This window comes from Pseudarthrobacter enclensis (assembly GCF_001457025.1).
In the GTDB taxonomy this organism is placed as follows: domain Bacteria; phylum Actinomycetota; class Actinomycetes; order Actinomycetales; family Micrococcaceae; genus Arthrobacter; species Arthrobacter enclensis.
This window is the reverse complement of sequence record NZ_KQ758602.1, coordinates 225,948-335,810: the sequence shown is the minus strand read 5'-3', so window position 1 is coordinate 335,810 and position 109,863 is coordinate 225,948. Positions and strand designations below refer to the sequence as shown.

General features: G+C 67.9%; 119 protein-coding genes and 1 pseudogene (2 of these 120 running past the window's edge). 60 read left to right on the top strand and 60 right to left on the bottom strand.

Annotation, left to right across the window (positions count from 1 at the left end; translation table 11 throughout):
* A protein-coding gene (locus AS031_RS12065; RefSeq protein ID WP_058268386.1) for a hypothetical protein crosses the window boundary here: on the bottom strand, positions 1 to 49 show its 5' portion. It extends 179 nt beyond the left edge of the window; only the first 49 of its 228 coding nucleotides appear in the window; the start codon lies at positions 47 to 49; its stop codon lies off the left edge, out of view.
* Between the two features lie 1,104 nt (positions 50 to 1,153).
* Between AS031_RS12065 and AS031_RS12060 the strand changes: the two genes are divergently transcribed.
* Positions 1,154 to 1,816: a PAS and ANTAR domain-containing protein gene (locus AS031_RS12060; RefSeq protein ID WP_058268385.1), complete on the top strand. Its 663-nt coding sequence runs from the start codon at positions 1,154 to 1,156 to the stop codon at positions 1,814 to 1,816.
* A 51-nt stretch (positions 1,817 to 1,867) separates the two neighbouring features.
* Here AS031_RS12060 and AS031_RS12055 read toward each other — a convergent pair whose 3' ends face one another.
* Positions 1,868 to 2,551, bottom strand: coding sequence for a GntR family transcriptional regulator (locus AS031_RS12055; protein WP_058268384.1), 684 nt, complete (start codon positions 2,549 to 2,551; stop codon positions 1,868 to 1,870).
* A 107-nt stretch (positions 2,552 to 2,658) separates the two neighbouring features.
* Between AS031_RS12055 and AS031_RS12050 the strand changes: the two genes are divergently transcribed.
* The 5 genes from AS031_RS12050 to AS031_RS12030 all read left to right on the top strand — a co-directional run bounded on the left by AS031_RS12050 (position 2,659) and on the right by AS031_RS12030 (position 9,568).
* Positions 2,659 to 3,417, top strand: coding sequence for a LamB/YcsF family protein (locus tag AS031_RS12050; RefSeq protein ID WP_058268383.1), 759 nt, complete (start codon positions 2,659 to 2,661; stop codon positions 3,415 to 3,417).
* 55 nt (positions 3,418 to 3,472) lie between these two features.
* A complete protein-coding gene (locus AS031_RS12045) occupies positions 3,473 to 4,825 on the top strand; it encodes an MFS transporter (RefSeq protein ID WP_058268382.1) in 1,353 nt (450 codons plus the stop codon).
* 14 nt (positions 4,826 to 4,839) lie between these two features.
* A complete protein-coding gene (locus AS031_RS12040) occupies positions 4,840 to 6,513 on the top strand; it encodes a 5-oxoprolinase subunit B/C family protein (protein ID WP_058268381.1) in 1,674 nt (557 codons plus the stop codon).
* Positions 6,513 to 8,276 carry an acetyl/propionyl/methylcrotonyl-CoA carboxylase subunit alpha gene (locus tag AS031_RS12035; RefSeq protein ID WP_058268380.1) on the top strand — a complete coding sequence of 588 codons (1,764 nt, stop codon included), beginning with the start codon at positions 6,513 to 6,515 and terminating at the stop codon, positions 8,274 to 8,276. Before AS031_RS12040 ends, AS031_RS12035 begins: the two co-directional genes overlap by 1 nt.
* A 65-nt stretch (positions 8,277 to 8,341) precedes the next feature.
* Positions 8,342 to 9,568: a GAF domain-containing sensor histidine kinase gene (locus AS031_RS12030; RefSeq protein WP_058268379.1), complete on the top strand. Its 1,227-nt coding sequence runs from the start codon at positions 8,342 to 8,344 to the stop codon at positions 9,566 to 9,568.
* A gap of 66 nt (positions 9,569 to 9,634) precedes the next feature.
* On the opposite strand, the gene AS031_RS19805 is transcribed toward AS031_RS12030, so the two are convergent.
* From AS031_RS19805 to AS031_RS12010, 5 genes are all read right to left on the bottom strand, one after another.
* Positions 9,635 to 9,781, bottom strand: coding sequence for a lmo0937 family membrane protein (locus AS031_RS19805; protein ID WP_141688811.1), 147 nt, complete (start codon positions 9,779 to 9,781; stop codon positions 9,635 to 9,637).
* A 148-nt stretch (positions 9,782 to 9,929) separates the two neighbouring features.
* Positions 9,930 to 11,036, bottom strand: a complete 1,107-nt coding sequence (locus AS031_RS12025) for a GTP pyrophosphokinase (protein ID WP_058268378.1) — start codon at positions 11,034 to 11,036, stop codon at positions 9,930 to 9,932.
* 83 nt (positions 11,037 to 11,119) lie between these two features.
* Positions 11,120 to 12,166: a LacI family DNA-binding transcriptional regulator gene (locus AS031_RS12020; RefSeq protein WP_058268377.1), complete on the bottom strand. Its 1,047-nt coding sequence runs from the start codon at positions 12,164 to 12,166 to the stop codon at positions 11,120 to 11,122.
* 46 nt (positions 12,167 to 12,212) lie between these two features.
* Complete coding sequence (locus AS031_RS12015; RefSeq protein ID WP_058268376.1) at positions 12,213 to 13,103, bottom strand: EamA family transporter; 891 nt, start codon at positions 13,101 to 13,103, stop codon at positions 12,213 to 12,215.
* Positions 13,096 to 13,701: a helix-turn-helix domain-containing protein gene (locus tag AS031_RS12010; protein WP_058268375.1), complete on the bottom strand. Its 606-nt coding sequence runs from the start codon at positions 13,699 to 13,701 to the stop codon at positions 13,096 to 13,098. Before AS031_RS12010 ends, AS031_RS12015 begins: the two co-directional genes overlap by 8 nt.
* A gap of 250 nt (positions 13,702 to 13,951) precedes the next feature.
* Here AS031_RS12010 and uriH point away from each other — a divergent pair, with 250 nt between their 5' ends.
* The 3 genes from uriH to AS031_RS11995 are packed head-to-tail and all read left to right on the top strand — an operon-like array spanning position 13,952 to position 17,412.
* Positions 13,952 to 15,016 carry a uridine-preferring nucleoside hydrolase UriH gene (uriH, locus tag AS031_RS12005; RefSeq protein ID WP_058268374.1) on the top strand — a complete coding sequence of 355 codons (1,065 nt, stop codon included), beginning with the start codon at positions 13,952 to 13,954 and terminating at the stop codon, positions 15,014 to 15,016.
* A gap of 54 nt (positions 15,017 to 15,070) precedes the next feature.
* Positions 15,071 to 16,444, top strand: a complete 1,374-nt coding sequence (gene uriT, locus AS031_RS12000; protein ID WP_058268493.1) for a uridine transporter UriT — start codon at positions 15,071 to 15,073, stop codon at positions 16,442 to 16,444.
* Positions 16,441 to 17,412: a ribokinase gene (locus tag AS031_RS11995; RefSeq protein WP_058268373.1), complete on the top strand. Its 972-nt coding sequence runs from the start codon at positions 16,441 to 16,443 to the stop codon at positions 17,410 to 17,412. Before uriT ends, AS031_RS11995 begins: the two co-directional genes overlap by 4 nt.
* A gap of 114 nt (positions 17,413 to 17,526) precedes the next feature.
* Here AS031_RS11995 and AS031_RS11990 read toward each other — a convergent pair whose 3' ends face one another.
* Together AS031_RS11990 and AS031_RS11985 are read right to left on the bottom strand one after the other, a co-directional pair.
* The gene (locus AS031_RS11990; RefSeq protein WP_058268372.1) at positions 17,527 to 18,450 is read right to left on the bottom strand and encodes an AEC family transporter; all 924 of its coding nucleotides are present in this window, start codon (positions 18,448 to 18,450) and stop codon (positions 17,527 to 17,529) included.
* A 105-nt stretch (positions 18,451 to 18,555) separates the two neighbouring features.
* Positions 18,556 to 19,212 (bottom strand): cyclodeaminase/cyclohydrolase family protein, encoded by a 657-nt coding sequence (locus tag AS031_RS11985; RefSeq protein WP_058268371.1) that lies wholly within the window; start codon positions 19,210 to 19,212, stop codon positions 18,556 to 18,558.
* Between the two features lie 77 nt (positions 19,213 to 19,289).
* On the opposite strand from AS031_RS11985, the gene AS031_RS11980 reads away from it, so the two are divergent.
* The 4 genes from AS031_RS11980 (at position 19,290) to AS031_RS11965 (ending at position 22,149) form a co-directional block, all read left to right on the top strand.
* Positions 19,290 to 20,048 carry an alpha/beta hydrolase gene (locus AS031_RS11980; RefSeq protein WP_058268370.1) on the top strand — a complete coding sequence of 253 codons (759 nt, stop codon included), beginning with the start codon at positions 19,290 to 19,292 and terminating at the stop codon, positions 20,046 to 20,048.
* A gap of 43 nt (positions 20,049 to 20,091) precedes the next feature.
* Entirely contained in the window at positions 20,092 to 21,030 is a 939-nt protein-coding gene (locus AS031_RS11975; RefSeq protein WP_058268492.1) for a carbohydrate kinase family protein, read from the top strand.
* A 94-nt stretch (positions 21,031 to 21,124) separates the two neighbouring features.
* The gene (locus tag AS031_RS11970) at positions 21,125 to 21,622 is read left to right on the top strand and encodes a MarR family winged helix-turn-helix transcriptional regulator (protein WP_074446963.1); all 498 of its coding nucleotides are present in this window, start codon (positions 21,125 to 21,127) and stop codon (positions 21,620 to 21,622) included.
* 83 nt (positions 21,623 to 21,705) lie between these two features.
* Positions 21,706 to 22,149, top strand: a complete 444-nt coding sequence (locus tag AS031_RS11965; protein ID WP_141688810.1) for a hypothetical protein — start codon at positions 21,706 to 21,708, stop codon at positions 22,147 to 22,149.
* Positions 22,150 to 22,187: 38 nt separating this feature from the next.
* Here AS031_RS11965 and AS031_RS11960 read toward each other — a convergent pair whose 3' ends face one another.
* Positions 22,188 to 22,604 carry a DUF302 domain-containing protein gene (locus tag AS031_RS11960; protein ID WP_058268367.1) on the bottom strand — a complete coding sequence of 139 codons (417 nt, stop codon included), beginning with the start codon at positions 22,602 to 22,604 and terminating at the stop codon, positions 22,188 to 22,190.
* Between the two features lie 44 nt (positions 22,605 to 22,648).
* Positions 22,649 to 22,906, bottom strand: a complete 258-nt coding sequence (locus AS031_RS11955; protein ID WP_012630939.1) for a metal-sensitive transcriptional regulator — start codon at positions 22,904 to 22,906, stop codon at positions 22,649 to 22,651.
* A 122-nt stretch (positions 22,907 to 23,028) separates the two neighbouring features.
* Here AS031_RS11955 and AS031_RS11950 point away from each other — a divergent pair, with 122 nt between their 5' ends.
* From AS031_RS11950 to AS031_RS11925, 6 genes and pseudogenes are all read left to right on the top strand, one after another.
* Positions 23,029 to 23,643: a rhodanese-like domain-containing protein gene (locus AS031_RS11950; protein ID WP_058268366.1), complete on the top strand. Its 615-nt coding sequence runs from the start codon at positions 23,029 to 23,031 to the stop codon at positions 23,641 to 23,643.
* Positions 23,640 to 24,398, top strand: coding sequence for a sulfite exporter TauE/SafE family protein (locus tag AS031_RS11945; protein WP_058268365.1), 759 nt, complete (start codon positions 23,640 to 23,642; stop codon positions 24,396 to 24,398). The genes AS031_RS11950 and AS031_RS11945 overlap by 4 nt, the downstream gene beginning before the upstream one ends.
* A 26-nt stretch (positions 24,399 to 24,424) precedes the next feature.
* Positions 24,425 to 24,766: a rhodanese-like domain-containing protein gene (locus AS031_RS11940; protein ID WP_058268364.1), complete on the top strand. Its 342-nt coding sequence runs from the start codon at positions 24,425 to 24,427 to the stop codon at positions 24,764 to 24,766.
* A 51-nt stretch (positions 24,767 to 24,817) separates the two neighbouring features.
* Positions 24,818 to 25,114, top strand: a complete 297-nt coding sequence (locus tag AS031_RS11935) for a rhodanese-like domain-containing protein (RefSeq protein WP_058268363.1) — start codon at positions 24,818 to 24,820, stop codon at positions 25,112 to 25,114.
* 70 nt (positions 25,115 to 25,184) lie between these two features.
* A pseudogene (locus AS031_RS11930) lies at positions 25,185 to 25,548 on the top strand (thioredoxin family protein).
* Between the two features lie 119 nt (positions 25,549 to 25,667).
* Positions 25,668 to 27,080: an MBL fold metallo-hydrolase gene (locus AS031_RS11925; protein ID WP_058268362.1), complete on the top strand. Its 1,413-nt coding sequence runs from the start codon at positions 25,668 to 25,670 to the stop codon at positions 27,078 to 27,080.
* A 224-nt stretch (positions 27,081 to 27,304) separates the two neighbouring features.
* Here the strand turns inward: AS031_RS11925 and AS031_RS11920 are convergent, their stop codons facing one another.
* The 12 genes from AS031_RS11920 to AS031_RS11860 form a co-directional block, all read right to left on the bottom strand.
* On the bottom strand, positions 27,305 to 27,790 hold the full coding sequence (locus AS031_RS11920; RefSeq protein WP_058268361.1) for a hypothetical protein: 486 nt from the start codon (positions 27,788 to 27,790) through the stop codon (positions 27,305 to 27,307).
* Positions 27,791 to 27,838: 48 nt separating this feature from the next.
* A complete protein-coding gene (locus AS031_RS11915; RefSeq protein ID WP_058268360.1) occupies positions 27,839 to 28,561 on the bottom strand; it encodes a VIT1/CCC1 transporter family protein in 723 nt (240 codons plus the stop codon).
* 75 nt (positions 28,562 to 28,636) lie between these two features.
* Entirely contained in the window at positions 28,637 to 29,638 is a 1,002-nt protein-coding gene (locus tag AS031_RS11910) for a matrixin family metalloprotease (protein ID WP_228379621.1), read from the bottom strand.
* Positions 29,639 to 29,798: 160 nt separating this feature from the next.
* A complete protein-coding gene (locus AS031_RS11905; RefSeq protein ID WP_058268359.1) occupies positions 29,799 to 30,980 on the bottom strand; it encodes an ABC transporter substrate-binding protein in 1,182 nt (393 codons plus the stop codon).
* Positions 30,981 to 31,160: 180 nt separating this feature from the next.
* Positions 31,161 to 31,931, bottom strand: a complete 771-nt coding sequence (locus AS031_RS11900) for an SDR family oxidoreductase (protein WP_058268358.1) — start codon at positions 31,929 to 31,931, stop codon at positions 31,161 to 31,163.
* A complete protein-coding gene (locus tag AS031_RS11895) occupies positions 31,928 to 32,839 on the bottom strand; it encodes an NAD(P)-dependent oxidoreductase (protein WP_058268357.1) in 912 nt (303 codons plus the stop codon). The genes AS031_RS11900 and AS031_RS11895 overlap by 4 nt, the downstream gene beginning before the upstream one ends.
* A complete protein-coding gene (locus AS031_RS11890; RefSeq protein WP_058268356.1) occupies positions 32,836 to 34,185 on the bottom strand; it encodes an MFS transporter in 1,350 nt (449 codons plus the stop codon). The genes AS031_RS11895 and AS031_RS11890 overlap by 4 nt, the downstream gene beginning before the upstream one ends.
* Before the next feature lie 157 nt (positions 34,186 to 34,342).
* On the bottom strand, positions 34,343 to 35,137 hold the full coding sequence (locus AS031_RS11885; protein WP_058268355.1) for an IclR family transcriptional regulator: 795 nt from the start codon (positions 35,135 to 35,137) through the stop codon (positions 34,343 to 34,345).
* A 107-nt stretch (positions 35,138 to 35,244) separates the two neighbouring features.
* Positions 35,245 to 35,982: a fumarylacetoacetate hydrolase family protein gene (locus AS031_RS11880; RefSeq protein ID WP_058268354.1), complete on the bottom strand. Its 738-nt coding sequence runs from the start codon at positions 35,980 to 35,982 to the stop codon at positions 35,245 to 35,247.
* Positions 35,983 to 36,000: 18 nt separating this feature from the next.
* Positions 36,001 to 37,050: a D-2-hydroxyacid dehydrogenase gene (locus AS031_RS11875; RefSeq protein ID WP_058268353.1), complete on the bottom strand. Its 1,050-nt coding sequence runs from the start codon at positions 37,048 to 37,050 to the stop codon at positions 36,001 to 36,003.
* Positions 37,051 to 37,122: 72 nt separating this feature from the next.
* Positions 37,123 to 38,403: a Y-family DNA polymerase gene (locus tag AS031_RS11870; protein WP_176716542.1), complete on the bottom strand. Its 1,281-nt coding sequence runs from the start codon at positions 38,401 to 38,403 to the stop codon at positions 37,123 to 37,125.
* A 1,602-nt stretch (positions 38,404 to 40,005) separates the two neighbouring features.
* Entirely contained in the window at positions 40,006 to 40,266 is a 261-nt protein-coding gene (locus AS031_RS11860; RefSeq protein WP_058268351.1) for a hypothetical protein, read from the bottom strand.
* A gap of 314 nt (positions 40,267 to 40,580) precedes the next feature.
* On the opposite strand from AS031_RS11860, the gene AS031_RS19800 reads away from it, so the two are divergent.
* Together AS031_RS19800 and AS031_RS19795 are read left to right on the top strand one after the other, a co-directional pair.
* Positions 40,581 to 41,369: a hypothetical protein gene (locus AS031_RS19800; protein WP_141688809.1), complete on the top strand. Its 789-nt coding sequence runs from the start codon at positions 40,581 to 40,583 to the stop codon at positions 41,367 to 41,369.
* Positions 41,370 to 41,570: 201 nt separating this feature from the next.
* Positions 41,571 to 42,089 carry a hypothetical protein gene (locus AS031_RS19795; protein WP_141688808.1) on the top strand — a complete coding sequence of 173 codons (519 nt, stop codon included), beginning with the start codon at positions 41,571 to 41,573 and terminating at the stop codon, positions 42,087 to 42,089.
* Between the two features lie 163 nt (positions 42,090 to 42,252).
* On the opposite strand, the gene AS031_RS19790 is transcribed toward AS031_RS19795, so the two are convergent.
* From AS031_RS19790 to AS031_RS11840, 3 genes are all read right to left on the bottom strand, one after another.
* On the bottom strand, positions 42,253 to 42,573 hold the full coding sequence (locus AS031_RS19790) for a hypothetical protein (RefSeq protein WP_141688807.1): 321 nt from the start codon (positions 42,571 to 42,573) through the stop codon (positions 42,253 to 42,255).
* A gap of 224 nt (positions 42,574 to 42,797) precedes the next feature.
* Positions 42,798 to 43,133, bottom strand: a complete 336-nt coding sequence (locus AS031_RS11845; RefSeq protein ID WP_058268348.1) for a MarR family transcriptional regulator — start codon at positions 43,131 to 43,133, stop codon at positions 42,798 to 42,800.
* 389 nt (positions 43,134 to 43,522) lie between these two features.
* A complete protein-coding gene (locus AS031_RS11840; protein ID WP_058268347.1) occupies positions 43,523 to 43,954 on the bottom strand; it encodes a LexA family protein in 432 nt (143 codons plus the stop codon).
* 118 nt (positions 43,955 to 44,072) lie between these two features.
* Here AS031_RS11840 and AS031_RS11835 point away from each other — a divergent pair, with 118 nt between their 5' ends.
* Genes AS031_RS11835 through AS031_RS11815 form a run of 5 tightly spaced genes read left to right on the top strand, consistent with a single transcriptional unit; the run spans position 44,073 to position 47,967 of the window.
* A complete protein-coding gene (locus AS031_RS11835) occupies positions 44,073 to 44,423 on the top strand; it encodes an ArsR/SmtB family transcription factor (RefSeq protein WP_058268346.1) in 351 nt (116 codons plus the stop codon).
* Positions 44,424 to 44,425: 2 nt separating this feature from the next.
* Positions 44,426 to 45,121, top strand: coding sequence for an aquaporin (locus AS031_RS11830; RefSeq protein ID WP_371325987.1), 696 nt, complete (start codon positions 44,426 to 44,428; stop codon positions 45,119 to 45,121).
* Positions 45,118 to 45,525, top strand: a complete 408-nt coding sequence (locus AS031_RS11825) for an arsenate reductase ArsC (RefSeq protein ID WP_058268344.1) — start codon at positions 45,118 to 45,120, stop codon at positions 45,523 to 45,525. The genes AS031_RS11830 and AS031_RS11825 overlap by 4 nt, the downstream gene beginning before the upstream one ends.
* Positions 45,526 to 45,537: 12 nt before the next feature.
* The gene (locus AS031_RS11820; protein ID WP_058268343.1) at positions 45,538 to 46,896 is read left to right on the top strand and encodes an FAD-dependent oxidoreductase; all 1,359 of its coding nucleotides are present in this window, start codon (positions 45,538 to 45,540) and stop codon (positions 46,894 to 46,896) included.
* Between the two features lie 27 nt (positions 46,897 to 46,923).
* The gene (locus tag AS031_RS11815; protein WP_058268342.1) at positions 46,924 to 47,967 is read left to right on the top strand and encodes an AAA family ATPase; all 1,044 of its coding nucleotides are present in this window, start codon (positions 46,924 to 46,926) and stop codon (positions 47,965 to 47,967) included.
* An 88-nt stretch (positions 47,968 to 48,055) separates the two neighbouring features.
* On the opposite strand, the gene AS031_RS11810 is transcribed toward AS031_RS11815, so the two are convergent.
* Positions 48,056 to 48,586 carry a hypothetical protein gene (locus AS031_RS11810; RefSeq protein ID WP_058268341.1) on the bottom strand — a complete coding sequence of 177 codons (531 nt, stop codon included), beginning with the start codon at positions 48,584 to 48,586 and terminating at the stop codon, positions 48,056 to 48,058.
* Between the two features lie 420 nt (positions 48,587 to 49,006).
* On the opposite strand from AS031_RS11810, the gene AS031_RS19950 reads away from it, so the two are divergent.
* The 4 genes from AS031_RS19950 to AS031_RS11795 all read left to right on the top strand — a co-directional run bounded on the left by AS031_RS19950 (position 49,007) and on the right by AS031_RS11795 (position 51,317).
* Positions 49,007 to 49,144 (top strand): hypothetical protein, encoded by a 138-nt coding sequence (locus AS031_RS19950; protein WP_158505828.1) that lies wholly within the window; start codon positions 49,007 to 49,009, stop codon positions 49,142 to 49,144.
* A gap of 134 nt (positions 49,145 to 49,278) precedes the next feature.
* Positions 49,279 to 50,097, top strand: coding sequence for a Cof-type HAD-IIB family hydrolase (locus AS031_RS11805; RefSeq protein ID WP_058268340.1), 819 nt, complete (start codon positions 49,279 to 49,281; stop codon positions 50,095 to 50,097).
* 123 nt (positions 50,098 to 50,220) lie between these two features.
* On the top strand, positions 50,221 to 50,469 hold the full coding sequence (locus AS031_RS11800; RefSeq protein WP_058268339.1) for a hypothetical protein: 249 nt from the start codon (positions 50,221 to 50,223) through the stop codon (positions 50,467 to 50,469).
* 41 nt (positions 50,470 to 50,510) lie between these two features.
* Positions 50,511 to 51,317, top strand: coding sequence for a glycerophosphodiester phosphodiesterase family protein (locus AS031_RS11795; protein WP_058268338.1), 807 nt, complete (start codon positions 50,511 to 50,513; stop codon positions 51,315 to 51,317).
* Positions 51,318 to 51,392: 75 nt separating this feature from the next.
* Here the strand turns inward: AS031_RS11795 and AS031_RS11790 are convergent, their stop codons facing one another.
* On the bottom strand, positions 51,393 to 51,845 hold the full coding sequence (locus AS031_RS11790) for a hypothetical protein (RefSeq protein WP_058268337.1): 453 nt from the start codon (positions 51,843 to 51,845) through the stop codon (positions 51,393 to 51,395).
* A gap of 134 nt (positions 51,846 to 51,979) precedes the next feature.
* On the opposite strand from AS031_RS11790, the gene AS031_RS11785 reads away from it, so the two are divergent.
* Positions 51,980 to 52,228: a DUF6480 family protein gene (locus tag AS031_RS11785; protein WP_058268336.1), complete on the top strand. Its 249-nt coding sequence runs from the start codon at positions 51,980 to 51,982 to the stop codon at positions 52,226 to 52,228.
* A 9-nt stretch (positions 52,229 to 52,237) separates the two neighbouring features.
* On the opposite strand, the gene AS031_RS11780 is transcribed toward AS031_RS11785, so the two are convergent.
* The 3 genes from AS031_RS11780 to AS031_RS11770 all read right to left on the bottom strand — a co-directional run bounded on the left by AS031_RS11780 (position 52,238) and on the right by AS031_RS11770 (position 56,734).
* Positions 52,238 to 53,296, bottom strand: coding sequence for an EAL domain-containing protein (locus AS031_RS11780; RefSeq protein ID WP_058268335.1), 1,059 nt, complete (start codon positions 53,294 to 53,296; stop codon positions 52,238 to 52,240).
* 169 nt (positions 53,297 to 53,465) lie between these two features.
* Positions 53,466 to 55,007 (bottom strand): putative bifunctional diguanylate cyclase/phosphodiesterase, encoded by a 1,542-nt coding sequence (locus tag AS031_RS11775; protein WP_058268334.1) that lies wholly within the window; start codon positions 55,005 to 55,007, stop codon positions 53,466 to 53,468.
* 20 nt (positions 55,008 to 55,027) lie between these two features.
* On the bottom strand, positions 55,028 to 56,734 hold the full coding sequence (locus AS031_RS11770) for an ATP-binding protein (RefSeq protein ID WP_058268333.1): 1,707 nt from the start codon (positions 56,732 to 56,734) through the stop codon (positions 55,028 to 55,030).
* 82 nt (positions 56,735 to 56,816) lie between these two features.
* Here AS031_RS11770 and AS031_RS11765 point away from each other — a divergent pair, with 82 nt between their 5' ends.
* The 6 genes from AS031_RS11765 (at position 56,817) to AS031_RS11740 (ending at position 61,305) form a co-directional block, all read left to right on the top strand.
* Positions 56,817 to 57,191, top strand: a complete 375-nt coding sequence (locus AS031_RS11765; protein ID WP_058268489.1) for a SpoIIAA family protein — start codon at positions 56,817 to 56,819, stop codon at positions 57,189 to 57,191.
* 67 nt (positions 57,192 to 57,258) lie between these two features.
* Positions 57,259 to 58,083 (top strand): class I SAM-dependent methyltransferase, encoded by an 825-nt coding sequence (locus AS031_RS11760; protein ID WP_058268332.1) that lies wholly within the window; start codon positions 57,259 to 57,261, stop codon positions 58,081 to 58,083.
* Between the two features lie 142 nt (positions 58,084 to 58,225).
* Entirely contained in the window at positions 58,226 to 58,672 is a 447-nt protein-coding gene (locus AS031_RS11755; protein WP_218918358.1) for a hypothetical protein, read from the top strand.
* A 93-nt stretch (positions 58,673 to 58,765) separates the two neighbouring features.
* Positions 58,766 to 59,206: a hypothetical protein gene (locus tag AS031_RS11750; RefSeq protein WP_058268331.1), complete on the top strand. Its 441-nt coding sequence runs from the start codon at positions 58,766 to 58,768 to the stop codon at positions 59,204 to 59,206.
* Positions 59,207 to 59,284: 78 nt separating this feature from the next.
* Positions 59,285 to 60,094 (top strand): SDR family oxidoreductase, encoded by an 810-nt coding sequence (locus AS031_RS11745; RefSeq protein ID WP_058268330.1) that lies wholly within the window; start codon positions 59,285 to 59,287, stop codon positions 60,092 to 60,094.
* A gap of 86 nt (positions 60,095 to 60,180) precedes the next feature.
* Positions 60,181 to 61,305, top strand: coding sequence for a glycerate kinase (locus AS031_RS11740; protein ID WP_058268488.1), 1,125 nt, complete (start codon positions 60,181 to 60,183; stop codon positions 61,303 to 61,305).
* 27 nt (positions 61,306 to 61,332) lie between these two features.
* Here AS031_RS11740 and AS031_RS11735 read toward each other — a convergent pair whose 3' ends face one another.
* Genes AS031_RS11735 through AS031_RS11720 form a run of 4 tightly spaced genes read right to left on the bottom strand, consistent with a single transcriptional unit; the run spans position 61,333 to position 63,622 of the window.
* Positions 61,333 to 62,076 carry an MBL fold metallo-hydrolase gene (locus AS031_RS11735; protein ID WP_058268329.1) on the bottom strand — a complete coding sequence of 248 codons (744 nt, stop codon included), beginning with the start codon at positions 62,074 to 62,076 and terminating at the stop codon, positions 61,333 to 61,335.
* 4 nt (positions 62,077 to 62,080) lie between these two features.
* Positions 62,081 to 62,410, bottom strand: a complete 330-nt coding sequence (locus tag AS031_RS11730; RefSeq protein ID WP_058268328.1) for a hypothetical protein — start codon at positions 62,408 to 62,410, stop codon at positions 62,081 to 62,083.
* Between the two features lie 21 nt (positions 62,411 to 62,431).
* Positions 62,432 to 63,094 carry a DUF6766 family protein gene (locus AS031_RS11725; RefSeq protein ID WP_058268327.1) on the bottom strand — a complete coding sequence of 221 codons (663 nt, stop codon included), beginning with the start codon at positions 63,092 to 63,094 and terminating at the stop codon, positions 62,432 to 62,434.
* 15 nt (positions 63,095 to 63,109) lie between these two features.
* A complete protein-coding gene (locus AS031_RS11720; RefSeq protein WP_058268326.1) occupies positions 63,110 to 63,622 on the bottom strand; it encodes a DUF6328 family protein in 513 nt (170 codons plus the stop codon).
* 207 nt (positions 63,623 to 63,829) lie between these two features.
* Here AS031_RS11720 and AS031_RS11715 point away from each other — a divergent pair, with 207 nt between their 5' ends.
* The 3 genes from AS031_RS11715 to AS031_RS11705 all read left to right on the top strand — a co-directional run bounded on the left by AS031_RS11715 (position 63,830) and on the right by AS031_RS11705 (position 66,186).
* The gene (locus AS031_RS11715) at positions 63,830 to 64,744 is read left to right on the top strand and encodes an SDR family oxidoreductase (protein ID WP_058268325.1); all 915 of its coding nucleotides are present in this window, start codon (positions 63,830 to 63,832) and stop codon (positions 64,742 to 64,744) included.
* A 41-nt stretch (positions 64,745 to 64,785) separates the two neighbouring features.
* Complete coding sequence (locus tag AS031_RS11710; RefSeq protein WP_058268324.1) at positions 64,786 to 65,142, top strand: hypothetical protein; 357 nt, start codon at positions 64,786 to 64,788, stop codon at positions 65,140 to 65,142.
* 174 nt (positions 65,143 to 65,316) lie between these two features.
* Positions 65,317 to 66,186, top strand: a complete 870-nt coding sequence (locus tag AS031_RS11705; protein ID WP_082641998.1) for a glycosyltransferase family 2 protein — start codon at positions 65,317 to 65,319, stop codon at positions 66,184 to 66,186.
* Between the two features lie 14 nt (positions 66,187 to 66,200).
* On the opposite strand, the gene AS031_RS11700 is transcribed toward AS031_RS11705, so the two are convergent.
* From AS031_RS11700 to AS031_RS11650, 11 genes are all read right to left on the bottom strand, one after another.
* Positions 66,201 to 67,214 carry a Gfo/Idh/MocA family protein gene (locus AS031_RS11700; RefSeq protein WP_058268322.1) on the bottom strand — a complete coding sequence of 338 codons (1,014 nt, stop codon included), beginning with the start codon at positions 67,212 to 67,214 and terminating at the stop codon, positions 66,201 to 66,203.
* The gene (locus AS031_RS11695) at positions 67,211 to 68,101 is read right to left on the bottom strand and encodes a TolB family protein (RefSeq protein WP_058268321.1); all 891 of its coding nucleotides are present in this window, start codon (positions 68,099 to 68,101) and stop codon (positions 67,211 to 67,213) included. Before AS031_RS11695 ends, AS031_RS11700 begins: the two co-directional genes overlap by 4 nt.
* A 10-nt stretch (positions 68,102 to 68,111) precedes the next feature.
* The gene (locus AS031_RS11690) at positions 68,112 to 69,110 is read right to left on the bottom strand and encodes a sugar phosphate isomerase/epimerase family protein (protein WP_058268320.1); all 999 of its coding nucleotides are present in this window, start codon (positions 69,108 to 69,110) and stop codon (positions 68,112 to 68,114) included.
* A 2-nt stretch (positions 69,111 to 69,112) separates the two neighbouring features.
* On the bottom strand, positions 69,113 to 70,327 hold the full coding sequence (locus AS031_RS11685; protein WP_058268319.1) for a Gfo/Idh/MocA family protein: 1,215 nt from the start codon (positions 70,325 to 70,327) through the stop codon (positions 69,113 to 69,115).
* Positions 70,328 to 70,344: 17 nt separating this feature from the next.
* A complete protein-coding gene (locus tag AS031_RS11680; protein WP_058268318.1) occupies positions 70,345 to 71,466 on the bottom strand; it encodes a Gfo/Idh/MocA family protein in 1,122 nt (373 codons plus the stop codon).
* Complete coding sequence (locus tag AS031_RS11675) at positions 71,463 to 72,209, bottom strand: sugar phosphate isomerase/epimerase family protein (protein ID WP_058268317.1); 747 nt, start codon at positions 72,207 to 72,209, stop codon at positions 71,463 to 71,465. Before AS031_RS11675 ends, AS031_RS11680 begins: the two co-directional genes overlap by 4 nt.
* A gap of 43 nt (positions 72,210 to 72,252) precedes the next feature.
* On the bottom strand, positions 72,253 to 73,143 hold the full coding sequence (locus AS031_RS11670) for a carbohydrate ABC transporter permease (protein ID WP_058268316.1): 891 nt from the start codon (positions 73,141 to 73,143) through the stop codon (positions 72,253 to 72,255).
* Positions 73,144 to 74,106 carry a carbohydrate ABC transporter permease gene (locus AS031_RS11665; protein ID WP_058268315.1) on the bottom strand — a complete coding sequence of 321 codons (963 nt, stop codon included), beginning with the start codon at positions 74,104 to 74,106 and terminating at the stop codon, positions 73,144 to 73,146.
* 13 nt (positions 74,107 to 74,119) lie between these two features.
* Positions 74,120 to 75,448, bottom strand: coding sequence for an ABC transporter substrate-binding protein (locus AS031_RS11660; RefSeq protein ID WP_058268314.1), 1,329 nt, complete (start codon positions 75,446 to 75,448; stop codon positions 74,120 to 74,122).
* A gap of 110 nt (positions 75,449 to 75,558) precedes the next feature.
* On the bottom strand, positions 75,559 to 76,386 hold the full coding sequence (locus AS031_RS11655) for a hypothetical protein (protein ID WP_058268313.1): 828 nt from the start codon (positions 76,384 to 76,386) through the stop codon (positions 75,559 to 75,561).
* Positions 76,383 to 77,483, bottom strand: a complete 1,101-nt coding sequence (locus AS031_RS11650; RefSeq protein ID WP_058268487.1) for a Gfo/Idh/MocA family protein — start codon at positions 77,481 to 77,483, stop codon at positions 76,383 to 76,385. Before AS031_RS11650 ends, AS031_RS11655 begins: the two co-directional genes overlap by 4 nt.
* Positions 77,484 to 77,674: 191 nt before the next feature.
* Here AS031_RS11650 and AS031_RS11645 point away from each other — a divergent pair, with 191 nt between their 5' ends.
* Entirely contained in the window at positions 77,675 to 78,895 is a 1,221-nt protein-coding gene (locus AS031_RS11645) for an ROK family transcriptional regulator (protein ID WP_058268312.1), read from the top strand.
* 27 nt (positions 78,896 to 78,922) lie between these two features.
* Here AS031_RS11645 and AS031_RS11640 read toward each other — a convergent pair whose 3' ends face one another.
* On the bottom strand, positions 78,923 to 79,510 hold the full coding sequence (locus AS031_RS11640; RefSeq protein ID WP_058268311.1) for a TetR/AcrR family transcriptional regulator: 588 nt from the start codon (positions 79,508 to 79,510) through the stop codon (positions 78,923 to 78,925).
* Between the two features lie 91 nt (positions 79,511 to 79,601).
* On the opposite strand from AS031_RS11640, the gene AS031_RS11635 reads away from it, so the two are divergent.
* Positions 79,602 to 82,100: a beta-glucosidase family protein gene (locus AS031_RS11635; RefSeq protein WP_058268310.1), complete on the top strand. Its 2,499-nt coding sequence runs from the start codon at positions 79,602 to 79,604 to the stop codon at positions 82,098 to 82,100.
* Positions 82,101 to 82,144: 44 nt separating this feature from the next.
* Here AS031_RS11635 and AS031_RS11630 read toward each other — a convergent pair whose 3' ends face one another.
* Positions 82,145 to 82,804 carry a LysE family translocator gene (locus AS031_RS11630; protein ID WP_058268309.1) on the bottom strand — a complete coding sequence of 220 codons (660 nt, stop codon included), beginning with the start codon at positions 82,802 to 82,804 and terminating at the stop codon, positions 82,145 to 82,147.
* A gap of 130 nt (positions 82,805 to 82,934) precedes the next feature.
* Here AS031_RS11630 and AS031_RS11625 point away from each other — a divergent pair, with 130 nt between their 5' ends.
* Together AS031_RS11625 and AS031_RS11620 are read left to right on the top strand one after the other, a co-directional pair.
* Positions 82,935 to 83,822: a GAF domain-containing protein gene (locus AS031_RS11625; protein ID WP_058268308.1), complete on the top strand. Its 888-nt coding sequence runs from the start codon at positions 82,935 to 82,937 to the stop codon at positions 83,820 to 83,822.
* Positions 83,819 to 84,718 (top strand): SGNH/GDSL hydrolase family protein, encoded by a 900-nt coding sequence (locus AS031_RS11620; protein ID WP_058268307.1) that lies wholly within the window; start codon positions 83,819 to 83,821, stop codon positions 84,716 to 84,718. Before AS031_RS11625 ends, AS031_RS11620 begins: the two co-directional genes overlap by 4 nt.
* On the opposite strand, the gene AS031_RS11615 is transcribed toward AS031_RS11620, so the two are convergent.
* The gene (locus AS031_RS11615) at positions 84,715 to 85,014 is read right to left on the bottom strand and encodes a hypothetical protein (protein ID WP_058268306.1); all 300 of its coding nucleotides are present in this window, start codon (positions 85,012 to 85,014) and stop codon (positions 84,715 to 84,717) included. The two genes, AS031_RS11620 and AS031_RS11615, sit on opposite strands and share 4 nt — an antisense overlap.
* A gap of 78 nt (positions 85,015 to 85,092) precedes the next feature.
* A complete protein-coding gene (locus AS031_RS11610) occupies positions 85,093 to 86,445 on the bottom strand; it encodes a uracil-xanthine permease family protein (RefSeq protein WP_058268305.1) in 1,353 nt (450 codons plus the stop codon).
* A 231-nt stretch (positions 86,446 to 86,676) separates the two neighbouring features.
* Between AS031_RS11610 and AS031_RS11605 the strand changes: the two genes are divergently transcribed.
* A complete protein-coding gene (locus AS031_RS11605) occupies positions 86,677 to 87,282 on the top strand; it encodes a malonic semialdehyde reductase (RefSeq protein ID WP_058268304.1) in 606 nt (201 codons plus the stop codon).
* Positions 87,283 to 87,368: 86 nt separating this feature from the next.
* On the opposite strand, the gene pgm is transcribed toward AS031_RS11605, so the two are convergent.
* Positions 87,369 to 89,030 carry a phosphoglucomutase (alpha-D-glucose-1,6-bisphosphate-dependent) gene (gene pgm / locus AS031_RS11600; protein ID WP_228379620.1) on the bottom strand — a complete coding sequence of 554 codons (1,662 nt, stop codon included), beginning with the start codon at positions 89,028 to 89,030 and terminating at the stop codon, positions 87,369 to 87,371.
* 272 nt (positions 89,031 to 89,302) lie between these two features.
* Here pgm and AS031_RS11595 point away from each other — a divergent pair, with 272 nt between their 5' ends.
* A complete protein-coding gene (locus AS031_RS11595) occupies positions 89,303 to 90,226 on the top strand; it encodes a nuclease-related domain-containing protein (protein ID WP_058268302.1) in 924 nt (307 codons plus the stop codon).
* Here AS031_RS11595 and AS031_RS11590 read toward each other — a convergent pair.
* On the bottom strand, positions 90,186 to 91,133 hold the full coding sequence (locus AS031_RS11590) for a LysR family transcriptional regulator ArgP (RefSeq protein WP_058268301.1): 948 nt from the start codon (positions 91,131 to 91,133) through the stop codon (positions 90,186 to 90,188). The two genes, AS031_RS11595 and AS031_RS11590, sit on opposite strands and share 41 nt — an antisense overlap.
* 94 nt (positions 91,134 to 91,227) lie before the next feature.
* Between AS031_RS11590 and AS031_RS11585 the strand changes: the two genes are divergently transcribed.
* Entirely contained in the window at positions 91,228 to 91,800 is a 573-nt protein-coding gene (locus tag AS031_RS11585) for a LysE/ArgO family amino acid transporter (RefSeq protein WP_058268486.1), read from the top strand.
* 60 nt (positions 91,801 to 91,860) lie between these two features.
* The gene (locus AS031_RS11580) at positions 91,861 to 92,535 is read left to right on the top strand and encodes a DUF4190 domain-containing protein (RefSeq protein WP_058268300.1); all 675 of its coding nucleotides are present in this window, start codon (positions 91,861 to 91,863) and stop codon (positions 92,533 to 92,535) included.
* 103 nt (positions 92,536 to 92,638) lie between these two features.
* Here the strand turns inward: AS031_RS11580 and AS031_RS11575 are convergent, their stop codons facing one another.
* Positions 92,639 to 93,337: a FadR/GntR family transcriptional regulator gene (locus tag AS031_RS11575; protein ID WP_058268299.1), complete on the bottom strand. Its 699-nt coding sequence runs from the start codon at positions 93,335 to 93,337 to the stop codon at positions 92,639 to 92,641.
* A 132-nt stretch (positions 93,338 to 93,469) separates the two neighbouring features.
* Here AS031_RS11575 and AS031_RS11570 point away from each other — a divergent pair, with 132 nt between their 5' ends.
* From AS031_RS11570 to AS031_RS11560, 3 genes are read left to right on the top strand one after another with little or no spacing between them, the layout of a single operon-like run.
* Positions 93,470 to 94,834 (top strand): SLC13 family permease, encoded by a 1,365-nt coding sequence (locus tag AS031_RS11570; RefSeq protein WP_058268298.1) that lies wholly within the window; start codon positions 93,470 to 93,472, stop codon positions 94,832 to 94,834.
* A 55-nt stretch (positions 94,835 to 94,889) separates the two neighbouring features.
* Positions 94,890 to 96,107 carry a CaiB/BaiF CoA transferase family protein gene (locus AS031_RS11565; protein WP_058268297.1) on the top strand — a complete coding sequence of 406 codons (1,218 nt, stop codon included), beginning with the start codon at positions 94,890 to 94,892 and terminating at the stop codon, positions 96,105 to 96,107.
* Between the two features lies 1 nt (position 96,108).
* Positions 96,109 to 97,626, top strand: a complete 1,518-nt coding sequence (locus tag AS031_RS11560; RefSeq protein ID WP_058268296.1) for a carboxyl transferase domain-containing protein — start codon at positions 96,109 to 96,111, stop codon at positions 97,624 to 97,626.
* 37 nt (positions 97,627 to 97,663) lie between these two features.
* Here AS031_RS11560 and AS031_RS11555 read toward each other — a convergent pair whose 3' ends face one another.
* From AS031_RS11555 to AS031_RS11540, 4 genes are all read right to left on the bottom strand, one after another.
* On the bottom strand, positions 97,664 to 98,134 hold the full coding sequence (locus AS031_RS11555) for a LapA family protein (protein WP_058268295.1): 471 nt from the start codon (positions 98,132 to 98,134) through the stop codon (positions 97,664 to 97,666).
* 143 nt (positions 98,135 to 98,277) lie between these two features.
* Positions 98,278 to 98,493, bottom strand: a complete 216-nt coding sequence (locus AS031_RS11550) for a hypothetical protein (protein ID WP_058268294.1) — start codon at positions 98,491 to 98,493, stop codon at positions 98,278 to 98,280.
* Positions 98,494 to 98,589: 96 nt separating this feature from the next.
* Positions 98,590 to 98,811, bottom strand: a complete 222-nt coding sequence (locus tag AS031_RS11545; protein ID WP_058268293.1) for a hypothetical protein — start codon at positions 98,809 to 98,811, stop codon at positions 98,590 to 98,592.
* Between the two features lie 90 nt (positions 98,812 to 98,901).
* A complete protein-coding gene (locus AS031_RS11540) occupies positions 98,902 to 100,335 on the bottom strand; it encodes an amidase (RefSeq protein WP_058268292.1) in 1,434 nt (477 codons plus the stop codon).
* 109 nt (positions 100,336 to 100,444) lie between these two features.
* Between AS031_RS11540 and AS031_RS11535 the strand changes: the two genes are divergently transcribed.
* From AS031_RS11535 to AS031_RS11525, 3 genes are all read left to right on the top strand, one after another.
* Positions 100,445 to 100,771 carry a rhodanese-like domain-containing protein gene (locus AS031_RS11535; protein ID WP_058268291.1) on the top strand — a complete coding sequence of 109 codons (327 nt, stop codon included), beginning with the start codon at positions 100,445 to 100,447 and terminating at the stop codon, positions 100,769 to 100,771.
* Positions 100,771 to 101,739: a prephenate dehydratase gene (pheA, locus tag AS031_RS11530; protein WP_074446960.1), complete on the top strand. Its 969-nt coding sequence runs from the start codon at positions 100,771 to 100,773 to the stop codon at positions 101,737 to 101,739. The genes AS031_RS11535 and pheA overlap by 1 nt, the downstream gene beginning before the upstream one ends.
* A gap of 94 nt (positions 101,740 to 101,833) precedes the next feature.
* The gene (locus tag AS031_RS11525) at positions 101,834 to 102,040 is read left to right on the top strand and encodes a hypothetical protein (protein WP_058268290.1); all 207 of its coding nucleotides are present in this window, start codon (positions 101,834 to 101,836) and stop codon (positions 102,038 to 102,040) included.
* 94 nt (positions 102,041 to 102,134) lie between these two features.
* On the opposite strand, the gene AS031_RS11520 is transcribed toward AS031_RS11525, so the two are convergent.
* Positions 102,135 to 103,190, bottom strand: a complete 1,056-nt coding sequence (locus AS031_RS11520) for a diacylglycerol/lipid kinase family protein (RefSeq protein WP_058268289.1) — start codon at positions 103,188 to 103,190, stop codon at positions 102,135 to 102,137.
* A gap of 90 nt (positions 103,191 to 103,280) precedes the next feature.
* Here AS031_RS11520 and serS point away from each other — a divergent pair, with 90 nt between their 5' ends.
* Positions 103,281 to 104,561 (top strand): serine--tRNA ligase, encoded by a 1,281-nt coding sequence (serS, locus tag AS031_RS11515; RefSeq protein ID WP_058268288.1) that lies wholly within the window; start codon positions 103,281 to 103,283, stop codon positions 104,559 to 104,561.
* Between the two features lie 170 nt (positions 104,562 to 104,731).
* Positions 104,732 to 105,787, top strand: a complete 1,056-nt coding sequence (locus AS031_RS11510) for a hypothetical protein (RefSeq protein ID WP_058268287.1) — start codon at positions 104,732 to 104,734, stop codon at positions 105,785 to 105,787.
* A gap of 121 nt (positions 105,788 to 105,908) precedes the next feature.
* On the opposite strand, the gene AS031_RS11505 is transcribed toward AS031_RS11510, so the two are convergent.
* Complete coding sequence (locus AS031_RS11505; RefSeq protein WP_058268286.1) at positions 105,909 to 106,445, bottom strand: GNAT family N-acetyltransferase; 537 nt, start codon at positions 106,443 to 106,445, stop codon at positions 105,909 to 105,911.
* 363 nt (positions 106,446 to 106,808) lie between these two features.
* On the opposite strand from AS031_RS11505, the gene AS031_RS11500 reads away from it, so the two are divergent.
* From AS031_RS11500 to AS031_RS11485, 4 genes are all read left to right on the top strand, one after another.
* A complete protein-coding gene (locus tag AS031_RS11500; protein WP_058268285.1) occupies positions 106,809 to 107,294 on the top strand; it encodes a hypothetical protein in 486 nt (161 codons plus the stop codon).
* A 193-nt stretch (positions 107,295 to 107,487) separates the two neighbouring features.
* Positions 107,488 to 108,357 carry an HAD family hydrolase gene (locus tag AS031_RS11495; protein ID WP_058268284.1) on the top strand — a complete coding sequence of 290 codons (870 nt, stop codon included), beginning with the start codon at positions 107,488 to 107,490 and terminating at the stop codon, positions 108,355 to 108,357.
* A gap of 12 nt (positions 108,358 to 108,369) precedes the next feature.
* The gene (locus tag AS031_RS11490; protein WP_058268283.1) at positions 108,370 to 108,756 is read left to right on the top strand and encodes a hypothetical protein; all 387 of its coding nucleotides are present in this window, start codon (positions 108,370 to 108,372) and stop codon (positions 108,754 to 108,756) included.
* A 92-nt stretch (positions 108,757 to 108,848) separates the two neighbouring features.
* A complete protein-coding gene (locus AS031_RS11485) occupies positions 108,849 to 109,433 on the top strand; it encodes a histidine phosphatase family protein (protein WP_058268282.1) in 585 nt (194 codons plus the stop codon).
* A gap of 54 nt (positions 109,434 to 109,487) precedes the next feature.
* Here AS031_RS11485 and AS031_RS11480 read toward each other — a convergent pair whose 3' ends face one another.
* Positions 109,488 to 109,863: the 3' portion of a MarR family transcriptional regulator gene (locus tag AS031_RS11480; protein ID WP_058268281.1), read on the bottom strand. It continues 224 nt past the right edge of the window; the window shows 376 of its 600 coding nt (coding positions 225-600); its start codon lies off the right edge, out of view; its stop codon occupies positions 109,488 to 109,490.

Genomic DNA, 109,863 nt, shown 5'->3' with positions numbered 1-109,863 from the left:
TGCGCTCCACCTCGGGATCACCTTCGATGCCACTTTTCATGACCGCCATGCCCCCTGAACCAGTGATTGGGTTCCCGGAGGAACCTCCGGGCCTGACCACTGCACGATCAATACCGGACAGTGTACGTACCCGGTGGCTCCCGACGCAGGTGTTGGGTATGTCATTGCAGGTGGTCCCTGAGCATGCAACGGCTGGCATTGCGGTGTCGGCCATGTTACGCCAGGCGTGTTTTGGGGGGAGGGCCCGACGGCGGGAGGCCGGGTTTTCGCGGGTTGGCTGCAGTGGGTGGGCCCGAAGGCTGCTGTGCGTGACGCCCGCGGTGTCAACAGTCCAGCAAGAAGAAGTCTTGACCCAATTTTTCGCGTCAACGCGGCCGTCGTCCGGCACCATGGACCCACCCGGAAGGGTAGGCGCCGGCAAGCGCGCGACCTCCGGGCGTTCGGGCCGATTCGAGCGGGGAGGGTACATGAAGTTTCAGGTAGCAGATCGGGGCAATGGACCCTCCTGGTGGCTCCATGGTCCCGACGATGAGGTGCTCGCGTGGGCGGGGCGGTACTTCGCGACCCTGGCGTTCGCTGCGCGGGAAGCGGCGGTGTTCAAGTCGGCAGCGTCCGCCGTGGACTACGAGGTTTACCGGCAGCCGGACGGCGGGTGGGGCTGGAAGGCCATCGAGCCGGTGGGCTATTGCATGGCGAATTCGGCGGAAAATTTTTGCCCATCCGGGCCAGGCGCGCCGGGCCACGCGGAGCATCAGGAAGCACGTTTCGGGAGCGTCAGGCCCTTAGAAGCACTGCGGGGGCAGACCGTGGGCCGGCCCCCAATCCGGCACCGGCCCACGGCGGCGGCCGCCAGGGCCGCCATCACCTGTCACCGCATCCTTGGTGCAACAGGTGGGCTCACTGGGGCCGCCGGGCGGGCAGGGGCAGGCATGGAAGGCCGGTGGTGGTGCTGGTCTTCATGGGAGCCTTTCCTCGGCGCGCTACGGCGGCCGGCTGCTCAACCACGAGTAGGAACAAAATACCCTGCCCCTCAGCACTTGGACGACCCTTTTCACTCAACTGGTGGAAAAAAATTCGGGGTCTGACCCTGGCACCCTCCTGACTGCTATCGTGGGGAAGCTGTTCCACCGCGCCCCGCAGAGAGGAAGAGGCGATGTCCGAGGATCGGGTGTCCTACGGGTTCCCCCTGCCCGAGGGCGAGGTGTGCCCCACCGGCTCCTTCCGGCTCAACCTGGACACCGGCCTGAGTGAATGGTCCGACGGGCTGTTCCGCATCCACGGCTACGAACGGGGAATGGTGGTTCCGACCATGGACCTGGTCCTGGCCCACAAGCATCCCGATGACCGCGAAGCCGCCTGCCAGCTGGTCACTACCCTCATCCGTGACGGCGGCCAAGGGTCCAACTTCCACCGCATCATCGACAGCAAGGGCCACGAACACCGCGTCCTGACCGTAGCCGAAGCCGACCGGGACGAGGCCGGGAGGGTGGTCACCATCCACGGCCTCACCATCGACCTGACGCGTTCCATGGCCATTGAAAGCGGACACGCCGCCGCCTCCGCGCTGGTCAACGCCTACGCCACCCGCGGGGTCATTGAACAGGCCAAGGGCATCATCATGGGCTTCTTCAACATCGGTCCGGCTGAAGCGTTCACCGTGCTGTCCAAGCAGAGCCAGGACACCAACACCAAAGTGTCGGCGCTCGCGGCGCGCCTGGTCGAGGCTGCCGACAACGGCGCAGTGCACCCCATCCTGCAACGGTGGGCAGCACCACGGCCGGGCCACGCCAAGGGAACCCTGTCCCGCCGCCGCTGACGCGCGCCAGGTTCCCTTCGGCGGTAACGCATGACGCCGCCCTGCCGCCCGTCAATCCCTGCCGTGCACCTCGGCAAGGTTGTCCTCGGAGCGGTCCAGGTAGGCGAGCAGCAGGTCCCCGGCGCGGTCCAGTTGGCCCGCTTCAAGTGCCTCGCAGATTTTCTCGTTGTCCGGCAGGTACCGCTGGTAGAACAGGGCGTCGGCAGCGGCTTTGTGGAAGAACAGGCGCATTTCGGCCAGCACCTGGGCCATGATCGTGTTCAGCCGGTGGCTTCCGGCCAGGGCCACGATGGCGCCATGGAAGTGCTGGTTGGCAGTGCCGCCGGCTTCGTCGTCACCTGCTGCGGCGGCGCGCTTGCCTTCCTCTACTGCGGCACGGACGGCCGCGACATCATCCGGGCTGCCCCCGCCGCGGATTGCGCTGACCTCGATGGCGCGCCGCACGGCGTAGAGGTCGTGGATGTCCTCGGCCCCCAGGCTGGCAACAAAGACGCCGCGGTTGGGGTGCCGGACCACCAGCCGCTCGCTGGCCAGTTCCGCAAAGGCTTCACGCACCGTATTCCGCGAGACGCCCAAGTCCTCCGCGATGGTGGATTCGGTGAGGCGGGCCCCTGGGATCAGTGTCCCTTCGGCCAGTTGGCGGCGCAGCTCCTGTGCCACACGCTCGGCGACGGACGGGACTGCCACGCGCAGGCGGCCCGGAATGGTGCGGGCGGCGGAATCGAAGGTGGCCATACCGGAGAATTTACACGATCGTCACATCGTTGAATCGAAGGATTGTTGAACAATCCGTAGATTTGGTGCATGCTGGATACCACCAACCCAATGAGACGGGGATCACAATGACTTCCATCGACCTCAACAGCGACGTCGGAGAATCCTTTGGACGCTGGACCCTGGGCGATGACGCCGCAATGTTCAGCTCGGTGTCCAGCGCCAACGTCGCCTGCGGTTTCCACGCCGGCGACCCCACCGTGATCCGGCAGACCTGCCGGAGTGCCGCCCAGGCCGGCGTCACCATCGGCGCGCACGTGGGCTACCGGGACCTCGCAGGCTTCGGCCGCCGCTTCCTTGACGTCAACCCGGCCGAACTGGCCGACGACGTCGTCTACCAGATCGGTGCGCTGCAGGCCCTGGCCGCGGCGGAAGGCGCCCGGGTCCGCTACGTGAAGCCGCACGGTGGCCTCTACAACGCGATCGTGTCGCACACCGCCCAGGCGGGCGCAGTCGTCGACGCCGTTAAATCGGTGGACCCGGGATTGCCCATCATGGGACTTCCCGGCTCCGAGGTGCTGCGGCTTGCGGAGCAAGCCGGCCTGCGGACGGTCACCGAAGCCTTCGCGGACCGCGCCTACAACCCGGACGGAACGCTCGTTTCCCGCTCCCGGCCCGGCGCCGTCCTTCACGATCCCGCCGACGTGGCGGAACATGTACTCAGGATGGCCACCGAACAGTCCGTCAGGACCATCGACGGGTCCCTCCTGAAGCTGCACGCAGACAGCATCTGCGTGCATGGTGACTCCCCAGGGGCGGTCGCAATGGCCACCGCCGTGAAGTCCGCCCTCGCCGGCGCCGGCATCAGCATCAGCCCGTTCGCCTAGCCGCACCCCCAAGAATCCCGGCCATCCAGCCCCGCACCACACCCCGGAGAACCCCATGACCAGCATCAACAAGCCAGCAAAGACGGCGGCAAGGAAGCCGCCGGCCGGCGCCCTCAAGGCGTACGTCGCCAGCCTCACCGGCACCTCCCTCGAGTACTACGACTTCGCCATCTATTCCGTGGCATCCGCCCTTGTCTTCCCCAAAATTTTCTTCCCCGCCGGCGATGAGTTCGTCGGGCTCCTGCTGTCCTTCTCCGCCTTCGCGGTGGGCTACCTGGCGCGCCCCATCGGCGGCGTCGTGTTCGGCCGCCTTGGCGACAAGGTGGGCCGCAAGTACGTCCTGGTCTTCACGCTGGTGCTGATCGGCGCAGCCACCGTCCTGATCGGTGCGCTGCCCGACTACTCGGCCATCGGCGTCGCCGCGCCCACCATCCTGGTGCTGCTGCGCCTCGCCCAGGGCATCGGCGTCGGCGGCGAATGGGGCGGCGCGGTGCTGCTGTCCAGCGAATTCGGCGACCCCAACAAGCGCGGCTTCTGGTCCTCCGCGGCCCAGATCGGCCCGCCCGCCGGCAACCTCATGGCCAACGGCGTCCTGGCCGTCCTCGCCGCCTCGCTCAGCAACGAAGTCTTCCTCTCCTGGGGCTGGCGTGTCGCCTTCCTGGCCTCCGCGCTCCTGGTGGCGTTCGGCCTGTTGATCCGCCTCAAGCTGGAGGAAACCCCCGTCTTCAAGGCGATCCAGGCCCATGGCGAACGTCCCAAGGCGCCCATCAAGGAAGTCTTCACCAAGGAGCCCAAGGCGCTCGTATCGGCAGCCTTGTCCCGCCTCTGCCCGGACGTCCTCTACGCCCTGTTCACCGTTTTCGTGGCCGTCTACGCCACCAAGGAACTCGGCATGACCACCGGCAACGTCCTGGCCGCAATCCTCATCGGCTCCGCCTTCCAGCTGGTCCTCATCCCCGCGGCCGGCGCCCTCACCGACCGTTTCAACCGCCGCTGGGTCTACGGGATCGCCGCGGCGGCAACCGCCGTCTACATCCCGCTGTTCTTCCTGATGATCCAGGGCAAGTCCGTGCTGATGCTGACCATCGGCGTGGTCATCGGCCTGGCGCTGCACGCGTTCATGTACGGACCGCAGGCCGCTTTCATCACCGAACAGTTCCCGGCCCGCCTCCGCTACGCCGGCAGCTCCCTGGCCTACACCCTGGCCGGCGTGATCGGCGGGGCCGTGGCGCCGCTGATCTTCACCGCGCTGTACGGCGCCGCGTCCGGCGGCTGGCACCTGATCGCCGGCTACCTCGCCCTGACCGCCGTGATCACCATCGTGGGGATGCGCCTGGGCCGTGACCCGAAGCCCGATGAGGACCTCCACCTGCTCCACAACGGCAACACCCAGGAGAGCCGCGCCTGAGCGGCAAGGACACCATGGACACAGCCACCAGCCCCGCCACCGCCCGTGTTCTGGCCGTACGGCCGGTCGGAACGACGGCGGTCCTCGCCGAACTCTCCGGGCTCCAGGACGTCCTGGCCCTCCAGGCCCTCCTGCTGGAGCACCCGCTGCCCGGCCAGGTGGACGTCCTGGCCGCCGCCCAGACCGTCATGGTCAAGGCGGACTCTCCGGCGGCCGCCCGCCGGATGGCGGCCCTGCTGCCGGAGATGGACCTCACGGTCACCGCTCACGCCGAAGGAAAACTGGTGGTCATCGAGGCCGTCTACGACGGCGAGGACCTCGCCGAGGTGGGGCGCCTCACCGGGCTGGGTCCGGACGGAGTGGTGGCCGCCCACACCGGCCAGGTGTGGACCGTTGCGTTCGGCGGCTTCGCCCCCGGCTTCGGCTACATGGTGGGGGAGAACCAGTCCCTGGAAGTCCCGCGACGGAGCTCGCCGAGGACAGCGGTTCCTGCCGGATCCGTGGCGCTTGCCGGCAATTACTCGGCCGTCTACCCCCGGAAATCTCCGGGCGGGTGGCAACTGATCGGCCGCACCGAAGCCCGCATGTGGGACCTCAGCCGGGAACAGCCCGCCCTGGCCGCGCCGGGTGACCGTGTGCAGTTCAAGGCGGTCCGTGAGCTCGTGGAGGTCTCCGGCGCAACCGTGGACAACGCAGCCTCCGAAGCAGTGCAGCCGGTGCACTCGGGACTCCGGATCCTCGCACCCGGGCTGCAAAGCCTGGTCCAGGACCTCGGCCGTCCCGGACACGCGGGGCTGGGTGTCTCGACCGCCGGCGCCCTGGACCGCTCTTCGGTGCGCCGCGCCAACCGGATCGTCGGCAACCAGCCGTCAGCCGCCGTCGTCGAAAGTGTTGCCGGCGGGCTGCGCGTCCAGGCCGTGGGGGACCAGGTCCTCGCCATCACCGGCGCGCCCTCGGCGCTGACCATCGTGGCGCCGCCGGACACCGGGGACGGTGCCGGCGAAGGGGACGACGGCGGCCTGCCGGAGCAGGTGCGCGAGGTCCCCATGACCACCCCGTTCGCGCTGCTGGACGGCGAAACCCTGGCCATCGGCCCGCCGGACCGCGGCTTCCGCACCTACCTTGCCATCCGCGGCGGCGTGGAAGCCGATGCAGTGCTGGGCAGCCGGTCAACAGACACCATGTCCGGAATCGGCCCCGCGCCGCTGGCTGCCGGCCAACTGCTCGGCGCAGGCACGGCGACGTCCTCCAACGTGGTGGGCAACCCCGAACTGCAGCCTGAGTACCCGGATGCCGGCGTGACCGTCCTGGACATCGTGCCCGGACCACGGGACGACTGGTTCGACGCCGCCGCGCTCGAGTCGCTGTGCAGCCAGGACTGGGCCGTGACCCCGCGCTCCAACCGGGTGGGCATGCGCCTGGCAGGCGAGCCGCTCCGCCGCAGCCGGGACGGCGAACTGCCCAGTGAGGGAACCATGGCCGGTGCCCTGCAGATCCCGCCGGACGGCCAGCCCGTCCTGTTCCTGGCCGACCACCCCATTACCGGCGGCTACCCGGTGATCGGCGTTGTGGTGGACCAGCAGCTGGACCGCGCCGCGCAGGTTCCCATCGGCGGATCCATCCGGTTCCGCTGGGCCCCCGGCCACGCCCCGGCCTCCCCAGACACACCAAACGAAGTGAGCAACTGATGCGCAAGGTCCTGATCGCCAACCGCGGAGAAATCGCCGTCCGCATCGCCCGTGCCTGTGAGGACGCCGGGCTGGAATCCGTGGCGGTGTACGCCGACGTGGACGCCGACGCCATGCACGTGAACGCCGCCGGCGAGGCGTACAGCCTGGGCGGCAACGCGCCGTCGGACACCTACCTGGACATCGCCAAGCTGCTGCGGGCCGCATCAGACTCCGGCGCTGATGCCGTGCACCCCGGGTACGGCTTCCTGTCCGAAAACGCCGACTTCGCCGAAGCCGTGCTCGGCGCAGGGCTGACCTGGATCGGCCCGGACCCCGAAGCCATCCGGCAGCTCGGCAACAAGATCACCGCCCGGGAAATCGCCGTGCGGGCCGGTGCGCCGCTGGTGGCCGGCAGCGACGGGCCGGTAGCGTCGGCCGCCGAGGCCCGTGCCTTTGCCGAGGAACACGGTTTGCCGATCGCCATCAAGGCGGCGTTCGGCGGCGGCGGGCGCGGGCTCAAGGTGGTCCGCGACCTCGACCAGGTGGAAGAGGCGTTCGATTCCGCCGTCCGGGAGGCCGTGGTGGCCTTTGGCCGCGGGGAATGCTTCGTGGAGCGCTACCTGGACCGGCCCCGGCACGTGGAAGCCCAGGTCCTGGCGGACCTGCACGGCAACGTGGTGGTGGTGGGAACCCGGGACTGCTCGCTGCAGCGGCGGCACCAGAAGCTCGTGGAAGAGGCGCCGGCACCCTTCCTCACCGAGGACCAGACCCGGCAGATCTACGACGCCGCCAAGGCCATCTGCCGCGAAGCCGGCTACGCCGGCGCCGGGACGGTGGAGTTCCTGGTGGCCGGGGACGGCACGGTCGCCTTCCTGGAGGTCAACACCCGGCTGCAGGTGGAGCACCCCATCACCGAGGAAACCACCGGGGTGGACCTGGTGCAGGAACAGTTCCGCATTGCCGCCGGAGAACCGCTGCGGTTCGCCGCCGACCCCAGGCCGCGCGGCCACTCGTTCGAGTTCAGGCTTAACGCCGAAGACGTGGGACGCGGCTTCCTGCCCTCACCCGGCACCGTGGACGCCTTCACCGGGCCCACCGGCCCGGGAGTCCGCCTCGACTCGGGGGTGCGGACCGGGTCCATCGTGGCTCCCCAGTTCGACTCCCTCCTGGCCAAGCTGATCGTCACCGGGGCAAACCGGCAGCAGGCACTGCGACGCGCCCGCCGGGCGCTTGCGGAAATGCAGGTCACCGGGGTTGCCACCGTGCTGCCCTTCCACCGTGCCGTCGTCGAGGCACCGGACTTCACCTCCGAAACATCCCTGGGCATCCACACCCGCTGGATCGAAACGGACTTCGCGGAAACCATCGAGGCGGACCCGGACTTCGGCACCACCGCCCCGGACGGTGCACGGCGCACCATCACCGTTGACGTGGACGGACGCCGGCTGGCCGTCGGGCTGCCCGCCGCGCTGCTGTCCGGGTGGGAGCGCGCCGGCTCCGGCCTGCCGGCCGGGGTTTTCGCGGCGCCGGACGCCGGGGACGCGGCCGATGGCGGTGCTGCCGCCAACCCCGCCGAACTCCGCGCCGGAATGTCCGGCACAGTGGTGAAGTGGCTGGTGGAGGACGGTGCGGACGTCAACGCCGGGGACCCCGTCGTCGTCCTTGAAGCCATGAAGATGGAAACCCAGGTGACGGCGCACCGGGCAGGAACGCTTGCCGGGCGCCGTGTGGATGCCGGCGGCGTCGTGGGCCCGGGCGCTGTGCTGGCCCTGATCCAGTAGCCGCAGGGAACCCCCGGGCCAACTGGGCTATGATCGCGGAGTAGTCATAGGGTCCGGGGGTTTATATGACAAGTGCGGCAGGGCGGTTGGCCTCTACTGATGACATCAGCCGCGATCTCGAGCTTCTGGAGTACGGACTCAACCCTTCCCCGCACTCGCCGCTGCTGCCCAATGAGACGGTGCTGAAGGCCATACAAAACCTGGTGGGCCTGGCCGCGGAGCTCTGCGGCACCCCCTTCGGCGTGGTGAACATCGTCAGCGCGGCCCACCAGCACCAGGTCGGGGCCTGGGGAGTGGACCCCGGAGTGTGCTCCCGCCAGGACTCGATGTGCTCCAAGGTCTTCCTCACCGGTGAAAAGACGATCGTGGCGGACGCCTCCCGCGACTCCCGCTTTGCCGACAATCCGTTCGTGGCCGGCGACCTGGGGCGCGTCCGGTTCTACGCGTCCGTTCCGCTGGAAACGGCCACCGGCTTCATCCCCGGCAGCCTGTGCGTGTTCTCGGAAACTGCGCAGGAGCTGACCCCTGCGCAGGAGGGGATGCTGGAGGTCCTGGCCAAGCAGGTGGTGGAGTTGCTGGAACTGCAACGGCGCACCGTCCAGCTAGACCGGGCCTACGCCGAGCTGGAGGAAAGCAACGCCCGCCTGGCCGGTTTTGCCGGCCGCGTCAGCCATGACCTGCGCTCCCCGCTGACCACCATGCTGGGCTACCTGGAGATGCTGCAGGACGATCCCGACATCACCGCTGTCCCCGGTGCAGCCGAGGACCTGGAGAAGATCAGCGGCTCCGGCCGCCGGATGCTGGCCATGCTGGAGGACGTCCTGAGCTTCTCCCGTGTTGGCGGCGGCATCCAGCGGGAGTACGTCTCCCTGCGGACGGCAGCCACCGAAGCCGCATGGGACCTGGGCATCAACGATCCGTCCCTGGTGGATATTGAGGACGCCACCATCCACGCCGACCGCGGCCAGCTCAGGACCCTGCTCCAGAACCTGCTGTCCAACGCGCTGAATTACCGCAGCCCGCAGCGGCCCCTCCGGATCAGGGTCAGCGGGGTGTCCAACTACCACGGCTCCACGGTGTTCGTGGCGGACAACGGCAAGGGGATAGCGCCGGAAGACCGGGCGAAAGTCCTGGAACCGCTGGTGCGGCTGCACCGCGACGGGGACGGTGCCGGGACCGGGCTGGGCCTTGCCACCTGCAGCAGCATCGCCAAAGCCCACGGCGGCGAGCTCACGCTCACCGAAACCCCCGGCGGCGGCACCACCGTGGCGGTCAGTTTCCCGGCCGCCTGATTGTGCCGCCCTGCCGGAGCGCAGCTGCACGCCGTCAGGCCGGGTGGGCCACGCCGCGCACGGTGCTCAGGTGCGGGCCCTGCCGCGGACAAAGTGGAAGATCAGGACCACGACGGCAACAACCAGCAGGATGTGGATCAGGCCGCCGCCGATGTTGGCGAGCAGTCCTAGCAGCCACAAGACGGCAATGATGATGGCAATCCAAAGCAACATGGCGTTCTCCTCTTGGAATTTTCGAGTCAGATGGTGCTTTAGCCGCGGATTGTCACATCGTACGCCCGCACCCTCCGGTCGGAGGGAAACCGTGCTGGAAATTTTTTCCGCGGCTTGGTGACCGCCGGATGCCCCACTCGGAAAGCCGCTACTTCCTGGTGACCCGGTACCGCTCGATCTGCCGCAGCCGCCGCAGGAGGCTGTCCCGCCGGGGGTGCGGGACGGCGTCGGCCTCTTCAGCCGTGAGGTCGATGTGCCTGGTGCCGTACTGCCACAGCAGGAGGTCGTCCAGGAGTCGGTCCGGGCCGGGGGAGTAGCGGTGGTCCAGGGCCTTGCGGACCTCGGTGATCCGGTCCGCGGTGAGCAGCCCGGCAAGCTGCATGGTCTGGTTGAGCCCGTGCGCGGCGAGCAGTTCCGCTGCCCAGCCCCAGTCGTCGTCCACTTTGCGGTCCACGTGGGGGAGCAGGGTGCGCCACACGTCCCGGACGCGGTTGGGCGTGAGCGGCGCGGCGCCCTCGCCGTCGGTGTCCCAGAAGCTGCGCACTTCCTCGTACCGTTCGTGCAGGTCCGCGAAGGCGGTCTCCACCGTTTCGAGCATGGCCGCGGTGGCGGTGAACTGCCGGTCGAAGTGCGGCGTCCAGGCGCGGGGGTCCTCTGCCTTGAACCGGATGTCATGCTCGATCTCACTCCACGCGTGCGCGAAAATGGTGCGGATCTGGCACTCGAAGAAATAGCTGCCGTTGGGCGTGATGTCCGGGTTGAAGACCTGCTGGTACTCCTTGACGGCCTCGTTCTGGATGGTCCGCAGGATCAGGTGCCGGCTGGAATACCCGTAGGTCCCGGACTCAATGGAACCGATGTCCTTTTCCCGGTCCCCGCGGCAGTCGAACAACTGGCGCTGGCGCTTGATGATGTTGGCCACCGCGGCGTTCTCGGCAGGCAGCTTGGTGATGACCCGGATGCCCACCATGTCATTGAGGGTGCGGAACGGGTCCGGGAACTTCAACAGCCGCCGCCCGCCCGGCTCCAGCGGCTCCTCCGTGCGGGAGATCTTCTCCTTGAAGGACTCCACGGTTTTAGTGCGGCCGGTGACGAACAGCGGAGTGACCTCGCTGTCCTTCAGCATGTCCCGCAAGACCAGGAGGACGTCCCGGGTGACCAGCTTCAGGGCAGGGCGGACGCGTTCGTAGATTTCCACGTTGTGCTGCACGGATTCGCGCAGCTCTGCGTCCAGGCTCTCCCAGTTAGTCGGCATGAATCCAGCTTACGGCCGGGGACTGACAGAACGACGGCGGAGCCCGGCATGGACGTCACAGGCCGCCACAGGCGGTTCCCGGTTCAGCCCTGGGCTGCGGCCGTGGACCCGCGCACCACCAGTGAGGTCTCCAGGGTGACGCCACCGGGTTTGAGGGCCTTGCCCTCCATCAGGCGGCGCAGCTGTTCGCCAGCCTTCTGGCCCAGGGACGTGGCCGGCAGGTGCACGCTGGTCAGGCCGGGATTGCTGGTGGCCGAATAGGGGAGATCGTCGAAGCCGGCCACCGCGAGCTCATCGGGGATCCGCACCCCGGCCACCCGCGCCTCCTGCAGCACGCCGTAACCGTGGGTGTCGGTGCCGCAGGCCACAGCGGTCACCCCGGCCCGCTGCCAGGCCGGCCAGGCGGCGGCGAACGCGGAAGCCGCCGTGCCGACGTCGATGGTGGTGCTGATGATCCGCTCCGGATCCACGTTAATGCCGCGTGCGGCGGCTTCCTCCAGGAACGCCGCCCGCCGCACGGCAAACGTCTCCGTGCCGGTGACGCTGTCCACATACGCCGCTTCCCTGTGTCCGGCCGCCGCCAGGTGGGCTGCCAGCTGGCGGGCGCCGCTGGCCACGTCCAGGTTGACCGAGGGGGCATAGGACTCCAGCCCCGGCGCGTCCAGCAGGACCAGCGGCGACGGAGAGGCGAGGTCTTCGATGAAACGCGCGTTGGGGGCGTCCACCAGGAGCCCCGCCGGGCGGAGCGACATCAGCCGCCGGACGTCGTCGGCCTCCGGGAACTCCCCGGCCTCGGTGACGGACAGCAGCAGCTGGTACTGCGGGCCCAACGATTCCCGCACCCCGGCGATGACCTTGGCGAAGAAGGGGTTGGAAATGTCCGGTGCCACCAGGATCACAATGGAGCTGACGCCTTTGGCCAGCGAACTGCCAATCCCGTCCACCACATAGCCCAGCTCCGTGATGGCGTCCCGCACCCGGGAGATGTTGTCCTCGGAGACGCGGCCCGCGGTCTTGCCGTTGGCCACCAGGGACACGGTGGCCGTTGAAACACCCGCCCTGGCAGCCACCATGGCGGCGGTGACCCGCCCGGGGCGCCCGGCCTGCTGTTTTTGTTCCGCGGATTCCATACGTCGATCGTAGTAGGCAGGTCCCGCGGCCACCGTGCAGGCGGCCTCAACCGACGAAGTCGAGGTCCGCCGGAGTGGCAGGCTCCTCCTTGCGGCGCCGGCGGCCGCCGTGCTGGGCAGCGGCCCCGGCCAGGACCACCAGCAGGATGCCGACAACCTGGACGGCTGAGGGTTGCTGGTGCAGGATCAGCAGCCCCAGCAGGACGCCAACGGCAGGTTCCAGGGCCATCAGCGTCCCGAAGGCGGTGGGCGTCATCCGGCGCAGCGCCAGCATTTCCAGCGCGAACGGCAGGACGGGCAGCAGCACGGCCAGTCCGGCAGCGGCGGCCAGGACCTCCAGGGTGAGGTGCCCGGCGGCCTGGGGAATTCCGACGGCGGCAGCGGCCAGCGCGGCGATGGGCACCGTGATGGTGAGCGAGCCGATGCCGCTGAACCTGTCACCCAGTTGCTGGGTCAGCAGGATGTAGAAACCCCAGCCGCAGGCGGCCAGCGCGGCCCAGGCCACGCCGGCCAGGTTGAAGCTCCCCTGCCAGGGCTCCGTGAGCAGGACGACGCCGGCCAGCGCCAACGCGGGCCAGGCCAGGGCCGTGCGGTGCGGGCTGCGCAGCGCGGCCACGGTCAGCGGGCCCAGGAATTCAATGGCGACGGCGGTCCCCAACGGGATGTGCTCCACGGCGGCCAGGAACCCCACGGTCATGACGCCGGTGGTGAGGCCCAGGCCCAGCAGCGGCAGCACGTCCCGGCGGCGGATGGACCGCAGCGGCGGGCGGCCAATGACCAGCAGGATGACGGCGCCCATGCTCAGGCGCAGCCAGGCGGTGCCGGCGGGGCCGACGGTGTCGATGAGGTTGACGGACAGGGCGGACCCAAGCTGGACGGAGAGGATCGCCGTGACGGCCAGGGTCCACGGCGGCACCTGCGGTTTCCGGTCACGCACCGCTGCCCTCCTGATGCGGTGAGGAGCCCACGCCGGGCTCGAAAACAGCCATCGAAAAGGCCACCGGGCCGCTGCCCTCATTCGCGTATGCGTGGGCCACGTCGCCGGGAAAGGAGATGGCGTCACCGGCCTCCAGGACGTGGGACTCGCCGCCGACCACCACCGTGAGCACGCCCTCCCGGACCTGCAGCAGTTCCTTGGTTCCGGCGGCGTGCGCCTCACTGTCCAGGCGGTCCCCGGGCACCATGGTCCAGTCCCACAGCTCCACCACGTCCGGGGACTGGGTGCCGGCCACCAGCACGCCGCGGCCGCCTTTGATGGAGGTCCACAAGGCTGCGCCCTTGCCGCTGCGGGTGACGGTCACAGGCCGGGGCTGCGGGGAATCAACCAGCGACGGGAGGCCGATGCCCAGCGCGTCGCTGATCCGCAGCAGCGTCCCCACGCTGGGATTCGCCGCCCCCTGCTCTACATTGACCAGCATCCGCCGGCTGACACCGGCGGCGTCCGCCAGTCCGTCCAAGGTCCAGCCCCTGGACTGCCGTTCCAGCCGTACCCTGCCGCCGATGGCCGCGGCGAGGGCAGAAGTACTTTCATCCATGAGTGCATCATACTGCACTTTAGGTGCAATTTTTCGTCGGGCCGCGGTGCGCAAAAGCAGTGGGCCGGAGCGGTAATGGCACGCCTGAGCTACAGACGGCAGTTACCATAGCCTGCAGTACGTCAAACGCTTGACCTGCACGGACGTTAAGCGTTTGACGTGTGCCACAATCAGCTGCCATGATCACTCCTGAACGCTTCAGCTCCCCGCGGCGCCATCAGGCGCGGGCCCCAATGACGTGGAGAACACCATGGAACCCAACTTCCAGGCCCCAGGGCAGGTAAAGGCAGCACCCAGGAAGATCATCCTGGACTGCGACCCCGGGCATGACGACGCCGTGGCGCTGCTGCTGGCGCACGGCAACCCGGACATCGAGCTGCTGGCCGTCACCACCGTGGTGGGCAACCAGACCCTCGAAAAAGTCACCCGCAACGCCCTCGCCGTCGGCACCATTGCCGGAATCACCGGCGTCCCCTTCGCCGCCGGCTGCCCCCGCCCGCTGGTCCGCAGCATCGAAACCGCGCCGGACATCCACGGCGACTCCGGCATGGACGGCCCCGCCCTGCCCGAGTCCACCATCGAGCTGGACCCGCGCCACGCCGTCGACCTCATCATCGACACCGTCATGGCGCACGAGCCGGGCACCGTCACCCTCGTCCCCACCGCCGGCCTGACCAACATCGCCATGGCCGCGCGCAAGGAACCGCGCATCGTGGAACGCGTCAAGGAAGTGGTCCTCATGGGTGGCGGCTACCACGTGGGCAACTGGAGCGCCGTGGCCGAGTTCAACATCATCATCGACCCCGAAGCTGCCCACATCGTCTTCAACGAGAAGTGGCCGGTAGTGATGGTGGGCCTGGACCTCACGCACCAGGCGCTGGCCACCCCGGACGTGGTGGAGAAGATCGCCGCCATCGGCACCAAGCCGGCGAAGTTCGTCACGGAGCTGATGGACTTCTTCGCCCACACCTACAAGGACGCCCAGGGCTTCGACTACCCGCCTGTCCACGATCCCTGCGCCGTGGCCTACGTGATCGACCCCAGCATCGTCAGCACCCGCAAGGTCCCCGTCAACATCGAGCTGACGGGCACGCTCACGCTGGGCATGACCGTGGCCGATTTCCGCGCCCCGGCACCCGCCGACTGCCACACCAGCGTGGCCGTGGACCTGGACCACGCACGGTTCTGGGACCTGGTCACCGACGCCCTGGTGCGCATCGGCGAGCCGGGCGCCGGCGATGTGGACAACAAAGGCAACGCGTCCGACGTCGACCTTAACGAAGGTGCCCAGCTCACCGCCGGAGGGGTCAAGTAAGTGGCTGCCACCCTCACCGAAACGAAGACCGGCCGCGGCAACGTCACCGCCCTCATGACCGCACTCCTGGCCGCCTGCGTGGCGTTCCAGCTCAACGCCTCCATGCTCAGCCCCGCCCTGGTGACCATGGGCGAGGAACTCAAGGCGGACCAGGCCCTCATCGGGCTCTCGCAGACCTGGTTCTTCACCGCCGCCGCACTGTTCTCCCTGTTCCTGCCGCGCCTGAGCGACATCGTGGGCCGCAAGAAGGTCCTGGTGGGCATGATGCTGCTCATGGCCGTGGGCTCCGTCATCGCCGCGCTGGCCCCGGACATCACCTGGCTCTTCGTGGGCCGCATCATCCAGGGCGTCAGCGGCCCCACCGTCCCGCTCTGCCTCATCATGCTGCGCTCCGCCGTCAGCAACCCCCGCAAGTACGGCACCCTCATGGGCCTGATCACCGCAGTCAACGGAGGCGTGGCCGGCGTGGACTCCTTCGTGGGCGGCTACTTCGCCGAGCACTACGGCTTCCGCAGCATCTTCTGGCTGATGGTGGTCCTGGCCGTTGCCGCCACCGCCCTGATCCTGTTCCTGGCCGCCGAAAGCAAGCCTGCCGCCGGCACCACCATGGACTGGCTGGGCGTGTTCTTCATCGTGGTGGCCGTGGGCGCCCTGCTCACGGCCCTCAACGAGGGCTCCAAACTGGTGGCCGGCTTCGATTCCGGCACCCTGATCCTGAGCCTTATCCTGGTGGCCGTGGCCGCCGCCGCGTTCTTCGCCTTCTGGCGCACCGAACAGCGCGCCGCCCAGCCCATGGTGGAAACGGTCCACCTGCGCCAGCGCGCCACGTGGGCGCCGCTGCTCACCACCACCCTGACCATGACCGGCATCTTTGCCGTGATCAACGGCATCGTCCCCGCCTACGTCCAGGCAGCCAGCCCCGGCTTCGGCGTCGGGCCCACCGAGATGTCCCTGATCATCCTCACCCCGTACGCCCTGCTGGGCTGGGTGGTGGGTCCGCTCAGCGGCAAGCTCGCCCCCGTTCTCGGCTACACCAAGGTGCTGCGCATCGGACTCCTGGGCAGCATCGCGGCCCTGGCCATCATCGCTTTCCTGGGCCTCCACAGCCTGCCCATGATGATCGCCGGAACGGTCTTGCTGGGCATCATGTACGCCGGTACGGTCAACATCATGCTCAACGGACTCGGCGTTGTCCTCTCACCGGCCGGCAACCCCGGCTTCCTCCCCGGCATGAACGCCGGCGCCTTCAACCTCGGCGCGGGCCTGAGCTTCCTCATCCTGCCGGCCGTGCTGGTGGCAACGTCGGCACTCGGTGACGCGACGGCGTCGTACCTCACCGTGGTGGTGGTGGGACTGGCCCTGACCGTGGCCGCGTTCGCGGCGTCCCTGCTGATCCCCAAGCCGGTCGAGGCAGAGGTGGCATCATGAGCGGCGCAGCAGCGGCGGGCGGCCGGATCGTCGTCGTCGGCTCCCTGAACGCCGACCTCACCATCTACTGCGAACGGCTCCCGCAGCCCGGCGAGACGGTGCACGGCAACGGATTCGCCGTCAACCCCGGCGGCAAGAGCGCCAACCAGGCCGTGGCGGCGGGCCGGCTGGGCGGCCACGTCAGCCTGGTGGGAGCCGTGGGGGACGACCCCAACGGCCACATGCTCCTGGCCTCCGTGGCCGGCGCCGGCGTGGACGTGGGCCGGGTGCGCACCTCCACCAGCCAGCCCACGGGCGTTGCCGTGATCGCCGTTGACGCCGGCGGCGAGAACAACATCATCATCTCCGCCGGCGCCAACGGCACGCTGTCCCCGGCAGACGTGGCGGAGGCCGCGGACGTGCTGGACGGCGCCGCCGTCGTCACCCTCTGCCTGGAGGTGGCCATGCCCACGGTGCTGGCCGCCGCAAAGGCCGGGCACGACGCCGGCGCGAAAGTCCTGCTCAACCTCTCGCCGTATGCGCACATTCCGTCAGAGCTGGCCGGGCTGACGGACGTCCTGCTGGTCAACGCGCATGAGGCCGCGCTGTTCCTGGGGCCGGGCGCCTCGGTTCCCGGAGCCGGCGCACACGCGGCCCAGTGGGACGCCGTCCGTGAGCGCTTCGCCGAGCGGGGGATCCGGCAGGTCCTGGTCACCCTGGGGGCACACGGTTCCGTGGTGCTCGATTCGGACGCCCCCGCCAACCGCACCGTGGTGTTCGTGGAGCCCACCAGCGTCTCCGCCGTGGACACCACCGGCGCCGGGGACGCTTTCACCGGTGCGGTGGCCGTACGGCTGGCAGCCGGGGACGGGCTCGCCGATGCTGCGGCGTTCGCGTCCGTTGCCGCGGCGCTCGCCACCACGCGCAAGGGAACCCAGGCGGCGTATCCGGAGGCGGCCGACGTCGAACGGCGCCTCCGCGCGTCCTGACCGCCAGGCGCTCGATCCTAACCTTGTCCGCCGATCCTGACCTTCAAGGCAAGGATCGGCGAACAAGGTTAGGAACCCGGCTGTGGGCCGGCCCTACGTCCGCCCGCCGTAATCTCAGTTCAGCAGCCAGGCCGCGCCGAGCAGCAGCGGGACGGCCAGCGCCGAGGTGATCACCGCCGTCGTCTGCGCCAGGCTCTGCCCCACCCGGTAGCGGACCGCGTAGAGCACCACGTTCTGGCCGGTGGGCAGGATGGCGCAGGCTGTCACCACGAAGGTGTTGAAGTCGTCCAAGTGGAAGACGTACCGGGCCAGGACCCAGGCCAGGGCAGGCTGGATGGCGGACTTGAGGACCACCGCCAGGGCCGTAGGCGCACTCTCGCTGCTGCTGGCCCGGGGGGACAGCCCATGCAGGGACATGCCGAAGATGATCAGCATCAGCGGCACGGTCACCTGCGCGATCAGTTTCAGCGGATCCAGCACCAGTTCCGGGATCTCGATGCCGGCGCCGCTGACAACGATGCCCAGGATGGCCGCCACCGTGACCGGGTTGCGGAACGGGGTGGCCAGGATGCGGCGGACGGACGGTTTGGTCCCCTCAGGGTTGGTCAGGTCAAGGATGGTCAGCGCGATCGGGGTGACCACGGCCAGCTGGAACAGCATGATGGGCGTGACGTAGGTGGCGCTGCCCATGACGTACTGGGAGAGCGGGACGCCCAGGTTGGTGGAGTTCACGATTCCCGTGGCCAGGGCGCCGATGGTGGTCCGGCGCACGCCCCACCTGGCCAGCGCCCCCACCAGGGCGAACACCGCCATCATCGCGGTGGCCGTGAGCACGGAGATCAAGCCGGTTTCGCTCAGGACCTCGGTGATGTGCCGGGTGGCGATCATCGAGAACATCAGGCTGGGCAGGCCCACCAGGAACGTGAGGCTGGAGAGCACCTTGGTGCCCTGCGGCCCCAGGGCGTTGGTCCTGCCCAGGATGTAGCCCACCAGCATGACCACGCCCACCACAAAAAATCCCTTGAGGACTCCGTCCACTCCGCTGTCCTTAAGTTTCCGTTGTCAGCGGCAGCCTTCCGCCGCCGGTTCCACGCCGGCGTTGGCGCACCTTGAAGTAAACCATGCCGTCCGCCGGCGGCCGGATTACGTTGCGTCGGTGGGTGCGGCCCGGTGGTCGATGGCTGCGGTCAGCCGGTCGATCCTGTCCATGGCGTCGGTGAGTTTCTCGACGGCGGCCCACAGGTCCGGCTGTTGGTCCCGGATCTGTTCCAGGGACGCGCCGGTGGAGCGCAGGGAGGCAAGGTCGAAGCTGACGTTGGTGCGGGCGCCGGCGACGGCGGCGCGGAGGGCGCCAAACGCGACGACGACGTCGGCGATCAAGGCCTTGTTCCCGTGCGTAGCCAGCCAGGCCAGGTCATCGAAGGCTGCGATGGCGTGGTCTCCCAGCACCGCGGAGGCCTTCGCTGCCTGCACGGAGGCGTCGCGGACCGCCTCGTCCCGCTCCAGGCCGGGCTCCAGCCGGAAGGCGGCGCCGAAGGCCTTGGACGCCGCCGAATCCTCATCGGCAAGCCGCAGCGCCTCCTGCCTTAGCGACCGCGCCCTCGCCTGGATGCTGTCCACCGTGCCCTGCTGCCCATCTCCGGCGTCGGTGTATCCGGCCACCATGGATGCGAGTGAGGCGGCCACTGCCAGCATGACGCCGGTTCCGGCGCCGCCGCCGGGTGAGCCGGTCGATTCGGCCAGTGCCTGCGTCCATTCCTCAACGGTGGATGACTGCGTGGTGATATCGGGTTCCTGCATACCGGAGGCGTGCCCAGAAATGCCCGCGGCTAAACAGGACGGATGTGCCCGGTCACGCGCCCCGGTAGTCTCGGCCCATGAGCCAGCACGCCGTCCACCGCCACCACTACGGCCCGGATCCCAGCCAGTGGGGCGAACTGTTCCTCCCGGACCTGGTCCCGGGAACGCGGCACCAGGGCGTGGTGGTGGTCATCCACGGCGGCTACTGGCGCTCCACCTATGGTGCGGAGCTGGGCGAACCGCTCGCCCGGGACCTCGCGGAGCACGGCATGGCTGCCTGGAACCTGGAGTACCGGCGCGCGGGCAACGGCGGCGGCTGGCCAGCCACGTTCGACGACGTCCTGGCCGGCATCGACCACCTTGCCGTGCTCGCGGACAGCTACCCGCTGGACCTGCGGACGGTGGTGGCCCTGGGCCATTCCGCCGGTGGACATCTGGCGGTCTGGGCCGCCGGGCGGGACCGGCCTGCCGGCGTCCGGCTCACCGGTGTGGTGAGCCAGTCCGGCGTCCTGGACCTGGCCGAGGCCGAACGGCTGCACCTCAGCGACGGTGCGGTGGCCAACCTGCTGGGCGGACCGTCGTCGGAATTCCCCGGCCGGCACCGGGACGCGGACCCCATGGCGGCCCTCCCGCTGGAGGTTTCGGTGTACGCCGTCCACGCCGAGGCCGACCAGGACGTGCCATCCTCCATGTCCACGCGCTACGTCCAGGCCAGCCTTGCCGGGAGTGTTCCCGCCCGCCTCGTCACCGTGCCCGGCGACCACTTTTCCCTGATCGACACCACCCACCCCGCCTATGCCACGTGCAGGGAGCTGGTGCGCGGACTGCTGCGGTGACACGAAAATGCTGGCAGGGCCGCTTCTCTGGCAGAGTATGAGCATGCTCACAGTGATTGGCGAAGGCCTAGTTGACGTTGTCCAGCGCGCCTCGGGGATCGAGGCCCATGTGGGCGGCAGCCCGCTCAACGTTGCGGTGGGCCTGGCCCGCCTGGACCACCCGGTGCAGTTTATTGGCCGCTACGGGCGCGACGCCTACGGCGACTCGGTGGCCGCGCACCTCCGCGCCAGCTCCGTCATGCTTCCGCTGGGCCCGGACGACCTTCCCACCAGCGTGGCCACCGCACTGATTGACGACGACGGCGCCGCAACCTACACGTTCGACCTCGCCTGGCAGCTTCCCGGCATCGCCGACCGGCTCGGCTTCATGCTGCAGGGGACCACGCTGCTGCACACCGGATCCATCGCCGCGATGCTGGCTCCCGGAGCCACTGAGGTGCTGGCCGCCGTCGAATACGCCCACCCGCACGCCACCATCAGCTACGACCCCAACTGCCGGCCGAGCATCATCAAGGACGTGGACCTGGCGCGCCGGCATGCGGAGAAGTTTGTCTCCCTGTCCGACGTGGTCAAGGCCTCCGACGAGGACCTCGCCTGGCTGTACCCCGGGCAGGATGTGCTGGACTCGGCCCGTGCGTGGCTGGCTTTGGGCGGCTCGGAAGGTCCGGCCATGGTGGTGGTGACCCGGGGCGGCGAGGGTCCGTGGGGGGTCACCGCTGCAGGTGAGGCCGAGGTTCCGGCGCCGCGCGTTGAGGTGGCGGACACGGTGGGGGCCGGCGACTCCTTCATGGCGGCGCTGCTCTCCGGGCTGGTGGACCGTGGACTCGACGGTGCACAGAACCGGAAGGACCTGCGGGATATGCCTGCAGAGGCGCTCGCCGAACTCCTGGCCCATGCCGCCCGGGCCGCGGCCGTAACCGTCTCCCGCCCCGGCGCGAACCCGCCAACCCGGACGGAAATGAACGGACTGGTGGCCGGCTAAAGCAGCAGTAACCTCCCGCTTCGACAGCTCAGGATTAATGCTTTAGTATTTTTTGCTTGAAAAGCATGTAGCTAGGCTATCGAAGGAAAGGGCGATGGTTCCTTTTGGTGGATCAGGAAATGTGGACACGCGCGAGCGGGCCGGGAGCATCACCGTCACGGACGTCCTCGACGCCCTAAGCGAGTTCCGCGCCGCGGAAACCGCCATGCTCCGCCGCACCCGGAGCATCCTGGACCGGGGCGCCTCGGACGCCCTTGCCCTCCGTTACATCCGGGAGGCAACGCTGCGCGGCGATGGCATGCGTCCCACCGAACTCTCGGCGCTCCTGGGCCTCAGCTCGGCTTCCATTACTGCGCTCATTGACCGCCTGGTGCTCAGCGGCGTCGTCGTGCGCGAGCCCCACCCCTCCGATCGGCGCGCCTCCATCCTGCGGAGCACTTCCCACAGCGAGGCCGAAGAGCTGCGCGCCCTTGACGATGCGCGGCGGCCCGTTGCCGACGTCATCGCTTCCCTGGACAGTGAGGAACTGGGGGCGGTCCTTGGGTTCCTCCTGCGCATGCGCCAGGCCATGGATGAGGTTGCCAGAAGCTAGTTTTGCTCCGGCTGGACAATTGCCTTGGGGTACTAAATACTAGGCGAACTAGCAATTTGGCCAACGAATGATCGAGGATGACAGTGACAGCCGTAGCAGAACCCCAGGGACAGGACGAGCAGGCTCTCGCGGACGTTGTGGCCCTGCCGCTGGCACACGGCCACGATGCTTCCGGTGACATCGACAACGGTCATGCGGAGCTGGCTTTTGCTGCTGACGACTGGATGACGGCCATCAGCGTGGCCTCCGCCAAGCTGGAGCAGCTTCAGTGGGAAGTGGATGCAGCCGAGGAAGACCTCTGCGCCGCGCTTCGGGGCGCCTCGGCGTCCAGCGTCAGCGCCTCCGTGCTGGCCAGGGCGGCCGGCCTGACGACGGCCGAACTCGAAACCTACCTCGCCCGCCCGGCGCTGACTGCCCCTGCTGCCGTGTCGCCACTGGCTGCTGCATCCCCGCTGGCGGCAGCGCCGGCACTGGCGGCCGCACCGATGGCGGCAGCATCGCCCCTGGCAGCGCCGGCACAGGCCTGATCCTCCGCCCGGGGTTCCGACCCGTTCCTGTGCGGGCGTTACTCCGCCGCGTGCTCCAGGTCCGCGATGACGCGCCTCAGCCGCGCGCCGGCGTCGTCCGCCACTTCCTTGACCGCGGCCGACTGGCTGAGCTGCACCATGGTCTGCGGATCAATGGCCTCCACGGTGGTTGAATCCGCCGAATCATTCCGGTGTACCACCACATTGCAGGGCAACAGGGCGCCCATTTCCGGCTCCGCCGCCAGCGCGCGGCTGGCCAGTGCCGGATTGCACGCGCCGAGGATGACATAGTCCCCGACGGCGTCCGCAGCTTCTGCGCCAAGCTTCTTCCCGAATGTTGCGCGCACATCGATCTCGGTCAGGATGCCGAACCCCTGGGCTGCAAGGGCTTCGCGCGTGCGTTCCACGGCTTCGGCCCAGGGGAGGGGCAGCGAAGTGGCAAGGGTATACGTCATTGGTGCTCCTTGGGGTTGTCTTGATGGGCGCCGGGGCCGCCGGCCTATGCCAGGGAGAGGAAGAGCTTCTCGAGTTCCTTGCGGTCCATGGTCTCGTCCTTCTGGACGATGCACTGCTCCAGTCCGGTGGCAATGATCGCAAAGCCTGCGCGGTCCAGGGCCTTTGACACCGCCGCCAGCTGGGTGACGACGTCCTTGCAGTCCCGGCCTTCCTCGAGCATCCGGGTCACGGCTGCGAGCTGGCCCTGGGCGCGCTTAAGGCGGTTGATCACGGGCGTCAGTTCGGTGGGGTTCAGTTCCAAGGTGTCCTCCATGCATGGGCGGCTAACGGAAATAGTATACCCCCTAGGGTGTTTTGACTACCCCAGGGGGTATCTGTAATACTCGGTGGGGTATCCGCCCAACACCTCCCGAGAGGCCCTTCGTGACTTCCCCTTCTGCCGCAGCCGTGACCGCACTAGCCCCCGAGGCCCTTCAGTCCTGGATTAAGGAGCACCAGGACCTCGTAGTCATCGACGTCCGCTCCGCTGCCGAATTTGAGTCCCTGCACATCCGCGGGTCCTACAACGTGCCGCTGCCCCTGCTGGCCGAGCACACCGATGAGCTCGCTGCCCGCCTGGGATCCCGCGTGGTCCTGGTCTGCCAGTCCGGCGTCCGTGCAGAGCAGGCGCGCCAGCGGCTGGCCAAGGCGGGGATTGAGACCGCCTATGTCCTGACGGGCGGGGCGCCCCGGTACGCCGCTGCCGGCGGTGACGTGGTCAAGGGCAAGGACCGCTGGGACCTCGAACGCCAGGTGCGCCTGGTGGCCGGTTCGCTGGTGGCCCTGGGCCTGGCTGGCGGCAAATTCGTTTCCCCCAGGATGCGTGCGCTTGCCGGGGTGATCGGCGCCGGCCTGACCTTCTCCGCCGCCACCAACACCTGCGCCATGGGCAAGGCCATCTCGGCCATGCCGTGGAACAAGGCAGCCAAGGAGCCCACCCGCGAAAGCGCCATCCTTGCCCTGCCCGTGCAGTCGGCCGACGAGGGCGCGGCGGCATGATCCCGGCCCTGGGTCTGGGGCTCGTCGTCGGCGTCGTACTGGGCGTGGTTGGGGGTGGCGGGTCCATCATTGCCGTTCCGGCCCTGGTGTACGGCGTGGGCATGAGCCCGGCCCAGGCAATTCCCACTTCCCTGTTGGTGGTGGGAATCTCCTCGCTGGCAGCCCTGCTCCCCCGCCTGAGGGAAGGGCTGAACTGGCACGTGATCGCGCTGGTGGGGGGTGCCGGCATCCCGGCAGCCCTAGCCGGCGCAGCCGTGGGCAAGCTGCTGGACCCGAATATCCTCATGCTGGCCTTCGCCGTGATCATGGTGGCCGCGGGTATCCGGATGTTGAGCAAGCCCCGCGAAAGCGAAGGCTCCTGCAGCGCCGGGCCGGACCGGGCCTTCCGGTCCTGCGCCCCAAAGGCGGTCGGAGTGGGCCTGCTGGTCGGGTTCCTTACCGGGCTGCTGGGCGTGGGCGGGGGCTTCCTGATAACCCCGGCGCTGACCATCTTCCTGGGCCTGCGCATGAAGCAGGCGGTGGGAACGTCCCTGGCCATCATTGTGGTCAACTCGGCTGCCGGGTTCAGCGCCCACGCCGCCGGCTACACCCTCGACTGGGCCACCACCCTGGCGTTCGCCATCCCGGCGATCGTGGGATCAGTGGTTGCCGCACAGTTTGCGCGGCGCCTGCGCGACAAACACATCCGCATTTCATTCGCGGTAGTCATCTTCGCCGTCGCAGCATGGGTCACCGCCGGCACGGTTACCGCCTGAGCCAGCACCACAGAAAGGACACCACCATGGGACTCCTCGACTCTCTCAAGAAGGCCTTCAGCAAGCCCTACAAGACCATTTCCGTGGCTGAAGCCAAGGAGCTCCTGGGTTCCGGCGCCACCCTGATCGACGTCAGGTCCGCACAGGAATGGCGGACCGGGCGGGCGCCGCAGGCCAGGCACGTTCCGCTGGACCGTCTCCAGGGCAGCGCCACCGGATTCAACAGGAACCGGCCCGTGATTGCTGTCTGCGCCTCCGGCGTACGCTCCGCCTCCGCCGCCCGACTCCTTGCCACGCAAGGCTACGACGCCTACTCGGTGCGCGGCGGCATGGCCGCCTGGCGCCAGGCCGGCGAACCCGTCCGATAGCGCCCGGCACCCCGCGCATCCCAACCGCTACTGCTTCATAGGAGAACCACCATGGCTGACATCGCCATCACCGAAGCCGACCGTCGCCGCTCCGCCGCACGGATCCTCGACGTCCGCGAGGACTTTGAAGTCGCGGAGGGCATGATCCCCGGCGCCCTGCACATTCCCGTGGGCCAGTTGCAGGCCCGCCTGGGCGAGCTCGACCCGGCCGTGCCCGTGATCGCCGTTTGCCGCAGCGGAAACCGCAGCGCCGCCGTCGCCGATGCCCTCAACGGCGCCGGCTACAAAGCGGACACCATGGCCGGCGGCATGACCGCCTGGACCCGCGCAGGACTCCCCACCACCTAAGCCCCGCCCCTGGCGGCACCGGCAAGCCCACCGTAAGCGACAGACCACCCCCGAAAGGACACCCCAGGCCATGGCCACCATCGACATCACCGAACAGACCTTTGCCCGGACCTTGGAGGGCAGCGACATCGTGTTCGTTGACTTCTGGGCAGCCTGGTGCGGCCCCTGCCGCATGTTCGCCCCCACCTACGGCGCCGCTGCGGAACGCCACCCGGACATCACCTTCGCCAAGGTGGACACCGAGGCCGAGCAGGGCCTGGCCGCCGCAGCGAACATCACCTCCATCCCCACGGGTCATGGCCTTCAAGGACAAGACCCTCGTCTTTTCCCAGCCCGGGGCCCTCAACGCCACCGGCCTCGAGGAAGTCATCCAGGCGGTCAAGAACCTGGACATGGACCAGCTCCGCGCGGAGTTTGGCCCCAAGCACGCCTGAGAGGCGGGCGCCTTCCGCGCCGGAAATTCCCGGCCGCAGCGCACTTGCAAGATACCCCCGGGGGTATCTAAACTGATTGCAGAACACCCCACCACCTACTCCACGAAGGAGTGCACCACATGCTTATCGAGCGCATCTACGACGAAGACCTCGCCCAGGCCAGCTACCTGATCGGCTGCCAGGCCAAGGGTGAAGCCATTGTCGTGGACGGACGCCGCGACATCGCCGTCTACCAGGACCTCGCCGCGAAGAACGGCATGAAGATCGTGGCCGTCACCGAAACCCACATCCATGCCGACTACCTTTCCGGTACCCGTGAACTGGCAGCCGCCACCGGCGCCAGGATTTATGTTTCCGGTGAAGGCGGCCCGGACTGGCAGTACGAATTCGACGGCGAGCGGCTCCACGACGGCGACGCCATCACGCTCGGCAACATCAGCATCAAGGCCCTCCACACCCCGGGCCACACGCCGGAGCACCTGTCCTTCCTGGTCACTGACGGCGCCTTCAGTGACCAGCCCGGCTACCTGCTCTCCGGTGACTTCGTGTTCTCCGGCGACCTGGGACGTCCCGACCTGCTGGACGAGGCTGCCGGCGGCGTGGACACCCGGTTTGAGGGTGCCAGGCAGCTCTTCGCCAGCCTGCGGGACAAGTTCCTCACCCTGCCGGACTACGTGCAGGTCCACCCGGCCCACGGCGCCGGCAGTGCCTGCGGCAAGGCCCTTGGCGCCATTCCGTCCTCCACGGTGGGCTACGAACGGCTCTACGCCTGGTGGGGTCCGTACCTGGCCGCCAACGATGAACAGGGCTTCATCGACGAACTCCTCGACGGCCAGCCGGATGCGCACGCCTACTTCGGCCGCATGAAGCGCGAAAACCGGGTAGGCCCTGCCGTCATGGGTGAACGCGCCCCGCTGCCGGAGCTTTCCACCGGCATCGTCGCCGCCGGCCTCGAAGAAGACACCCTGACCTTTATTGACACCCGTTCCCACAACGACGTCCATGAAGGCACCGTGGTCCGGTCCCTGAACGTCCCGGCCGGCAAATCGGTGGCCAGTTACGGAGCGTGGGTGGTGAACCCGGAGACGGACCAGAACCCGCTGGTGCTGCTGGCCGGCGGGCAGGACGAGGCCATGGGCATGTGGGACCACCTGGTCCGCGTGGGCATCGACAACGTGGCCGGATATGTCACCGGCATCGAGGAACTGCCCAGCTTCACCCCCAAGCTCATCCAGCCTGAAGAGCTGGCCGGCTTCGACGCCGCCATGGTCCTGGACGTCCGCAACAAGACCGAGCACAAGGCCGGACACATCCCCGGCTCCCACCAGCTCAGCGGCGGCCGCGTGATGTGGCACCTGGACGAGCTTCCCGCCAACGGCACCATCGTCACCTACTGCCAGTCCGGCGTCCGGAACTCCGTCGCCGCCAGCGCCCTGCGCCGTGACGGGCACGACGTCGTCGAACTTGACGGCAGCTACGCGGCCTGGAACATGTGGCAGCAGTCCATGCCGAACGCCATGGCAGCACACTAACCTCACAGACCGCCCGGGCAGGACCCCCCTCCCGCCCGGGCTCCGCCCGCGCACGTTTCCCCGAACGGCGCGGGCACGCCCGCAGCGTTACCCCCAACCCTGCGGGCTACCCGCCCGGGTGCGCTTCCCCCAAGCGCGCCCGGGCACCTTCACGCCCACCTGCCAGGCCTCAGCGCGGGGAGGCGGATGCGCGGCGGCGACCACCGCCCCGCGGCGCCGCTGTCCTAGGTGCCGCTCCAGACCGACGCCGAACCGGAGTGGCCCGTCACCACGGCCTCGTAGACCAGGAACAACCCGGCCACCACGCCCAGCACCGAGGTGGCCGGTACAAGCCACCGCGCTGCCAGCGCCTTCCCGGCACCGCGGAGCGCCGCCCAGCGGGTTGCAGCGGACGGAAACGCTGCCAGGATCTGCGCCGCCGCGACCACCAGGAAAACGGCCGTCACGATGCGGAAGAAGCTGCCCTGCTCCGCATGTTCGTGGATGAGCTGCGAGGCAGGTTTCGCCTTCTCAAGCTGTTCGCCGGCCTCCGCGGTCAGAACGGACAGCGGCACCAGCAGCACGGCCAGGACACCCAGCGGCCACGCGAGGTATGTCCTGCTGCGCTGCCAGAGCGCGAAAACCACAGCCATCAGTCCCGCCAACGGTGCAAGGACAACGACGCCGTGGACCAAAAGGATATGGGCCGGAAGGCCGCCGATCTCCAACATGCAGTGCTCCTGGTAATGGTGTGCAGCAGTACGAGGCCAAAGGCCGGGTCAGACGATTCCGGTGGTTCCCAGCAGCAGGCCCACGCCGTAGGTGAAGGCCATGGCGAGGGCGCCGCCCAGCACCAGGCGCAACGTCGCCTTCCGCTTGGAGCTGCCGCCGATCCGGGCGCTGACCGAGCCGGTGATGGCCAGGGCGACCACCACGGCCACGAACGTCAGCGGGATCCGGATTTCCGCCGGCGGCAGGACGATCGCCAGCAGCGGCAGGATCGCGCCGACGGTGAAGGCGACGGCGGACGCAAACGCTGCGTGCCAGGCACTGACCACCTCGGTCTCATCGATCTTCAGCTCTGCCTCGAGGTGGGCGCCCAGCGCGTCATGGTCGGTGAGTTCCCTGGCCACGGTCCGCGCCGTCGCCTCGGTGAGGCCCTTGGCCTGGTAGATCGCGGCGAGCTCCGCGAGTTCACCGTCGGGATCGTCCCGCAGTTCCTGGCGTTCCTTTTCGATCAGGGCGCGCTGGCTGTCGCTTTGGCTGCTGACGGACACGTATTCGCCCAGCGCCATGGAAACGGCACCGCCCACCACGGCCGCCGCCCCTGCCACCAGGATGGGGGCGACGTCGTTGGTCACACCGGCCACGCCCACCACCGTGGCGGCCACTGACACGATGCCGTCGTTGGCGCCGAGGACGCCGGCGCGCAGCCAGTTCAGCCGCGCCGCGATGCTTTCGTCATGGGGTTCATTGGGGTGCTGCTGCAGCAACTCGGTCATAGGGGCAAGTAAAACACCCGGACGCCCCCGGGGCCATGCAGGTTTGCATACCCTATCCCGTACCGGGACTGGGGCTCACAGTTGCGGGACGCAGGGGCCGCTGCCCAGCAGCGCCAGCCCGGCCCGGTCGCCTGCCGCGAAGTCGAGCAGGCCTTTGTTCTCCGCATGCATGAGCTGGCCGGGATCGTCGACGTGGTCCAGGCCCAGGACATGGCCCCACTCGTGCATGATCACCGCCCTCACCTGCGCGGCCCCGTCGGGACGGCCGGCCAGGATGCCGGCGAGGTCCGGGGCGTCCAGCCGGATCTGGCCAGCCACGAGGACCAGCGGCTGCCCCGGCGCCTGCACGTAGTTGCTGCCGCCGTCGCCCGCGATGTCACCGGCCAGCCCGGGTGTTTCCTGCGGCGTGGACCAGGTGATCAGCACCGGAGCCCAGCGTTTCCCGTACCGGTCCGGCTGGAAAGCCTTCCGTTTGTCCGCCGGGGACTCGGTGGTGGTGCCGTCGTCGACGAACTGCAGGCCGGTAGCCGCGGACGCCGCTGCCACTGCTTCCCGGATCAGGGTTTCCCCGCCGGGAATGGCATGGTCCGGCCGGGCCACGTAATGGACGGGACGGCAGGGATCGTAGGCCGCGAACGGCTGGTCCCCGTCCGGCACATCCTGCAGGACAAACGCGGTGGACCCGGTGCCGGCCGGCGGCGTACCCAGGGGAGCGGGTGCTGCCTCGTACCCCGGCGGGGGAACGGTGGCGCCGGGCAGGTACGGGGCGGCGAATGGCATCACTACGCGGCTGACGAACGACGGCGCGAAGTACAGGCACACCACGAGCGCAACGCCCAGCATGGTGAGGAAGCGCCGCCTGCGCAGCGGTGAACGGTAGCGCCGCCGGGACCAGGGCCGCTTCCGGGCAGGCTGCTGTTCCACACCCCGCCACGGAGCCGGCGCTTCCAGCCGGCCGAAAGCCTCGTCGATGGCCCATTGCGGAATCCGTCCGCTCGGTGACCGCCGCACGCGCGGCGGCAGTCCGCCGTCGTACCCGCCCGGCCAAGAGCCGCCGTCCCTGCCTGCGTCATCCACTGCATCCCCCATGTGCTGCTGAAACCCCACCCAGCTTAGGGGCGCCAGCGGGCACAGTCCCGGCAGGAAAGCGCAGGATTTGCGCAGGAAAAAGGCACCCACCCGGCCGGCCGGCGTACTGCCGTTCCTGCCGGACGGGTGTCCTTGGCCTTGTTGGAAGCTACTCCTTGCCGAGGTTGGCGGCGGAGGTTTTCTCACCGGTCACCTCGTTGAGCGCCCGGAGGTCGAAGATGCCGTTGATGTCTGCCTGCTTGGTGGTCCCGGCGGTGACGCCGTCGGCCAGCAGCTTCTGGTAGGTGCCGGCCAGCGGGTCCACGGTGAACACGATGTTCTTCAGGGAACGGTCGATCACGTCCGGTTTCAGCTCGGCGCCGGCCGCTTCCTTGAGGGCGGCGTTGATGACGGTGGCTTTCTCCTCGGTTGCGGCGCCGTTCAGCCACTCCACCGACTTGGCGTGGCCCTTCAGGAGAGCCTTGACGGTGTCCGGGTGCTCGGCGGCGAACTTCTGGTTGACGATCAGGATGGTGGTGGGAAATTCGCCGGGCTTGCCGGACAGCGAACCGTCCCACAGGTCCTTTTCATCCACCAGCACCTTGGCGCCGGCGTTCAACACCAAGCGGGACGCCCAGGGCTCGGGCAGCCACGCGCCGTCGAGCTTTCCGTCCTGGAACAGCTTCAGGGTCTGGGCGTTTTCGGTGGGGTTGATGGCCACGTCGCCGCTGCCGTCCACGTTGGTTTTGTAGCCCTGGGAGGCCAGCCAGGCGCGGAGGGCCACGTCCTGGGTGCCGCCGAGCTGCGGGGAGGCGAGGGTCTTGCCCTTGAGGTCCGCGGCGGAGCTGATTTCCGGCTTGACCACCAGCTGCGCGCCACCTGCCGCGGCACCGGCAATGATGTTGATGGACTCGCCCTGGCTCTTCACGAAGGAGTTGATGGCGGGGTTGGGGCCAATGTAGGTGGCGTCGATGGCGCCGGCGTTCAGGGCTTCGATGGCCGCGGGGCCGGCATTGAAGACCTGGGTGCTGAGCTTGGTGTCGCCGAGTTCGTCCTTGATGAATCCCTTGCTGACGCCGACGAGCGCCGGGGCGTGGGTGACGTTGCCGAAGTAGCCGAGCTTCAGTTCGGCGGCCGGGTTGCCGGCCGGGGCGGCGTCCGCTGCGGGCGCGGTGGAGGCGTTGTTCGCGTTGACGGCGGAGGCGACGGCGGCGCCGCCTCCCACGAGGGCGAGGACGGCGGCGGCGATGCCGATCTTCAGGCCCAGTGGGCGCTTGGGCGCGGCCTGGCCCGCGACGATGCGGGTGGAGTTTCCGGGGTTCTGCGGACTCGTGTCCTGGGGGTCTGCCATGGGAATTTCCTTTGCTGGGGCGGGTGCTGAGACGAGATTACGGAGCACCCGGCAGGCCCACAATGATGCGTGTAGCAGGCGTTCACGGGACGACGCGAAGCCGCAATCCGGCGTCGCGGAGCGTCACGGAACGTCGCGCAGCGTCTTGCCGGCACCCGGAAAAGCGGTTGCCGGCTTCCGCTAAACCACCACCGTCATTCCGCCGTCGATGAAGATTGTTTGGCCGTTGACGAAGTCGGATCCGGCCGAGGCGAGCCAGACCACGGGTCCTGCGAGGTCCTGCGGGGTGCCCCAGCGGTGGGCGGGGGTGCGGCCCAGGATCCAGGTGTTGAACTGTTCGTCGTCCACCAGGTTCTGGGTCATTTCGGTGTGGATGTAGCCGGGGGCGATGCCGTTGATCTGCAGGCCGGAGGCGGCCCACTCGGCGGTCATGGCACGGGTGAGGTTCCGCAGTCCGCCCTTGGCTGCGACGTAGGGGGCGATGGTGGGGCGGGCCAGGTCTGTCTGCACCGAGCAGATGTTGATGATCTTGCCCCGTCCGCGGGGGATCATGTGCCGGGCGGCTTCCCGGCCCACCAGGAACGCGCTGGTGAGGTCGGTGGAGATGACCCGTTCCCAGTCGGCCACGTCCAGGTCCAGCATGGGGACGCGGTGCTGGATGCCGGCGTTGTTGACCAGGATGTCCAGCGGGCCGACGTTCTCCTCGATCCAGGCGATGCTGCCGGCGGCGGCGTCGCCGTCGGTGACGTCGAAGGCGATGCTGGTGATGCGTCCGGGCGGGAAGTCGGCGGCGAGCGCCGTTTCGGCTTCCTTGAGCCGTTCCGGGGTGACGCCGTTGAGCACCACCGTGGCGCCGGCGTCGGCCAGTGCCCGGGCGAGGGAGGACCCAATGCCGCGGCTCGAACCGGTCACCAGCGCGACGCGGCCGGTCAGGTCGAACAGCCCGCTCATGGGAGCTGCCCGATTCCGGCTGCGCTGAGGTTGGCAATGGCCTGTCGGACCACGGCGAGGTCCTGGTCGCCGAGGCCCTGGGCCACGAGTTCCGCGTAAAGGCCCACGCCGGCGGCCGCCATGGGCGCGGCGGTTCCGGCAGCGTCCGCGCTGTCCCGCACGAAGGAGAGGTCCTTCAGCATGAACTTTGCCGGGCCGGTGGGCGTGTAGTCCTTCGCGGCCAGCCGCGGTCCCACGACTTCCAGCACGCGGCTGGCGGCCAGGCCTCCGGACAGGACCTCAAACAGCGCTTCGACGTCCAGCCCGGAGCGCTCGGCGAGTTCCGCGGCTTCGGCGAGTGCCGCCGTCGTGGTTCCCACGACGAGCTGGTTGCAGGCCTTGGCCAGCGACCCGGCACCGAGTCCTCCCAAGAGCCGGACCGAACTGCCCATGGCCTCCAGGACGGGCCGTGCCCGGCCAAAGTCGGCGGCGGTTCCGCCGGCCATGATGGCCAGGGTTCCCCGCTGCGCGCCGACGGTTCCGCCGCTGACCGGTGCGTCGATCACCGAGGCGTTTCCTGCGGATGCGTCGGCCACCGCCTGGCCAAACGCCTGCACGCCCACCGGGGAGACGCTGCTCATCACCACCACGAGGGTTCCCGGCGCCGGCGGCTCCTGCCGCCAGGAATCGAGGAGCCCGGCCGCGGCCTCCTCGATGACAGGCAGGTCGGGGAGCATGAAGATGATGACCGGCTCGTCGCGCAGGTCCTCGACGCTCCCGGCGCCGGCGCCCCCGAGAAGCTCAAGGTCCCGGATGGCCGCGGGGGAGCGGTTCCAGCCGGTGACCCTCCAGCCGGCCCTGACCAGGTTGGCGGCCATGGGCGCACCCATCAGGCCGAGGCCCACGAACCCGACGCGGCCCTGGGTCACCGGGCATCCTCGACGACCACCAGGTCGCGGCCGTTCGTCTCCGGAGTGAAGAACGTGGTGGCGAACGAGATGCCCGCCAGCACCAGCGAGTACAGGGCCGGCACCAGCCAGGAGTGGTTGGTGGCCGCGAGCAGCGCCACGCCGATCATGGGCGCGAAGCCGCCGGCGAACACCGCGGAAATCTCGCGGCTGAGGGCCACGCCGGTGAAGCGGTGCTGGGATCCGAAGAGTTCCGGCAGCAGTGCGCACTGCGGGCCGAGCATGGACTGGACGCCCAGGGCGATGCCCACCACCATGACCACCCAGACCAGGGTGACGTTGCCCAGCGTGACCAGGTAGAAGGCCGGCAGTGCAATGACCGCCTGGAACAGGGCGCCGTAGCGGTAGACCGGGACCCGGCCGAAGCGGTCGGACAGGGCACCGAACGCAACCACCAGCACCGCGGCGAAGCCGGCAGCGATCAGCAGGCCGGTGGGGCCAATGAACTTGTCACCGGCGAACACGCCTGCAGGCATGCTGATGAAGGACACCAGGAGGGCCGAATAGATGGACGAGTTTCCGTTTTCGCCCATCCGCAGGCCGATGCCCACCAGGACGTTCTTCTTGGAGTGCTTCCAGATCTGGCCCACGGGGTTCTTGACCACGGCCTTGTGCTTCTCCAGCTCCTGGAACACTGGTGTTTCCTTGAGCTTGAGCCGGATGAACACGGCGATGACGATCAGGACGACGCTGGCCAGGAAAGGCACCCGCCAGAGCCAGCCCTGCAGGACTTCCTTGTCCGCCAGGGCCATCAGGGCGAACGTGCCTGCGCCCAGGAGGGTGCCCAGCTGGATGCCCACGAACGGCAGCGAGGCGAAGAAACCACGACGGCGGCGCGGGGCCACCTCGGAGATCAGGGTGGTGGCGCCTGCCTGCTCGGCACCTGCGCCCAGGCCCTGCAGGATGCGGAGCGTCACCAGCAGCACCGCTCCGAGCATCCCTGCCTGTTCGAACGTGGGCAGCAGGCCGATGGCGAAGCTGGCCATGCCCATCAGGCCAATGGTCAGGATCAGCACCATCTTGCGGCCGAACCGGTCCCCGATGTAGCCGAACACCACGCCGCCGAACGGCCGGGCGGCGAACCCCACGCCGTAGGTCGCGAAGGATGCGATGACCGCGCCGCTCTCGCCCAGCGGGGCAAAGAACAGAGGTCCGAAGATCAAGGCCGAGGCCAGGCCGTAGATGTAGAAGTCGTAGTACTCCAGGGCGGAGCCCACGGAGCTGGCAAGTGTTGCCCTTCGCAGCTGTTCCGGATCGACGGCGGCGCCATCGGTGGCGGTCTGCGGTGATTTAGTACGAGTTGTCACGAGAACTCCCTCTAACGCACTCCAGGCCCCCGTTGGCCTGGTGGGATAGCGGCAACACCTGTTGTGTCGATCACTATGCTGAACACAATACAGCAAGCTGAACGACTGGCAACAGTTTTCGCTATTTTGTTGAGGGGCGGGACCCGCTGTGGGGCGCTTATCCCATGGGGTTGCCCAGCGAGTGGGCCAGTTCCTTGAGTTCCTTGACCATCTGGGAGCCCTGTTCCTGGGTGTAGGTGGCCTTAAGCGCGGTCACGGACAGGCCCAGGCTGGGGCCATGGGCCCCGCGCGTGGGAACGGAGACGGCAAGGCACACCACGCCGGTGGTGGATTCCTCGTCCTCGAACGCGAAACCCTGCTCGCGGATCTCCTTCAGCTGTGCCTTCAGTTCGGCGCCGGTGCGCAGCGACTTCGGCGTCATGACCGGCAGTTCCGCCGTGTCCGGGAACATCTCGTCGATGTCATGCCAGTTAAGCCGGGCAATCAGCGCCTTTCCGACGGCGCAGAGCGAGACCGGCATCTTGTCGCCGATGTTGGAGGTAAGCCGCACCGCGGGGTGCCCCTCGTAGCGGGCCAGATAGATGACGTTGGTTCCGTCCAGCATGGCGATGCGGACCGTTTCGCGGGACAGGACGGAGGCCTGCTCGCAGTAGCGGTAGAACTCCTGGACCTCGTCCATGCGGCCAAGGTAGGCGGCGCCGAGTTCCACGAGTTTGCGGCCCAGCGTGAATTCGGACCCGTGCCTGGTGATCAGCCGGGCCTCTTCCAGTGCCAGGAGGAGGTTGGAGGTGGAGGACTTGGGGATGCCGACCTCGCGCGATAGGTCGCTGAGGGTCAGGCGGCCCGTGGCTGACGCTGCCAGGGCATCAAGGACGGCGGCGGCCCGGGTAACGGCCGGGGCCGGCGATGCGGCTCCCGACTTGTCCGGGGCGGGGGTGCGGGAATCGGCCATGATTCTCCTTTGGGTTGCCGGGGCTGATGGACTGCGCGCCACAGTCAGCACCGTTCAGTCAACTGAACGCTATCCATCATAAGGGCCCCGCCGGCCGGATGCTGCGGTCAGGAAACCGTGCTGCTCAGCGTTCCGATGCCTTCCACCACAATGTCCACCCGGTCCCCGGGCGCCACGGGCACTGCGGTCCCCGGCGCGCCGGTCATGACGACGTCCCCGGGCTCCAGGGTCAGCCACGAGGTGACGTAGACCAGGCAGTCCACCACCGTGGAGGGCAGGTTGAACGTTCCTGACTGCGCCCGGGCCACCCCGTTGACGCGCACTTCGATGCCCGCCTGTTCCGGGTCCGGCAGGGAGGTTTCTATCCAGGGCCCCAGCGGCGTGTAGTTGACGCCCGATTTGCCCTGGAAGTTCCGTTCGTCCACCGCGCCCTGGTCCACGTTGGTGACGTCATTGACGCAGGTGTAGCCGAGGACGTGCTCCAGCGCGTTCTCCGCCGTCAGGCCCGCCGCCGTCTTCCCGATGACGACGGCGAGCTCGCCCTCGGCGTTGACGGTTCCGCGGTTGCGGGCTGCCACGATCTCCTCGCCCGGAGCTGCCACGGTGTGCGCCGACTTGTGCCACGCCTGGAGGGGCAGCGGGTGCTCGTTCAGGGTCAGGTTGTGGCCAATGCCGAGCACCACGGCAGGTGCCACCGGGGGCAGGAGTTCCGCGTCACCGTGCGGCGTGCTGCCGCCGGTGTAACACAGCGGCTCCTCGAACGGGTCAACGATGTGGGCCCAGGTGCCGGCTCGGTCCACCGCGTGCTGCGGCCCCGTCGGCGTGCTGATTCTGGCTATCCGCATGGTTCCTCCCCGTCCGGCCTAGTAGAAGTGGACCGTGTCAACGACGTGGGGGAGGTCCCCGCCGTCCAGGAAAATGCGGAGGTTGCTGCAGAACCGTTCGGTGATCAGGCGGTTCTCGGCGGCACTGAGGGCAGAGGTGTGCGGGGAAACCATGACCTTGGGGTGGCTCCACAGGGGGCTGTCCTGCGGCAGCGGTTCGACGGCGAAGACGTCCAGGCAGGCGTAGCCCACCTGCCCGTTGTCCAGCGCCTCGAGGAGCGCGTCCTCGTCCACCACCGTTCCGCGGCCCACGTTGACGAAGGTGGTTCCGGGCTTCATGGCGGCAAACAGTTCCCGGTTGAACAGCTTCTCCGTATATTCGGTCCCGGGCAGGGTGTTGACGACGGCGTCTGCCGTGGCCAGGAGGGCCGGAAGGCCGGCGTTGTCCACCACCTGGTCGATGCCTTCGATAGGTTCGACGCTCCGCTTGCTGCCGCTGACCTTCATGCCCAGGGCCCGGGCTATCCGGGCGGTTTCCAGCCCGATTTCGCCGAGGCCGCTGACCACCAGGGTGGAGCCGTTCACCAGGCGGGTGGGGACGCGCAGGTCGGGCCAGGCCTTCGCAGCCTGGTCCTGGGCCAGTTCGGCGCTGCGCTTGAAGCCGTTCAGGATTCCCAATGCCGCGAATTCCGCCAGGGGAAGAGCGTGAACGCCGGCGGAGGTGGTGATCCGGAACTTCTGCAGGGCAGCTGCACTGAGTCCGGACGCCTTGGCCGCCCCGCCCGCTCCCGCGGCCATGGCGTGGATCCACTCTAGCTTCGGGTTCTCTGCGGCGATGCGGGCCAGCCCTGCGGGGCTTTCATTGGGGAAGCCGTACAGGACGTCGGCGCTGTTGAGCATGGCCCAGTAGCGTTCCTCCTGCTCGGATGTTCGCGTGAAGGCGGGGTCGCCTGCGTGGTCAGCCGGGAAGCGTTCCGGTGGCAGGAGGTCGGGTTCATAGAGGACGGTGACGGAGGGATCGACGGCGCGGATGCGGTCCACCAGCTCTGCTTCGAGCGGGACGGCGATGGCCACGGTTTTGGAAGTCATTCGTTCACTATACTGTCTGATGGCTAACATGCTGAACAGCTAATGGAATTTTTTGTATGCTCCTGTCCGCTGCTACGCCGCCCGGACCACGGGCAGTTCGTCCCAGTGGGTGGTGTACCGGGGGGAGCGCATATCGCGTTTCATGGTCCAGTCCAGCCCCGTCCTGATGCCCGCGTGCCCCAGCCCGATGGAGCCCCGTCCGAACCGCCGGCTGACGTCCTCGAGCAGCGGGCCGATGCCGCGTTCCTCGTGGCGGTTCTCGAACGGCTCCAGCGGCGGCTGGTTCCCTGTAGGCCGGAGGTCGGTCAGCATGATCCCGGCCTTGGCGTACTGGATTCCGTTCTGGATCCGGGGCAGCAGTGCGTGCGCTGCTTTGGTCAGCAGCAACGGGTCCGCCGTCGGCATGGGCAACGGCACGCACACTGACGGGAACGCCTGCTCCTGCTGCCGGAACGGGGATGTGGCGGCGAACGCCGTCAGCACCTTCGCCTGCAGCCCGTGCTTGGACAGCCGGGCGCTCGCCTGCTGCCCGTAGATGCTGAGCACCTGCCGCAGGCCGTCGGCCGTGCTGACGGGGGTCGCGAAGGATCGCGAGAAGATCAGCTGGTCGCGGCCGATCCGTTCTTCCTCCATGGGGATGCAGGGTGTGCCCCGCAGTTCCAGGACCGTGCGCATCAGCACCACCGAGAACTTGTGGCGGATCATGACGGGGTCGGCGCGGATCAGGTCCTGAACGGTGAAGATCCCCAGGACGTTGAGCCGCCTGGTCAGCCGTCCCGCGATGCCCCAGATTTCGTCCACTGGCAGCCGCGCGAGCAGGCTGTCCTTGACCTCCCCGGGTACGGCGTCCCAGAGGCACACGCCGCCGAAGGCCGGGTTGTTTTTGGCCCACTTGTTGCACAGCTTGGCCAGTGTCTTGGTGGGGGCGATGCCCACGCAGACCGGGACGCCCACGTGCTTCCGCACCGCTGCCTTGATGGCCCGCCCCAGGGGAAGGAGCCGGTCGGGTTCCCCTTTGACCCCCAGGAAGGCCTCGTCGATGCTGTAAACCTCCAGCCAGGCCGAGTACCTGCCCAGGAGCTCCATCACCCGGGCGCTGATGTCGCCGTAGAGTTCGTAGTTGCTGGACCTGGCCACCAGGCCCCATTCCTTGGCGCGCGGAGCGAGCTTGAACCACGGCTCACCCGTCGCGATCCCCAGGGCTTTGGCCTCGGGGGAGCGGGTGACGGCGCAGCCGTCATTGTTGGAGAGGACCACCAGCGGCCGCCCCTCCAGGGAGGGGTCGAACGCGCGCTCGGCGGAGGCGTAGAAGCAGTTGACGTCCACGTGTGCGATCTGCGGCATCCGGCGCATCAGGGCGGGCTTACCCACGGCCAGCCTCACAGCGGGAGTTGGTGCTAATCAATCGTGCACTGCTCCCCGCTTCCATCGCAGTCGCTGCACCGCGACCACTTAACACACGAAAGTCCGCCTCGGCGTCCATGACACACCCTCAATCGAATCTATGTTCGATACTAGAGCCTAAGGCCGTGCTCTGACACTGCAAGAAGTTTCAAGAAGCACGGCTGCGGCAACATCTGCTGGGGAGCCCCCGGTGCGGACGGGGTGCAGGGCCGAACGCATCGGCCGACAACATTTGACTCTTCCTCGCCTAACGCTATTCGCCGAAATAGTCTCAAAACCCTAGGGATTTGAGGCACATAGGTTACGAGACACAATGAGCCGGGCTGCGAGCAGCGCCGGGTGCCCGTAAGGGGATCGTCTACCGGTCACTACTTTCCTTTCGATCTGGCCAGATTTTGCGGTACTTGCGCCAACGCACCCACATGATTGCGGCTGGATACGCGAGGCAAAAGTCCGCGAGTAGGAACCAAACAGAGCCCCTGTCGGGGGTGACAAGAATGCTGATAGTGAACAGGACGACGCATACGGTGAGAACGACAGCCCGGATAAGCAACTCCATAGGAGTTGAATTCTCTAAGATTTTGGCCTGAGTACGAGGGCTGTCAGTGAAACCCAGGACGTCGGTGATTCTTCTGCTCAACGGAACTGCGCTGTCCCCGCTCATGCCCACAGCATAGCGAGCCCGCCAATATCAGTCACCAAGAATCGATTACAGCCATGTCAGATAGCGATCTCCTTCCGGACATGCAGCAGCCGCGCAGATGACTTTGGACATTCTGTGCAGACGACTTCGGAAAATGACACTGGGGCTTTGTGGTGCAGACATTCAGGGTGTCCCGTATACCCTGCCCGAAAAATTGCCCGGTGAGGGTGCCTTATACGCTACGCACGAAATTGTCTCGAAACGCTTCGGTTTTGAGGCGGCAAGGTTATGAGACAGAGGAATTCAGCTGTTTCGAGGGTCGATGGCCGCTTACTTGAAGGGCAGCTCTGCGCCCTTCGGAAATGGCAGGACTCCTTGTTCAGGCGTCATGGTCACCCAGTCTCTTCCCTGCGGATAGGCGAAAATGATGACGCGATCCGCACCCTGAAGCGGGTCACCGTTTGGGTAAGAGTTGTCCCCGGTGCAAGTTTGAGGCATGGACAGGATGCGGACAGTTCCCGTCCCAGGGCTTCCCTTAAGTACTTGTTCTACCTGGATTAGGTGTCCCGTAGCTTGATAGCCGTAGATGACAGTCTTACCGTCTTCGCCCACAGATCTACCGACCAACACCGCACCTGCCTTGTCGTATAGGTCTTGAGGAGAGTGGAACCTGACCCAATCAACGCACGTCTCAGTGTCACTGGTCGGAATAATGCCGCACCCGCTGCCAAGCACAGCCACTAAAGCCAATGCTGGCACCCGCCCAACAAGTTTCCCCATGGCATGAAGCTACGCCGAGCCAAGAAAAGGCACTACTGAATGGCTCAAGGTGCAACCCAAATGAGACCGGCTGAGTGGGAAGAGTGCTCCTGTAGGTCCGACTTGATTGGCGTTCGGCCATCGGTTGATCAGAAAAGTTCTTCCCCTCGGAGAACCCGCTCTAAGTCTCCACTGTTGAGGTTGCTTGTTTCGAGGATCCAGCCCACGCCGTAGCCGGCCTGACTTGAAGTTCTGATCTCGGCACCGAGTTCCAGAGCAGCAGTTCTGCAAGCCTCTGTAGCTTCCCGCAGCTTAGCGACAGCTGCTTCGAGGGGAACGCGGACTTCGTCGGGAGGAATGGAATACCTAGCATTCTCGTCCTCGATGCGGAATGTCCAGTCGGGCTCCATTTGTACTCCTAGTTTGGGACTTTCCTTCCAACCAGCCTAGACAACCCAGTGGTGCGGAGCCTGCCCTAACGAGGCGTCGACCCGTAACTGGCTAGACGGAAGGCAACCTCAAAGGTGCCTGAACGCTTTCCGCCGAACCGTTTCAAAACCCTAGGGTTTTGAGGCGCCTGGTTTACGAGACACGTTCGGCTCGGGCTGGAGAGCACAAAGACATTCCGAATCAAAGCTTATTGTGGCCCGCCAGCGACTTTTCAGTTTTTCCATCAGGTCGGCTGACATGATGGGATGGCCTGAACTGATGGGGGAAGTCTTATATGAACTGGTACGAAACAAACAGCCACTTGAAGCCAAGCAGTGACGACCTAAACTGGCTAGTCGCCCGGTCCGATGGAGTCTATTTCACCGGATGTGATGCCTCTGGGTGGGAGGACAGTACCTGGATCCTTAATGCCTTCTACGAGCTGCCTTTCGGCGGGCCGCTTCCCACGCACGATGAATTGCAGAAATCCCGGATAGTGTCCGGTGAGGAAGAACCACTGATCGTTGCAGGGGTCAACGTTGATGACGTGACGACTTCGACGGGCGGCGGCCTTGGATATCAGCGAAGGCCCGCGACGGACTGGCAAAGGCGCACCTGGTCTGAAATGACGGCTCGGTTCCCTCAAGACCGGCCAGCGGACGGTCCTCCTCCCTGCTTCCGCTGGTTTCCGGTCAGAGACTTTCCGGCGAATATAGAACTTCCTGCCGAAGGATCTATGTCCGAGGAAGATTTCGCCGAACTTGTAGCGGTGCTCTCCCGCCACTCGCCGACGCCGAGATGTTCACTGTATTTCGCCGACGTATTCACTTGGTTCGCGGACCCAAGCGAAGCACCGGTATACGAGGCAAACCTTTTGGATCTCCCGTCGGTTCTTAAGGAAGCCAGCGAAGACGACCAAGTCTTCACGCCCGCGAACATTTGGCCATCCGATAGATCTTGGCTTGTCTACACTGATTACGACCTGTGGGCGACAAAGGTCAGCGGAAGCAGCAAACTCATCAACGAACTCAGGACCAATTCCTTCCTTGAAACCCTCGACTGGACACCTTCGGACGACACATAAGTAATGTCCTGTGGAGGCTCCTCAACCGGAGCGGGGCATCCGGCGCGCCATCCTAGCCATAGAAGACAACAACCCCTGCTGACTTCTATGGCTAGGGTTTCGAGGCGCAGCGGTTTCGAGACACAAAGTAGATTCCACGGGGTGAATCAGTTAAACGAACCCGTTGCGACGGCACGCTGAGCCGGCACGTAAGGTGTTGTTATGGAAGCGACGACCGGTGAGAATCATGTTCCTCGTCCTGAATCGATAACTGACCTTATCGACCGGATCGTGACCTCGAAATGGCCTGCAGACGAAGTAGAGCAGGCCAAGTACTTTGCCCTTTTAGGGTTTGATCCAATAGCAGGCCAGTCTTCCAACAACGACGCCGCGGTCATGACAGGTAATCTGATGGCTCCTTCCGGCCTGCCCATCGCAACCGCCACGTGGGCTTCATTGAACGGGAACTTGTTCTCCATCAACGTTTTCCTTGATGGAGAACTCTTAGCCGAGGGTCCTCACGCCTTGCGCACATACCGCCATATCTACGCGGGACTTCGCGGAAAGTATGGCCCTCCATTGGACGAGACCACCGATCTATCCGGCAGAGCGTCCTCCAAATGGCAAATGAACGGCACCACAACCGAAATGTACTGCCACCTGAACCCCTTACCTTCGGTACAACTTGGGTTCAGCCACACGGCCGGAAATGCAGAATATGAAGCACTCCCGTCGCGGTGACGCTCCCCCAGCTGTGAGGGACCGCAGGCGCCCCATAAGCACAACGGTTCAAACGACTGTCCTACCGGCCCACGATCCGTCTCAAACGCTAGAGATTCGAGGCACAGAGGGTTCGGACACTGGAAATAGGTCCACAGCTCTTAGAGGTTCGGAGTCGTAGGGCTTACTTGGTAACTGGCTGGTATTCCGGGTAGTAGCGCTGAATCTGATCCGTTGGGTGGCCCGCACTGATCATCTGGTCCAGGCTTACAACAGAACGAACCTCATCATCGGAGAGCAACCTGCTGTTCCAAGGCCCGATGGTCTGATAGCAAAAGTCGTTGGGATCATTCATTTTGGCGGCGTCATAGCACTCGGGATGGCTTGCGTCCCCCATGCTCGGCGGCGCTGCTACCTTTTCAGTGTTCGTACTTGCCTGAATCCCCGCGATGGCGCCTCCCATAAGAACCGCGGCCGCGCCGACCATGCCTAGTGCCAGTTTCATATTGTCCCCCTTTGTGAAACGCGACAGCAGCATGCTGCCGCGGTAAAGCAACTCGTGAAATCGCGCAGTAACGGATGAACAAATCGCCCCGAATATCAGCGAAGAGGGGGAGATGCCCAGCCCCGGCCCGTCCCGTAAATCGGCTCTCCACTGCTCTTCTCGAACGGCCCGAAGGTACCGGGGCGTCAACGCCACGCATATGGCCAGGAGGGTCTCGGTCCGTCTCACGCCCCGCACCACTGTTCCTCACTCATAACCGGTGACGGCCGGGATGCAGGCGACGGGGCCTTGGCCTGCTGCACCTTGACGTACTCGCTCGCCAACGGACGGGCTTCGGCCACCAGGCGGTAGTACCGCCTGCGTGGTCCCTTGCGCTCCTCCGTTGAGTCCCATTCCCCCTGGACCCACCCTGCCGCCTCAAGCCGATCAAGAATCGGATAGACAGTCCCAGGCTTTTTGCCGACATCCTTGACGACCTGGAGCCCCCAAACGGAATCGACCGACAGCAGAACTTCCAGGACCATCGCTGTTGCCGGCGTAATCCGCCCCAAGTTCTCCATGGGGTAAATCTAGCTATATAGATTTAGAAGTCAAGTGTCTTCGTCGTTTCCCAGAATTGCCGTTCCGCCACTAAAGCTCCACCTGCTCTCCGCGATGCTCCAGGCGGAAAGTACTAGATTCCGCATGACGCGCCCGGCGAAGCCTTCTTGTAAAGGTGCCTCAAACGCTTCGCGCCAAACCGTCTCAAAACCCTTGGGATGCGAGACGTCTCAGCGAGAAAGCAGCCGTCCCACCTGCGGTATCACTGATTCTCGCTGAAATCCGGGGACTACGATGGCTACGACGATTCTCGTAACTATGTCTCGTAACCGTCACGGAAAAATGGGATACCCGTCGTTAGTTATGAGACAGCTGGCCACGGCGCTCCCGTCTGCGACAGGAGCGCGCGTCACACATGGTGAAGGCACCGGGTAGCGACTCCCCAGACCACCAGTTCGGACAGGGCGGAAACGCGGATGTCAGGGTAGCGGGGGTTTTCCGCCTGCAGGATAACCCCGCCGGACGTGATGCGGAGGCGCTTCACCGTCAGTTCGCCGTCCAGTACGGCGATGACCACGGAGCCGTCCTTGGGCTCCAGGGCGCGGTTGACAATCAGTTCGTCACCGTCGCTGATGCCGGCACCTTCCATGGAGTCTCCGGTGACCCTGACGACGAACGTGCTGGTGATGTCCTTGATCAGGTGCGCGTTGAGGTCGATCCGGCCGTCGAAATAGTCCTGCGCCGGTGACGGAAAACCGGCCGCCACTGCCACGGGGGAGATCAGCACCGAGAACAGCGACGCTCCCGCATCTATCACGCGAGGCCCGACAATAACGCCCACAACACACCTTTATTCGAATATTTGTTCGATAGGTTCAGTGTAGCCCCGGGCGGCGACAATGCACCCCCAGGAAGTGCTTGCGCCAGACATAGATGAGTGTAAATATTTACATGTGTCTATGTCTTGGGAGCTCACCCCGGTCCAGGCCGCGGCCTGCTGTTCACCGCTGGCCCGGGAGCCGCTGTCTGAAACGGCGGCAGAAGGAATTGCGCCGCTGCTGAAGGCGCTCGCGGACCCCGTCCGGCTGCGCCTCATGTCCATCGTGGCCTCGCACCAGGGCGGGGAAGCCTGCGTGTGCGACCTGAACGATGCCTTCGAGCTGTCCCAGCCCACCATCAGCCACCACCTGAAGATCCTCCATGAGGCCGGCCTGCTGGACCGGGAAAAGCGCGGCGTCTGGGTCTACTACCGCGCCCGCAATGAGGCGCTGCAGAACCTCGCCGCGCTGATCGGGGGACAGGCACGGTGAGCATGATCGCCCGCCGGGCCCTGGCCGAATTCGTGGGCACCGCCTTCCTGCTGATGGCAGTGGTCGGCTCGGGCGTCATGGCATCCAGGCTGTCCCCGGACGACGCCGGCCTGCAGCTCCTGCAGAACAGCCTCGCCACGGGTGCCGCGCTGGTGGCGCTGATCGTGGCACTGCAGCCCGTCTCGGCGGCGTTCAACCCGGTGGTCACCCTCGCGGAACGCGCCCTGGGCATGGTCGGCACCCGCACGGCAACGGCCCTGGTGTCAGCCCAGGTCCTCGGCGCGCTTGCCGGGACCGCGGCCGCGAACCTGATGTTCGGGCTGGACGCCGTCACCGTCTCCACCCGGGAACGCACCGGCCCCGGACTGTGGCTGGGCGAGGCCATCGCCACGGCCGGGCTGCTGGTGGTCATCTTCGGCACCCTCCGCTCGGGAAAGGCCGACCGGGTGGCGCTCGCCGTGGGCGGCTACATCACCGCCGCCTACTGGTTCACCAGCTCCACCAGCTTCGCCAACCCCGCGGTGACCATCGCCCGGACCGTCACGGACACCTTCGCCGGCATCACGCCGGCGTCGGTCCCTCCCTTCATCCTCGCCCAGCTGCTGGGCGGCGCGGCCGGGTACGCCCTGGTCCGCCTCCTTTACCCACTCCCCGCAACCTCCGCCGTCGTGACGGCTGACCGAAAGGTGCCCGCATGAGCCGCAAACCCTCCGTCCTCTTCGTCTGCGTCCACAACGCCGGCCGGTCCCAGATGGCCGCCGCGTTCCTGACCACCCTGTCCCGGGGTGCCATCGAGGTCCGGTCCGCCGGCTCCCAGCCGGCGGACAAGGTCAACCCGGCCGCCGTGGAGGCCATGGCCGAGGTGGGCATCGACATGTCCGCCGAGATTCCCAAAGTCCTCACCACCGAGGCCGTCAAGGAATCCGACGTCGTCATCACCATGGGCTGCGGTGACGAGTGCCCGTATTTCCCGGGCAAGCGCTACGAGGACTGGGTCCTGGAGGATCCTGCCGGCAAGGGCGTGGAGTCCGTGCGCCCCATCCGCGACGACATCAAAGGCCGGGTTGAGGCGCTCATCGCCTCCCTGGTTCCAGCGAACTGAAGCGAGGACAGCATGACCACCCTGGAATCCCTGCCTGTCGCGGTGATCGGCGCCGGCCCCGTTGGCCTGGCCGCGGCAGCACACCTGCTCGAACGCGGCCTGGAGCCTCTCGTCCTGGAAGCCGGCCCCGCCGTCGGCTCGGCCATCCGGCAGTGGGGCCACGTCCGGGTCTTCTCCACCTGGAAGTACAACCTCGACGCGGCCTCGGTGCGGCTGCTCGAGCGCAACGGCTGGGAAGCGCCGCGGCCCACCGCCCTTCCGTACGGATCGGAGATCGTTTCCGGGTACCTGGAGCCGCTCGCCGCCACACCGGAACTGAGGGACCGCATCCGGACCGGCGCCCGCGTTGTCGCGGTCACCCGGCAGGGCATGGACAAGGGCCGCAGCCAGGGCCGCGACCAGGTGCCGTTCGTCGTGCGGATAGAGCACGACGGCGGCCTGGTCACCGAGGTGCCGGCCCGCGCCGTGATCGATGCGTCCGGTACGTGGCTCAGCCCCGCGCCGCTGGGATCCTCCGGCCTGGCCGTGCCGGGCGAGGCTGAGGCACGCGCGGCCGGCCTGGTCACCGGACCGCTGCCGGACGTTGCCGCCGGCGGTTTCGCCGGCCGACGAACCCTGGTGGTCGGGTCGGGGCATTCGGCCGCCAACATGGTGCTGGACCTGGCCCGCGTGGCCCGCGCCAACCCGGGCACCGATGTCTTTTGGGCCATCCGCGCGGCCACTCCGGCCCGGGCCTACGGCGGTGGGGACGCCGACCAACTCCCCGCCCGGGGCCAGCTGGGCACCCGGCTGCGCGCCGCCGTCGAGAGCGGAGCCGTCCAGCTGCTGACCGGCTTCCACACCGCGTCCATCGACGCGCAGGGGGACGCAGTGACCGTTCACTCCGCCGACGGCCGCACCGTTGAAGTGGACCGGGTCATTCCCGCCACAGGATTCCGTCCCGACCTCTCCATCCTCTCCGAGCTGCGCCTGGACCTTGACCCCGCCGTGGAAGCGCCCAAGGCCCTCGGCCCGCTGATCGATCCCGACTTCCACAGCTGTGGCACCGTCCCCGCCCACGGCGCCAAAGTCCTCGCCCAGCCCGAGAAGGACTTATACCTCGCCGGGATGAAGTCCTACGGCCGGGCACCCACCTTCCTCATGGCCACCGGGTACGAGCAGGTCCGTTCCATCGCCGCCGTCCTGTCCGGGGACGCCGAGGCCGCGGACGCCGTGGAACTCCAGCTGCCGGAAACGGGGGTGTGCTCCACCAGCGTCCCGGCCGCAGCGGAGGAGGAAGCCTGCTGCGGAACCACCGCCGCCGTTCCCCTGGACCTCGGATTCCCCACCGGGCTCCGGCACGGCCGCACCGGCGGGACAGTCACCCTCTGACCGGTGATGCAGGTCTACAGTGGAGGCATGGCTCTCAGCCGCAACCCGCTCGATGACCTGCGCGAAACCATCAGCCACCTGGCCGATCAGCTCCGGCTGTCCGGCTCGGACCGCGTCGACGACCTGGTGGGCGACCTGACGGGTGCCAAGCCCGGGCCGGCGCGGCCGCTGGCCGAGCTCCAGGCTGAGCTCGACGCCCTGGTGGGGCTGGAGACCGTGAAGGAACAGGTCCGGGCCCTCGTGGCACTGCTCCAGGTCCAGGCCCGCCGCAAGGCGCATGGCCTCCCGGAGGTCGCCACCTCCCAGCACCTGGTGTTCCTGGGCAACCCGGGCACCGGAAAGACCACCGTGGCGCGGCTCCTGGCCGAGATGTACCGTGCGGTGGGCCTGCTGCAGAAGGGCCACCTGGTGGAGGTGGACCGGTCGGGCCTGGTGGGCCAGTACGTCGGCCAGACCGCCATCAAGACGGACCGGGTGATCCGGCGCGCACTGGACGGCGTCCTGTTCATCGACGAGGCCTACGCCCTGGCCCCGGAGGACAGCAGGATGGACTTCGGCCCGGAGGCGATCGAGGTCCTGCTCAAGCGGATGGAGGACCACCGCCACCGCCTGGTGGTGATCGTGGCCGGGTACCCGCGGCTGATGGAGTCCTTCCTGCTCTCCAACCCCGGCCTGCGCTCCCGCTTCGCGCGCGAGATCACCTTCCCGGACTACTCCGTGGAGGCGCTGCAGACGATCTTCCATCAAATGCTGGCCCAGCACGGCTACATGCTGGAGTCGGGGGCGGAGCAGATGCTGCACCGCATCTTCACCGGCCTCCACGAGGGCGAGGACTCCGGCAACGCGCGGTTTGCCCGCACCCTGTTTGAGCAGGCGCTCAACCGCCAGGCGCTGCGGCTCTCGCTGGACGAGGGGCAAAGCCTCGACGCCCTCGACCGGGACGCCGTCATGACGCTCACCGCCGACGACCTCGAAGAGGCCGCGCTCGCCCTGGGCGAGGAACCCGCGCCTGAGCCCGACGCGGCGCCGGAACCGGAACGGCCCCGCTGGTGGCGCTGGCTGCTGGCCTGACGGGCGCCGCCGCGGAGGAGATCACGGGCGGGCCACGGCACCCGCCGGATGCCGTGGCCCGCCGCTGACTGGAACTACACTCCCGCTGCTACTTGGGGCAGCGCAGGTCCGGGTTGTAGGCCGCGAACATGCCGTCCGGGTTGTCCCGCCACACCCACGCGTGGAGTGCGAACGATCCCGGGAACGGGCCATCCTCGAAGTCGATCCCGGCAATCGAGGGCCGGTCCTTGGCGGTCGAGATGAATTCGGCCGCCACCAGCCGGTACCGGCCGTTCCGGTCGGGCATGTACACGAGGACTTCGGGCTTGCGGGCCTGGGTCTTGTCGTCAATGAGTTCCTGCTTCGCGTAATGGAACCCCATCGCTCCCACGCCGGGCTTCTCAATGCACTCGGTGATCTTCTTGTAGCCGTCCGCCTCCGCATTCTTCAGCCAGCGGTAGTCGTCGGTGACATGGCGCAGGACCCTGACCAGCCGGCGCTGGTCGTCGTTGTTGCGCCAATCGTCGCCGTCCGATCCTCCGTGTCCGGACCCGCCGTGGGCAACGGCGGTTCCCGGTGTGAGCCCCAGCGCCAGCACTGCGGCGGCCAGGGACAGTACCCCATTTTTGGTGCGGTTCATTGTTGTTCTTCAACCCCTCTGAGACCGTTGTTCCTCACAGGATGCGCAGCGTGGGCAGTTTCCCCACGTTCGCGGGCTGCCGGCAGGACTCCCGGGGCTGCCGGTGACTGGCCCCGGACGGCTGGGCGCGCCAGTGGCGGGGCGGCGCTTTCAGTATGCTCCCGCGCCGAAACGCGGCGCTACGCTACGGGCCGGTAGTAGGGGGAACCGTGGGGGCGGCGCGGAAAGGCAACCCGGTGCTGCCAACACGGGTGGGACGGTGACCTTTTGGTGGTGTGACAAGACTGCCGGGCGTTGCCCCTGCTACGGTGCCACCACCTTGGTGACAACCCACCGTCGGTACGTACCAACAGATTTGGGGGAGAAATGATGACCAGCTCGAAAGCACTGCGCCCTATGGTTGCAATACTGGGAGGTCTCGTGGCAATCGTCGGAGGACTGACCGCCATCCTGGCCGTTACCGGCCCTCAGCAACTCTTCCTTTTCACGCTTCCGGCAAGCCTGGTCTTGCTGTTGGCCGTGGGCGTGGCAATCGGACTCCAGCGCAGCCGTCGGTGAAGAGAACGGGCGGCAGGTGCGTCCCGTCAGGTGTTCGCCCCGGGCTGACTGACATGGCCAAGGGGAACGGCCGCCGCTCCGCAGACGTGCGTGGACTGGGGCTATTCAAATGGTGCTGCACGTAGACTGGCAGCATGCGGTTGGTGGCAAGCGATATAGACGGAACGATCCTCGGGCACGACGGAAAAATCAGCCCCCGTACCGTCCGCGCATTCCACGCCTGCCGTGATGCCGGCGTCGAGATGGTCTTCGTCACCGGCCGCCCGCCGCGCTGGCTGCACCCGCTCGAGGAGCAACTGGGCCACACCGGCCGCGTCATCTGCTCCAACGGCGCCGTGGTCTGGGACCTCGAGGCCGACCACCTGGTGTCCGCGCAGACCCTCGCCATCGACGCCGTCCTCGAAATCCGCCGCATCATCAAGGAACTCCGTCCTGCCGCGCTGTTCGCCGCCGAAACCCTCACCGGTTTCCACCTGGAGCCCGGTTTCATCGAGAATGAATCCAGTGAACTGCTCTCCCAGTTCACCCCGGCGCCGCTGCGGGACACGCTCTCCGCGGACGACGCCGTCGTGAAATTCCTGGCCATCGTCCGGGAGGGCACGCCGGACGGCTTCCTGGCGGAGGTGGCTCCCGCCGTCGAACACCTTGCGGCCGCCACCCACTCCTCGCCCGGGGTCCCCATGCTGGAGCTGTCGCTCCCCGGCGTGAACAAGGCCGTCACACTGGCCAAGTACGCAGCAGCGCTGGGCATCGACGCCGCTGACGTCGTGGCGTTCGGCGACATGCCCAACGACATCGAGATGCTCCGCTGGGCCGGCCAGGGGTACGCGATGGCCAGCGGCCACCCCGAAGCCATCCGCGCGGCAGGGCAGCAGGCGCCCCATTTCGACGACGACGGCGTGGCCCAGGTCCTTGAGGAGCGGCTCGCTTCCCTGGGGGTACCGCAGTCCTGACGCCAGTGTTCCCGGTCAGCGCCCCGCCGCCGTTTTCACAGGCAGCGCTCACCTGGCGTTCACCTTGGCCCTCTAGCGTGATGCCGGAGGGCAGACGCCTCTCCCGCCGGCTAAGGGGACACGATGGCACGAAGCGCAAAGCACCACACCGTTGACGCACCGCTGCGCCGGGCAACGCCCGCGCCGCACTGGAAGAAACTCCAACAGGGGGACCGGGTCCGCGTCCGGCTCTCGCCCGGCTTCGAGGCCGCGGGCGTGGTGGATGCCATCACGGCGGACCACTCGGCCGTATGGGTGCACCTGGACGGCGGCCGGGGCCGGACCCTGCTGCACTGCGGTGACGCGGTGGAGATCTTCCCGCACGCCGACTGACGCCCGCCCCGCCGCGCCCCCGGCTCCGGTACGCTCGCACTGTGAGCCTGCCGTTCTTCGACCACCCGGACGCCGGCGGCGCCCGGCTTCCCATTGCCATGGCACACCGCGGCTTTTCCATGGACGGGCTGGAAAACTCGATGGCAGCCTTCCGCGCCGCCGTTGACCTGGGCTGCCGGTACCTGGAAACAGACGTCCACACCACGGCCGACGGCGTACTCCTCCTTTTCCACGACTCCACCCTGGACCGGGTGACGGACGGCAGCGGCCCCGTCGCGGACCTGCCGGCCCGGCAGGTGGCCGACGCCCGCATCGCCGGCCGGGAGCCGATTCCCACCTTCGAGGAACTCATCACCGCCCTGCCGGAGGCGAGGGTCAACCTGGACGTCAAGGACTGGAACTCGGTCCGCAGCACCGCCGAGGCCATTGAGCGGCACGGCGTCCACGACCGTGTGCTGGTCACCAGCTTCTCGGACCGCCGGCGCCGGGCGGTGCTGAAGCTGCTCAGCCGCCCTGTCGCGGCGTCGGCCGGGGTGGGGTCCAACGCCCTGTTCACCCTGCTGGGGCCTGTGCTTCCGGGCCCCGCCTTCCGGTGGCTGATGCGGAGGGTCCTGCGCGATGTCCATGCCCTGCAGGTGCCGGTGCGCTACGGTGCGGTGCGGGTGGTGACCCCGGGATTCCTGCGGCGCGCGAACGCCCTGGGACTCACCGTGCATGTCTGGACCATCAACGAGCCCGACGAGATGCGCCGGCTCCTTGAACTGGGGGTGGGCGGCATCGTCACCGACCGCGCGGACCTGCTGCGCGCCGTTTTAGCCGAGCGCGGGGAGTGGCCGGAGCCCCGCTGACTCCGGCCACTCCCGGCCTGCCCGCCGCCGGCAGCGTCCACAGCCGTTGACGACGGCGGCGATTGCGGCAGGCGGTCAGCCGCGCCCGGTGCTGGTGGACGGATCCTGGTCGCCCTCCGAGGGGTCTGCCCGCAGCTCATCTGGGTTCCCTTCGGGAAGTCCACCCGGCCCGGAAACCCGGCCGCCCGCTGCGCCTGCCGCTCCGCCAGGTGCCGTGGCGTCTCCGGCCAGGCCGCCGTCGTCGTCCGCCGAGTCACTGCCCGTCCCGCCGACCGCCGGCCTGTCGGCGTCGCCGCCGAGGGGATTCTCCGAGACCGGCCCCGGGGCCGCTCCGGTCTTCAGGCCCGGCGCCTTCTCTTTCTCCGCCTCCATGGCATTGGAACCCTCGCTCAGGGAGGAATGGACCTCCACGTGGTCATTGGGGTCCGCGGGATCCGGAACGTCCATCTTTTCCGCGGGGTCGGACGTACCCGCCAGGTCCTCCATGGCGTTCTCTGCTGCCTTGCCGATGCTGTCGCCGATTCCCATGACTGCTCCTTCTGACATCGCGTGCCGGACACCCCAGCGGCCGTCCGGGCCTACTCCTCCAGAATTATCAGCATGCTTACAATTAGTCCAGAGCTGGGGTGCCGGACCGCAGCCAGAACGGAAGGACATGGACCGTGAGCAGCTACCACCCGGAGAATGATCCCGCGAACCCGGACCGGCCAGGAAAGTCCGCTGAGGCCCCCGACGTCGGCGCAGCCCAGGGGGACCTGGGGCGTCAGCGCAGCAGCGAAGCGGGGAATTCACCCAATCCGGACCCGGCCGACGGTAACGTTACCGGCCTGGAGCCCGGCGGAGGAGTGCCGCCGGGTGAGACCCCGCCGGCTGAAGGCCAGATGAGCCGGGACCAGGGCCACGAGGAATAGAACGCTGCCCTAGGCGGGTTCGCTGCCCGTCGCGCCGCCGCCGGACCGGTCGGCGAGCTGGCGGTCCAAGCCGTCGGGGTCCAGCTTGGTGTTCCATGATGCCCAGTCCTGCGGGCGCACGGACGGCCGGCCCAGCAGGTAGCCCTGGCCGGCGTCGATGCCCAGCTCGGTGAGGACCTTCAGCTCGCCGACGGTCTCAATGCCCTCGGCCACCAGGGTGGTGCCGATCTGCCCGGTGAAGTCCACCAGGCAGGTGGTCAGGGCGCGCTGGAGCCCGTCGTTGTCCACCCCGCCGAACACGTCCCGGCCCACCTTCAGGAAGTCCGGTCGCAGGTGGACCATGCGGCTCAGCGCGCCCGCGCCGGAGTGGGTGTCGTCAATGGCGATCCGCAGCCCCTTGTCCCGCAGCGGGTTGATGGCGGCAATGAACTGCGCGTATTCCTCGTCCGGGATGGTTTCGGTCAGTTCGAGCACCACCCGGTCAATGGGAAGGTGGATGTGGTCGAACAGTTCGGGAAGCCGCGGGTCCAGACAGGACGTGGGCGAAATGTTCAGGGAGACATACAGGCCGGGCGGCAGGTCCTTCGCGGCCAGGGCGGCGGACCCCAGTGCTGAGAACTCAAGGTTGGCGCCCAGCCCGACGGCCGCGGCCTCGGCGAACCACAGTTCCGCAGCGGCACCGTCGTCGCTGACGAACCGTGACAGCGCTTCGACGCCCACCACGGTCTTGTCCGCCAGCCCGTAGATGGGCTGGAAAGCGGTCATCAGCATCTGGTTGGCCAGCAGCGAGCTGATCCGGGACACGCTGCGGATCGCATCGAGCTGCTCGGCGAGCCTGGGCGGCATGGCATGGGGCGCCAGGCGCATCTCCCGTGCGCTCTCCAGCGTCTCCTCGGTATTCGCGTCACTGCGCCGGGTTTCCAGCAGGTATTCCAGCAGCGCCCGTTCCGGGACGCCCGGATTCTCATCGAGGCTGTTGCTGAGGCGCTGGCGCACGGCGGCTCCGGACGGATCAGTATCCGCCAGGACCGCGGCGATTATTCCCCACGCCTGTACACGAACCGACATTAGCAACGCCCCCAGTTGACGAAGTAATGACCCATTGGCCCATTAATGTTCAATTTCAAAAACGCCTTTAAACGTTAGGCACTGCTGACAACGACAGTTTTCCGCGGTGCCGGAAAACCGTCCCCCGCACGATGATCGTATATCGGGAGGAAAGAAAAGTGCAGTACTTTTACTGCTGCCGGTGAGCGCTTTCCTGCTGGTCAGCAAGCAACGCGGGGATCTCGTGGGGCGGGACGGGCCGGCCGAAGAAGTACCCCTGCGCGCTGAGGCAGCCCAGGTCCCGCAGCATGTCCGCCTGCTCCGCCGTTTCGACGCCCTCCCACACCGCTTCCAGGCCGCAGGCACGGACCAGCTGCAGGACCGCCGAGACCAGGGCCGGTTGGCCCGGGTCAGTGCCCAGCCCGGAAATCAGCGACCGGTCCACCTTGACCCGGTCCACGGGCAGCCGGCGTAGGTAGCTGATGGACGAATAGCCCGTCCCGAAGTCATCGATTTCGATTCCCACGCCCAGCCCCCGCAGGCCCGCCAGCGAGTACCTGTCCAGTTCGTTGCCTTTGACGATGGCAACCTCGGTCAGTTCCAGGACCACCTGTCCGGGCCCGACGCCGGTTTCCTTCAGCACGTTCCGCACGTCCTCGATGAACTGCAGACTTTGCAGGTCCGTGGCGGAGATGTTGATCCGGACAGAGAAGGCTGCGTCCACCAGCCCGGCATCAATCCAGGTCCGCAGCTGCTGCACGGCGGTGCGCAGCACCCAGTTGCCGAGCTCCGAAATCAGGCCTGCTTCCTCGGCCAGGGGGATGAACTCGTCGGGCATGATGAACCCGCGCGTGGGGTGGTTCCAGCGGACCAGCGCCTCCACACCCTCAAGCCGGCGGGTCACCAGGTCAACCACCGGCTGGTAGTAGAGCATCAGCCCGTCATTCCTGATCGCTGCCCGCAGGTCCTCCACCAGCTGGCTCCGGAGCCGGCGCACCAGCAGCAGTCCCGGCTCGAACCGGTGCAGCCTGTTCTGCCCTTCGGCCTTGGACGCGTACATGGCAACGTCCGCCTCCATGAGCATCTCCTCGGGCGTTTGGCCCGGCGCTCCGACGCTCAACCCGATGCTGGCACCGCAGCGGACGCTTTTGCCGGGCAGCTCGATCGGCTCGCTGAGCGCGGCCAGGATCCGGTGGCCCACGATGGCCGCCTGGTCCGGGGACACGGCCGGCATGACGATGGCAAACTCATCCCCGCCCAGCCGGGCCACGACGTCGCTGGAGCGGACGGCGTTCCTGATGCGCTGTCCCACGGTGACCAGGACCTGGTCCCCGGCGGTATGGCCCATGCTGTCGTTGATGGACTTGAACGCGTCCAGGTCCATCAGCAGGATCACCGGGCCCTCCCCGTCCGCGGATTCGGAGTCCAAGGCGGCGCGCAGCGCGTCAATCAAAGCGGACCGGTTGGCCAGGCCGGTCAGGGGATCCTGCATGGCCATCTTCTGCATCTTGAGGTGCGCCTCGTGCAGCATCTGGGTGCGGACCTGCACCCGCTGCTCCAGCTCCTCGTAGATGATCTGCAGGTCCTCGGCCAGCAGGTTGGTGCCCATGATGATCGCGTCCAGCTCATCGCGGGCGGGGGAGACCTCAACGCGGGAGGCGAGGTCGCCGGAGGCGATCCGGACAATATGGTCCAGCAGCTGGGAGAGGCGGGGATCGTTATCCGCGAACATCGGACGGTTCCTTCCCCTGCTCAGTTGGACTGGGTGTGGTCTGCATCAAGGGGGAGGCTGACCGTGACGGTGGTTCCCGCGCCCAGCGTGGAGGCCACATCGATTCGGCCGCCGTGCCGGGCCACGATGTCCTTGGTGATGGCCAGCCCCAGCCCCGTTCCCGGGATGGCGCCGGACATGGCGTTGGAGGCCCGGTAGAACCGGGTGAACACATGGTCGATTTCGTCGCTGGAGATGCCGATCCCGTTGTCCGCCACCCGGACCGTGGCCCAGCGGCTGCCGTCCTCGGCGGCGTGGGATTCGCTGCCCACCTCGATGCGGCCGCCGCTGGGGGTGAACTTGATGGCGTTGGAGACCAGGTTGGTGAAGACCTGCTGGAGTTGAACCTCGTCCGCGAGGATTTCAGGATCCTCCGGGACGGGATCCACCGCGATGGTCACGTTCTGCAGGGTGGCCAGGGGCCGCAACGCGGCAGCCACCAGGTCCAGGGTGTGGCCCAGCCGGACCGGGGTGAGGTGCATCAGGCTGTCGTCCAGGCCGTTGCGGGAAACGCTCAGCATGTCCTCGATCAGGGTGCGTAGCCGCTCAGTATTGCGGACCACGATGTCCAGCATCTGGTGGATTTCGGCGGAACCGCGCTGCTCGGTGCTCTCCTGGATCATGTCCAGGTACGCCATGATGGAGGTCAGCGGGGTCCGCAGTTCATGGTTCACGGTGGCCAGGAAGTCGGTCTTTGCCTTGTCCAGCTGCTGGAGCTGCTTGACCACCTGCTGGAGCTGCTTGACCACCTGCTGCTGGCTGCTGATCAGGTGGCTCTGGATCAGCCCGTGCGCTGCGTTCCCGGCCACGTGCTGGATCAGGCCCAGCTCCGCGCGCGACCATTTCCGCGGCTTTTCCATCGAGGCGATCCAGATGATGCCCAGGGATGAGTTACCCTCGCCCATGGGCACCGCGAGCGTCGAGGCGGCGTTGGCAATGCCCGACGCCGGCGCCTCGCCATCTGCTGCCGTCCCGCCGGCCGCGCGTCCCCCGCCCGGTTCGGAATCGTCCGCGTCCCCCGCGTCCGTGGAGAGCGTCTCGGCCCCTGCCCACAGAAGGTCGGCGGTGCGGCGCGCGGAGTCCTCGTCCGGCAGGTCGTCGTCGGACAAGGGTGCGAGGCCGAAGGCGGACCATGCGGCGGTGATCCGCGGGACCCGGCTGTCCTCGAAGGTTTCCAGCCGGACGTGGTCCGCTTTGAAGGTCCTGCCGAACCCCTCCACCACGCAGCGTGCGATTTCCTGGGGATCGTTGGTGGCACGGACCGCCGCCGAGACGAGCCGGAGCTGTTCGCGCAGGGCCTCGGCGTCCTGCCGGGAAGCCCGCCGTCGGGCCACCTGGTCGATCAGGGCCCAGGTGCGGTGCACCAGTTCGCGCGGCGAGGTGGGCTTGGTGATGCAGTCATGGATACCGGGCGGCCGCACGGATGTTTCAGCAGGATCGTCAAGGTCAACGAGGACCAGCAGCGGCGCTTCGGAGTCAAGGCCGGAGAGGAGGGAGGCGTCCGCTACGACCGCGGCGGCCTCGTGGCAGGACAGCAGGGCGGCAAGCCGGGCACCATCGCTGGCGGCGTGCACGGCATAGCCGGCACCGCGCAGGGCCGCAACGTTGTCAGCCAGCCTTCCGGCGTCGGGGTCTGCCACAACGACGGTGCGGGGCGCGCTCGAAACTTCAGGCGTTTCAGCCGCCACTACAACCCCTTCCCTCCCAGTTGAGTACATTGTAGGGGGATGAGGGGCCTGCGGCTCCAGAAAGAACGTGCGGGAGGACAAAGTGACGCAGCAGCCGGAGGGGCAGGATAAAGGCCATCTCAGCCTGGACGGGGACGGCGTCCTCCAGCTCCTGTGGCCGCGCGGGGCATCCATCAGCGAAGCCGACGCCGAAAGCGCCATGGCCAGGGTGAACGAGATGTGCGGACCCACCCGGCGGCCCATGCTGGTGGACATGGCCACCACGGAGAAGGTTAGCCGCGGAGCCCGGGCCGTCTTCGGCCGCCCCTGCCAGGCATCCCGGATCGCCCTCCTGGGATCGTCGCCGGTGGACAAGGTCATGGCCAACTTCGCCCTCGGCGTCACCCGCCTGCCCTGCCCCACCCGCTTCTTTACTTCCAGGGCCGAAGCCATGGCTTGGCTGACCCGCGAAGCCTGACATATACGGCCCGGATAGTTGCCCCAGGACATATGGTTGGGACGTGCCTAACCCAGCGAAGCCCGAAATGTCCGCCTGGCGGAAGTACCTCCTGTTGCCCAGGCTCATCCGGCTTTCCCGTTCGGCGCCCAAGGACCGCCCCCTGGCCTGGGACCGCTACTGGGCCGGGATCACTTCCACCGGGCCCGGCGGAGAGGTGCTGTGGGACGCCGGGACGGACCATGAATTCCTGGGCTACCGCGACATCCTCCTGCGCCACCTCGACCCCATGCTGCCGGTGGTGGACGTGGGCTGCGGACACGGCAGCTTCACCCGCTCGCTGGCCGGCATCTTTTCCGAGGCCATCGGCGTTGACATCTCCCGGCACGCGGTGACCCGCGCCGCGGACGAATCCGCCGGCATCGGCAACATCCGCTTCGACATCCGGGACATGACGGCGCCCGGGGCTGCAGCCGGCCTGGTGGACGGCCCCGCCAACGTCTTTGTCCGGGGTGTGCTCCACGTCCTGACGCCGGAGGACCAGGCGGCCCTGGCGGAGAACCTGCGGGTCCTGGCGGGGGACGAGGGAACCGTCTTCCTTGCCGAGACCAACTTCCAGGGCAACCCCGTGGAGTACGTGACCCACCTCGGTGCCACCCGCCACAGCATCCCCGCACCGCTGGAACGCGCCATCAGGGGCCTGCCCATGCCCGGCCACTTCGGGCCGAAGGAGCGTTCGCTGGCGCTTCCCCCGGCAGCGTGGGACCTGTTGGAGGAGGGAGCCGTGGCCATCGAAACGAACCCGGTCACCGGCGTCGAGCGCCAGAGCCGTGTGCCGGGGTACGTGGCTGCCCTCCGGCCCCGCCGCGAGTCCGTCCAGGCCTCGTCTCCCCAGGCGGAAGCCGGGTACTGAACGGGCCGTCCGGGTTCCCGGCAGCATGTGGTTTACCGCCGAAACCCCGCCTTCCCCTTGACACCGGGTCCGGCCCGGATGCTACATGGTAAGTAGACTTACTAGTTAGCTGGAGCTGGGAAAGCAGGGAAGGAAGGGCCGTATGGCAGCGGACAAGGACAGCACCAGGGGCAGTGGCGATGCCGGGAGGCATGACGACCTGGGCCCCGGGCCTGACGACGGAAAGATCCGCCAGGGACCGGAGTCCTCAAAATCCTTGAAGTACTCCCAGGAAGTCACTTCCCCCGAGGACGAGCCCGAGCGTGAGGGCCGCAGCCTGGCCACCACGTACCACGAAGTCATCAGGCAGTGGGCCGAGGAACGCGAGGGCGTCCCCGCCACGGTGGAAGGCACCGAACATGGCGACCACCTCGGAGTGCTCCGCATCGACTTCGGCGGCGGAAATGACAAGCTCCGCCACATCAGCTGGGACGAATGGTTCGATACCTTCGACTCCCGCAAGCTCAACTTCATCTATCAGGAACAGCGCAGCGACGGGCAGCAATCGAATTTCTTCCGGTTGGAGAACCCCAACCGCGAAGACGCCTAAGCCGCACCCGCATCCCCTGGCCCCCGCGGCACCGGAACACCTCCCGGCGCCGCTCGGGCGACGGCGGATGCAAGACCCACAGGAACCCATCACATGCGAGAAATCATCCCCTCCGGCACCCTTCGCGGGATGCTGCTGCCGCCCACTTACGGCCGGCACGTCACCGACGCTACGGCGTTCACAGTCCTTTCCGTGGAGATCTGGGCCACCGGCCTGGTGGTCAACATCCAAGTGGCCGCCGACGGCGGGCGCCAGCCTGACATCATCCTCCAGGACCACTTCGGTACGGAGTACACACTTCAGGATTCCGCGGCCCTGGGCTCGCGTGTCCTGCAGGTGTTCACCCCGTCCGTTCCGCCCGGAACCAGGAGCCTGACCATCCGCTCCGCTGACGGAAGCGGCCGGCCCGTGGTGACGTTCGCCGTGCCGCTGATGTCCGTGCCGGACACAGCGGACATGGCCGGTGACGCAGGCGGCCAGGAAGCCGGGAGCCTGGAAGCCGGCTACCCGCCGGAGCTTCGCCGCCCCGCCTGAGAAGACGCCCGCCCGTACCTGCCGCCGCCCCGCCTCCGGCAGCCCCGCCGGCACCGCTCCACTGACCGAAAGGCCCTGATGAAGGACACCCGAACGTTCCAGCCCGCCACCGCCATCGTCACCGGCTCCGACTCGGGAATCGGCAAGGCAGCCGCCGTCGCCCTGGCCCGCGCGGGGCTGGATGTCGGCATCACCTGGCACTCGGACAAAGCCGGGGCCGAGGGGACCGCGGACGAGGTCCGCGCGCTGGGCCGCAAGGCTGTGATCCGGCAACTCGACACCACGGACCTGGATGCCGCCGCGGGCGTCATCGACGGCCTCGCGGATGAACTCGGCGGCCTCGACGTCTTCGTCAACAACGCCGGTTCGGGTGATGACACCAAGTTCCTGGACCTCGACCTCAAGACCTGGATGCGGACCCTGGACACCAACCTCAACGGCGCGTTCGTATGCCTGCAGGCCGCCGCCCGGCGCATGGTCGCAGCCGGAAATGGCGGCCGCCTGGTGGCAGTCACCAGTGTGCACGAGTCCCAGCCGCGCGTCGGAGCGTCCGCCTACGATGCTTCAAAGCATGGCCTGGGCGGCCTGATGAAGACACTTGCCCTGGAGCTCGCCGAGCACGGAATCACCGCCAATTCGGTGGCTCCGGGCGAGATCGCCACTCCCATGACCGGGCAGGAAGACGAGGACCCGGCCACAAAGGACCGGCCGGGTGTGCCGCTGGGACGTCCCGGTGACGCCCGGGAAGTGGCCGCCGTGATCGCCTTCCTCGCCTCTCCGGCCGCCAGCTACGTGAACGGTGCGTCCTGGGCTGTGGACGGCGGCATGCTGCAGATGGGTCCGCAGGCAGGCTCGCACATTACCGGCCATGACTGGCGGGAGAGTTAAGGCGTCCGCGCCGGCAGGCGGCTGGGAACGTCCGTATTACGGAGCAGGCAAGCGCATTCCAGTTAGCGGCTGGCATGATGGACCGCATGCGCATCCTGATCGCCCCGGACAAGTTCAAAGGCTCCCTCACGGCCGCTGAAGCAGCAGCCGCCATCGCCGAGGGCGCACTGCGCGTGTACCCCGACGCCGTGGCCACGCAGTTTCCCATTGCCGACGGCGGCGAAGGCACCCTGGAAGCGGCCGTGGCGGCCGGCTTCGAGGAACGCCTGAACGCCGTGGTGGGACCCATCCTTGCGCCCCTCGGTGCGGCCTGGGCCATCCGCAAGGACGACGGCGGCAGTGTCGCCGCCGTGATTGAAACCGCGCAGGCCTCCGGCCTGGCGGACATGGAACCCACCCCGGAAAATGCCCTCCGTGCCCACAGCTACGGCTGCGGTCAGCTGATCGCCGCTGCGCTGGACGCGGGCGCCACCGAGATCGTGCTGGGCCTTGGCGGCTCGGCCATGTCCGACGGCGGCAGCGGCGCGCTGCGTGCCTTGGGACTCAAACCGCTTGACCGCGCCGGCAATGTGGTGCCTCTGGGCGGCGGCTCCCTGGCCGACGTCGTCTCCCTGGACACCAGCGGGCTGGACCCGCGGCTGGCGGCGGCTACGTTCCGCATCGCCGTGGATGTCCGCAACCCGCTCTACGGTCCCAACGGCGCGGCCCACGTCTTCTCTCCCCAAAAGGGAGCCGACGCGGAAGGCGTGGAACTGCTGGACGCCGGACTGCGCAACTGGGCATCGGTCCTGCGCGAAGCCACGGGCCGGGACGTCAACGTACCCGGCGCCGGGGCAGCCGGCGGCTTCCCGGCGTCGTTCCTTGCCTTCACCAATGCCGCCCTCGAGGGCGGGTTTGCGCTGGTGGCCGGCCTGACAGGGCTTGCCAAGGAGCTGGCCGAAGCGGAGCTGGTGATCACCGGTGAAGGATCCATGGATTCCCAGTCGCTCACCGGCAAGGCCCCCATCGCCCTCGCCGACGCCGCCCGGGAACGGGGCATCCCCGTGATCGTCGTGGCGGGGCGGATCCTGGTGACCATGGAAGACCTCACCGGGCACGGGGTGGTTGCCGCCGCGCAGCTGCTGGACGTGGCTCCCAGCCCGGAAGAGGCCATCGCGAACGCCGCCAAGTACCTTGCGTGGGCAACCAGCCAGGTCCTCGAGGGCGCCTAGCATTTCTCCGGCCCGGCAGGGATGGGCTTAGTGGGCACCCACCCTGACCGCATGGTCCACCGCGGCCTCCGCGCCCTGGGTCCAAGGGCTTCCATGTCCCGTCAGGACGGTGGCCGCGCCGGTGGCCGCGATCACGTCCAGTGATCTCAGTGCCTGTCCGGTGTCCTTGGTGGCCGCCGACGCCACGATCTGCGGGCCGCTTCGCCCTGTGTAGGGGTCCAGGGTAACGACGGCGTCGCCGGCAAGCACGGCATTCCGCTCCGGAAAGTGCAGGATGCAATGCCCGTCGGTGTGCCCGGGCGTGTGGATGGCCACCGGGCGGCCTGGAACCTGCAGCCTGACGCCCGTGTCCAATGGCCGGGTGTCGCCGACCCCCTTGACCTTGAACGCCCCCGCAGCGGCCATCCGGGCCAGCAGCGGAACGGACCGCGGGTGGGCCAGCGGATACAGGAAGCGGTTCCGCTGCGGCTTGTAGCGGTAAGGGTGCGCCGCAAGCCGCGTGTCACCCGGGTGCACCAGCACCGGGACGTTCCATTCGCGGTGGGCGCGCAGGGCAAAGCCGACATGGTCGAAGTGGCCGTGGGTCAGCACCACAGCGCGCACGTCAGCTGCCCGGCGGCCGCACGCGCTGAGGAGTTCCTGCAGCATCGGCCACATGCTCGGCAGCCCGGCATCCACCAACGTCAGCCCGTCGGAGTCCTCCACCACATAGCAGTTGACGTGCGCGTGGCTGATGAGGTGGATTCCGTCAGCAACGTTGCGGGTGATCACCGGATCAACCGACGAACGGCTTGTTGCGGCGGCGGTTCCACAGCAGCACCGCGATGAGCACCACCACCACGATGCCGCCGATGATCCACGGCGCATAGTTCACGCGCGTGGATTCGTTCTCCGTGGACTCCCCGGTGCCGGGGTTGGCCGGCCCCGTGGATGAGGTGTCGCCGGGAGACGGGGTGGGGGTGTTCCCGGCAGGCAGTGACATTGCCACGGATCCGGTGGCGGATCCGGCCGTGGCCGGCGGGGACGCGATGGCCGTGCCCGCGGAGACGGCCGGAGCGGCCGCCAGCAGCAGTGCCAGCAGGATGGTTTTCAGTGTGTTTCCCATGAGGTTCCTCTCAGGTCCGGCTCAGGCGCCGGTGTCGTAGTGCGGCTCGGCGACAGGCTTGGACTCCGGGGAGCCTTTCTGCCGCAGGTAGACGGATGCTCCCACCAGGACGGCGACGGCGAGGAACTCGCTCTGCCAGTTCTGGAAGGACTCAAACCAGAAGCGGCTGGTGCCCAGGTACTGCAGGAACGTCACGGTGGGCTGGCCATGGCTTTGCTGGTCCTCGTTGTACGCCTCCGTACCGCCCACCCCGTGCATGGTGAAGGACGCCAGGAACAGGGCGAACAGGAGGATGGAGAGCGAATGGTTGTAGAAAGCCAGCGCCGCGCCGCCGCGCCTTACAGGCCATGGTGTGGCCTTGCTGATGGCCGCGTCCCGGGGGTCCTCGTCCTGTGGAGCCTTCTTGCCCATCGGCTTTGACTCGGAAGAGCCCTTTTGGAACAGGAAGATGGTCAGCACCACGTACATGGCCATCTGCAGGAACTCCGACTCCCAGTTTTCGAAGGTGGCTTCCAGGAATTCACCGGTGGCCAGGAACTGGAACACGGTGACGGCGGGCTCGCCGTGCGCCTGCTGGTCCTCGCTGTAGGAGGCCGCCCCGGACAGGATCATCCCGCCAAAAAAGGCCAGGAACAGGGCTACGTTCGCCAGGAGCAATCCGTGCTCTTTAGCCCACTTGCGCATCTTCTTACTCCTTCCCTAGAGCTTCCGCCCGAGTTTGCCGGCGGCCGCCTTGCGGTTGAGGTGGATGGGGACGTAGACCAGCAGGACCACCATCACCGCCATCAGGCTTCCCCCTGCCGTCAGGCCCGCGGTGCGCCCGGCCGTGACGTCGAAAACGAGGGCGGCCGTGCCGGCGCTGAGCAGGGCGATGCCGCCCAGGGCGATCTTGGTCAAGCCGTCCGCACTGGACACCAGGGTTTCCTTCAGGCGTTTCCGGAACAGCCGCCGGTGCACGCTGACGGGAAGCAGGATCATAGCCGTGGTCAAGGCAGCCACCACCACGTTGGCCAGGTACAGGTTCACCTGGAACTCGTCCAGGTCCTCGAAGCGGGACTGGAAGGGCAGGGTCAGCAGGAAGCCTGCAAGGATCTGCACGCCGGTCTGCAGCACGCGGAGCTCCTGCAGGAGCTCGGCCCAGTTGCGGTCCAGCTGTTCCTCGCGGGTTTCATTCCGCCCGGTCCTGCCGGTGTAATCCTCCACTTCGGACATCGTTGCTCCCTCCCGTGCGGCGGCCCGTGGTTCCTCTCCTGTTCTTCACCTACCCAGAAAAGGGCGGACGTTGCGCCGGCACCAGTATTTGATAAGTTTACTGATGATTGGCTCTGAACGGTGGACTTGGTTCCACCGGGGGGATAGCGTCGAAGAGCCGGTGCACCGGCGAAGCTCTTCGGAAACCGACGATTGAGTAGGCGGACTATGAGCGGCACTGACAAGCAGGAAACAGGCAAACAGACAGACCAGCCCAAGGACCCGCGGGGCGGCTACCACTCGGGTCCGTTCCCGGAGCAGGAACAGAAGCAGCCGGGGCTGACAGCTCCCATGGACCCCAAACCGGACCACGGCGAGGCCTCGTATGAGGGCAACGGAAAGCTTGAAGGCAAGGCGGCGCTGATTACAGGCGGCGACTCCGGAATCGGCAAGGCAGCGGCCATCGCCTTCGCCCGCGAAGGCGCCGACGTCGCCATTTCCTACCTGCCGGAAGAGGAAGACGACGCCCGGGACACCGCGGAGTGGATCCGCAAGGCCGGCCGCCGCGCGCTGCTCCTGCCCGGGGACGGGCGCGAGGAGGAATTCAGCACCCGGATCGTGGAGGACACGGTGCGCGAATTCGGTCGCCTTGACGTGCTGGTGCTGAACGCGGCGTACCAGAAGAACCGTGAAGGCCTGGAGACACTCCCCACCGAAGAGTTCGACCGGGTGTTCAAAACCAACCTGTACTCGCTCCTGTGGTCGGCCCGTGCGGCGGTGCCCCACCTGAAGCCGGGCGCGTCCATCATCACCACCGCGTCCATCCAGGCCTTCAACCCCTCGCCCGGGCTGATCGACTACGCCATGACCAAGGCTGCCCAGGTGGCCTTCACCAAGGCCCTGGCCCAGGAACTGGGGCCGAAGGGCATCCGGGTCAACGCCGTTGCACCCGGGCCCATCTGGACTCCGCTGATCCCGGCCACCGAATGGCCGGACAAGCTGCCAAGCTTCGGCCAGGACACGCCCCTTGAACGTGCCGGCCAGCCGGCCGAGCTGGCGGCAGCCTATGTGCTGCTGGCCTCCGAGGACGGCTCCTACATCTCCGGGGCGGTGCTTCCGGTGACCGGAGGCAAGGGCCTCTAGCCTTCACGACCATCTCATCCGCAACCACTACAGGAGGAACCATGACGCAGGACAACCAGCACGCTGCCCCCGAATCCGATCCCGGCGGCTACGGCACCCCTACCGCCGAGCAGGAGATGGGCGGCCAGGGCCAGCAGCAAACCCAAGGTTCACAGGGTAGCGCGGGCGCGGACACCAACGAACCCCAGGCGGGGGCCGGGGAGGACCAGGTTCCGCGGGACGCCGACCTTCCCTCCAGCGCCGCCGAGATCGACGAGAACAACGACGACTCCCAGGGTTCGGCTCCCACGTCCTCGGAGCCGCAGCAGGAAGCCGGGATCCCGGACGGCAGCGGCAACGACCTTCCGCAGGAACAGTCGCCCAAGGACGACGACGGCGAGGAGTTCAACGCCGGCTAGGAGTTCCGCCCCTTCCGCAGCGGGCCCCTGCCGCCGCGTCCGGTCCGGATGTGGCGGCGGGGGCCTCCGCCGTTCCGGAGCATATCCGGGGGAGGGCTGGGTACGGACCAGCCGGAACCACCACACCACACGAGCGGGCCGGGCGTTGCCGTCCGCCGCAGGAGGAGGCATGCCGTGAGCAGGAGATCGTCAGAGGCGTGGGCGCAGCGGGCCGACGTCCCGGAGCACGTGGCCGTGGACGTGCTGGTCCCCACCTGCGACCGCCCGGCCGAACTCGCCGTCACCCTGTCCGGGCTTGCAGGGCAGGCCGAGCCGGCATTCGCCGTCGTCATCAGCGACCAGTCGAAGGGAAGCCCGGGGTGGGAACACCCGGCCGCCGCCGCGATGATCCGCGTCCTGGAGGCCCAGGGCCGTCCCGTCACGCTGACGCGCCACCTGCCGCGCCGCGGACTGGCGGAACACCGCCAGTTCCTGCTGGACCAGTCCACCGCGGACCATTGCCTCTTCCTTGACGACGACGTCTGGCTGGAACCGGGTGCGCTGGCACGGCTCAGCCTCGCGCTGGAGGAGCTGGGCTGCGGGTTCGTGGGCATGGCACCGCAGGGACTGTCCTACCTGCAGGACCGGAGGCCGGAGCAGACCGTCGCCTTCCAGCCGTGGGAAGGCGGCGTTGCGCCGGAACGGATCCGGCCCCGCGAGCCGGCGTTCCAGCGGTGGCCCCTGCACAGCGCGGCCAACCTCACCCATATCAGCGCCGACCTGTCGCTCCAGCCCGGGCAATGGCTGCCCTACCGCGTGGCCTGGCTGGGCGGCTGCGTGCTCTACCGGCGGGAGGCACTCACCGGCGCGGGCGGGTTCAGCTTCTGGCAGGAGTTGCCCCCCGACCACGCCGGTGAGGACGTGCTGGCCCAGTGGCAGGTGATGGAGCGCGACGGCGGCGCCGGGATCCTGCCGTCGGGTGCCGTGCACCTCGAATCACCCACCACGGTGACCGAACGCCGGGTGGAGGCCTACGACGTGGTGCTCAACCTTCGCCCTGCGTAAGGCGGCGGATCCCGCTAGTGCTGCGTGTCGGCGTCGTACGTGACGCCGGTCTGGCGCCGGATCTCGTCCATGGCGGCCATGATGGACACGCTCTCTGTGGGCGGCAGGATGGTGCCCGCCACCGCCCCGGACTGAACCAGTCGCTCGAGCTCCGCCGCCTGGTACTGCATGCCGCGGCTGGTGACCGGCTGCTCGAACCGCTCCACCACGTTCCCCGCGTTGTCAAACACCGTGAACGGGACGGGGTTGTACCAGGTGGATTCAATGTCGATCCAGCCGTCCGTCCCGATCACCAAGGCCCGGTTGGCACTGGCGGCGTCCAGTTCGCAGTCCACAATCGCCTGCGCCCCGCCCGCGTACTCGAAGATCGCAGAGGTCTGGCGGTCCACGCCGGTGGCCGTCTTCGCGGCGCTGGCGAGGATCCGCTGCGGCGCGCCAAGGATGTCGAAGGCGAAGGAAATGGGGTAGATCCCCAGGTCCAGCAGCGCCCCGCCGCCCAGGGCGGGATCGTTCAGGCGGTGGGCAGGATCCTTGGGCAGGTCCTGGTTGTGGCTGGCCAGCACCTTCCTGACCTCCCCGATGGTGCCCTTGCCGATGATGTCCCGGATCCGCGCCATGTGCGGCAGGAAGCGGGTCCACATGGCCTCCAGCGCCACCAGGCCCTTTGCCGCTGCGAGGTCCACGACCTCCTGGGCCTCGCGGGCGTTGATGGTGAAGGCCTTTTCCACGAGGACGTGCTTGCCGGCGTTCAGGGCCAGCAGGGCATTGGCGTGGTGGAACGGGTGCGGGGTGGCGATGTAGATGACGTCCACGTCCGGGTCGGCGGCCAGATCCTCATAGCTTCCGTGCGCCGTGGCGATGCCGTGTGCGCCGGCGAAGGCCCTTCTCGATTCCGGCGTGCGGGAGCCCACGGCCTGCACCGTGAAGCCGTTCTCCAGGAGGTCCTTGGCCTGCAGTCCGGCGATGAAGCCCGTTCCGAGGATTCCCCACCGGAGCCGGCCGTCCGAGGTTCCATTGCTGTTGGTCAAGGGTCAGTCCTTTGCGGGTCCGGGAAAGGGTAGGCAACGTAGGCGAACCGCCCGGAATCGGGCGACCAGCTGTTGACGTTGAGCGTACCTTGGCCGCCGGACAGCGGCCACGTGTGCAGCGGCTGCGGCCAGTCAGCCGTTGAAACAAGCACGACGGCGACCGGCAGGTCCGCAGGGTGCCCTTCGGTCCCCGCGGGGAACCGAAGGTACGTGGCGAGCCTGCCGTCCGGGGAGAGGTGCGGGAACCAGTCCACGGTGTCCGAGTCCTGCAGGCGTTCCGGGGGTTCGTTCCCCGTGCGGGACATCCGGGCGAGCTGGGCGTGGCCGGGAGCGTCGGTGAACGCCTCGGTGTTGAAGTACAGCCAGCGGCCGTCCGGGGAATACTCCGGCCCGTCGCAGTGGCCGCGGACCTCGTGGGCCGCGGCAGCACCGCCGTCGGACGCCATGGTCATGAGCCGGCCCGGCCTCGAAAAGTCCCCCGCCTCAATCCCCACGTACGCCAGCTCCGTGCCGTCCGGGCTGACGCCGTGCAGGAAATGGAAGGTCCCATCCTCCTGCGTGACCTGCCGCGCGGTGCCGCCGGCCAACGGTGCAAGGTAGATGTGGCCGTCATTCGCGGACAGGAAGATGGTGTCGCCGTCGGGCGCCAGGACATGGTCGTTGTTCAGCTCCGGGATTCCGGCGAGCGGAATCTCCGCCAGCTCCGCCGTGGCGATGTCCAGACTCCAAAGCTTCCCGTCTCCGTTGAGGATGAGGGCGGAACCGTCCTGCGTCCAGTTCGGGGCTTCCAGGAGGAGATCCCCGGTGCTGAACAGCAGCGTGGAGCCGCCGGTGACCGACGCGATCCGCACCTCGCATCGCTGCCCCGGCCGCAGAGTGCGGATCACGGAGGCCCTCCTAGCCCTGGTTGAAGGCGGCGTCGAAGCTGGTCCGGGAGGCGGGGAAGTCGAAATTCTTCAGCGCGGCGAGGGCTTCGGGGGCGCCGTGGAGGCGGTCCATGCCGGCGTCTTCCCACTCCACGGAGATGGGGCCGTCGTAGCCGATGGCGGCCAGGGCGCGAAAGGATGCTTCCCAGGGGACGTCGCCGCGGCCGGCGGAGACGAAGTCCCAGCCGCGGCGGGGGTCGCCCCAGGCCAAGTGGGAGCCCAGGACGGTGTTCCGGCCGGTCTGGCGGATCTTCGTGTCCTTGCAGTCCACATGGTAGATCCGGTCCTTGAAGTCCCAGATGAAGGAAACCGGGTCGATGCCCTGCCACATCATGTGGGAAGGGTCCCAGTTCAAGCCGAACGCTTCGCGGTGGCCGATCGCTTCGAGGGTGCGGACGGTGGTCCAGTAGTCGTAGGCGATCTCACTCGGGTGGACTTCGTGGGCGAACCGGACGCCGTTCTCCTCGAAGACGTCCAGGATGGGGTTCCAACGGTCGGCGAAGTCCTGGTAGCCGGCGTCGATGACCTTTTCGGGGACGGGCGGGAACATGGCCACGTACTGCCAAATGGAGGAGCCGGTAAAGCCGACGACGGTGTCCACGCCGAGTGCTTTGGCGAGCCGGGCGGTGTGCTTCATTTCCTCGGCGGCGCGTTGCCGGACGCCTTCGGGGTCGCCGTCGCCCCAGACTTTGGCGCCGACGATGGCCTGGTGCCGGAAGTCGATGGGGTCATCGCAGACGGCCTGGCCCTTGAGGTGGTTGGAGATGGCCCAAACTTTGAGGTTGTACTTGTCCAGGATTTCGAGTTTGGCGTCGACGTAGCCGGGTTCGTCCCAGCGCCAGGCGTCCAGGTGGTCCCCGGAGACGGCGATTTCCAGGCCGTCGTAGCCCCAGCCGGAGGCGAGTTTGGCGACTTCCTCGAAGGGCAGGTCGGCCCACTGGCCGGTGAACAGGGTGAACGGGCGAGGCATGGTCAGGCTCCTTCGGTGGGTCCGGCGGCAGTGGTGCCGGGCAGCTGGATCAGTGCGCTTTTCGCGGCGGCGGATTCCTCCACGGCGTTCAGGATGTGCTGGACGTTCAGGCCGTCTTCGAACGAGGGCGAGGGCGCGGTTCCGTCCTTGATGTTGGTGAGGAAGTCGCGGACCTGGTGGGTGAAGGTGTGTTCCCAGCCGATGATGTGGCCCTGCGGCCACCAGGCGGCAAGGTAGGGGTGCTCGGGTTCGTTGACCAGGATGCGGCGGAAGCCCTGTTCCCGGACGGGAGCGGTGGCGTCGAGGAAGCCGAGTTCGTTGAGGTTTTCGAGGTCGAACAGGATGGTGCCTTTGTCGCCGTAGATTTCGAGTTTGAGGCTGTTCTTCTGTCCGGTGGCAACCCTGGAGACCTCCACCGAGGCGATGGCTCCGGAGGCGAGGGACAGCGTGGCCCAGGCGGCGTCGTCGACCGTGACGTCCTCCAGCCCGTCCCCGGCAGCCTTGCCGCCGGGGCGCTGCGGAATGAAGGTGTGCAGCCTGCCGGTGACCTCCGTGACCTGGTCGCCCAGGAGGTAGAGGACCTGGTCGATGGCGTGGGAGGCGATGTCGCCCAGGGCGCCGGAGCCGGCGGTTTCCTTGCGGAGCCGCCAGGTCATGGGGGATTGGTCGTCGGCGAGCCAGTCCTGCAGGTAGGCGGCGCGGACGTGGCGGACGGTGCCGAGGCGGCCTTCGCTGATGAGTTCCCTGGCCAGGGCCAGGGCGGGGACGCGGCGGTAGTTGAAGCCGATCATGGACTGGACGCCCTTGGCGCGGGCCTTGGCGGCGGCTGCGGTCATGAGTTCGGCCTCGGCCAGGGTGTTGGCGAGGGGTTTTTCGACCAGGACGTGCTTGCCGGCTTCCAGCGCCGCGATGGCGATCTCGGCGTGCATCCAGCCGGGTGCGCAGATGTCGATGATATGGATGTCGTCCCGTTCGATCACGGACCGCCAGTCGGTGGCGGACTCGGCCCAGCCGTACTTGGCGGCGGCCTCGGCGACGGCGGTGGCGTCCCGGCCCACGAGGACTTTCTGCTCGAAAGCCGGGACGTCGAAGAAGCTGGCCACGTTCCGCCACGCATTGGAGTGGGCCTTCCCCATGAAGGCGTAGCCGATGGCGGCCACGCCCAAGGTGGTGGGCGGGGAGGCCGTGGGATCGGTTGGGTCTGCGGGAGTGGTCATGGCTGGTTCCTGCTTTGCTAGAGGGTTGCGGTGTCCGGGGCCCAGTCCTCGGGGAGGGCCGGGGAGGCCGGTGCTGAGCTTTCGACGTTGACGAACGTTCCGGCGTCGATGGATTCGCTGATCGAGACCATACTGTCCAGCACGTGGTAGGCGAGGTCGCCGGTTGCCCGGTGCGGGACACCGGCGCGGAGGGACCGGGCCAGGTCCAGCACGCCCATGCCGCGGCCGTTGGCCGGCCCGGTGGCGGGGACGGTGGTCCAGTCCTCGTCGCCGGCGCGCCACAGCCTGATGTCACCGGTGAAGTAGTTGGGGTCCGGCAGGGAGAGGGTGGCTTCGGTGCCGGTGATCTCCACGAAGCCCATCCGGGTCCTGGGGGATTCGAAGGAGAAGACGCTGTGCGAGGAGGCCCCGGATTCGAACTGCGCCATCGCGGAGACGTGGGTGGGGACCTCAACGGTGAACTCTTCCCCGGCTTTGGGCCCGGAACCGATGACGCGGACTTCCTTGGACTTGGACCCGACGGCGGCGACCTTGCGGATCGAGCCGAAGGCCTGGACCAGGGTGGTGAGGTAGTACGGTCCCATGTCGAACAGCGGGCCGGCGCCGTACTGGAACAGGAACGCCGGGTTGGGGTGCCAGGACTCAGGGCCGGGGGTCTGGAACGTGGTCATCGCCGTCAGCGGGGTGCCGATGTCGCCGCGCCGGATGAGGCGCAGCGCGGTCTGCAGGCCGGCGCCCAGAAATGTGTCCGGGGCCGTGCCGAGCCTGATCCCGGCGGCGTCGGCTGCCTTGAGCAGGCCCAGGCCGGATTCGCGGTCCAGGCTGAAGGGCTTCTCGGTCCAGACGTGCTTGCCGGCGTTGACCGCCGCGGTGGCCACCTCCACGTGGGCCGCGGGGATGGTGAGGTTGACGATGATTTCGACGTCGGGATGGTTCAGTGCCTTCTCCGGCCCGCCCCATTCGGCGATGCCGTACTCCTTGGCGCGGGCCTCAGCGGCGTCCTCGAAGAGATCGGCGATGACGTGGACCTTCAGGTCTGGGAAGACCGTGAGGTTGTCCAGGTACTGCTTGGAGATGTTGCCGGCGCCGATGACGCCGACGCCGACCGGTCCTTTGCGGGTGGACGGTGCGAAACTCATGCCTTGGCTCCTTCTGCTGCGGCGTTCAGGTACGCGAGGCTCTGGCTGATGCCCTCGAAGATGTCCCCGGAGTAGTCGTCGAATTCCACCACGCCCACCTCGAGGGACTTGGCCGCCGCGATGACGTCCAGGACCGGGACCTTGCCCTGCCCGGCCGGCTGCTGGGCCTTGGTGTCGGTGGTCAGGTTGCCGTCCTTGATGTGGATGAACTTCACCCTGTCACCCAGTTTGGTAAGGATGTCCACCGGGTCCTGTCCGCCGACGGCCACCCAGTAGGTGTCAACCTCCAGCACCAGCTCCGGGTCCAGCAGTGATTCGAAGTACTCCAGCGCGGTCCGGCCCTCGATGCTGGACTCCAGTTCCCACGCGTGGTTGTGGTAGCCCACCCGGATGCCGTACCCGGCGCCCTTCTTCGCGGCGGCGTTGAGCTTCTCCGCGGTGGCCCGGATGTCCTCGGCGTTCTGCCAGTGCTCTGCCGGGAGGTAGGGATCGATGACCGTGGTGATGCCCAGCTCCTGGGCGGCGGCGAAGATTTCGTCCTGGTCCTGGCTCAGCAGCGGTGCGTGCCCGGACGGCGCCGTGAGGCCGTTCTCCTTCAGGGCCGCTCCCAGTTCCTTGGCCGTGGCCACGAAGTTGTACGGCTCAACCTGGGTGTAGCCGATCTCGGCGACCTTCCTGATGGTGCCGGGCAGGTCCTCCGCGATGGCATTGCGCAGGGTGTAGAGCTGAAGCGAGTAAGACATGGGATTCCTTAAGTGGTTGGAACAGAACTGTTCTGCGGGGCAGTTACCGGCCGGCGAGGGAGCCGCCGATGCCGCCGACGCTGAAGTATTTGTTGAGGGTGGCGAAAACGATTACCGGCGGGAGCATCATCACCACGGCCAGGGCCATGACGGAAGTCCAGTCGGTGGCGTTCTGCTGGAAGAAGGACTGCACACCCATGGGCAGGGTGAAGATCTCGTTGGAGCGCAGGAACACGATGGCGACGAGGTAGTCGTTCCAGGCCAGAAGGAAGGCGAAGATGGCCGTGGACAGGACACCGGGCAGCGAGTTGCGCAGCACCACCCGCAGGAAGGAACCGAACACCGAGCAGCCGTCGATCCAGGCTGCTTCCTCGAGGCTGACCGGGATGGAGTCGAAGTAGGCGGCCATCATCCAGGTGGCCACGGTCATGGTGGATCCGACGTAGATGATGGTCAGGCCCAGCAGGTTGTCCACCAGCCCCATGCCGGCGAACAGGATGAACAGCGGCACCACGGAGGTGATGATGGGCAGGGACTGCATGACGAACAGCAGCAGCGAGTACCCGGAGACGGCCTTGGACCGTCCGCGGGAGAGGACGTAGCCGGCCGGGGCCGCCACCGCCACCGACACCACGACGGTGGCCAGGGTGGTGATGAGGCTGTTCTTCAGCCAGGTGGCGGCGAGGGTCTTGGAGAAGACGCCGCTGAGGTTTTCGAAGGTCAGGCCGGTGGCGGTGCTGTTGGGCCCCGGGGTGAACGCCAGGACCACGGTGACCAGGATGGGCACCAGCACGACGGCGGTGATGGCCAGGATGAGGGTGAACCGCCACCAGCGGCCGCGCATGCCGGCTTCTGACAGGACCCTGCGGGGCTTGCCGGCGTCGACGCCGAGCGCGGGGCCGGATTCCGGGTGGGCGTGGAGGACTGCGCTCATTTATTCGACGCTCGACTTTCGGATCTGGCGGTACAGAATGACGGAGATGACCACCAGCGTCATGGTCATGAGGAAGGCGATGGCGACGCCGGGGCCGGTGGCGAAGTCCTGGAAGACGGTGCGGTAGGCCAGGACCACCAGGGAGGTGGTGGCGTTCACGGGCCCGCCGCCGGTGAGCAGGTAGATGGTGGGGAAGTCGTTGACGCAGAAGATGGTCATGAGGATCCAGCTGATGTAGGTGGACCGGGCGATCAGCGGCAGGGTGATCTGGGTGAACTGCTGCCAGCGGGTGGCGCCGTCCATGCTGGCGGCCTCGTAGACGGTGCTGTCCACCGAGGCCAGGGCGGCGGAGATCATCATCATCATGAACGGGAAGCTCACCCACACCTTGAACACCATGACGGTGATGGACGCCAGCGTCGGGTCGGCCAGGAACAGCGGCGTGCCCAGTCCCAGGTTTCGGAACAGGGACGGGATGAGGCTATCCGGGGTGGCCACCAGCCAGTTCCAGGCCGTGGAGGACACCACGATCGGCACCACCCACGGCAGGAGCAGCAGGACCTTGAACGTGTTGCCTGCCGGGATCTTGGTGCGCAGGAGCAGTGCCAGGCCCAGCCCCACCAGCCATGAACCGAACACGCCCACAATGGTGAACCACAGCGTGAACTGCGCGGCTTTCCAGAACGCCGGAGAAGTCAGGACAGTGGCGAAGTTCTCCCCGCCGATGAAGTTTCCGGTCTGCAGCAGGTTCCCGTCATGCGTGGCCTGGACGGCCGCGTAGATGAGCGGGTAGCCGTGGATCAGGACAAGCAGGACCACGGAGGGGAGCAGGAGCCAGAAGAACGTCCTGGTGGCCTGCGCGGAAAGCTTGCTCCGGCGTTTGCCCGGTACCGTCCCGGACCCGCCCGGGGCGACGCCCCGGCGGGCCCGGGCAAGCCCGGATTGTGCAGTGGTGCTGGACATGGCTGGCTCCGCCCTACTTCTTCAGGACGGATTCGAGGCCGGACTGGAAGGCCTGCAGGGCGGTCTTCGCGTCCGACTTTCCGGTAATGATGGTCTGGCTGAACTGGTTCAGCGCCTGGCCGCCGTCGAGCGCTGCCAGGTTCGCGTTCAGGGTGTTGCCCTGGGAAGCGAAGGTCTTGGCGATGGGCTGCCAGTCCTTGACGATCTTGACGTTGTTGGGGTCGTCAGCGAATTCGGGGATTTCAGTGATGGACTTGAAGACGGGCAGGGCGGACATCAGCTTCTTCTGCCACAGCTGCTTGAGCTGGCCGAGGTAGTAGACCAGGAATTCCTCCGACGCTTCCTGCGACGGGGTGTTGGTGTACATCATGATGTTGTTCGGGAACACGATCGTGGCCTTGTCGCCGTGCGGGCCGGTGATGGGGTCGGCCACCAGCAGGTCGCCGGAGGTGTCGCCCACGCGCTGCGGAACGTTGACCTGGAACAGTCCGTACCCGGCCTTCCCGTCCTTCCACTGGGCGGACATGTTGTCCGTGGTGTAGCTGACGGCGGCGGGGTCCACGATGCCGTTGGAGACCAGTTCGAGGACGAACTCCATGGCCTCGACGTTGCGGTCGTTGAGGAGGTCCAGCTCGCCGTCCTTGTTGAAGACGCCGCCGCCGTTATTGACCATCATCATGATCATGGAGTGGTTGGCGTAGTTGTTGCCCGTGCCGGCGCCGGTGGTGAACCCGAAGGCGCCGACCTTCTTCAGTGCCTTGCCGGCTTCCAGGAGCGACGGCCAGTCGGTGGGCAGGGCAACGTTGGCCTTCTCGAACAGCGACTTCCGGTACCAGAAGACACGCATGTCCAGCTGCCACGGGACGGCCACGTAGCCCTTGTCCGACTTGAACGGGTCCAGCACGCCCGGGAGGAAGTCGTCGAACTGGCCGTTGGACTTGAGCTTGTCGATCACCTTGTCCGCGTAGGCGATCTGGCCCTGCTGTTCGAACTGGAATGCCTGGAACCCGCCGCCGGTGGAGACGGCCGGCCCGGTCTTGGAGGCGATCGCTGAGGAGAAGGTCTGGTAGAAGTTGGCCCACTGGATGATCTGGTAGGAGGCCTTGCCCCCGTTGGCGCCGGAGAAGCCCTCGGCGATGCCCTTGGCGGCGTCGTTGTACGCCGGCGTTGCCCAGGGCATGTCCCAGAACTTGATGGTCCCGCCCGCACCGCCTCCGCCGCCTCCCTGCGTGGCCGAACCGCCGCCGCAGGCAGCCAGCAGGGGAACGGAGGCAGCTGCCGCCGTCAGGCCCAGGAAGCCGCGGCGGGAGAAGGAGCGGCTCTGGTGGGACGTTGCATTCATGGTGTGTCCTTTCGGGACCGCGGGCGCGGTGCGCTGGTGGGGCGGTCCTGCTCATCGTTGAGAGTGGAGGTGGGACTGGACTGCTGGTGGTTGCGTATCGGGAGGACTGGTTACGTGTCGGTGAGGGTTGCGTAGTGGTCGGTCAGCCTGGCGAAACCGGCGAGGTCGTCCGGCCGGGTGCCTGCGGTGAGGTGCTCCTTGAGGCGGCGCCATGCCGACCGGTGGGCTGATTCGTAGAGGGTGGGAAGCAGGAGGTCGCCGTGCGGCCCGGTGGCCCGGACCTCGGCGGGCCAGGCGGCGCCGGGGTCGGGCACCCGGACGCTTGCGCCGCCGTCGGACGTATACAGGCGGATGTCGACCCCGGCAGGGCGGGCGGCGGTCAGTACACCTTGGGCGGTGAGCGGGGCGCCGTTGGGGAGGCGTGCGCTGACCAGGTAGCCGGAAGCGCCGTTCCGCACCAGGGACAGGCCGTCCAGCGGCCCGGTGACCATGAGCAGCGCCGCCAGGTGTTCGCCGAGGAGCCGATGGGGATCCGAGCCTGGCGCCGCCGCGGCTACGCTGTCCAGCATGGCCGCGGCGCCCAGGGCGCTGCGGAACGCCTCGCGGGCGTCGGGACCGTTCCCGGTGGAGACCAGTGCGGGGTTGGAGGCCCACCGGTGGTCGAGGACGACGGCGGTGCCTGCGGCGTCCGCGGCCGCAGCCAGGCGTGCCGTGTCCTCGGGGCAGGGGTTGGCCACCAGGATTGCGCGGTGGCCGGATTCGATGGCCTGGAGGGCCTCGCCGGTCCAGCCGGCCTCACCGGCGATGGCGACGACGTCGGCCACCCCTGCCTTGTCCGCGGCGTGGCCGAATGTTGCCGGCAGGGAGGCGATGGCAAGGGCGACGCCGCCTGCTTCTTCAGCCCCGGTGGTGGCGGTGACGGTGAACGCGGCGCTCATGCCGTGGCTCCGGTGGCGCCGGCCAGCCCGGCCGGCCGGCGTCCGTGCTCCGCTGCGGCGCTCTCCACGGTGGCATCGGCGATGGCCAGGGCGAAGGTGAGGTCGTCGATCAGGGCCTGCGCCGGCGGCGGCTGTCTGGTGCCCCGCGCCAGTTCTGCCAGTTCGCGCCACTCGCCCTCGTAGCCGTTGTGGCCGTAGGGGCCGAAGGTGGTTGTTTCGCTGCCGCGGCTGAAGGTGGCCGTGGCAGAGCCTGCCTGGACGTAGGAAGGAGTGAAATCGATCCGCAGCGCGGCATGGTCCGCGATGGCTTCGAAGCTCCACTCAGGCTTCCAGGTGCTGTTCATGGCGGCCCGGAGCTCAATGGTCCGGGTGGGGGTCCGGAGCGACACGGCGTAACCAAAGGGACGGACGTGCCGGGCCTGCAGGACCTCGATGTCCGCGAAGTCGGGGGTGAACTGCCGCACCAGTGGGAGGTCGTGGATGGCCAGTCCCATGATGCCGCCCTGCATCATGGACTTGATGACCTCGACGTCGCCATAATCCGGCGTGCCCGCCGCGGGCCGGGTGATGATCTCGGTGGCGAAGTCTTCGAACCGGGCGTTGGGTGGAAGGACGATCGAGGAGCGGATGGTGTGCGCCGTCCCGGGAAGGTCGTCCCAGTTCCTCCTGGCAGCGAGCCAGCCCGGATCGAAGGTGTGCATGGCGCCCACCACGATCGGCACGCCCGTTTCCCTGCTGACGGCTGAGATGCGCCCGGCCTCTTCGGCATTCATGGCAAACGGCTTCTCGCACAGGACAGCCTTTTTGCCCGCCCGGCAGGCGGCAATGACCTGTTCCGCATGGAACTGGTGGGGGCTGCAGATGGCCACGATATCCACCGTTTCGTCGCCCAGCAGGGCCTCCATGGTGCTGCTGGAGGCGGCTCCAACGCGCGCGGCGACCGATCCGGCCACCGCCGGATCCACGTCCATGATGTGCCGGACCTCGAGGAGGCCGCGGAGCCGCGCCAGGGCGGGAAGGTGGATGGCCTGGGTGACGGGACCGGCACCGAGGATGCCGACTCCCAGGGGACGGTCGGCGTGAAGTGGGTGGGACAAGTCAACGACCTCTTTGTAAGCGGACTCGGATACGGGGCGATTGATGCGGTAAATCTGCGGTATCGGCACTCGTGATGTGCTCCTCGTCACAACCTAGGACTACTTTTGACGAGAGTCAAGCAAAAGTTGTTCTGCTTCCGTCATTCTTCTGTTGTGGTGACAGGCGCAAGTGCGCGTGTTATGACTGGTACATGACTCCAGCCACAGGGAAATTGCCAGCACGGGACGCTGACGCCGGCAATCTGTCCCGCGCCGGAGACCTCTTCCAGCTGCTGCGTGACGGCAGGGCCCGCACCCGGGCCGAGCTTGCCGTCAGTACCGGCCTGGCCCGCTCCACCGTCGCTTCGCGCATTGACGCGCTGATGCTGTCCGGGCTGGTGGGCCCGGCGGGTGAAGCCCTCTCCAGCGGCGGCAGGCCACCGTCGCGCTTTGCCTTCAACCCGGCCGCGCGCCTGGTCCTGGCCGCGGACGTCGGCGCCACCCACGTCATCGTCGCGGTCACTGACCTCGGCGGCAACATCCTGGCCGAGCACCGGCTGGCCCAGCAGGTGGCCGACGGCCCGGAGGCCGTCCTGGACCGCGTCCTCACGCAGGGCCAGGAGCTCCTGTCCGGCGCCGGGCGCAAGGTCGAGGAGCTTGCGGGGGTGGGAATCGGCCTGCCCGGCCCGGTGGAACATGACACGGGCCGGCCGGTGAAACCGCCCATCATGCCCGGATGGGACGGGTTCGACGTCGTTGGCTACGTCCAGCGTTCCCTTCCGGTGCCGGTCCTGGTGGACAATGACGTGAACATCATGGCCCTGGGGGAGCGGGCCGCCAACTGGCCGGAGCACGGCAACTTCTTCTTCGTGAAGGTGGCCACGGGCATCGGCTCGGGCATCATCAGCAGCGGAGAGCTGCAGCGCGGGGCAAACGGCACGGCCGGCGACCTGGGGCACGTGCAGGTGGCCCGGGGACACGACGTCCTGTGCGCCTGCGGCAACTACGGCTGCCTGGAAGCACTGGCGTCCGGACCGGCGATCGTCCGGGCGCTTCGCGGGCAGGGGGTGGAGGTTGCCAAGGGCGCCGATGTCCTGAGGCTCGCAGCGGACGGCAACCTGCAGGCCATCCAGGCGCTGCGCCAGGCCGGCCGGGACATCGGCGAAGTGCTTGCCACTGTGGTCAACCTGCTCAACCCCTCGGTGATCGTGGTGGGGGGCAGCATGGGCGAGGCCGGGGAGCACCTCGTGGCCGGCATCCGTGAGGTGGTGTACCGGCGCTCGCCGCCGCTGGCCACGTCCCACCTGCGCATTGTCCTGTCCATGGCCGGCGGCCGGGCTGCCATCCTCGGTGCCAGCCAGATGGTGACGCAGTATGTGCTGTCGCCGGCCGTCATTGAAGCCACCCTTGCCGGCACCGCCATCGCAGGGTAATGCGGGCCGTGCCGGCGTCGGAGCGGCTCAGGCCGGCGGCTTGAGCAGGACCTCGATGAAGGTGGACAGGCCTGCGGCCATGTCCACGTCCTTGTCGTAGAGCCACTGCAGCTGCAGGCCGTCGGACACCGCCACCACCAGCCTGGCGAGGTCCGTGGCGGACACGTCGGCGCGCACCTCGCCCGCCGCCTGGCGCCCGGCGATGTCCTCCTCGAGCGCGCGGACCAGCGAAGCGAACCGGTGTTCAAAATAGCCATGAGAATCGTGGCCCGGGTTGCTGGCCGTAGCCGACGCCACGGCGTACAGCGTGGTCAGTCCGGGCTGTGTGCGGTTCCGGGCGGCGATGGGCGCCATCAGGCCCAGCCCCGCGGCCTCCGCCGGGTTGTCCGCGAGCCCGCGGCGGTCCCGTTCGGCGAGGACGGCCGTGAGCAGCTCCTGCTTTCCGCTGAAGTAGTGGAACAGGGTGGCTTCCTTGACTCCCACCAGTTCGGCAACGCGTTTCAGCGCAGTTCCCTCAAATCCCTCCGTGGCGAAGACGTCGGTGGCCGTCTGGATGATCTGTTCACGGCGTTCCGCTCCCTTGGCATACGGTCCACGCGGCTTGTTCGGGGTCACGGAAGCCAGTGTATTTCACTCTTCGGCGCGAAAACCTAGTCATGCTCGGTTTTTAGGGCTACGATCTTTCCACGACCAGAAGGAGCCCTCCATGAATCCCACCCTGCCCGCTGCCGTGACGGTTCCCGTTGCCGGTTCTCCGGACGCTGAAGCCCGGATCCGGGACCTCGCGCAGAGCCTTTCGCTGGAAGACCAGGTCCGGCTCCTCACCGGAGCCGACGTCTGGTCCACGCACGCCCTGCCCGGGATCGGGCTGTCCCGGGTGGTCATGTCGGACGGCCCCGCGGGGGTCCGCGGCGAGGACTTCGATGAACGCCACGACTCGGTCTCCCTGCCGTCCCCCACCGCGCTGTCCGCCACCTGGAGCGTCGATATGGCACGCCGTTACGGTCAGGTCCTGGGGCAGGAAGCCCGCCGCAAGGGTGTCCACGCCGTCCTGGGCCCCACCATCAACCTGCACCGCTCGCCCTTGGGTGGCCGCCACTTCGAGTGCCTGAGCGAGGACCCGCGACTCACTGCCACCATCGCCGCCGGTTACGTGGCCGGTGTGCAGTCCATGGGGGTGGGAGCCACCCCGAAGCACTACCTGGCCAACGAGGCCGAGACGGACCGGTTCACCTCCGATTCCGTGGTGGATGAGCGCACCCTCCGCGAGCTCTACCTGGCCGCATTCGAGGACGCCGTCACGGAGTCGCGCACCTGGCTGGTGATGAGCTCCTACAACTCGATCAACGGCATCACGGCCAGCGAAAACAGCCTCCTGGAGACGCCGCTGAGCACCGAATGGGGTTTTGACGGCGTGGTGGTGTCCGACTGGACGGGTGTCCGTTCGGTGGAAGCAGCCAACGCCCGGCAGGACCTGGAAATGCCGGGCCCGGTGGGGCACTGGGGACCCAAACTCCTGGCGGCCGTGGAAGACGGCCGCGTCAGCCGGGACGCGATCCTGGAAAAAGTCGTCCGCATCCTCAGGCTCGCGGCCCGCGTCGGCTCGCTGGACAGTGTCAGCCCCGCCGTCACGGAACTTCCGGCACCCCTCAACGCCGCCGCCGTCGCCCGCGAAGTGGCCGTCCGCGGTGCGGTCCTGGTCCGGAACAACGGCGGGCTCCTGCCCCTGGACCCGGCACGCCTGGCGCGCATCGCCGTCAGCGGGCACAACGCCGAGGAAGCCCGCACGCAGGGCGGCGGCAGCGCCACCGTCATGCCCCGGCGGATCATCCCGCCGCTGGAAGGACTGCGCGAAGCGCTGCCCGCCGGCGTCAGCGTCACCTACCACCGCGGCGCCAAGGTGGCCGACGGCCTGCAGGCCTTCCCGCGCACATCGCTGCACAACCCGGTGTCGGACGTTCCCGGCATGCGCGTCACGTTCCTCGCCAAAGACGGCACGGAAATCTCCGGAGAGGACCGGCTGGCGTCGCACCTGATCTGGTTCGGCGTCGGCATTCCGGACGGGGCGGCCGCCATCCGGATGGAAGCGGACTGGACGGCCCCGACGGCTGGGATCCATCACCTCGGCGTCGGCACCGTGGGGCGGATCCAGCTTTCCCTGAGTGGCCGGGAAGTGTTCAACGGCAACATCGAGGACAGCACCGATGTCCTGGGCGCAGCACTGTTCGACCCGCCCACGGTGATCCATCCCGTGGAAACACTGGCCGGGGAACGGGTCCGGATCGAGGCCGTTTACCAGCTGCCCGCGGACCAGGCCATTCCGTTCACCGCCATACTGCTGGGCGAGGAAACCGCGGTGGAGGACCCCCAGGCGGAGATCGACGCCGCGGTGGAAGCGGCCAGGGGAGCCGACGCAGCCGTGGTGGTGGTGGGCACCAGCGCCGCCATCGAATCCGAGGGCTTCGACCGCAAGGACCTTGACCTGCCCGGCCACCAGAACCGGCTCGTGGAGGCCGTCGCGGCTGTCAACCCCCGTACGGTGGTGGTGGTTAACTCCGGCTCACCGGTGGTGATGCCGTGGCTCGACAAGGTGGGAGCGGTGCTGCTGGGCTGGTTCGGCGGCCAGGAGTTCGGCCGGGCCATCGCGGACATCCTGCTGGGGGCCGAGGAGCCCGGCGGGCGGCTCCCCACTACCTGGCCGGCTGCCCTGGACGATGTCCCGGTGCGGCAGACCGCTCCGGTGGACGGCAAAGTGGTCTACGCGGAAGGCATCCACGTGGGCTACCGGGCGTGGCTGAAGCAGCAGGCTGCCGGCGGCGCCGCCCCCGCGCTGCCCTTCGGCTACGGGTTGGGATACACCACCTTTGACCTGGGCACCCCCTCGGCGTCGCAGGCCGTCCCGGCTGGCAAGGACGTTGTGGTGCACGTTCCCATCCGCAACACCGGAACGCGGGCAGGCCGTGAGGTGGTGCAGGTGTACCTGGAGCGCACGGAGACGGAGGTGGAACGCCCGGTGCGCTGGCTCGCCGGCTATGCCGGGGCCCACCTCGCCGCCGGCGGTACCGGGAGCGTGGAGGTCCGCATCCCCGCCCGGGCCTTCGCGCATTACGACGGCGGCTGGCAGGTTGAGCGGGGAACGTTCCGGATCCTGGTGGGCCGGCACTCAGCCGACGACTTCCAGCCGCTGGACGTCGAGGTGCGTTAGGGGCGCGGGGCGGGGGCGGCCGGCGCCGCCCCGCCCGGAGCCTGTCAGTGCCGCGGTTCCAGGGCCAGCTTCAGCCCGAATCCCACCAGGACCGTTCCGGTGACCCTGTCGATCACCCGGACGCTGCGCGGGCCGCTGAGCCACCCGGAGGCGTATCCGGCGCCGAAAATCAGCCCGGCGAACCACAGCATGGTCAGGACGCAATGGACGCCCGCCAGCAGCACGCCCATCATCAGCGGTGAAATGCCCTGGGGAATGAACTGGGGAATGGTGGCGACGTAGAAAACGCCCACCTTCGGATTCAGCAGGTTGGTGCCGGTCCCGGTCAGCCACCCCTGCAGCAGTTCCCGGCCGCCGCCGGGTGCCGCCTTGCCCGTGGCCGCCAAGGTTGCCGCCGCGGCGGCGGGGCCGGATTTCCAGCTTTTCCATAGCAGCGAGGCGCCAAGCCACACCATGTAGGCGGCGCCTGCAAGGGTCAACGCCCGGTACGCGAACTCTGAGGCGGCCAGCAGGGCCGAAACTCCGACCGCGGCCGCGACGCCCCACACCATGGCGCCCGTGCAGATGCCCAGCGCGGTGGCGAACGCGTAACGGCGGGACCGGGTGAGCGAGGAACGGAGCACCAGCGCGGTGTCGATGCCGGGAACCAGCGTCAACAGTCCGGCAACCACGGCAAACGAGAGAACAGCCTGGGTGATGGTCACCCACTTAGGATAGGAGGCTGCTGCGGGTTCCCCTAAACCTGCCCGAACGGCCCCCGCGGAGCGCCGCACGGTCGTATGCTTGAACAAGGTTTTGCAGTGGGCCGACGCGTTTCTATCCAAGGCGTGGAACATGGCCGCTGAACCCTCGGGGCAGGTTGGCTGGGGACCGCTTCCATCGCCCCCGGAGCCGGTTTACGACAGCAAGGATGTTGAGAACTACCTCTGGGAAGTCACCCATGATTTCATGCAGGACATCGCCGGGGAACGCCGCGGCATCAGCTGGGCGGCCACACTGTTCCGGCTCGGAAAGTCCCACACCCTGGCGGCCAGCACTGAACAGGCCCGGGAAGCTGACCGGGAGCAGTGTTCGTTCGCTGACGGGCCCGTCATGGAAGCGCTGCGCACCGGCGAGTTCGTGCTGATCTCGGACCTCAGCCGCGACTGGCGCTGGCCCGGGTATTCCAGCGCGGCCGCCGCCCACGGTGTGCAGTCCCTCCTGTCGGCGCCGATCGCCTCCGAAGGCGGAGCCAGCGCGGCCATCAACCTCTACGCACAGTCCCCGCACACCTTCACCAGCGACGACCTGGTCCGTTCCCGCACCTACGTCCGCCAGGTGGCACGGGCGCTGCGCGTCGTGGTGCGGGTCGGTGAGCGGGCCGAGGCGACTGCGGGCATCGCCGTCGTCCAAAGCTCCCTGGTCCTGGTGGACCTTGCGGTCCGCAGCCTCATGAACGAATACGGGCTGACCCGCGAGGGTGCACTGGTGTTCCTGCAGACCCAGGTGATGCATCACGAACTTGACCTGCGCGACGCGGCGCTGAGCGTCGTTGCGCCCACCGCGGGTATGGCACATCCCGGACAGGCCGCTGCGGCAACCCCGCAGGACCTGCACGACGGCGTGGCGGGCCTTCAGCCCGCACCGGCGGCTGAACTGGACCACACGTCACAGGGAGCCGCGCAGGCGGAGGCTGCCAGAAAGCGGCGTCCGCGTTCAACCGCGGGAAGGAAGACGGCATGATCACCGAAGATCGCGGGCCGGACACGGTCCAGCAAGGGCATGGGCTGCACCCCTGGCACCGGTTTGTGGCCTTGGGGGATTCCTACACGGAAGGCATCGGCGATCCTGAGCCGCGCAGCCTCGGAGGCCTGCGTGGCTGGGCAGACCGCGCCGCCGAGGAACTCAGTGCCGGGCAGCCGGACTTTGCCTACGCCAACCTTGCCGTGCGGGGCATGCTCCTGCGGCAGATCCTGGACCGGCAACTTGCCCCCGCCCTCGCTCTGAAGCCGGACCTGATCGCCATGTCCGGCGGCGGGAACGACATCCTCTTCAAGCACGGAAATCCGGACAAACTGGCAGAAAAGCTGGATGCCGCCGTCGAGGTCCTGTCCGCGACCGGTGCCACCGTCCTGCTGTACGCCGGACCGGACTGGGGCAACACACCCGTGTTCAGCGCCATCCGGGGCAAGGTGGCCGTCTACAACGAGAACATCCACACCATCGGAGCCAGGCACCACTGCGTCATGGTGGACCTGTGGTGCCTGCCGGAACTGCAGCACGCCGCCTCATGGGACCCGGACAGGCTGCACCTCTCGCCGCTGGGCCACCACGCTGTTGCGCTGGCAACGCTGGAAGCGCTCGGCGTCCCGCACACGCTTGAGCCCTTACGGCCAAAGCCTCTTCCGGACCAGGGCTGGAAGCACGCCAGGGCAGAGGACCTGGTGTGGGCGCGGCAGTATTTCGTACCCTGGATCCTGCGGCGGCTGCTGCATCCCGGGGACGAATTCCTGCCCGCGAAGCGGCCGCTGCCCGGACCCATTTTCGGCCTGGGCAGGCCCGGCCCGTTCCCTTCCGGGCACCCGGCGGTGAACCCCGGGATGGGAAGCGGACCGGCGCCGGAGGGGCAGGCAGCCTAGGTGGCGGTGCCCGGGGTTTGGTGCCTGCGGTGGTCCCTTGCCAGGGCGCAGGCGATAACGATCCCGGTCATGATGACGGCGCCCGCGCCCGAAGTGTCCCTGAAGCGGTCAATCAGGGCAACCGGAACAGCCAGCATCCAGGCGCTGACCAGGACCGCGAGGACGCAGCCCGCCAGGCGGCCCTTGGGGACCGGATCCGGTGTGTAGATCTGCGCGGAAGGCAGATCCCCCTCCTGGACGTGGCGGTGGTTTGCTGGCGGCGTCGGCCGCGGAAGGCGCATGAAACTCTCAAGCATTGATCCCCCAGACGTAGTGCTTGACGTCCTTCCACCCTACAAGGGCTGCCGGGAACGCAGCCTGGAAGGGGAACGGGTTCAGCGCTTCCGAGGTCCCCGCTTCGCGGCTGCGTTCAGCGCGGACTTGACCGCCGGCGGCAGCCCGGCCTGGTCGGTTTCCGGTTCTCCAACCGTTCCGCGGGCCTTCGCGATCGCTTTCATGCCGTGATAGATCACCAGCGCCGCGGCGGAGCCCAGGGCGATGCCGGTGAACTTCAGGTCGCCAATGGTCCAGGTGTAGTCCGCGATGCCGATGATCAGGGCCACCGCGGCCGTGGTCAGGTTGACCGGGTTGGCGAAGTTCACCTTGTTCTGCACCCAGATCTTGACGCCCAGGATGCCGATCATGCCGTAGAGCATGGTGGCGGCACCGCCCAGGACTCCCTGCGGGACCGTGGCAATGAGCTCGCCGAATTTGGGGGAGAAGCTGAGCAGGATGGCAAAGATCCCGGCCACCCAGTAGGCCGCGGTCGAATACACCTTGGTGGCGGCCATGACGCCGATGTTCTCGGCGTACGTGGTGGTGCCGGAACCGCCACCGAATCCTGCCAGGACCGTGGCCGCGCCGTCAGCCATCAGCGCGCGCCCGGAGACGCCGTCGAGGTTCTGTCCTGTCATGGCGGCCACGGATTTCACGTGGCCGATGTTTTCGGCCACCAGCACCAGCACCACCGGGACGAACAGGCCCAGGACGCCGAGGTGGAACTCGGGCGTCTGGAAGTGCGGCAGGCCCACCCAGGCGGCCGCGTCCATCTTCTCGTAGCTGACCTCACCGCGGAGCATGGCCACGAGGTAACCCACCACGACGCCCACCAGGATGCTCAACCGGCCCAGGATCCCGCGGAACAGCACGCTGACCAGGATGATGGTGGCCAGGGTAATGACAGCGGTGATGGGCGCGGCGTCGAAGTTCTGCTTCGCGGCCGGGGCCAGGTTGAGGCCGATCAGGGCCACGATGGCGCCGGTGACGATGGGCGGCATGAGGCGGTTGATCCACTCGGCACCAAACTTCTGCACGATGGCACCCACCAAAGCCAGGACCGCGCCGGCCAGTACCACGCCGCCCAGGGCGCCGGGGATGCCGAACTGCGCCTGCGAGGCGCTGATGGGGGCAATGAACGCAAAGCTCGAGCCCAGGTAGCTGGGCACCCTGCCCTTGGTGATGACCAGGAACAGCAACGTGCCGATGCCGGAGAAGAACAGCGTGGTGGCGGGCGGCATGCCTGTGATGATGGGCACCAGGAACGTGGCGCCGAACATGGCCACCACGTGCTGCATGCCCACGCCGATGGTCAGCGGCCAGGCCAGGCGCTCGTCGGGTGCCACCACGTGGCCCGGCTTGATGGTTTTGCCGGTGCCGTGCAGCTTCCATTTGATTCCGAGCATGCTCATGGGAAGGAATGCCTTTCAAGGGGGTGCCGCGAAGGGGCGGAGATCAACTCGCTCCAGAATACCGCCAAGCCTTTGTCCACGGCCCTGGCAACGGCGCCGCCTTCAGGGCGCCGTGCTGTGGGCAACGTCACCCGCCGTCACGGGAAGAGGCGCCAAGCAGTTGAAGTTGCAACTATGGACAGCAACCACAGGCCACCCGGCAGGCGGGGAGCCGCCACGAAAGGTAAGCGAATGACCATTGCCCATGAAGAAGCGGTTATCGATTCGGCAGCCGTCGACGCCATCTTCGCCCAGGCCCGCACCGCCAACACCTTCACCGGTGAGGTGACCGAGGAGCAGGCCCAGGCCATCTACGAGCTCACCAAGTTCGGCCCCACCGCGTTCAACTCGCAGCCGCTCCGGGTCACCTACGTCCGGTCGGACGAGGCCCGCGCCACCCTGGTGGACACCCTTTCCCGCGGCAACCGCGCCAAGACGGCGTCCGCCCCGCTGGTGGCCATCCTCAGCTACGACACTGACTGGGCCGGCAAGTGGGACAACTTCCTGCCCGGCTACAACGCCCCCAAGGCCATGTACGACGCCGATCCCGCCTTGGCCGCCTCCACCGGCAACAACAATGCGCACCTGCAGGCCGGCTACTTCATCCTGGCCGTCCGCTCGCTGGGCCTGGCCGCCGGCCCCATGACCGGGGCGGACTTCGACGCGGTCGACGCCGCATTCTTCCCGGCCGGTGACCAGAAGAGCTTCCTGGTGGTTAACATCGGCCAGCCCGGCGAAGAGGCCTGGGGCGAAGCCAAGCCGAAGTTCGCCTACGACGAGGCCGTCCGCACCGTCTGACCCCCTGAAACCCAGGATGCCCTATCACTTAGGGTCCCCATCCGGCCTGGATGGCGACCCCAAGTGATAGGGCATCTGGCGTTAAGTCAGGCGATGACGCCGTCCACCAGGGCCTTGGCCTCGGCCTGGACCTGCTTGAGGTGGTCTTCGCCCTTGAAGGATTCGGCGTAGATCTTGTAAACATCCTCGGTGCCGGACGGGCGGGCGGCGAACCAGGCGTTCTCCGTAACCACCTTCAGGCCGCCGATGGCCGCGCCGTTGCCCGGGGCCTCGGTGAGCTTGGCCGTGATCTCTTCGCCCGCCAGCGACGTGGCAGTCACGTCCGCGGCGGAGAGCTTGCCCAGCTTTGCCTTCTGCTCCCGGGTGGCGGCGGCATCGATCCGCGCGTACACGGGGGCGCCGAACTGGTCCGTCAGGCCCTTGTACAGTTGCGACGGCGACTTGCCCGTCACGGCGGTGATCTCCGAGGCCAGCAGCGCCAGCAGGATGCCGTCCTTGTCCGTGGTCCAGACGCTGCCGTCCATCCGGTTGAAGGAGGCGCCGGCGGACTCCTCGCCGCCGAAAGCTCCCTCGCCGGAGAGCAGCCCGGGCACGAACCACTTGAACCCCACCGGCACCTCGACCAGCTTGCGGCCCAGGCTCTGCGCCACGCGGTCAATGATCGAGGAGGAAACGAGCGTCTTGCCCACCACTGAGTCCGGGTTCCAGCCGCTGCGGTTCCGGTACAGGTAGTCGATGGCCACTGCGAGGTAGTGGTTGGGGTTCATCAGCCCGCCGTCCGGGGTAACGATGCCGTGCCGGTCCGCGTCCGCGTCGTTGCCCGTGGCGACGTCGTATGCGGCGGTTCCGTCGGCACCCACCCCCATCCGCTGGATCAGCGAGGCCATGGCCGACGGCGACGAGCAGTCCATGCGGATCTTTTCGTCCCAGTCCAGCGTCATGAATGCCCACTGCGGGTCCACGGTGGGGTTCACCACGGTGAGGTTCAGGTGGTGGCGTTCGGCGATCTCGCCCCAGTAATCCACGGAGGCGCCGCCCATGGGGTCGGCACCGATGCGCACACCGGCGTCGCGGATCGCTTCGAGGTTCAGCACGGAGGGGAGGTCATCCACGTAGCTGCTGAGGAAGTCGAACTTCCCGGTGGTATCGGCGGACTGGGCCTCGGCCAGCGGGACGCGCTTGACGCCCCGCAGGCCTTCCTCCAGCAGTTCATTGGCACGGTTGGCAATCCAGCCGGTGGCGTCCGAGTCCGCCGGGCCGCCGTGCGGCGGGTTGTACTTGAAGCCGCCGTCAGCCGGCGGGTTGTGGCTGGGCGTGACGACGATGCCGTCTGCCTGCGGGGCGCCGGGGCCGGCGTTCCGGTTGTAGGTAAGGATTGCGTGGCTCAACGCCGGGGTGGGGGTGTAGCCGTGGCGGGCGTCCACCAGGACCTGGACGCCGTTGGCCGCCAAAACCTCGAGGGCGGAGTTCTGCGCCGGCTCGCTGAGGGCGTGGGTGTCCTTGGCCAGGAACAGCGGCCCGGTGACACCCTGCGCCGCGCGGTATTCCACGATGGCCTGGGTGATGGCGAGGATGTGCTTTTCGTTGAAGGAAGCCTTGAGGCTCGATCCGCGGTGACCCGACGTTCCAAACACCACCCGCTGGCCCGGATCTCCCAGGTCCGGCGTGATGTCGTAGTACGCGTCAAGGAGCGCTGTGATGTCAACAAGGTCCTGGGGTTGGGCAACTGTACCCGCGCGGCTAGCCATGGGACCAAGCATGCCAGAAGCTCGCCGGAGTCAAAACGACGCGCCCACATTCCGGTCCGCTGTGACGGCGGCGCGTCATCAATTCGCGGCCGTTAACCAAGTAGCCCACCTGAGTACAGGCTCCGGAAAGTACCTATATACCGGCTGCTGCGCGCGCTGTTACTTTCGAAAAATCGGGAAGGCCGGCTATACGGGCTTCCGGACTTTCAACCAAGCAAAGGGCGACGGCGGCCTGCCGCCTTCGCCCGTCCGGCACGGAAGCAGGGACGGCCATGGGGGCAGGGGACGGCGCAGCAGAACAGTCCAGGATCGCTGCCGAGCGCGTGGCCAGGCTCAAGCGACGGCTGGATGCCGCCGAGCGCTCCACCCAGGCGTGGGACGCCGGTGCCGTGGACGAACGCGTGGTTGCGGAAAAGCTCAGCGAACTGGTCCCGCACGGCTGGTACGTGCTGCACGACGTCCACTGGCCGGGCAGGCCGAAAGCCAACCTGGACCACGTCCTGGTGGGCCCCGGCGGCGTCGTCGTCGTGGACTCGAAAAACTGGACCGGCGAGGTCCGGGTGGCGTCAGGCGTTCTATGGCAGGGCCGCTACGCCCGCACCCAGGCGGTGGAAGGGGCACTGGCCCAATGCGCCGCCGTCGCCTCCGTCCTGCCTCCCCGGCACCGGCGCGTGGTGCGTCCGCTGATCTGCATGGCCGCCCAGCCGGACCTCTTCGGGATTACCGACGCCGACGTTGCCGTCGCCGGCACGCGCCGTGTGGTGGGTGCCATCGAGGCGCTGCCTCCGGTCCTGGACCGGCAGGCGGTGGCCGGCCTGTACGAACAGCTGGGGCAGGAGCTCACCCACGAGCAGGAACCCGGCATCACCGCGTTCCGCAATGTCCGGCCCGGCACGGTGGTCCGGCCTGCCGGCGGACTCCCGCCCGCGGCGCCCCGGAACCCGGCCAGCCAAGGCAATCCGGGCGGCGCGGATACGACCGGGCGGGACCGGAGCCGCAGCGGCAGCGCCTCGCGGCACCCTGCCGGGCGCGGCCTTCCGCCCGGCGTCCCCGGGAGCGGCGTCGCCGGGACCGGGGCGCTGCATGGCCGCGGCCGGAAGGGGCGCCAGCATGGCGCGACGGGGGCAGGAAGGCTGGCTTTGCTCGCGGCCTTCGTCATCTTTGCCGTGTACGTCCTGCCCTACCTGGCCCGCTGACGTCCGGCGCCGCCGCGACGGGATGCTCCTGCCGCGGCCTGCGAAGGCTGCCGCGGGCGGCGTCGCGGAGCGCTGTGCCAATGCGGTGCAGCCGGCCGGAATCAAGTGACCAGGCCTGCCAGTAGAGCGGAACGTCCTCATAAGCGTTCTTTGCCAGCAGCACCAGTGAGCCGTCCGCCAGTGCGTTTCCGAGCTGCAGTTCTGGAACCATGCCCCACCCCAGGCCGGCCTTGATGGCTGCCAGGAACCCCTCCGAGGACGGGACGGTGTGTGTGGGCGGCGCGAGGCCGGCCCCCTTGGCCGCCAGGACCCCGCGCTGCAGGTTGTCCTTCGCATTGAACTTCAGCACCGGCATGGCCGCCCAGTCCATTGAGTTGCCTTTGGCAAACCGACGCTGGAGGCCGCCGGCGGCAACCGGGATGTACCGCATGTGTCCCAGCAGTTCCACCCGGCAGCCGTTGACCGGAACCGGATCGGAGGTGACGGCGCCCATCACGTCGCCCTGGCGCAGCAACTGGCTGCTGAACCCCTGGTCCTCAACGTGCAGGTCCAGGATCGTGTCAGGCCAGGACGCGGCGGCTGCCAGGACGGGAACGAACCAGGTGGCCAGCGAATCGGCGTTGATAGCCAAAGGCAGGAGCGCGCGGGAAGCCGCTCCGTTGCCGAGCGCTGAGGCGGCGTCCGCCTCCAGGAGCTGTACCTGGCGGGCCATCCGGAGCAGCACCGTTCCGGCGTCGGTGGCGGTGCAGGGCACACGCCGGCGTACCAGGACCTGCCCGGTGGCGGTCTCCAGCGCCTTGATCCGCTGGCTGACGGCCGACGGGGTGACTCGAAGGACATCGGCTGCGGCCTCGAAAGTACCCTCATCGATCACGGCCATGAGTGCCTTCAAGTGTTCGAAGTTCATGAAGAAATTCTAATGAAAGTCAAGAATAAATCGTTTGTCTTCAAGTGCTGTCCTCCGTACCGTCAAATGCATGGTGATGACGGGACTGACCGGGATGCTGACGGGGCTGGCGTTGATTGTGGCCATTGGCGCGCAGAATGCCTTCGTGCTCCGGCAGGGTGTCCGCCGGGAGCACATCGGTGCGGTGGTGGCGGTGTGCATGGCCGGGGACGCAGCCCTCATCCTTGGCGGCACCGCCGGGATCGGCGCTTTGGTGACCAGGTTTCCCCAGGCACTTGAAGTGCTCCGCTGGGGTGGCGCGGCCTACCTGGCCTGGTTCGCCGTCCGCTCCTTCCTGTCGGCAGTGAAACCCTCCGCCCTGGTGCAGGGCACCCTGAGGTCCAAGGGTTCGGTGGTGGCGTCCACCGTGGCGCTGACCTTCCTGAACCCGCACGTCTACCTCGACACCGTGGTGCTCCTGGGCAGCCTGGCCAACCAGCAGGGTCCGGACCTCCGGTGGGTCTTCGCGGCGGGCGCCGTCGCGGGCAGCGTGGCATGGTTCTCCGCCCTGGGGTACGGGGCCAGGGCACTGTCCGGGGTCCTCGGCAGCCCGAGGACCTGGCGGTTCCTGGACCTAGGCATCGGCATTCTGATGCTGGCCCTTGCTGCCAGGCTGATCCTGCACTGACACGGGTCCGGAACGGCACTGTGCGCGATAGGCTGGAGGCAACATTCCAGGGGGAGAACCATGACCGATCAGCCTTCGCAGCGTCCCGACCAGCCGCGTCCCGACCAGCCGCGTCCCGACGCGCAGTGGAACGACGCCTCGCCGGACGCCGGCACTCCTGCCGCGCCGCCGTCGGGCTATGAACCGCCGAAGTTCGTCCCGCCCTACGGCTCTGATCCCTACGGCCCGGGCGCGGGCGGATCGGACGCCGCCGGTCCGGACGTGCCCCCGCCGCCGCTGTACCCGGGCCTGTCCGGGCAGTACGGTGCGGACTCCGCCGGTGGGCAATACGCCGGCTCCCAGCCGGGCAGTCCTCAGTACGGCAACCCCCAGTACGGCGGCGCCCAGTACGGCAACCCCCAGTACGGCGGCCAGTATGGCGGCAGCCCGTACGGGAACCAGTACCCGCAGCCCTACGGCCAGCAGAATTACTACGGCATGCCCGCCGAGCCCAGGAACCTGAGCATCGCCAGCATGGTGTGCGGCATCGCCTCGGTCATCATGGGATGGCTGATCCTGCCGCAGCTAGCCGCCATCATCACCGGACACATGGCCCTGAAGCGCGAACCGTCGGGCAAGGGGATGTCCATCACGGGCCTGGTCCTGGGCTACCTCTGCCTGCTGGGATACGGCGGGTTTTGGCTGCTGCTCATCATCGGACTGGCGTCCTACTCGACCAGCAGCTACGGCTACTGACCGCCGCCGCGCCGGATGCCCTATCAGATCCGGTTCCTAAAACCCGGTTTTAGGAACCTCATCTGATAGGGCATCTGTAGTTAAGCGGGTTGAAGGAGCGGGGTCAGCGGAGGAGCTCCACGTCGGAGACCAGCTCGATATGGGCGAGCATCGCCTCCGAAGCGGCCTCCGGGTCCTGGTCGCGGATGGCGTCGGCAATCCGCCGGTGTGAGGCCAACGACTGTTCGGGCCGGCCCGGCTGGCCGAGGGACTCCATCCGCGTCTCCAGGATCATCTCGGCAATGAATGCCATCAGCTGTGCCAGCACGGAGGAATGCGCGGCGGCCGTGATTGCCTGGTGGAAGAGCTCGTCTCCGTGGGTGCCGCGGTCGCCGTCGCTGATTTCGCCGGCCATGACCTCCAGGGCGGCGTCGATCGCCTTCAGGTCCGCGTCGGTGCGCCGTGCCGCGGCCAGCGCCGCTAGCTTTCCTTCGAGGGTGCTGCGCGCCTCGACAATTTCGGGCAGGCGGCTGCGGTGCTCGCGCAGGCCCTTGATGACCGAGGCCACGCTGGGCCGCCGGGCCAGGACGGCGCCGGTGCCGTGCTGCACGTCGATGACCCCCAGCACTTCCAACGCCACCAGCGCCTGGGCAAGGGTGGCGCGCGAAACGCCCAGCCGCTCGGCGAGGTCGCGCTCCGCGGGCAGCAGGTCTCCGGGTTTGAGCTGCGCGGACTCGATGTAGGCAAGGATCTGCTCCACCAGCTGTTCATAAAGCCTTGGCCGGGAAACCCGTTCAAGTCCCAGCCGTGATGTCTTCTCCACAAGCCCTCGCTCCGTCGTCGGTCCCTCCAGAATACAGGCCGCCACTATTGACAGATAGACTCACTGTCTAAGAGGCTAGTCCAGTGAGCCAGTAACTCACGTCACACTTTTCATCCCAATGGAGGACCAACGATGTCCGCTCCTGTCTTGTCGATCATCATCCTGGCGGCGATGTTCCTGCTCGCTACCGTCCTGCCCCTCAACATGGGTGCCCTGGCCTTCGTCGGCGCTTTCCTGCTGGGCGCACTGGTGCTGGGCATGTCCACGAATGAGATCCTGGCCAACTTTCCCGGCGGCCTCTTCCTGACGATCGTCGGGGTCACCTACCTGTTCGCCATCGCCCAAAACAACGGCACCATCGACCTGTTGGTCCGCGGCGCCGTCAGACTGGTGGGCAGCCGCGTGGCCCTGATTCCGTGGGTGATGTTCGCCATCACCGCCGTCATCACCGCGGTGGGTGCGCTGTCTCCCGCCGCCGTTGCCATCATCGCGCCCATCGCCCTGAGCTTCGCGGGCAAGTACAAGATCAGCCCGCTGCTCATGGGCATGATGGTGATCCACGGTGCGCAGGCCGGCGGCTTCTCGCCCATCGCCGTCTACGGCGTCACCGTCAACGGCATCCTCGCCAAGACGGACCTGGCCTTCAGTCCCACCGCACTGTTCCTGACCAGCCTCATCTTCAACACCCTGATCGCGCTGGTGCTGTTCGTGGTGCTGGGCGGCCGGGCGCTGCTGTCCTCCCGGGTGGGCCACTTCGTGGAGCAGGCCGCCGAAGCCCGGATGGCCGTCAGCGTCGGTGCCAAAGCCGGGGACGTGGCCTTCAAGGGATTCGGCTCCGGCATGTACGGCCCCCGGGACCCCGCGGGCGACGGCGTCGCCGCCACCAAGGAGCGCTCCGACCGGATTCCGCAGCTGGTCACCATCGCCGGCCTGATCGTCCTGGCAGTCGTGGCACTCGGGTTCAAGATGGACGTTGGATTTGTGTCCATCACCATCGCCATCGTCCTGGCCCTCGTCTCGCCCGCGGCCCAGAAGGGCGCCATCAACAAGATCAGCTGGTCCACCGTGCTGCTCATCTGCGGCATGCTGACGTTCGTGGGGGTGCTCGAGGAAGCCGGCACCATCGAGTTCGTCTCCAACGGTGTGGCCGGACTGGGCATGCCGCTCCTGGCCGCCCTCCTTATCTGCTTCATCGGCGCCGTCGTCTCCGCCTTCGCTTCCTCCACCGCCATCCTGGCCGCCCTGATCCCGCTGGCAGTGCCGTTCCTGTCCACCGGCGAGATCGGCGCCGTGGGCGTGATCTGCGCACTGGCAGTCGCGGCCACCATCGTGGACGTTTCCCCTTTCTCCACCAACGGCGCCCTGGTCCTGGCCAACGCCCCCGAAGGCGTGGACAAGGACAGGTTCTACAAGCAGATCCTCGGCTACAGCGGCATCGTCATCGTGGCCGGCCCCATCCTCGCCTGGCTGGCCCTGGTGGTCCCCGGCTGGCTCTAGCCCCCGCCCCCGTTCACCCGCCCCGCGCCACGCATTTCAGAAAAGGAACCAGCACATGAACACCGCTGACCGCCCACAGGGCCCCCTGGCCGGACATACCGTCATCGACCTCAGCCGCGCCCTCGCCGGCCCCCACGCCGGCATGATGCTCGCTGACCTCGGCGCCCGCGTCATCAAGGTGGAAAACCCGGGAACCGGGGACGACACCCGCGGCTGGGGGCCGCCCTTCGTCGGCCCCGAGGATGACCTGCAGTCCACCTACTTCATGTCCTGCAACCGCAACAAGGAATCCATCAGCCTGGACCTGAAGAGCGACGACGGCAAAGCGGTGCTGCGCGGACTCCTTGAACGCGCAGACGTGGTGATCGAGAACTTCCGGCCCGGGGTGATGAACCGGCTGGGCTTCTCCACCGCCGCCATGCACGAACTCAACCCGCGCCTGGTCATCCTCTCCATCACCGGCTTCGGCCACGACGGACCCGAGTCCCAGCGCAGCGGCTACGACCAGATCCTCCAGGGCGAGGCCGGCCTGATGTCCCTCACCGGCTCCGGACCGGACGATCCCCAGCGCGTCGGCGTCCCCATCGCCGACCTGCTGGCCGGCATGAACGGTGCCACCGGCGTCCTCGCCGCGCTGGTCGAACGGGACCGGACCGGAAACGGCAAGGTGGTCCGTACCTCGCTGCTGGCCTCGCTGATCGGTGTCCACGCGTTCCAGGGCACCCGCACCACCGTGGCCGGCGAGGTCCCGCAGGCGCAGGGCAACCACCACCCCTCCATCGCCCCCTACGGCCTGTTCGCTTGCATAGACGGCAGCGTCCAGATCAGCGTCGGCAGCGAAAAGCTCTGGCACTCGTTCGCCGCCGCATTCGGCCTGGACCCGGCTGCCCCGGGCTTTGCCAGCAACGCCGAACGGGTGCGCAACCGCGCGGAGGTGATTGCCGCCGTCGAACGCGCCTTCGCCCCGTACGGGGCCGCGGAGCTGCTGGAAAAGCTGAACGACGCCGGGATCCCGGCGGGCAAGGTCCGCTCGCTGGATGAGGTGTACGCCTGGGAGCAGGTGGCCTCCCAGGGGCTGGTGGTGGAAGTGGAGCACCCGCTGCTGGGCGCCGTCAACCTTCCCGGGCCGCCGCTGCGGTTCTTCGCCCGCGGCGACGAAGCCGAAACAACGCTGACCGGCCACGATGCCCCGCCGCTGCTGAACGAGGACGGCCCGGCCATCCGTGAATGGCTGGGACTGGTCCCGGCTGACGCCAGTGCCGGGGCGAACTAGCATGCCCGCGGCGCAGAAGGTGCGGCACCTGGGCGCGGCCGAACTGCTGGACGCCGTTGTGGACCGGGACTCCTTCGTCTCCTGGGACACGGCGCCGCAGCAGCCGGCCCTGAGCGACGAATATGCCGCCGACCTTGACCGGGCGCGCGGACGCAGCGGCACCGACGAATCCGTCATCACCGGCGCCGGGATGATCCGGGGACGCAGGGTGGCGCTGATCGTGAGCGAGTTCTCCTTCCTGGCCGGTTCGATCGGGCATGCCGCTGCGGAGCGGATCGTGGCCGCGGTGGAACGGGCCACGGCTGAGGGCCTGCCGCTGCTGGCCGGCACGTCCTCGGGCGGCACCCGGATGCAGGAAGGCACGCTGGCGTTCCTGTCGATGGTGAAGATCACCGCGGCCGTCCGCGCCCACCGGCAGGCGGGGCTGCCCTACCTGGTGTACCTGCGCCACCCCACCACCGGCGGCGTCATGGCGTCCTGGGGATCCCTGGGGCACATCAACGTGGCCGAGCCGGGCGCGCTGCTTGGCTTCCTGGGCCCCCGCGTGTACGAGTCCCTGTACGGGGAGGCGTTCCCGGACAACGTGCAGGTGGCCGAGAACCTCTTCAACAAAGGCCTGATCGACGGCGTGGTGGAACCCTGCGAACTTGCCGAGCTGGTGGGCCGGGCGCTGGACATCCTGATGCCGCGGCGGGCCTCCGGATCCGCCGCCTGGCCGCAGGCCCCCGCCACGCTGGGCGTGCGCCCCGCCGCCGTGGATGCCTGGACCTCCATTGGCATTTCCCGGCAGCCGCGCCGGCCGGACCTGCGCCAGCTGCTCAAGTACGGCGCCACGGATGCGCTGCCGCTCAACGGCACCGGCCAGGGCGAGAAGGACCCCGGCCTGCTGCTGGCACTCGCCCGTTTTGGCACCCAGTCCTGCATCGTGCTGGGCCACACCCGTCCGCTGCGCAGGGACGCGGCCGGGATGGGTCCGGGTTCCCTGCGGGAGGCCCGGCGCGGTGCCAAGCTGGCGGAGGAACTGCGGCTGCCGCTGCTTACGGTCATCGACACCGCCGGTGCGGCATTGTCCCAGGAAGCGGAGGAGGGCGGCCTGGCTGGAGAAATCGCACGTTCCCTGCACGAGCTGATCGGCCTGGAGTCGCCGTCGGTCTCGGTGCTGCTGGGCCAGGGCGCCGGGGGAGGGGCGCTGGCGTTGCTGCCGGCCGACCGGACCATCGCCGCGCAGCACAGCTGGCTGTCCCCGCTGCCGCCCGAGGGCGCCAGCGCCATTGTCCACCGCACCACGGACTTCGCGCCGGCGATGGCCCAGGCCCAGGGTGTCAACGTGGCGTCGCTGTACGCGAACGGGCTGGTGGACCATATCGTGGACGAGCGCCATGACGCGTCCCTGGAGCCGCGTGAGTTCTGCGCCCGCATGGCGCACGCCATCGAGTACGAGCTGGCCTCGGTGGCCGCGGTGCCGGTCTCCCAGCTGGTGGCCTCCCGGGCCCGGAAGTTCCGGAACTTGGGCAGTTAGTTCCCTGGGCGCCGCTACGGCCGGGCGGCGCTGCGGTTCAGCGGCGCTGCCGTGCCCGGTGGGCGCTGGCCCGCAGCTGCAGGATCCGGGCACCGCCGGCGGCGGCCACCAGCACGCCGCCGGTGACACTGGCAATGAACAGGGCCATGCCCAGCGGCACCGCGCCTTCGAGCCCCAGGAACTTCACCAGCACCAGCTCCTGGTTCTGAAGGATGAAGATGATCAGCAGGATCAGCACCACCAGGGCGGCCACGACGGCGGCCCACACCATGCCTGTGCGCGTCACCTTGCGCTCGGCGGTTCCCGCGGGAGTGGACGACGGCGGGACGTCGCCTTGGGTGCCTTGACGGGCCGGGGCGTCCGCCGGGTAGGGCGGCATGGCGGCCCGGCCGTCTGTGGGAGAGGCGTCCGCGCGGGCGCCGGCCTGGCGGCCGGCGGTCCGGTCAGTTTCGGGGGTGCCGGTACCAGCGCCGCCCTCGGGCTCCGGTGTGTACTGGCCTGCGCTCATTGGTGTCCCCTTCCGGAATGCTAAGCATGCTTACCTTGCCACCTTAGCTGGACTGCGGCGCACGGCACAACGCTCCGTGCGGGCGCGGCGGAAGGGGCCTCCTGCCGGCGGTCCCGGCCGGATGGCCCCTCGTTGCGGCGCGGTCAGACGCTTTCCTTGCTCCGCTCAGCGGCAGGTGTGTGGGGCTTGGGCGTCCGGCGCCAGGCCGGGAAGGCCCAGAACGTGTAATCCTGTGCCTTAGCCTGCGGCTTGACCTGCGGTTCCGGGGACTCCACCGGGGTTTCCTGCCGGGCCTCGGGGCGGCGGTCGGTTTCCTTCCGGTAACTCCGCCCGAAGTCCTTGCTGTATCCGTAGCACATCACAGACCTCCTTCCAGTGACTGCCCTTTAATCGTCCTCCCGATCCGGCCGGGAGTCGACACCTGCAGCGGGCGTCATGGAAGCCTCGAACGGACGCTACTGCTCCGCGGAGACGACGTCCGCGGCCTCGTCCGGGCCGTGGAAATCACAGGGCCCTTGATGGCGCAGCGGGAGGAGGCACGTGCGGCCCGACGGCAGGTGGACCAGCGCGCAGCGGCCGGCAAGGGCCAGGTCTTCGCGGACGTTCGCGTTGCTCAGGTCGGGCCGGGACCCGTCAGAGCGCTGGGATGTGGCGGTGGAGGGGTGTTCGGCGTTCATAAGGGCAACTCCCCGTCGAGCGGATGGCCGGGATGGACGTGACGCCTCTCCAGTTTCCCCGCGCCGGGTTACAGCCGGGTTAAGGGAACGTTAGGGGCAGGTCAACAGGCTGGCGGCCGGGCCCAGCTGGTTCCCCACCTGGAGCAGGAGCCGCTCCGATCCCGGCCGTCCCACCAGCTGGATGCCCATGGGCAGGCCGCTGCCGGGAGCCCCGCCGGTCCAATGAACCGGGAGGCTGATGGCCGGCAGGCCGCAGACGTTGACCATGGAGGACCAGGGCGCGAATTCGCACTGTTTGCGGTAGTCGCCGTCGGCATCGCCCGGCCAGTGCGCCGACGGCCAGGAGTCGCTGCCCGCGGCGGTGCCGGTGAACCAGCCCACCGGCCGCGGCGTCTGCGCCAGGGAAGGCATCAGCATAAGGTCCCACTGCGAATACTGCGCCACCGTATCGTGCTCGAACCGCCTCAGGAAGGCCAGCGCTTCCGACAACCTGGCGGAGCTGCGCTGCTGTGCGCGGCGCCGGAAGGTGCGGGTCAGCGGCGCCAGGAGAGCCTCGCGCTGGGGGCTGATGCGGGCGTTTCCCACCCCTGCCGTCCAGGCCGTGGTGAACGCGTCGGGATACCTGTTGTCGTAGCGGATGGTCGCCTCCCCGGTGGCATGGCCGGCCTGCTCCAGGAGGCGCACACCCGCGACCAGGGCATCCAGCGCCTCCGGCTCCGGCGTGAACGGGAACGTTCCTGACCAGGGACTGTCCAGCGTGACGCCGATGCGCAGCCGTTCCGGCTCCTGCTCCACAGCTGTGAGATAGCCGCCGCCGGGCACCAAGGCATCCATAAGGAGGGCCGCATCCCCGGCGTTCCTTGCGAGCGGGCCTGCCACTACCAGCCGCGCCGGGTCCCCCTGGCTTTCCCCGCCGGGCACCGTACCCCTGCCGGGTTTGAGGCCCACCAGCCCGCAGGCCGCCGCAGGGATCCGAACGGACCCGCCGCCGTCGGTCCCCGGGGCAAAGGGAAGCAGCCCGGCGGCGACGGCGGCCGCGCTTCCGCCGGAGGACCCTCCCGAACTCCGGCCGGGAGAGTGCGGATTGCGCGACGGCGGCGCGATGCGGTTTTCGGAGTAGGCCGTCAGTCCGAACTCGGGCACCTGCGTCTTACCGAGGGAGATGACGCCGGCGTCCTTCAGCTGCGCCACCAGGGGTGCATCGGCGGGCGCAGGACGATGCTCCAGTGCGGCGCTCCCGTGGGTGGTCACCACGCCGGCAACATCGGTCAGGTCCTTGAACGCCATCGGCATGCCATGCAGGACCGGCAGGTCTTTCGCTGCACTCCGGGCGTGCAGGGCATCGGCAGCACGGGCCTGGTCGAGGGCCCGGTCCGCCGTGACGGTAATAAAGGCACCCAGCTGCGGGTTCCGCTCCTCGATCCGTGACAGGAAGTGTTCGGCCGCTTCCACGGCCGAGACCTGGCCGCCGCGCAGCTGGTCCCGCAACTCGCGGGCGGAGAGGGCATGGATGTCTGCGGGCACTGGTCCTCCTGGGTTACCGAGAAGCGTAACGTGCCCGCGGTCGGCGCCGGGTTTCGGGGAACGCACTAGGCTGGATCCTGACTTTCGATCTTCCAGGAAGGGATCCCCCGTGAGCGATTTCGATACCGTTCCCGTGAACGACGTGCCTGAGGACGCCGTCATCCTCGACGTCCGGGAGGACTACGAATGGGTGGCGGGGCATGCCGAGGGCGCCCTCCACATCCCCATGGACCAGATTCCGGCCAGGCTCGAGGAACTGGACCCTGACCAGGACGTGTACGTCATCTGCCGCACGGGCGGACGCTCATTCCGCGCCGCGCAGTGGCTGACCGGCCAGGGCTACACGGCCATCAATGTCTCCGGCGGCATGGACCAGTGGCTGGAGGCGGGCCGGCCGCTCGTGTCCGACAACGGACTCAAGCCCATGGTGCTTTAGTGCCCACCTACTCTTTCCTCGGTCCGGAAGGGACGTTCACCGAGGCGGCCTTGATGCAGGTGCCGGATGCGCCCGCGGCCACCCGGGTACCCGCTGCCACCGTCAATGCCGCGCTGGATGCCGTCCGGAACGGTTCCGCGGACGCCGCCATGGTGCCGATCGAAAACTCGGTCGAGGGCGGGGTCACCGCCACCCTCGATGCGATTGCGGGCGGCGACGAACTGCGGATCGTCAGGGAAGTGCTGGTGCCCATCAGTTTCGTGCTCGTGGCACGGCCGGGCATCAGGCTGGGCGATGTGCGCCGGGTGTCCACGCACGGCCATGCCTGGGCACAGTGCCGGCTGTGGATGGATGCGAATATTCCAGCCGCGGAATACGTTCCGGGGTCGTCCACCGCAGCGGCGGCCGTGGGGCTGCTGGACCCGGACTGCCACTACGATGCTGCCGTGTGCGCCCCGCTCGTGGCGCAGGAGCGGCCCGGCCTTCCCGTGCTGGCCGAGAACATAGGAGACAACCCCGGGGCGGTGACCCGGTTTGTGCTGGTCAGCAGGCCGGGCCGGCTGCCGGAGCGCACCGGCGCGGACAAAACCACCGTGGTTGTCCCGCTGCCGGAGGACCGCCCCGGTGCCCTGATGGAGATTTTGGACCAGTTCGCGGCGCGCGGCGTCAACTTGAGCCGGATCGAGTCCCGGCCCACCGGGCAGTACCTGGGCCACTATTTCTTCAGCATCGACGCCGACGGCCATGTGGCGGACCAACGCGTTGCCGACGCCCTGGCGGGGCTGCACCGCATCAGTCCCGCAACGCGCTTCCTGGGCTCCTACCCCCGGGCAGACCGGCACCCGGTCGAGGTGCAGGCGCACACCTCGGACGCGGCCTTCGCTGCTGCCCGGGCCTGGGTGGGATCCATCCTCGACGCCGAATCGGTGCAGGCAGAAAGCGGTTACTGCGCTTCGCCCACAGCGTAGGCCAATGCCGCCCGGGGTACTTCCGCGGGTTATTCAGTGTGCGTATGCTTGCTTGATCCACATGAAGAGTGGCCCCTAACGAAGGGAGCGGGTCATGTCAGCCGGCAGCACCGAGAACGACGGCCAGGGAATGATCGTCAACCCCAAGCCCACCGCCGACAACCAGGACTGGGACGGCGACGACGCCGACCGCGCCGACCGCCTGCGCTTCGAGGAGGAACAGGCCATGATCCGGGAACAGTCCGAGGAGCGGGCACACAGCAAGCACGCTTCCGAGGCCGCCAAGGATTCCGAAGACTGACCTCCGTTTGCCCCCAGCCGGCCGGCGCGACGCACGGACTGCCGTGCCGCCGTCGGCCTTTGGTTTGTCCACCCATCGGGCCTTTCGCGGGCCCTTAGCGTGTGCCCTTGACCCGCACCAGCAGCGACCTCGGCTGCACCTGGACCGTGAGCCGGGTGGCCTCGCCTGATGTGTCGCCGTCAAGCTGCGTGGGCATCGGTTCCGGGCACTTGATCACCACCCGGCCGGACCGGTAAACGGTCATGATGGGCAGCTTTCCGCTGTGCTTGAACATGATCTTGCCGTACATCAGCAGCCAGCCGATGGCGCTGCGCGGGCTCATCACCACCACGTCCAGCATGCCGTCGTCGATCATGGCCTGCGGGATGAAGTCGATGCCGCCCGGTACCAGGCCGCAGTTGGCGAACAGGACGCTGCGGATGTTCCGCACCTGCTCGGGGCTGCCGTCCAGGGAGATGGACACCTTCTTGCGGCGGCCGGGAAGATGCCGCATGCCGGCCTCGGTATAGGCCAGCCACCCCACCGCCTTCTTCAGCCCCGCGTTGGTGTCGCCGAGCACTTCGGCGTCCATGCCAATCCCGGCGATCACCAGGAAGACGTGCTCCGAGTAGTGTCCGGTGCGGGAATTTTCGATGGCCATGCGCGCGGTGTCGATGGAACGCTGCTGGCCGAACAGGGCGGTCTGGACAGTGCCGTGCAGGTCAGTGACGTCCAGGTCGAGGTTCCGGGCCAGCAGGTTGCCGGTGCCCAGCGGAATGAGGCCCATCGCGACGTCTGTGTGGGCCAGCGCCTCGGCCACCACACGGACGGTGCCGTCGCCGCCGCCCACCAGGACGACGTCCGGCTTGCCCGCAAGTGCCGCCTGCATCTGGGTGAAACCCGGGTCCTCCGCCGTCGTCTCGTAAAACACCGGCTCGTCCCAGCCGGCGGCCAGGCAGGCCCGCTGGATGGTGGCCTTCGCCTCGTCGGCCCGTGCCTTGATCGGGTTGATGATCACGGCCACGCGCTGTTTCTCCAGGCCGGGGTCGTAGGCTTCACCGGCCACCGCGCTGCGCATGTGCAGGGCCTTCAGCCGGCGCACGCCCCACCAGCTGGAGATGGCGAAGGCAAGCGCCACCGCAGTCAGCAGGTAGAGAATCCAGTCGCTCATGGTGGTTCCACAGTAGCCCGGCGGAAGACGCGCCCGGCCCAGCCGCCCCGGCCGCCCGCCGTCGTGCGCGGTATTGGATACCCTTGTCTGGTGATCGACGTAAAAGACCTCAGCGAAAACCCGGAAAAATTCCGTGCCAGCCAGCGTGCCCGCGGTGCGGACGAATCAGTGGTGGACGCGATCATCTCCGCAGATTCTGCCCGCCGTGCGGCGCTGATCCGCTTCGAAAACCTCCGCGCCGAGCAGAACGCCTTCGGCAAGAAGGTTGCGCAGGCCAAGGGCGAGGAAAAGCAGGCGCTGCTGGCCGAGGTCAAGGAACTGGCCAACTCGGTCAAGGCCGCCTCCGCCGAGGCTGACGCCGCGCAGGCCAAGCAGGAAGAACTGCTGCGCACCATCCCCAACCTGATCGAGGACGGCGTTCCGGAAGGCGGAGAGGACGACTACGTGGTGGTCAAGACCGTCGGCACGCCGCGCGAGTTCCCCGACTTTGAGCCGAAGGACCACCTGGAGATCGGTGAACTGATCGGCGCGATCGACATGGAGCGCGGCGCCAAGGTATCCGGTGCACGCTTCTACTTCCTGCGCGGTGTGGGGGCGCGCTTGGAGATGGCGTTGCTGCAGATGGCCATGGACCAGGCCATCGAGGCCGGCTTCACCCCGATGATCACCCCGACTTTGGTGCGCCCCGAGACCATGCAGGGCACCGGCTTCGACGTGAAGCACGACGCCGAGATCTACCGCCTCGCCGAGGACGACCTCTACCTGGTGGGCACCTCCGAGGTGGCCCTCGCCGGGTACCACGCCGACGAGATCCTGGACTTCTCCGCCGGCCCCATCCGCTACGCCGGGCAGAGCTCCTGCTACCGCCGCGAAGCCGGCTCGCACGGCAAGGACACCCGCGGCATCATCCGCGTGCACCAGTTCAACAAGGTGGAGATGTTCATCTACACCACCGTTGAAGAGGCTGCCGCCGAGCACGAGCGCCTGCTGGCCTGGGAAGAGGAGATGCTCGCCAAGTGCGAACTGCCGTACCGGGTCATCGACACTGCCGCCGGCGACCTCGGCACGTCCGCCGCGCGCAAGTACGACTGCGAAGCCTGGGTACCCACGCAGGGCGCCTACCGTGAGCTGACCTCCACCTCCAACTGCACCACGTTCCAGGCCCGCCGCCTGAACATCCGCGAGCGCGTGGTCAACGCTGAGGGCGTCGCCAAGGGCACCCGCGCCGTGGCCACCCTCAACGGCACCCTGGCCACCACCCGCTGGATCGTGGCCCTGCTGGAGCACCATCAGAACCCGGACGGCTCGGTCAACGTCCCCAAGGCGCTGCAGAAGTACCTGGGCGGCCTCGAGGTCCTGCCGGTCCTCTAGGTTTCCCCGGGTCGTTTACCGGGCGCCTTTCCTGGGCTTGTTCGCGGATCCGAACCTTCACGGTTCTGACCCGCGAACAGGCTTAGGACTCCCGGGTGGCAATCCGGCGGCTGTCCACATAGGGGTTCCGCTCCCTGCCGCGCAGGCCGTTCGGCCTGCATGCTGTGGGGATGGAGATCCCGCCCGGACTGATCGATACCGCCGCCATCCTGCGCGGCGGTGGCACCACGGACGCCCTGCACCGATCCTTCAGAGCCGGACTGCTGGTCCGGATACGCCGCGGCTTCTACGTGGCCACGGAAGACTGGCTGCGGGCGCGTCCTTCCGAGCGCTTCGCGTGGACGACGACGGCGGTTTCCCGGTCAGTGAAGGGCGCAGTGTTCTGCGGGCAAACGGCAGCCGTGGCCGGTGGATTGCCGACTCTCGGCACGCCGCCCTGCGTTGAGCTGGCCACCACACTTCCGGGGCGCAGCGGAACCCGGACATCCACGCTCCTGGTCTTGGGCCAAAGCGGCGCGGCGGAGGAAGTCCGGCGGACCCGTTCCTACCCGCTGCGGTACCGGCTGCGGGCAGGTGTTGACCCCGTCCGCAATGGCGAATACCTGTCCACGGGGCTCGTTGAGACCACCGTGGACGTCTTGGGCTCCGGGGAACTGCCGCAGGCGCTGGTGGTTGCTGATGGGGCCGCCCGCAGGTTCGCCGTGGACGGTGTGCTGGAGACAGGTGGCACGCTCCTGTCCGTGCCGGGCCTTCGCACCGGAATCGCGGCGCTGCCCTCCGCTGCCGGGCGGCGGCGTGCCGAACGGGTGGCTGCCCTTGCCAGTCCGCTGCCCGAATCGGTAGGCGAGTCCTACAGCAGGGCCGTCCTCGGGATCCTGGGCTTTGAGCAGCCTGAACTGCAGCACGTGTTCAGCGACCGGGCAGGCTTTATTGGCCGAAGCGATTTCTGGTGGCCGCGGCAGGGAGTGGTGGGGGAATTCGACGGGAAGGCCAAGTACGTTGAGGCGGCGCGGCGGGACGGAATCACTGCGGAGGAGGCTGTCTACCGGGAGAAGCTGCGCGAGGACCGGATCCGCGCCCTCGGCCATGGTTTCGTCCGCTGGCGATGGGCTGAGCTGACAGACCCGGCCAGGTTGCGCCACAAGCTCCTGGCTGCTGGTCTCCGGCCGGTCGTGGGCATGCCGGCGGCCGCTGATCAGGGGCTTGTTCGCGGATCAGAACCGTGAAGCCTCGGTTCTGCGAAGCAGCAGGGGAATGGGCCCGACCGACAGAGCGTGGGTTGGATGCACGGCGCGCGGGTTGGATGGACGGCCCGTGGTGTGGCGCGGCGGCCGGAGCCGGGAGCGGTTAGCTGCTGGCGAGGTCCAGGGTAAAGACGGCGAGCTGGACCTTGGGTGCGGGGCGGGGCTTCTCGCGGTCGGGGCGGCGTACGTAGCCGTACCGTTCGTACAGGTTTTGGGAGCCATGGTTGTCCACGCCGGTGTCGAGGACAATGCGCTCTGCACCCTGTGCCACGGCGAGCTCCGACGCCCGGTCCAACAGCAGCCACCCGAGTCCCCGGCGCCGCGCTTCTGGCAGGACGGCCAGCAGCCGCACCTCCACTTCACGCGGTTCCGCCTGCCGGGCGAGGGAGGAGCCGTGGGGCAGGACCGTTACCGTGCCCAACAATTCGCCGGTGGTGGTGTCCTCGGCTACCAGCAGCTCGCCTGCCGCCGCCCTGGCCCGGGCATTCACCAGCAGGTTCAGCCGCTCGGCGTCGGGTTGCCGGGCTCCGGCAAGGTGGTGCCCGAAACCACGGAAGGTCAGCTCACCAACGGCCTCATATTCGGATTCCCGGGCTCTGCGGACTATGGCGGTCTCCAACGCCTGTGTGGGGACTGTCATCGTTCCTGCCCTTCCGCCGTAGGTTCGGCCTGCCTCGTTACCGTCTTCAAACGGCGCGTCCATTCGGTGTTTATGACCGGCGCTGGATCGGTCCTTGAACCGACAGGCTATCGGTGGGCAGCGCCGCCTCCCATCAGCGGGAAACAGGGCGTCGCGGGCAGTCACTCAAGGCAACACGGGGACATTTTTTGCTTCGCGCGACGGCGCATTGCGGGCGGTGTTGTGGTGCCCGATTCCCGATGGTTGTGTGGTGGCACGGAGACAAGCGCAGGCCCAACCAGAAACGGGACTTCAAGCGCTGGATGCACTGAGCTCCACCCGGGGGCCGAATGCCCCGGCCGGCACTAATCCACAGGAGCGAATGTGGCCACCACCCTTACCCACAGGATCAACCTCCTCTGCGGAGACGGCCTGGCCGCGTTCCGGGCCCGGCTCAGTACCCTGGCTGAACCTGATGTTTACGCCGGCGGGTTGGAAAGCGCAGTGACAACCATGCCCCGCCACGCCTCAGTGCTGACCGAAGGGTCGTCGGTCGACATCGTCGCCTTTGGTACCTGCGGCGGGTACGGTCCACCACGTCTGACGCTCTCAGTGACCATGGTGCGCGGCCATCACGCCTGGCCGCGTGATGTGTTCTGGGATGAGGCGCACGCCTGGGCAGAAGCCATAGCGGAACCGCCGCTCACTGTCGCGGGGCTTACCGGCAGCCAGGAGACCGCCGATGGGATGGTGTTCCACTACCGGCTGAGGGTTGCCACGGGAGCGGCCCCGGTTCCCCGCCTGTCCGCCGTCAGGCCCTCCGGGACGGCCGCCGTGATCCGGCCATCTCCGGGTTTCGGCAGCACCTGATCAGCGAACAGGCGCCCTTCAGAAGCTTGTTCGCTGATCAGGACCTTCACGGCGGCCATCAACCAACAAGCCCGGGATGGCCGGCCCGGGTAAACACCCACAGCGTGGAGAACCTGTGAGTATTAACCGGCTGTTCAACAAACCTGTGGCGCGCGTCCTAGCGGCGTTTGGGGGTGTCTGTTTCACTGGAACAATGACAACGCTGACTGAATCCTCAGTCGCCGGCAACGATGACCGGCGAGAGACCGAAACCAACAACACAGAACTCAACAGACACCGGCTGATGGTGGCCCTGGACGTGGACGGCACGCTGGTGGACCACGACGGGCACATGTCCCCGGCAGTCCGGGAATCGGCCCAGGCCGTGGTGGAAGCCGGCCATGAGGTCATGATCGCCACCGGCCGTTCCCTCAACGCCACCCTGCCGATCATCGAGAAGATCGGTGTGGAGCGCGGCTATGCGGTGTGCTGCAACGGCGGCGTGACCCTGCGGCTGCACCCCGAACTCGACGGCGGTTACGAGGTCATCCACAAGGCCACCTTCGACCCCGCCCCCGCCCTCCGTGCCCTCCGCGAGCGGCTCCCGTCCGCGAAGTACGCACTGGAAGACGCCGACGGCAATTTCCTCTCCACCGAACGCTTCCAGGACGCCAGCTTCGGTGTGGAGGCCATCGGCGTGGACTTCCAGACCATGCTCGACGCCATGGCGGTGCGAGTGGTGGTCTTCAGCACCGAGAACACGCCGGAGGAGTTCAACGAGGCCATCGAGCACATCGGCCTCGCCGGGGTGACCTACTCGGTGGGTTGGACTGCGTGGCTGGACATCGCCGCGGCTGGAGTAACGAAGGCCAGCGCGCTGGAGGACCTGCGCCTCCAGCTGGGCATCGACCCCACCCGTACGGTCGCCGTGGGCGACGGCCGGAACGACATCGAAATGCTCGGCTGGGCCGGCCGGGGCGTGGCCATGGGCCAGGCGCCCGAGGAAGTCATCGCCGTCGCGGACGAGGTCACCAAGTCCGTGTACGACGACGGCGCGGCCCACGTGCTGCGCAGTCTCCTCTAGGAGGACCTCAGGGTGGCCCCGGTCCAGTCCGCGGCCCTGGCCGCATGCGTTATCCTCGGTGCCCTGGCCGTCTTCCAGGTGGCGCTCCTGGCCGGTGCGCCGTGGGGGAGGCTGGCCTGGGGCGGCCAGCACCGTGTCCTGCCCCGCAAGCTCCGCATCGGCAGCGCCGTGTCCGTCGTCCTCTACGCCGCCTTCGGGTACGTGGCGCTGGGCAAGGCGGGCCTGGTGGCGCCCCTGGGAGGTACGGCCTTCACGGCCGTGGCCGTGTGGGTCCTCGCCGGCTATTTCACGCTGGGCGTGGCCATGAACGCCATCTCCCGCAGCAAACCGGAACGGTTCGCCATGTCCCCTGTGGCGCTGCTGCTGGCCGTCCTCTACCTGGTGATTGCACTGGGCTGACGGGCATGCCGGAAGCAGCCCCGCAGTCGTACCTGCTGTTGCCGCGCAGCTCCGGTCAGGGCCCGTCCCGTATTCAGGGCAGAATAGAAGCCATGACCCTCACGACGTTCGCCCTCGTCCGCCATGGCCAGACCGACTGGAACGCCGAGCGTCGGCTGCAGGGATCCACCGACATCCCGCTGAACGACGTCGGCCGTGGCCAGGCGCGTGACGCCGTCGCCGTCCTCGCGCCCTATGAATGGGATGCAATCGTTTCCTCGCCGCTGAGCCGGGCCGCGGAAACCGCTGACCTGATCGCCGAAGGGCTGGGCCTTGCGGTTTCGCGCCGCGTGCCTGAGCTGACCGAGCGCAGCTTCGGGCCGGCCGAAGGCATGCAGGCGGGTCCCGAGCTGGACGCGCTGCGGATCCCTGGCGGCTTCAGGGGTGCCGAGAGCGAGGACGAAGCGGCGGACCGCGGCCTGGCCGCGCTGGAGGCGCTGGCCGAGGAATTCCGCGGACAGCGGCTCCTGGTGGTCACGCACGGCACGCTGCTCCGGGTCAGCCTGAGCCGGGCGATCGGCGAAACGCTCACCAGCGTGAATAACGCCGCCCTCAACCTTGCACACCACCACGCCGTTGACGGCTGGAAGCTGGAGTACTTCAACGGCGAGCCGGTACTGGCTGCCACCGCGCAGTAACGCCGCGGCGCACACCACCACTAAGACGCGGGCCCCTACCGTGCAGTAGCGCCGCTACCGCACCTCGAGGATCAGCCGCAGCAGTCGGGCCGCCGCGGGACGGGCGGCGTGCTCCTCGTTCCATTGGGCCCTGGCCACGGCCTTGCTGACGGCCTGCGTGGTGATGCCCAGTTCCTGCGCCACGGCCTTTTGCTGGCCCCGCACTCCCGGCGTCAACAGGTCCAGCACCCGCCACTCGGCGCCCGACCGGTCGCGCACAATGTGGCCCAACAGCCGGAGCACCGCTTCGGCGTCATGGGCAATGTCCGCAAGGGGGCCCTCCACGGCAACGGGAACCCGGTCCTTGCCGTTGCGCAGCCTGTCCACCGCCCGGCGGGCATACACCAGCCCGTGCCCCGAGGCGTCCTTGATCTGGTTGGGCAGGGGCTCG

Coding starts and splice junctions, on each gene's coding strand:
- AS031_RS12060 (WP_058268385.1), top strand. CDS start 1,154: ATGTCCGAGGATCGGGTGTCCTACGGGTTCCCCCTGCCCGAGGGCGAG.
- AS031_RS12055 (WP_058268384.1), bottom strand. CDS start 2,551: ATGGCCACCTTCGATTCCGCCGCCCGCACCATTCCGGGCCGCCTGCGC.
- AS031_RS12050 (WP_058268383.1), top strand. CDS start 2,659: ATGACTTCCATCGACCTCAACAGCGACGTCGGAGAATCCTTTGGACGC.
- AS031_RS12045 (WP_058268382.1), top strand. CDS start 3,473: ATGACCAGCATCAACAAGCCAGCAAAGACGGCGGCAAGGAAGCCGCCG.
- AS031_RS12040 (WP_058268381.1), top strand. CDS start 4,840: ATGGACACAGCCACCAGCCCCGCCACCGCCCGTGTTCTGGCCGTACGG.
- AS031_RS12035 (WP_058268380.1), top strand. CDS start 6,513: ATGCGCAAGGTCCTGATCGCCAACCGCGGAGAAATCGCCGTCCGCATC.
- AS031_RS12030 (WP_058268379.1), top strand. CDS start 8,342: ATGACAAGTGCGGCAGGGCGGTTGGCCTCTACTGATGACATCAGCCGC.
- AS031_RS19805 (WP_141688811.1), bottom strand. CDS start 9,781: ATGTTGCTTTGGATTGCCATCATCATTGCCGTCTTGTGGCTGCTAGGA.
- AS031_RS12025 (WP_058268378.1), bottom strand. CDS start 11,036: ATGCCGACTAACTGGGAGAGCCTGGACGCAGAGCTGCGCGAATCCGTG.
- AS031_RS12020 (WP_058268377.1), bottom strand. CDS start 12,166: ATGGAATCCGCGGAACAAAAACAGCAGGCCGGGCGCCCCGGGCGGGTC.
- AS031_RS12010 (WP_058268375.1), bottom strand. CDS start 13,701: ATGGATGAAAGTACTTCTGCCCTCGCCGCGGCCATCGGCGGCAGGGTA.
- uriH (WP_058268374.1), top strand. CDS start 13,952: ATGGAACCCAACTTCCAGGCCCCAGGGCAGGTAAAGGCAGCACCCAGG.
- uriT (WP_058268493.1), top strand. CDS start 15,071: ATGACCGCACTCCTGGCCGCCTGCGTGGCGTTCCAGCTCAACGCCTCC.
- AS031_RS11995 (WP_058268373.1), top strand. CDS start 16,441: ATGAGCGGCGCAGCAGCGGCGGGCGGCCGGATCGTCGTCGTCGGCTCC.
- AS031_RS11985 (WP_058268371.1), bottom strand. CDS start 19,212: ATGCAGGAACCCGATATCACCACGCAGTCATCCACCGTTGAGGAATGG.
- AS031_RS11980 (WP_058268370.1), top strand. CDS start 19,290: ATGAGCCAGCACGCCGTCCACCGCCACCACTACGGCCCGGATCCCAGC.
- AS031_RS11975 (WP_058268492.1), top strand. CDS start 20,092: ATGCTCACAGTGATTGGCGAAGGCCTAGTTGACGTTGTCCAGCGCGCC.
- AS031_RS11970 (WP_074446963.1), top strand. CDS start 21,125: ATGGTTCCTTTTGGTGGATCAGGAAATGTGGACACGCGCGAGCGGGCC.
- AS031_RS11960 (WP_058268367.1), bottom strand. CDS start 22,604: ATGACGTATACCCTTGCCACTTCGCTGCCCCTCCCCTGGGCCGAAGCC.
- AS031_RS11945 (WP_058268365.1), top strand. CDS start 23,640: ATGATCCCGGCCCTGGGTCTGGGGCTCGTCGTCGGCGTCGTACTGGGC.
- AS031_RS11940 (WP_058268364.1), top strand. CDS start 24,425: ATGGGACTCCTCGACTCTCTCAAGAAGGCCTTCAGCAAGCCCTACAAG.
- AS031_RS11935 (WP_058268363.1), top strand. CDS start 24,818: ATGGCTGACATCGCCATCACCGAAGCCGACCGTCGCCGCTCCGCCGCA.
- AS031_RS11925 (WP_058268362.1), top strand. CDS start 25,668: ATGCTTATCGAGCGCATCTACGACGAAGACCTCGCCCAGGCCAGCTAC.
- AS031_RS11920 (WP_058268361.1), bottom strand. CDS start 27,790: ATGTTGGAGATCGGCGGCCTTCCGGCCCATATCCTTTTGGTCCACGGC.
- AS031_RS11915 (WP_058268360.1), bottom strand. CDS start 28,561: ATGACCGAGTTGCTGCAGCAGCACCCCAATGAACCCCATGACGAAAGC.
- AS031_RS11905 (WP_058268359.1), bottom strand. CDS start 30,980: ATGGCAGACCCCCAGGACACGAGTCCGCAGAACCCCGGAAACTCCACC.
- AS031_RS11900 (WP_058268358.1), bottom strand. CDS start 31,931: ATGAGCGGGCTGTTCGACCTGACCGGCCGCGTCGCGCTGGTGACCGGT.
- AS031_RS11885 (WP_058268355.1), bottom strand. CDS start 35,137: ATGGCCGATTCCCGCACCCCCGCCCCGGACAAGTCGGGAGCCGCATCG.
- AS031_RS11880 (WP_058268354.1), bottom strand. CDS start 35,982: ATGCGGATAGCCAGAATCAGCACGCCGACGGGGCCGCAGCACGCGGTG.
- AS031_RS11875 (WP_058268353.1), bottom strand. CDS start 37,050: ATGACTTCCAAAACCGTGGCCATCGCCGTCCCGCTCGAAGCAGAGCTG.
- AS031_RS11870 (WP_176716542.1), bottom strand. CDS start 38,403: ATGCGCCGGATGCCGCAGATCGCACACGTGGACGTCAACTGCTTCTAC.
- AS031_RS11860 (WP_058268351.1), bottom strand. CDS start 40,266: ATGGAGCCCGACTGGACATTCCGCATCGAGGACGAGAATGCTAGGTAT.
- AS031_RS19800 (WP_141688809.1), top strand. CDS start 40,581: ATGAACTGGTACGAAACAAACAGCCACTTGAAGCCAAGCAGTGACGAC.
- AS031_RS19795 (WP_141688808.1), top strand. CDS start 41,571: ATGGAAGCGACGACCGGTGAGAATCATGTTCCTCGTCCTGAATCGATA.
- AS031_RS19790 (WP_141688807.1), bottom strand. CDS start 42,573: ATGAAACTGGCACTAGGCATGGTCGGCGCGGCCGCGGTTCTTATGGGA.
- AS031_RS11845 (WP_058268348.1), bottom strand. CDS start 43,133: ATGGAGAACTTGGGGCGGATTACGCCGGCAACAGCGATGGTCCTGGAA.
- AS031_RS11835 (WP_058268346.1), top strand. CDS start 44,073: ATGTCTTGGGAGCTCACCCCGGTCCAGGCCGCGGCCTGCTGTTCACCG.
- AS031_RS11830 (WP_371325987.1), top strand. CDS start 44,426: ATGATCGCCCGCCGGGCCCTGGCCGAATTCGTGGGCACCGCCTTCCTG.
- AS031_RS11825 (WP_058268344.1), top strand. CDS start 45,118: ATGAGCCGCAAACCCTCCGTCCTCTTCGTCTGCGTCCACAACGCCGGC.
- AS031_RS11820 (WP_058268343.1), top strand. CDS start 45,538: ATGACCACCCTGGAATCCCTGCCTGTCGCGGTGATCGGCGCCGGCCCC.
- AS031_RS11815 (WP_058268342.1), top strand. CDS start 46,924: ATGGCTCTCAGCCGCAACCCGCTCGATGACCTGCGCGAAACCATCAGC.
- AS031_RS11810 (WP_058268341.1), bottom strand. CDS start 48,586: ATGAACCGCACCAAAAATGGGGTACTGTCCCTGGCCGCCGCAGTGCTG.
- AS031_RS11805 (WP_058268340.1), top strand. CDS start 49,279: ATGCGGTTGGTGGCAAGCGATATAGACGGAACGATCCTCGGGCACGAC.
- AS031_RS11800 (WP_058268339.1), top strand. CDS start 50,221: ATGGCACGAAGCGCAAAGCACCACACCGTTGACGCACCGCTGCGCCGG.
- AS031_RS11790 (WP_058268337.1), bottom strand. CDS start 51,845: ATGGGAATCGGCGACAGCATCGGCAAGGCAGCAGAGAACGCCATGGAG.
- AS031_RS11780 (WP_058268335.1), bottom strand. CDS start 53,296: ATGTCGGTTCGTGTACAGGCGTGGGGAATAATCGCCGCGGTCCTGGCG.
- AS031_RS11775 (WP_058268334.1), bottom strand. CDS start 55,007: ATGTTCGCGGATAACGATCCCCGCCTCTCCCAGCTGCTGGACCATATT.
- AS031_RS11760 (WP_058268332.1), top strand. CDS start 57,259: ATGTCCGCCTGGCGGAAGTACCTCCTGTTGCCCAGGCTCATCCGGCTT.
- AS031_RS11755 (WP_218918358.1), top strand. CDS start 58,226: ATGGCAGCGGACAAGGACAGCACCAGGGGCAGTGGCGATGCCGGGAGG.
- AS031_RS11750 (WP_058268331.1), top strand. CDS start 58,766: ATGCGAGAAATCATCCCCTCCGGCACCCTTCGCGGGATGCTGCTGCCG.
- AS031_RS11745 (WP_058268330.1), top strand. CDS start 59,285: ATGAAGGACACCCGAACGTTCCAGCCCGCCACCGCCATCGTCACCGGC.
- AS031_RS11740 (WP_058268488.1), top strand. CDS start 60,181: ATGCGCATCCTGATCGCCCCGGACAAGTTCAAAGGCTCCCTCACGGCC.
- AS031_RS11730 (WP_058268328.1), bottom strand. CDS start 62,410: ATGGGAAACACACTGAAAACCATCCTGCTGGCACTGCTGCTGGCGGCC.
- AS031_RS11725 (WP_058268327.1), bottom strand. CDS start 63,094: ATGCGCAAGTGGGCTAAAGAGCACGGATTGCTCCTGGCGAACGTAGCC.
- AS031_RS11720 (WP_058268326.1), bottom strand. CDS start 63,622: ATGTCCGAAGTGGAGGATTACACCGGCAGGACCGGGCGGAATGAAACC.
- AS031_RS11715 (WP_058268325.1), top strand. CDS start 63,830: ATGAGCGGCACTGACAAGCAGGAAACAGGCAAACAGACAGACCAGCCC.
- AS031_RS11710 (WP_058268324.1), top strand. CDS start 64,786: ATGACGCAGGACAACCAGCACGCTGCCCCCGAATCCGATCCCGGCGGC.
- AS031_RS11690 (WP_058268320.1), bottom strand. CDS start 69,110: ATGCCTCGCCCGTTCACCCTGTTCACCGGCCAGTGGGCCGACCTGCCC.
- AS031_RS11685 (WP_058268319.1), bottom strand. CDS start 70,327: ATGACCACTCCCGCAGACCCAACCGATCCCACGGCCTCCCCGCCCACC.
- AS031_RS11680 (WP_058268318.1), bottom strand. CDS start 71,466: ATGAGTTTCGCACCGTCCACCCGCAAAGGACCGGTCGGCGTCGGCGTC.
- AS031_RS11675 (WP_058268317.1), bottom strand. CDS start 72,209: ATGTCTTACTCGCTTCAGCTCTACACCCTGCGCAATGCCATCGCGGAG.
- AS031_RS11670 (WP_058268316.1), bottom strand. CDS start 73,143: ATGAGCGCAGTCCTCCACGCCCACCCGGAATCCGGCCCCGCGCTCGGC.
- AS031_RS11665 (WP_058268315.1), bottom strand. CDS start 74,106: ATGTCCAGCACCACTGCACAATCCGGGCTTGCCCGGGCCCGCCGGGGC.
- AS031_RS11660 (WP_058268314.1), bottom strand. CDS start 75,448: ATGAATGCAACGTCCCACCAGAGCCGCTCCTTCTCCCGCCGCGGCTTC.
- AS031_RS11655 (WP_058268313.1), bottom strand. CDS start 76,386: ATGAGCGCCGCGTTCACCGTCACCGCCACCACCGGGGCTGAAGAAGCA.
- AS031_RS11645 (WP_058268312.1), top strand. CDS start 77,675: ATGACTCCAGCCACAGGGAAATTGCCAGCACGGGACGCTGACGCCGGC.
- AS031_RS11635 (WP_058268310.1), top strand. CDS start 79,602: ATGAATCCCACCCTGCCCGCTGCCGTGACGGTTCCCGTTGCCGGTTCT.
- AS031_RS11625 (WP_058268308.1), top strand. CDS start 82,935: ATGGCCGCTGAACCCTCGGGGCAGGTTGGCTGGGGACCGCTTCCATCG.
- AS031_RS11620 (WP_058268307.1), top strand. CDS start 83,819: ATGATCACCGAAGATCGCGGGCCGGACACGGTCCAGCAAGGGCATGGG.
- AS031_RS11615 (WP_058268306.1), bottom strand. CDS start 85,014: ATGCTTGAGAGTTTCATGCGCCTTCCGCGGCCGACGCCGCCAGCAAAC.
- AS031_RS11610 (WP_058268305.1), bottom strand. CDS start 86,445: ATGAGCATGCTCGGAATCAAATGGAAGCTGCACGGCACCGGCAAAACC.
- AS031_RS11605 (WP_058268304.1), top strand. CDS start 86,677: ATGACCATTGCCCATGAAGAAGCGGTTATCGATTCGGCAGCCGTCGAC.
- pgm (WP_228379620.1), bottom strand. CDS start 89,030: ATGGCTAGCCGCGCGGGTACAGTTGCCCAACCCCAGGACCTTGTTGAC.
- AS031_RS11595 (WP_058268302.1), top strand. CDS start 89,303: ATGGGGGCAGGGGACGGCGCAGCAGAACAGTCCAGGATCGCTGCCGAG.
- AS031_RS11590 (WP_058268301.1), bottom strand. CDS start 91,133: ATGAACTTCGAACACTTGAAGGCACTCATGGCCGTGATCGATGAGGGT.
- AS031_RS11585 (WP_058268486.1), top strand. CDS start 91,228: ATGCTGACGGGGCTGGCGTTGATTGTGGCCATTGGCGCGCAGAATGCC.
- AS031_RS11580 (WP_058268300.1), top strand. CDS start 91,861: ATGACCGATCAGCCTTCGCAGCGTCCCGACCAGCCGCGTCCCGACCAG.
- AS031_RS11570 (WP_058268298.1), top strand. CDS start 93,470: ATGTCCGCTCCTGTCTTGTCGATCATCATCCTGGCGGCGATGTTCCTG.
- AS031_RS11565 (WP_058268297.1), top strand. CDS start 94,890: ATGAACACCGCTGACCGCCCACAGGGCCCCCTGGCCGGACATACCGTC.
- AS031_RS11560 (WP_058268296.1), top strand. CDS start 96,109: ATGCCCGCGGCGCAGAAGGTGCGGCACCTGGGCGCGGCCGAACTGCTG.
- AS031_RS11555 (WP_058268295.1), bottom strand. CDS start 98,134: ATGAGCGCAGGCCAGTACACACCGGAGCCCGAGGGCGGCGCTGGTACC.
- AS031_RS11550 (WP_058268294.1), bottom strand. CDS start 98,493: ATGTGCTACGGATACAGCAAGGACTTCGGGCGGAGTTACCGGAAGGAA.
- AS031_RS11545 (WP_058268293.1), bottom strand. CDS start 98,811: ATGAACGCCGAACACCCCTCCACCGCCACATCCCAGCGCTCTGACGGG.
- AS031_RS11525 (WP_058268290.1), top strand. CDS start 101,834: ATGTCAGCCGGCAGCACCGAGAACGACGGCCAGGGAATGATCGTCAAC.
- AS031_RS11520 (WP_058268289.1), bottom strand. CDS start 103,190: ATGAGCGACTGGATTCTCTACCTGCTGACTGCGGTGGCGCTTGCCTTC.
- AS031_RS11510 (WP_058268287.1), top strand. CDS start 104,732: ATGGAGATCCCGCCCGGACTGATCGATACCGCCGCCATCCTGCGCGGC.
- AS031_RS11505 (WP_058268286.1), bottom strand. CDS start 106,445: ATGACAGTCCCCACACAGGCGTTGGAGACCGCCATAGTCCGCAGAGCC.
- AS031_RS11495 (WP_058268284.1), top strand. CDS start 107,488: ATGACAACGCTGACTGAATCCTCAGTCGCCGGCAACGATGACCGGCGA.
- AS031_RS11485 (WP_058268282.1), top strand. CDS start 108,849: ATGACCCTCACGACGTTCGCCCTCGTCCGCCATGGCCAGACCGACTGG.